The organism is Streptomyces hazeniae (assembly GCF_031845485.1).
GTDB classification, from domain to species: Bacteria; Actinomycetota; Actinomycetes; order Streptomycetales; family Streptomycetaceae; genus Streptomyces; species Streptomyces hazeniae.
This window is the reverse complement of the sequence record NZ_JAVREQ010000020.1, coordinates 56,086-139,397: the sequence shown is the minus strand read 5'-3', so window position 1 is coordinate 139,397 and position 83,312 is coordinate 56,086. Positions and strand designations below refer to the sequence as shown.

Annotated in this window: 69 protein-coding genes; 30 read left to right on the top strand and 39 right to left on the bottom strand. The window is 74.2% G+C overall.

Features of this window, described 5'->3' with window-relative positions; all coding sequences use genetic code 11:
- The first annotated feature begins 548 nt into the window (after positions 1–548).
- Positions 549–998, top strand: coding sequence for a PTS sugar transporter subunit IIA (locus tag RM572_RS21085; RefSeq protein ID WP_311674931.1), 450 nt, complete (start codon positions 549–551; stop codon positions 996–998).
- A gap of 5 nt (positions 999–1,003) precedes the next feature.
- Positions 1,004–2,674, top strand: coding sequence for a phosphoenolpyruvate--protein phosphotransferase (gene ptsP / locus RM572_RS21080; RefSeq protein ID WP_311674930.1), 1,671 nt, complete (start codon positions 1,004–1,006; stop codon positions 2,672–2,674).
- An 18-nt stretch (positions 2,675–2,692) separates the two neighbouring features.
- Here the strand turns inward: ptsP and RM572_RS21075 are convergent, their stop codons facing one another.
- Both RM572_RS21075 and RM572_RS21070 read right to left on the bottom strand, forming a co-directional pair.
- Positions 2,693–3,574 (bottom strand): hypothetical protein, encoded by an 882-nt coding sequence (locus tag RM572_RS21075; RefSeq protein WP_311674929.1) that lies wholly within the window; start codon positions 3,572–3,574, stop codon positions 2,693–2,695.
- 108 nt (positions 3,575–3,682) lie between these two features.
- Positions 3,683–5,704, bottom strand: coding sequence for an acetoacetate--CoA ligase (locus RM572_RS21070; RefSeq protein ID WP_311674928.1), 2,022 nt, complete (start codon positions 5,702–5,704; stop codon positions 3,683–3,685).
- A gap of 278 nt (positions 5,705–5,982) precedes the next feature.
- Here RM572_RS21070 and RM572_RS21065 point away from each other — a divergent pair, with 278 nt between their 5' ends.
- From RM572_RS21065 to glpK, 4 genes are all read left to right on the top strand, one after another.
- Positions 5,983–8,352, top strand: coding sequence for a glycoside hydrolase family 31 protein (locus RM572_RS21065; RefSeq protein WP_311674927.1), 2,370 nt, complete (start codon positions 5,983–5,985; stop codon positions 8,350–8,352).
- A 113-nt stretch (positions 8,353–8,465) separates the two neighbouring features.
- Positions 8,466–9,275, top strand: a complete 810-nt coding sequence (locus RM572_RS21060) for a M15 family metallopeptidase (protein WP_311674926.1) — start codon at positions 8,466–8,468, stop codon at positions 9,273–9,275.
- Positions 9,276–9,430: 155 nt separating this feature from the next.
- Positions 9,431–10,165, top strand: a complete 735-nt coding sequence (locus RM572_RS21055; RefSeq protein WP_311674925.1) for an MIP/aquaporin family protein — start codon at positions 9,431–9,433, stop codon at positions 10,163–10,165.
- Between the two features lie 16 nt (positions 10,166–10,181).
- Positions 10,182–11,696 carry a glycerol kinase GlpK gene (gene glpK, locus RM572_RS21050; protein ID WP_311674924.1) on the top strand — a complete coding sequence of 505 codons (1,515 nt, stop codon included), beginning with the start codon at positions 10,182–10,184 and terminating at the stop codon, positions 11,694–11,696.
- Between the two features lie 13 nt (positions 11,697–11,709).
- On the opposite strand, the gene RM572_RS21045 is transcribed toward glpK, so the two are convergent.
- The 4 genes from RM572_RS21045 to RM572_RS21030 are packed head-to-tail and all read right to left on the bottom strand — an operon-like array spanning position 11,710 to position 15,734.
- The gene (locus tag RM572_RS21045) at positions 11,710–12,345 is read right to left on the bottom strand and encodes a GTP-binding protein (protein WP_311674923.1); all 636 of its coding nucleotides are present in this window, start codon (positions 12,343–12,345) and stop codon (positions 11,710–11,712) included.
- Entirely contained in the window at positions 12,326–12,727 is a 402-nt protein-coding gene (locus RM572_RS21040; RefSeq protein WP_311674922.1) for a DUF742 domain-containing protein, read from the bottom strand. The genes RM572_RS21045 and RM572_RS21040 overlap by 20 nt, the downstream gene beginning before the upstream one ends.
- A 26-nt stretch (positions 12,728–12,753) precedes the next feature.
- Positions 12,754–13,188: a roadblock/LC7 domain-containing protein gene (locus tag RM572_RS21035; protein ID WP_311674921.1), complete on the bottom strand. Its 435-nt coding sequence runs from the start codon at positions 13,186–13,188 to the stop codon at positions 12,754–12,756.
- Positions 13,185–15,734: a nitrate- and nitrite sensing domain-containing protein gene (locus RM572_RS21030; RefSeq protein ID WP_311674920.1), complete on the bottom strand. Its 2,550-nt coding sequence runs from the start codon at positions 15,732–15,734 to the stop codon at positions 13,185–13,187. Before RM572_RS21030 ends, RM572_RS21035 begins: the two co-directional genes overlap by 4 nt.
- 257 nt (positions 15,735–15,991) lie before the next feature.
- Between RM572_RS21030 and RM572_RS21025 the strand changes: the two genes are divergently transcribed.
- A complete protein-coding gene (locus RM572_RS21025; RefSeq protein ID WP_394813665.1) occupies positions 15,992–16,309 on the top strand; it encodes a hypothetical protein in 318 nt (105 codons plus the stop codon).
- On the opposite strand, the gene RM572_RS21020 is transcribed toward RM572_RS21025, so the two are convergent.
- The 4 genes from RM572_RS21020 to RM572_RS21005 all read right to left on the bottom strand — a co-directional run bounded on the left by RM572_RS21020 (position 16,263) and on the right by RM572_RS21005 (position 24,979).
- Positions 16,263–20,930: a hypothetical protein gene (locus RM572_RS21020; protein WP_311674919.1), complete on the bottom strand. Its 4,668-nt coding sequence runs from the start codon at positions 20,928–20,930 to the stop codon at positions 16,263–16,265. The genes RM572_RS21025 and RM572_RS21020 overlap by 47 nt on opposite strands.
- A 36-nt stretch (positions 20,931–20,966) precedes the next feature.
- Entirely contained in the window at positions 20,967–21,863 is an 897-nt protein-coding gene (locus RM572_RS21015; protein WP_311674918.1) for a hypothetical protein, read from the bottom strand.
- Positions 21,864–21,933: 70 nt separating this feature from the next.
- Positions 21,934–23,457, bottom strand: a complete 1,524-nt coding sequence (locus RM572_RS21010) for a hypothetical protein (RefSeq protein WP_311674916.1) — start codon at positions 23,455–23,457, stop codon at positions 21,934–21,936.
- A 64-nt stretch (positions 23,458–23,521) separates the two neighbouring features.
- Positions 23,522–24,979 (bottom strand): HEAT repeat domain-containing protein, encoded by a 1,458-nt coding sequence (locus RM572_RS21005; protein WP_311674915.1) that lies wholly within the window; start codon positions 24,977–24,979, stop codon positions 23,522–23,524.
- A 353-nt stretch (positions 24,980–25,332) separates the two neighbouring features.
- Between RM572_RS21005 and RM572_RS21000 the strand changes: the two genes are divergently transcribed.
- On the top strand, positions 25,333–26,856 hold the full coding sequence (locus tag RM572_RS21000) for a PP2C family protein-serine/threonine phosphatase (RefSeq protein ID WP_311674914.1): 1,524 nt from the start codon (positions 25,333–25,335) through the stop codon (positions 26,854–26,856).
- A gap of 78 nt (positions 26,857–26,934) precedes the next feature.
- Here the strand turns inward: RM572_RS21000 and RM572_RS20995 are convergent, their stop codons facing one another.
- Positions 26,935–28,410: a DNA-binding protein NsdB gene (locus RM572_RS20995; RefSeq protein ID WP_311674913.1), complete on the bottom strand. Its 1,476-nt coding sequence runs from the start codon at positions 28,408–28,410 to the stop codon at positions 26,935–26,937.
- Positions 28,411–28,665: 255 nt separating this feature from the next.
- Between RM572_RS20995 and RM572_RS20990 the strand changes: the two genes are divergently transcribed.
- On the top strand, positions 28,666–29,763 hold the full coding sequence (locus tag RM572_RS20990; protein WP_311674912.1) for an aminoglycoside phosphotransferase family protein: 1,098 nt from the start codon (positions 28,666–28,668) through the stop codon (positions 29,761–29,763).
- A gap of 133 nt (positions 29,764–29,896) precedes the next feature.
- A complete protein-coding gene (locus tag RM572_RS20985; RefSeq protein WP_394813664.1) occupies positions 29,897–31,954 on the top strand; it encodes an N-acetylmuramoyl-L-alanine amidase in 2,058 nt (685 codons plus the stop codon).
- Here the strand turns inward: RM572_RS20985 and RM572_RS20980 are convergent.
- On the bottom strand, positions 31,944–32,441 hold the full coding sequence (locus tag RM572_RS20980; RefSeq protein WP_027764708.1) for a hypothetical protein: 498 nt from the start codon (positions 32,439–32,441) through the stop codon (positions 31,944–31,946). The genes RM572_RS20985 and RM572_RS20980 overlap by 11 nt on opposite strands.
- A 165-nt stretch (positions 32,442–32,606) precedes the next feature.
- On the opposite strand from RM572_RS20980, the gene paaK reads away from it, so the two are divergent.
- Complete coding sequence (paaK, locus tag RM572_RS20975) at positions 32,607–33,905, top strand: phenylacetate--CoA ligase PaaK (RefSeq protein ID WP_311674911.1); 1,299 nt, start codon at positions 32,607–32,609, stop codon at positions 33,903–33,905.
- 66 nt (positions 33,906–33,971) lie between these two features.
- On the opposite strand, the gene RM572_RS20970 is transcribed toward paaK, so the two are convergent.
- A complete protein-coding gene (locus RM572_RS20970) occupies positions 33,972–35,540 on the bottom strand; it encodes a phytoene desaturase family protein (RefSeq protein ID WP_311674910.1) in 1,569 nt (522 codons plus the stop codon).
- Between the two features lie 172 nt (positions 35,541–35,712).
- Here RM572_RS20970 and dhaK point away from each other — a divergent pair, with 172 nt between their 5' ends.
- The 3 genes from dhaK to RM572_RS20955 all read left to right on the top strand — a co-directional run bounded on the left by dhaK (position 35,713) and on the right by RM572_RS20955 (position 37,832).
- Complete coding sequence (dhaK, locus tag RM572_RS20965) at positions 35,713–36,705, top strand: dihydroxyacetone kinase subunit DhaK (protein WP_311674909.1); 993 nt, start codon at positions 35,713–35,715, stop codon at positions 36,703–36,705.
- Between the two features lie 115 nt (positions 36,706–36,820).
- Positions 36,821–37,426: a dihydroxyacetone kinase subunit DhaL gene (gene dhaL, locus RM572_RS20960; protein ID WP_311674941.1), complete on the top strand. Its 606-nt coding sequence runs from the start codon at positions 36,821–36,823 to the stop codon at positions 37,424–37,426.
- Positions 37,419–37,832: a PTS sugar transporter subunit IIA domain-containing protein gene (locus tag RM572_RS20955; protein ID WP_027764703.1), complete on the top strand. Its 414-nt coding sequence runs from the start codon at positions 37,419–37,421 to the stop codon at positions 37,830–37,832. Before dhaL ends, RM572_RS20955 begins: the two co-directional genes overlap by 8 nt.
- 30 nt (positions 37,833–37,862) lie before the next feature.
- On the opposite strand, the gene RM572_RS20950 is transcribed toward RM572_RS20955, so the two are convergent.
- Positions 37,863–38,378 carry an NUDIX hydrolase gene (locus RM572_RS20950; protein WP_311674908.1) on the bottom strand — a complete coding sequence of 172 codons (516 nt, stop codon included), beginning with the start codon at positions 38,376–38,378 and terminating at the stop codon, positions 37,863–37,865.
- Between the two features lie 95 nt (positions 38,379–38,473).
- Complete coding sequence (locus RM572_RS20945) at positions 38,474–39,277, bottom strand: glutamate racemase (RefSeq protein WP_311674907.1); 804 nt, start codon at positions 39,275–39,277, stop codon at positions 38,474–38,476.
- A 70-nt stretch (positions 39,278–39,347) separates the two neighbouring features.
- Between RM572_RS20945 and RM572_RS20940 the strand changes: the two genes are divergently transcribed.
- The 3 genes from RM572_RS20940 (at position 39,348) to RM572_RS20930 (ending at position 43,647) form a co-directional block, all read left to right on the top strand.
- A complete protein-coding gene (locus tag RM572_RS20940; RefSeq protein ID WP_311674906.1) occupies positions 39,348–40,514 on the top strand; it encodes a glycosyltransferase in 1,167 nt (388 codons plus the stop codon).
- A 171-nt stretch (positions 40,515–40,685) separates the two neighbouring features.
- Complete coding sequence (locus tag RM572_RS20935; protein ID WP_311674905.1) at positions 40,686–41,159, top strand: DUF6643 family protein; 474 nt, start codon at positions 40,686–40,688, stop codon at positions 41,157–41,159.
- A 109-nt stretch (positions 41,160–41,268) separates the two neighbouring features.
- Positions 41,269–43,647, top strand: a complete 2,379-nt coding sequence (locus RM572_RS20930) for a phosphoketolase family protein (protein WP_311674904.1) — start codon at positions 41,269–41,271, stop codon at positions 43,645–43,647.
- A gap of 76 nt (positions 43,648–43,723) precedes the next feature.
- Here RM572_RS20930 and RM572_RS20925 read toward each other — a convergent pair whose 3' ends face one another.
- Together RM572_RS20925 and RM572_RS20920 are read right to left on the bottom strand one after the other, a co-directional pair.
- Positions 43,724–45,127: a family 2B encapsulin nanocompartment shell protein gene (locus RM572_RS20925; protein ID WP_311674903.1), complete on the bottom strand. Its 1,404-nt coding sequence runs from the start codon at positions 45,125–45,127 to the stop codon at positions 43,724–43,726.
- A 78-nt stretch (positions 45,128–45,205) separates the two neighbouring features.
- Complete coding sequence (locus RM572_RS20920; RefSeq protein WP_311674902.1) at positions 45,206–46,618, bottom strand: family 2B encapsulin nanocompartment shell protein; 1,413 nt, start codon at positions 46,616–46,618, stop codon at positions 45,206–45,208.
- 343 nt (positions 46,619–46,961) lie between these two features.
- On the opposite strand from RM572_RS20920, the gene RM572_RS20915 reads away from it, so the two are divergent.
- Positions 46,962–47,564, top strand: a complete 603-nt coding sequence (locus tag RM572_RS20915) for an Rv1733c family protein (protein ID WP_311674901.1) — start codon at positions 46,962–46,964, stop codon at positions 47,562–47,564.
- 95 nt (positions 47,565–47,659) lie between these two features.
- Complete coding sequence (locus RM572_RS20910) at positions 47,660–50,125, top strand: right-handed parallel beta-helix repeat-containing protein (RefSeq protein WP_311674900.1); 2,466 nt, start codon at positions 47,660–47,662, stop codon at positions 50,123–50,125.
- Here RM572_RS20910 and RM572_RS20905 read toward each other — a convergent pair.
- Positions 50,089–52,608: a hypothetical protein gene (locus RM572_RS20905; protein WP_394813663.1), complete on the bottom strand. Its 2,520-nt coding sequence runs from the start codon at positions 52,606–52,608 to the stop codon at positions 50,089–50,091. The two genes, RM572_RS20910 and RM572_RS20905, sit on opposite strands and share 37 nt — an antisense overlap.
- A gap of 177 nt (positions 52,609–52,785) precedes the next feature.
- Here RM572_RS20905 and RM572_RS20900 point away from each other — a divergent pair, with 177 nt between their 5' ends.
- Entirely contained in the window at positions 52,786–53,619 is an 834-nt protein-coding gene (locus RM572_RS20900; RefSeq protein ID WP_311674899.1) for a DeoR/GlpR family DNA-binding transcription regulator, read from the top strand.
- Positions 53,620–53,680: 61 nt separating this feature from the next.
- Here RM572_RS20900 and RM572_RS20895 read toward each other — a convergent pair whose 3' ends face one another.
- Positions 53,681–54,787 (bottom strand): PLP-dependent cysteine synthase family protein, encoded by a 1,107-nt coding sequence (locus tag RM572_RS20895; protein WP_311674898.1) that lies wholly within the window; start codon positions 54,785–54,787, stop codon positions 53,681–53,683.
- A gap of 106 nt (positions 54,788–54,893) precedes the next feature.
- Here RM572_RS20895 and RM572_RS20890 point away from each other — a divergent pair, with 106 nt between their 5' ends.
- Both RM572_RS20890 and RM572_RS20885 read left to right on the top strand, forming a co-directional pair.
- Positions 54,894–55,211 carry a hypothetical protein gene (locus RM572_RS20890; protein WP_311674939.1) on the top strand — a complete coding sequence of 106 codons (318 nt, stop codon included), beginning with the start codon at positions 54,894–54,896 and terminating at the stop codon, positions 55,209–55,211.
- Between the two features lie 148 nt (positions 55,212–55,359).
- Entirely contained in the window at positions 55,360–55,923 is a 564-nt protein-coding gene (locus RM572_RS20885; RefSeq protein WP_311674897.1) for an ATP-binding protein, read from the top strand.
- A 32-nt stretch (positions 55,924–55,955) separates the two neighbouring features.
- Here the strand turns inward: RM572_RS20885 and RM572_RS20880 are convergent, their stop codons facing one another.
- The 4 genes from RM572_RS20880 to RM572_RS20865 form a co-directional block, all read right to left on the bottom strand.
- On the bottom strand, positions 55,956–56,249 hold the full coding sequence (locus RM572_RS20880) for an SHOCT domain-containing protein (protein WP_311674896.1): 294 nt from the start codon (positions 56,247–56,249) through the stop codon (positions 55,956–55,958).
- Between the two features lie 197 nt (positions 56,250–56,446).
- Positions 56,447–56,854, bottom strand: coding sequence for a PPOX class F420-dependent oxidoreductase (locus tag RM572_RS20875; RefSeq protein ID WP_311674895.1), 408 nt, complete (start codon positions 56,852–56,854; stop codon positions 56,447–56,449).
- Positions 56,855–56,863: 9 nt separating this feature from the next.
- Positions 56,864–57,391, bottom strand: coding sequence for a GNAT family N-acetyltransferase (locus tag RM572_RS20870; protein ID WP_311674938.1), 528 nt, complete (start codon positions 57,389–57,391; stop codon positions 56,864–56,866).
- A 44-nt stretch (positions 57,392–57,435) separates the two neighbouring features.
- A complete protein-coding gene (locus RM572_RS20865) occupies positions 57,436–58,674 on the bottom strand; it encodes an ROK family protein (RefSeq protein WP_311674894.1) in 1,239 nt (412 codons plus the stop codon).
- A 17-nt stretch (positions 58,675–58,691) separates the two neighbouring features.
- Here RM572_RS20865 and RM572_RS20860 point away from each other — a divergent pair, with 17 nt between their 5' ends.
- The 4 genes from RM572_RS20860 to RM572_RS20845 all read left to right on the top strand — a co-directional run bounded on the left by RM572_RS20860 (position 58,692) and on the right by RM572_RS20845 (position 61,685).
- Positions 58,692–59,957, top strand: a complete 1,266-nt coding sequence (locus tag RM572_RS20860; protein WP_394813662.1) for an MFS transporter — start codon at positions 58,692–58,694, stop codon at positions 59,955–59,957.
- Positions 59,958–60,038: 81 nt separating this feature from the next.
- A complete protein-coding gene (locus RM572_RS20855; RefSeq protein ID WP_311674892.1) occupies positions 60,039–60,782 on the top strand; it encodes a maleylpyruvate isomerase family mycothiol-dependent enzyme in 744 nt (247 codons plus the stop codon).
- 55 nt (positions 60,783–60,837) lie between these two features.
- Positions 60,838–61,305, top strand: coding sequence for a DUF4442 domain-containing protein (locus RM572_RS20850; protein WP_311674891.1), 468 nt, complete (start codon positions 60,838–60,840; stop codon positions 61,303–61,305).
- Positions 61,306–61,367: 62 nt separating this feature from the next.
- Positions 61,368–61,685: a DUF6332 family protein gene (locus RM572_RS20845; protein WP_311674890.1), complete on the top strand. Its 318-nt coding sequence runs from the start codon at positions 61,368–61,370 to the stop codon at positions 61,683–61,685.
- On the opposite strand, the gene RM572_RS20840 is transcribed toward RM572_RS20845, so the two are convergent.
- The 3 genes from RM572_RS20840 to RM572_RS20830 form a co-directional block, all read right to left on the bottom strand.
- Positions 61,646–62,311, bottom strand: coding sequence for a response regulator (locus RM572_RS20840; protein ID WP_136181442.1), 666 nt, complete (start codon positions 62,309–62,311; stop codon positions 61,646–61,648). The two genes, RM572_RS20845 and RM572_RS20840, sit on opposite strands and share 40 nt — an antisense overlap.
- On the bottom strand, positions 62,308–63,558 hold the full coding sequence (locus tag RM572_RS20835) for a sensor histidine kinase (protein ID WP_311674889.1): 1,251 nt from the start codon (positions 63,556–63,558) through the stop codon (positions 62,308–62,310). The genes RM572_RS20840 and RM572_RS20835 overlap by 4 nt, the downstream gene beginning before the upstream one ends.
- A 112-nt stretch (positions 63,559–63,670) precedes the next feature.
- Positions 63,671–64,972: a geranylgeranyl reductase family protein gene (locus RM572_RS20830; protein WP_311674888.1), complete on the bottom strand. Its 1,302-nt coding sequence runs from the start codon at positions 64,970–64,972 to the stop codon at positions 63,671–63,673.
- Positions 64,973–65,136: 164 nt separating this feature from the next.
- Here RM572_RS20830 and RM572_RS20825 point away from each other — a divergent pair, with 164 nt between their 5' ends.
- Positions 65,137–66,501 (top strand): dipeptidase, encoded by a 1,365-nt coding sequence (locus RM572_RS20825; protein ID WP_311674887.1) that lies wholly within the window; start codon positions 65,137–65,139, stop codon positions 66,499–66,501.
- A 78-nt stretch (positions 66,502–66,579) separates the two neighbouring features.
- Here the strand turns inward: RM572_RS20825 and RM572_RS20820 are convergent, their stop codons facing one another.
- From RM572_RS20820 to RM572_RS20810, 3 genes are all read right to left on the bottom strand, one after another.
- On the bottom strand, positions 66,580–67,302 hold the full coding sequence (locus tag RM572_RS20820) for a class F sortase (protein WP_311674886.1): 723 nt from the start codon (positions 67,300–67,302) through the stop codon (positions 66,580–66,582).
- Between the two features lie 174 nt (positions 67,303–67,476).
- Entirely contained in the window at positions 67,477–68,499 is a 1,023-nt protein-coding gene (locus RM572_RS20815) for an NUDIX hydrolase (RefSeq protein WP_311674885.1), read from the bottom strand.
- Positions 68,500–68,644: 145 nt separating this feature from the next.
- Complete coding sequence (locus RM572_RS20810) at positions 68,645–69,586, bottom strand: ROK family protein (RefSeq protein ID WP_311674884.1); 942 nt, start codon at positions 69,584–69,586, stop codon at positions 68,645–68,647.
- A gap of 233 nt (positions 69,587–69,819) precedes the next feature.
- On the opposite strand from RM572_RS20810, the gene RM572_RS20805 reads away from it, so the two are divergent.
- A complete protein-coding gene (locus RM572_RS20805; RefSeq protein WP_311674937.1) occupies positions 69,820–70,809 on the top strand; it encodes a LacI family DNA-binding transcriptional regulator in 990 nt (329 codons plus the stop codon).
- Positions 70,810–70,859: 50 nt separating this feature from the next.
- Here the strand turns inward: RM572_RS20805 and RM572_RS20800 are convergent, their stop codons facing one another.
- The 4 genes from RM572_RS20800 to RM572_RS20785 all read right to left on the bottom strand — a co-directional run bounded on the left by RM572_RS20800 (position 70,860) and on the right by RM572_RS20785 (position 74,747).
- Complete coding sequence (locus RM572_RS20800; RefSeq protein ID WP_311674883.1) at positions 70,860–72,149, bottom strand: DUF6986 family protein; 1,290 nt, start codon at positions 72,147–72,149, stop codon at positions 70,860–70,862.
- A 209-nt stretch (positions 72,150–72,358) separates the two neighbouring features.
- On the bottom strand, positions 72,359–73,321 hold the full coding sequence (locus tag RM572_RS20795) for an electron transfer flavoprotein subunit alpha/FixB family protein (RefSeq protein WP_136181449.1): 963 nt from the start codon (positions 73,319–73,321) through the stop codon (positions 72,359–72,361).
- A 66-nt stretch (positions 73,322–73,387) separates the two neighbouring features.
- A complete protein-coding gene (locus RM572_RS20790; protein WP_311674882.1) occupies positions 73,388–74,173 on the bottom strand; it encodes an electron transfer flavoprotein subunit beta/FixA family protein in 786 nt (261 codons plus the stop codon).
- 256 nt (positions 74,174–74,429) lie between these two features.
- Positions 74,430–74,747, bottom strand: coding sequence for a TlpA family protein disulfide reductase (locus RM572_RS20785; protein ID WP_311674881.1), 318 nt, complete (start codon positions 74,745–74,747; stop codon positions 74,430–74,432).
- Between the two features lie 178 nt (positions 74,748–74,925).
- Between RM572_RS20785 and RM572_RS20780 the strand changes: the two genes are divergently transcribed.
- The gene (locus RM572_RS20780; protein ID WP_311674880.1) at positions 74,926–75,645 is read left to right on the top strand and encodes a lysophospholipid acyltransferase family protein; all 720 of its coding nucleotides are present in this window, start codon (positions 74,926–74,928) and stop codon (positions 75,643–75,645) included.
- 33 nt (positions 75,646–75,678) lie between these two features.
- Here RM572_RS20780 and mycP read toward each other — a convergent pair whose 3' ends face one another.
- The 6 genes from mycP to RM572_RS20750 form a co-directional block, all read right to left on the bottom strand.
- Positions 75,679–76,983 carry a type VII secretion-associated serine protease mycosin gene (gene mycP / locus RM572_RS20775; RefSeq protein ID WP_311674879.1) on the bottom strand — a complete coding sequence of 435 codons (1,305 nt, stop codon included), beginning with the start codon at positions 76,981–76,983 and terminating at the stop codon, positions 75,679–75,681.
- Positions 76,984–77,078: 95 nt separating this feature from the next.
- Positions 77,079–78,476 carry a hypothetical protein gene (locus RM572_RS20770; protein WP_311674878.1) on the bottom strand — a complete coding sequence of 466 codons (1,398 nt, stop codon included), beginning with the start codon at positions 78,474–78,476 and terminating at the stop codon, positions 77,079–77,081.
- A 40-nt stretch (positions 78,477–78,516) separates the two neighbouring features.
- Positions 78,517–78,837, bottom strand: coding sequence for a hypothetical protein (locus RM572_RS20765; protein ID WP_027764668.1), 321 nt, complete (start codon positions 78,835–78,837; stop codon positions 78,517–78,519).
- 151 nt (positions 78,838–78,988) lie between these two features.
- Entirely contained in the window at positions 78,989–80,092 is a 1,104-nt protein-coding gene (locus RM572_RS20760) for a threonine aldolase family protein (RefSeq protein ID WP_311674877.1), read from the bottom strand.
- Positions 80,071–80,850, bottom strand: a complete 780-nt coding sequence (locus RM572_RS20755; RefSeq protein WP_311674876.1) for an SDR family NAD(P)-dependent oxidoreductase — start codon at positions 80,848–80,850, stop codon at positions 80,071–80,073. The genes RM572_RS20760 and RM572_RS20755 overlap by 22 nt, the downstream gene beginning before the upstream one ends.
- A 74-nt stretch (positions 80,851–80,924) precedes the next feature.
- Positions 80,925–82,319: a DUF6421 family protein gene (locus tag RM572_RS20750; protein WP_311674875.1), complete on the bottom strand. Its 1,395-nt coding sequence runs from the start codon at positions 82,317–82,319 to the stop codon at positions 80,925–80,927.
- A 231-nt stretch (positions 82,320–82,550) separates the two neighbouring features.
- Between RM572_RS20750 and RM572_RS20745 the strand changes: the two genes are divergently transcribed.
- Complete coding sequence (locus RM572_RS20745) at positions 82,551–83,264, top strand: glycerophosphodiester phosphodiesterase (protein ID WP_311674874.1); 714 nt, start codon at positions 82,551–82,553, stop codon at positions 83,262–83,264.
- Positions 83,265–83,312: the final 48 nt, after the last annotated feature.

The following is an 83,312-nucleotide window of genomic DNA, read 5'->3' as shown; positions in this document are numbered from 1 at the left end:
AAACTCTCCGTGAATGCTTCCCGGATATCCGGGTCGACACATCACGAGAGCGGAACCGCCGGAGGAATAACCCGACGATCCACAGCGTCCTCGCTGTTGTGTTTCAAAGGAACCACGCCCCCACAAACAGGGGGACGGGGTATCAACATATCTGGCGTTGACTTTTGGCACGCTGTTGAGTTCTCAAGGAACGGACGCTTCCATCGGAACCCTTTCACAGGCTCCTCCGGGCGCTTCCCTTCGGTGTCCCCGACACTATCAGAACCATTTCCCTGTTCCGAAATTCGGCCGCCGCAGACGTGCGGCATCCCGATTCTCTTCACGAGAGGAGAAAGGAGGTGTGTCGAAAACTGCCCGCCGCACTCGGCTGCGAGCAGGGGGACGACAGTACAGCGCTGCCGTGGCGGAGGCAAATCGCCGTCCACCCTCCCGCCCGCTGCGCCGCAAGCGGTCCTGCCGGGCGATGACTTACCCTGCTGAACGATGGCGCATCCCCGCTCGAGTCGGGGGAGGCGGCCCGCTCGAGACCGTGTACTGGGAGGCTTCCCATGACCACAGTGACGTCGCCGATGGCCGGTCGGGCCGTCGGCCTGCCGGCCGTGCCGGACCCCGTGTTCTCCGGCGCGATGGTCGGTCCCGGCACCGCGGTGGACCCGGGACGAGCTCCCACGGTCGCCGTCTCCCCGGTGGACGGGATCGTCGTCTCCCTGCATCCGCACGCCTTCGTGGTGGTCGACCCCGGGGGCCGCGGCGTACTCGTCCACCTGGGCATCGACACCGTGCAGCTCAACGGGGACGGCTTCGAGCTGGTGGCGACGAAGGGGGACACCGTCGAGCGCGGTCAGGCGATCGTGCGCTGGGACCCCGGAGCCGTAGAGCGCGCCGGCAAGTCTCCCCTCTCCCCCGTGATCGCGCTCGAGGCCTCGACGGGCTCCCTCACGGGTCTGGTGGAAGAGGGCACGGTCACTTCCGGGGCCCCCCTCTTCGTCTGGAGCTGAGCCGGATGGACGCGACCCTGCGGGGTGTGGGTGTGAGCCACGGCCTGGCCGTCGGCGAGGTGCGGCACATGGGGACCGCCGTGCTGGAGCCCCCTGCGAAGCGGATCGGGCGGGACGATGCTCCACGGGAGCAGAAGCGCGCGCGGTCCGCGGCGCATGCCGTCGCCGCGGACCTGGAGGCGCGGGGCCAGCTCGCCGGCGGTGACGCACAGGGGGTGCTGGGGGCGCAGGCGATGATGGCCCGCGATCCCGAGCTGATCGCGGACGTGGAGCGCCGCATCACCGTGGGCAGCAGCGCGGAACGGGCGGTGTACGACGCCTTCGCCGTCTACCGGGCTCTGCTGTCCGGGGCGGGGCGGTACGTGGCCGGTCGCGTCGCCGACCTCGATGACGTGCGGAACCGCATCGTGGCCCGGCTGCTGGGGGTGCCCATGCCCGGGGTCCCGGACAGCGACGACCCCTTCGTGCTCATCGCCCGGGACCTCGCTCCGGCGGACACCGCGCTGCTCGACCCCACGCAGGTGCTCGCGTTCGTCACGGAGGAAGGCGGCCCCACCAGCCACAGCGCCATCCTCGCCCGCGCTCTGGGGGTGCCCGCCGTGGTGGCGCTGCCGGGTGCGGGCGAGCTGGCGGAGGGCACGGTCATCGCGGTCGACGGCAGCACCGGTGAGGTGACGGTCAACCCCTCGGAAGCGGAACAGGCGATGCTGGCCCGGACCGCCGGGGAGCGCCTGACGGCGCTCGCCGCGGTCAGCGGGCCCGGCGCCACCTCGGACGGCCACAAGGTCCCGCTTCTGGCGAACGTGGGAAGCCCGGCGGACGTGCAGGCCGCCGTCGAGGCGGGGGCCGAGGGGGTCGGGCTGTTCCGCACCGAGTTCCTGTTCCTCGAGGACGGTGCGGCGGCGCCGTCCGTGGAGCGGCAGGCGAAGGTGTACCGGCAGGTGTTGGAGGCCTTTCCGCAGGGACGCGTCGTGGTGCGGGTCCTGGACGCGGGCGCCGACAAACCCCTCGGGTTCCTCACCCCGGCCGACGAGCCCAATCCCGCGCTGGGGGTCCGCGGTCTTCGCGCGCTGCTGGACCACCCGGAGGTGCTGCGGGATCAGTTGTCCGCGCTGGCCAGGGCCGCGGCGGGGCTGCCCGTGTACCTCGAGGTGATGGCCCCGATGGTGGCCGACCGTGCCGACGCGGCGGCGTTCGCCGAGGTCTGCCGTGCGGTGGGGCTGCGGGCGAAGTGCGGCGTGATGGTGGAGATCCCGTCGGCCGCGCTGCGGGCCCGGTCGGTGCTGCAGGAGGTGGAGTTCCTGTCGCTGGGCACCAACGACCTGGCGCAGTACACGTTCGCGGCGGACCGGCAGGTGGGCGCGGTGTCGCGGCTCCAGGACCCGTGGCAGCCCGCGCTGCTGGACCTGGTCGCACTGGCCGCGGAAGCCGCGCGCGCGGAGGGCAAGGGCTGCGGGGTGTGCGGGGAGGCGGCTGCGGACCCGGTGCTGGCGTGCGTGCTGACGGGGCTGGGCGTGACGAGCCTGTCCATGGGCGCGTCGGCGATTCCGTACGTCCGGGAGGCTCTGGCGCGGCACACGCTCGCGCAGTGCGAGCGGGCCGCCTCGGCCGCGCGGGCCGCGGACGGAGCGGGGCAGGCGCGCTCCGCAGCGCACGCGGTGCTCTCCGGCGAGTGATCCGCGGGCCGGGCGGGCTCATGCGCCGCCCGGTGCGGTGCGGGACAGCGGGACGCCTGCTGCGTAGGTGACGCCGGGCTCGGGCGGTACGGGTTCACCGGTCTCCGCGTGCGTGCAGTAGGCGCTGAACACCTGGGCCTCGGTGAGCGGGGCGAGCCAGCCTCGGTGCAGGCACCAGCCGCGCACGGTCTCGCGCGGGCGGTCGCCACGGCAGGCCGGTGGGGTGGTGCGGGTGACGAGCCCGCCGGGCGAGCCGGTGGCCAGTCCTGCGGCGAGGACGGAGCAGAAGAGCAGGACGTCGGACTCGGCGAGCTCCCAGGTGCCGTCGGCCGCGGTGTCCGTGTGCAGGACGGCCAGCAGCGGGGCGCGCGGTCCGTCGACGCTGCACACCAGGTGATGGGTACCGGCTCCGAGCGCCGTGAGCAGGGCGTCGAGCGCTTCGGCGGCCGTGTGCAGGGGGGCTTCGCCCCCGCCGAGGGTGTCCAGGACGCGGTCGGCTTCGTCCCACACGGCGTCCCGGGCACGCCAGGCCCGGAGCAGGGGCAGCAGGTCGTGGCAGGGCTGTCCGTCGTAGGGCACCGTGAGGCCGGTGCCGGCGATCTCCGCGGTGTAGCGCGTGCGGCTGACGGGGGCGTCCGGGTCGAGACCGTCCCGCAGGCAGTAGGCGGCGAAGCGGTCGGGGTCGAACGGGGCGACGCGGGTGTGGAGGCCCTGTCCCGACAGGTGGCGGAGGAGGGCCTGGACGTGCTGCAGGTAGGCGGCGTAGTCGTCGAAGGCGAAGCTGCGGTAGCCGCGCATCGCGGTGAAGTCCGTCTCCGTGGTCAGGACGGCGACGGTGCTGGGCGTCTCGGTGCGCAGGGCCTGGTGGCGGCGTCGCCTGCGGCTTCGGGTGTGCGACATGGTCCCCCTCACTGACGGTAAGACTGGACGTGACTCACCGTAGTCGGGGGGTGTGACAGCGGGCCGGGTCCCCAGGACCCCGGGAGGGCCGGCCCGCCGTCCTGCCGGTCAGGTCGTGCGTTCGCGGGCGAGGCGTTCGTAGAACCTCAGGAGTTCCACGTCGTCGACGGAGCCGGGGTTGACCGCCTTCTCCAGCGCTGTGCCCTGAAGGAGGCGCTTGACAGGGACTTCGAGGCGCTTGCCGGTGAGGGTGTGCGGGACGGCGGGGATCTCGATGATCTCGTCGGGCACGTGGCGGGGCGAGAGAGAGCCGCGGATGGTCTGCTTCACCGTGTCGCGCAGCGCGTCGTCGAGGGTGACGCCGGGCGCCAGGTGCACGAAGAGCGGCATCCAGTAGCCGCCGTCGGGCTGTTCGACGCCGATGACGAGGGACTCGCGGATCTGCGGGAGCCGTTCGACGGCCTCGTAGATGTCGGCGGAGCCCATGCGGACGCCCTGCCGGTTGAGGGTGGAGTCGGAACGGCCGTGGATGACCACGGAGTTGCGGCCGGTGAGGGTGGTCCAGTCACCGTGCCGCCACACGCCGGGGTAGGTGTCGAAGTAGCTGTCGTGGTAGCGGCTGCCGTCGGGGTCGTTCCAGAAGCGCACGGGCATGGACGGCATGGGGTTGGTGACGACGAGCTCGCCGACCTCGTCGACGAGGGGCTTGCCCTGGGGGTCCCAGGACTGGAGGTCGGTGCCGAGGCAGGGGGCCTGGAGCTCTCCGATGTGCACGGGGAGGGTCGGTACGGCGCCCGCGAAGCAGGAGCAGACGTCGGTGCCGCCGCTGACGGAGGCGATCCACATGTCCGCGGCGACGGCGTCGTGCAGCCACCGGAAGCCGTCGGGCGGCAGCGGGGAGCCCGTGGTGCCGATGCACTTCAGCGCGCTCAGGTCGAAGTCCCGGCCCGGGTGGACGTCGGCCTTGCGGCAGGCCATCACGTAGGCGGCGGACGTGCCGTACAGGGTGGCGCGGGTGCGTTCGGCGACGCGCCACTGCGCGGCGGTGTCGGGGTAGCCGGGGCTGCCGTCGTAGACGACGACGGTGGAGCCGACGAGGAGGCCGGAGACGAGGAAGTTCCACATCATCCAGCCCGTGGAGGTGTACCAGAAGAACCGGTCCGCGGGGCCGAGGTCGCAGTGGAGGCCGAGCTGTTTGAGGTGCTCCAGGAGGATGCCGCCCTGGGACTGGACGATGGCCTTGGGCAGTCCGGTGGTGCCGGAGGAGTACAGCACCCACAGCGGGTGGTCGAACGGCACCTGCTCGAAGACGGGTTCGGTGTCGGCCGCGGTGAGGGCGTCCCACTCCAGCGTCCCCTCCGGGGCGGGGGTGCCGAGGAGGGGGATGTGGACGACCGCTTCGAGAGTGGGGAGTTCACGGCGCAGTTCGGCGACGGTCTCGGTGCGGTCGTGTTCCTTGCCGCCGTAGCGGTAACCGTCGACGGTGAACAGCACCTTGGGCTCGACCTGCTGGAAGCGGTCGAGGACGCTGCGGGCGCCGAAGTCGGGGGCGCAGGAGGTCCACACGCCGCCGACGGCGGCGGTGGCGAGGAGGGCGACGGCGGCCTGCGGGGTGTTGGGGAGATAGCCGCTGACCCGGTCTCCGGGGCGGACGCCGAGGCGGCGCAGCCGGTCGGCCAGCGAGCCGACCTGGCGGCGCAGTTCGCCCCAGGAGACGGGGACGGGCTCGTGGGTCTCGTCGACGTGCAGCAGGGCCGGCTCGTCGGCGCGGGCGGGGTCCTCGCCGGCGCGCAGGGCGTGCTCGGCGTAGTTGAGGGTGGCGCCGGGGAACCAGACGGCGCCGGGCATCGCATCGTCCGCGAGGACGGTGTCGTACGGCGTGGCGAAGCGGACGTCGAACCATGCGGCGACGGCGCGCCAGAAGTCCGGGAGGGCCTCGACGGACCAGCGGTGGAGGGCGGCGTAGCTCGCCTCGGGGTCGTCCGGGAGGCCCCGGGGCGCGCCGTGGTGGTCGGCGGCCCATTCCTGGAAGCGGGTGACGGCGGCGCTGCGGATCCGCTCCGGCCCGGGACGCCACAGAGGTTGCGGTGCGGGCGTGTCGGGCTGCGGACTGCTGTGCGCTGCGGTCATGTGGCGGCTCCCGTGGTTCTCTGCGCTTCGTGGGCGTCGTGTCCGCGCACGTGCCGGGGTGTGTGCGCGTACGCGGCGGCTGAGCAGGACGATGCCATGTGATCGTTCACTTCACCAGGGCCGACGCCCCCATAAAGGGCGTATGCGGCATGTGAGGTGGGCACAGGGCCGGCGGCGGGCGGCGCCGGGGTCCCTGGGAGCGACGGCGGGGCGGACGCCCGGTGAACGGCTGTTGAACGAGGGTGACCGGTGCGCCCGCTGGTGGCAGGCTGAGCTGCATGAAGGGGCGTGACCGGGTGCGGTCTGCGGGTGTCGGTGGTGTCGTCGGGATGGTCCGCCGGTGGGGTCCTGTCCGGTCGGCGCTGCGGCGGGGCGGAGACGCGGGTGGCTTCGTGGTCGGGCCGCGGGAACGGGCGCGCGTGCCGGGCGAGGCGGTGGGGGCCGAGCCGAGGCCGGGCGGTGGCCTGGTCCGTTTCGAGCGGTCCGCGCTGCGGGTGCGGGTGGCAGCCGGCGGCGCTGTCTTCTGCGGCTGGGACGAGGCGGCGCCGGAGCCGTCGTACGCGCTGGGCGGCCGCTGTCCGGAGGCGGACACGCGCGCGGTGCTGGAGCCGGACACCGACGGCGGATGGCGGGTGGTGTCAGAGCGGCTGCGGATCACCGTCTCGCGGCGGGGTGCCGTGGAGGTGGGCACGCCGGGCGGCGTGGTGCTGCGCCGGGACGCGGCGCCGCGCTGGTGGGAGACGGAGCCGGGCGGTGGGGGGCGCTGGGTGCTGCACTCGCGGGTGTCGCCGGACGCCCGGTTCTTCGGGCTGGGCGGCCCGCCGGTGGGTCCTCGGCTTCCGGCGGGCGCGTACCGGTTGTGGAACGCGGGGGTGGACCGGGCGGGCGGGCGCGCCGCGTCGGTGACGATGCCCGTGCAGCTGGTGGTCGCGGACGTGGGCTGCCACCTGGTGTTCCACGACGCGACGTGGGACGGGGAGATGGTGCTGCGGGACGGGGAGGAGGGTGCCGGGTCGGGACACGACCGGGACGCCCGCTGCGAGGTGCGGATGTCGGGCGGGCCGCTGCGCTACTGGGTGATCACCGGAACGCCGGCCCGGCTGCTGCGCGGCTGGGCCTCGCTGACCGGCACGCCGGCCCGGCCGCCGGTGTGGGCGCTGGGATACCAGCACGTGCTGCCGTCCGGCGCGTCGCCCCGGGAGGTGCGGGAAGCCGTCTCGGCGCACCGGGAGCACGGGCTGCCGTTGCACGGGGTGCATCTGGCTGCGGACGACGGCTCCGGGCGGGGCGCGGGCGCCGCCACTCCGGACGGGGCGCGCTTCCGGGAGCCCGGAGCCGCCATGCGGGAGGTCGCCGGGGAACTGCGGGCGGAGGGGGTGCGGCTCGCGGCCGCGGTGCGGCCGGAGGTGTGGGCGCGGCCGGGCGGTGTGCTGTACGAGGAGGGCACGGCGCTGGGCGCGTTCGTACGGGACGGCGGGGGCGGCACGGTGCGGCGTCAGGGGCGGCCGTGGGCGTCGGTGTACCCCGACTTCACGGACTCGCGCGTGCGCAAGTGGTGGGGCGGCCTGTACGCCGGGCTCGTCGGCGAGGGTTTCTCCGGGGCGTGCCACCAGGGCGACGCGCCGGCGTCGCCGCACGTCCTCGCGGACGCGGACGCGGCACGGGGGGTGCGGCACGACCTGGAGGGGCGCGGCGGCGCCCATCTGGAGGCGCACAACGTGTACGGGCTCGCGATGGCGCAGGCGGGCTGGGCGGGCCTGCTGGAACAGGGTCCGCAGGAGAGGCCGTTGCTGGTGTCGAAGGCGGGCTGGGCGGGTTCCCAGCGGTACGGGGGAGTCTCGGCCGGCGCCCCGGTCACGGACTGGCACGGGCTGCGGGCCTCGCTGGCGGCCGTGCTCGGGCTCGGCTTGTGCGGCGTGCCGTTCGCGGGGCCGGAGGCCGGGGCGTGGGACGAGCGTGACCGGCCGTCACCGGAGTTGCTGGTGCGGCGCTTTCAGCTGGCGGCGTACCTGCCGTTGTTCCGCGGCGGCGACCGCCCGGATGCGGGGCGGGGGGCGGGGGACCGCGGGCCGCGGGGCCACGGCCGGGAGGTTCTGGCGGCCGTGCGGGCGGCGGCGGTGCGCCGGGAGGAGCTGGTTCCCTACTTGGTGACGCTGGCGCATCTGGCGCGGCGGACGGGCGCTCCCTACGTGCGGCCGCTGTGGTGGCACCATTGCGCCGACCGGGCGCTGCGGGACTGCGGCGACGCCTTCCTGCTGGGCGACGCGCTGCTCGTGGCGCCGGTGCTGGAGGCGGGGCTGCGGCGCCGTGCGGTGCGGCTGCCGCGCGGCTGCTGGTACGACACGGCGACCGGGGTGCGGTACGACGGCGGGCGCACCGTGGTGCTGGACGCGCCGCTGGAGCGTGTCCCGGTGCTGGCGCGGGCGGGGGCGGCCGTTCCGGTGGCGGTGCCGGATGGGGGGACGGCGCTGGAGGTGTGGCGGCCGCCGCCCGGGCGGACCGGCAGCGGCCTGCTGATACGGGAGCCGGCCGATGCCTGGGCGCGGCCGGAGGTGGAACGGCTCACGGTGTCGGAGGCCGCCGGCCGGACGGTGGTGACGGGCGAGGACGGGCACCGGGTGGACCTTCCGGTCCGGGTGCGCGGCTGAGGGGGAGTTCCTGCCCGGAGGTGGGCCGCGTTCGGCTCGCGCGGTCGCGTCCGGTCGTCCCGCCGGTGCGGGGGCTCTTCCCGGCAGGGCGGCGGTGCGGTAGGCAGGAGCGCATGCGCCGACACTCCCCGCTCCGCCTGCTGTTGGGCCTCGCGTCCGCGGTGCTGCTGGTCACCGCGGTGCCCGCCCCGCACGCCGCCGCACGTCCGGAGCCGAAGGCTCCCGACGCGTTCGTGTCACTGCGGCGGGTCGCGCCGACGATTCTCCAGGACATCCGCTACGTCACCCGGCACAACTTCGTCGGCGGCCGGATCGACGGCTACCGGTGGCCGATGTGCATTCTCACCGAGGACGCCGCGAAGGCGCTGCGCTCGGCGCAACGGGCCTTCCTCCGCCAGGGGTACACGCTGAAGGTCTACGACTGCTACCGCCCGCAGCGCGCCGTCGACCACTTCGTGGAGTGGGCGAAGGACCTGGACGAGCGTCGGATGAAGCGGGAGTTCTATCCCCGGGTGGACAAGGCGTCGTTGTTCGAGGACGGCTACATCGCGGAGAAGTCGGGGCACAGCCGGGGCAGCACGGTGGACCTGACGCTGGTGCGGCTGCCGGTGGAGCCGACCCGGCCCTACGTGCCGGGCGAGCCGCTGGTGCCGTGCTACGCACCGCAGGAGGAACGCTTCCCGGACGCGTCGCTGGACATGGGGACGGGCTACGACTGCTTCGACACGTTGTCGCACACGCTCGACGAGCGGATCCGGGGCGAGCAGCGGGCGAACCGGCTGCTCCTGAAGCGAGGTCTGGAGAAGGTCGGATTCGTCAATTACCCGAACGAGTGGTGGCACTACACCTTCCAGCCGGAGACCTTCCCGGACGACTACTTCGACTTCCCCGTCTCGCCCCGCTCGGTGACCGGTCACCGCTGAGCCGACACGCTCACTCGAACGAGTGAATTTGTAGGCGACCTTGACGCCCCTTCGGTCCGGTTGAACACTGCCGTCACGCTCGTCGCACCTGGCACGACCCACCCGCACACGCGCCCGGGGCAGCCGCCCCGGGCGCTTGGTCGATTGGAGCCGCAGTGGACCATTTCAGCAACGGGGACATCTTCGTCGGCGAAATCATCGGCACGGCCATCCTGATCCTGTTCGGCGCGGGCGTGTGCGCCGCGGTCAACCTGAGATTCTCCAAGGCCAACGGAGCCGGCTGGATCGTCATCGCCTTCGGCTGGGGATTCGGGGTGCTCGCCGGCGCCTACACCGCCCTGCCCCTCTCCGGAGGCCACATCAACCCGGCCGTGACCATCGCCGTCGCGGCCGAGAGCGGCGAATGGAGCAAGGCGCCGCTCTACATCGTTGCGCAGATCATCGGTGCCTTCGTCGGTGCGGTGCTGGCGTGGGCCGCGTACTACTCCCAGTTCGCGGCGAACGCCGACAGTGAGACCGCGCAGCCGACCCTCGGCAACTTCTCCACCATCCCCGAGGTGCGCAACCCGGTCACCAACCTGGTCACCGAGATCATCGCCACCGCAGCCCTGGTGCTGCCCATCCTGGCCTTCGGGGTCACCAAGGAGCTGGGCCGCTCGGGCAGCACGGTCCTGATCGTGGCACTGCTCGTCGTCGGCATCGGCCTCTCGCTGGGCGGGCCCACCGGCTACGCGATCAACCCGGCCCGGGACCTGGGCCCCCGAATAGCCCACTCCGTGCTGCCCATACCCAACAAGGGGACGTCAGACTGGGGGTATGCCTGGGTTCCGGTGACCGGTCCGGTCATCGGCGGCCTGGTGGGAGCCGGAATCTACTCACTCGCCTTCTGAGCAGGGAGACGCGACCATGAAGGACGCCTTCGTCGCAGCGATCGACCAGGGCACCACATCGAGCCGCTGCATCATCTTCGACTCCGGCGGCGCCATCGTCGCCGTCGACCAGCGTGAACACGAGCAGATCTTCCCCAAACCCGGGTGGGTGGAGCACGACGCCACCGAGATCTGGTCCAAGGTCCAGGCGGTGGTCGCAGGAGCCCTGGCCAAGGCCGGACTGCGCGCCGACCAGCTCAGCGCCCTGGGCATCACCAACCAGCGTGAGACCACCGTTCTGTGGGACCGCAAGACCGGCAGGCCGGTGCACAACGCGATCGTGTGGCAGGACACCCGGACCTCCGGACTGTGCACGCAGCTCGGCGGCGACGTGGGGCAGGACCGCTTCCGCGACCGCACCGGCCTGCCGCTGGCCAGCTACTTCTCCGGCCCCAAGGCGTTGTGGCTGCTGGAGAACGTGCCGGGGCTGCGGGAGCGCGCCGAGGCGGGCGAGATCGCCTTCGGCACCATGGACACCTGGCTGATCTGGAACCTCACCGGCGGCCCCGACGGCGGCGTGCACGTGACCGACGTGACCAATGCCGGACGCACCATGCTGATGAACCTGGAGACCCTCCAGTGGGACTCCTCGATCCTGGAGGCGATGCGGATCCCGGAGGCGGTCCTCCCGGAGATCCGCTCCTCGTCGGAGACCTACGGCACGGCCGTCGGTCAGCTGGCGGGCGTGCCCGTGGCGTCGGCGCTCGGCGACCAGCAGGCCGCCGTCTTCGGTCAGACCTGCTACGACGTCGGCGAGGCGAAGAACACCTACGGCACCGGCTCCTTCCTCCTGCTGAACACCGGCAACCGGCCCGTGCCCTCCAAGAGCGGGCTGCTCACCACCATGGGCTACCAACTGGGCGGCGAGCGGCCGGTGTACTGCCTGGAGGGGGCCATCGCCATCACGGGAGCGCTGGTGCAGTGGTTCCGCGACCAGCTCGGCATCATCTCGTCCGCGGACCAGATCGAGACGCTGGCGGAAAGCGTGGAGGACAACGGCGGGGCGTACATCGTGCCGGCGTTCTCGGGCCTCTTCGCGCCGTACTGGCGGTCCGACGCGCGGGGCGTGATCACCGGCCTGACGCGGTACGTCACCAAGGCGCACCTGGCCCGCGCCGTGCTGGAGGCCACGAGCTGGCAGACGCGTGAGGTCGTCGACGCCATGTACCAGGACTCCGGCGTGGAGATCACCACGCTCAAGGTGGACGGCGGCATGACCGCAAACGGCCTGCTGATGCAGCACCAGGCGGACGTGCTCGGGGTCCCGGTGATCCGGCCGGTGATCTCGGAGACGACCTGCCTGGGCGCGGCCTACGCGGCCGGGCTGGCGACCGGCGTCTGGTCCGACCTGGACGAGCTGCGGTCGCACTGGCGGCAGGACGCGGAATGGACTCCGAGGATGGACGCGGCGGTCCGCGACCGGGAATACCGCAACTGGAAGCGGGCGGTCGAACGCAGCTTCGGCTGGTACGAGGAGGAGCCGGCGGGCTGAGGCCCCGGAGCGCTCAGCGGGCGGTCGCGGCCTCCTCGGCGGCGGCCGCCCGCATCGCGTGCCGGATCACGGAGATGAGCACGTCACGCACGGAGTCCCGCTCGCGCGCGTCGCACAGCATCACCGGCACCCCGGCGTCGAGGTCGAGGGCCTCCCGGATCCGTTCGGCCGGGTGGCGCTCGGCGCCGTCGAAACAGTTGACGGCGACGGTGAACGGGATCCCGCGGCGTTCGAAGTAGTCGACGGCGGCGAAACTGTCGCCCAGGCGGCGGGTGTCCACCAGCACCACCGCGCCCAGCGCGCCCTGCGCCAGCTCGTCCCACAGGAACCAGAACCGGTCCTGTCCGGGCGTGCCGAAGAGGTAGAGCACCAGATCGTCGTTGATGGTGATCCGGCCGAAGTCCATGACGACCGTGGTGGTGGACTTGGCCTCCACCCCCGCGGTGTCGTCGTAGGGGCGGCCCGCCTCGGTCAGCATCTCCTCCGTGCGGAGCGGACGGATCTCGCTCACCGCACCGACCAGAGTCGTCTTTCCCACGCCGAAGCCGCCGGCCACCAGCAGCTTCAGCGTCACGGGCTCGGCGGGGGCGGCCGACTCGGTGGGAGCGGCTGCCGGGCCGCGGTCGCGTTCAGAGCGCCCGAAGACCATTGATCACCTCGCGGAGAATGTTCTCGTCCGGCAGTTCGGCCGGAGGTACGGGTCGGGAGACGCGGACCAGGTCCGCGTCGAGCAGGTCGCCGACCAGGACGCGGACGATACCCACCGGCACGTCGAGGTCGGTCGCCAGCTCCGCCACCGACAGCGGACTGCGGCGGCACATCCGCACGATGTCCACGTGTTCGGGGGTGAGGGCCGGGTCGTGCAGATCGTCCTCGTGCCGGCCGCCGGCCCCGGTGCCCGCGGTCCGCGCGATGACGAGGGCGATGAGGTCCAGCCGTGCCGCCTCGGGGCTGCACCGGGTACGGCCGCGCGTCATGGCGTACGGCCGGACCACCGGCCCGGCAGCCTCGTCGAACCAGCGCTCGGTCATGCCACCGATCCCCGTCCGGCCCCTGGTCAGCGCGCGCCGGGCAGGTCGGAACGACGAGCGGTGCCCAGGTGGACGCCGACCCTCTTGACCAGCAGCGTCATCTCGTACGCGATGAGGCCGACGTCGGCTTCGGAACGCGCGAGCACGGCGAGACAGCTGCCGTCGCCGGCCGCCGTCACGAACAGGAACGCCTCGTCCAGCTCGACCACGGTCTGCCGGACGCCCCCGGCGTCGAAGTGCCGGCCGACGCCTTTGGCGAGGCTGTGGAAGCCGGACGCCACGGCCGCCATGTGCTCGCCGTCCTCCCGGCTGAGCCCTTCGGAGGTGCCCCGGGGCAGTCCGTCGCCGGAGAGCACCATGGCCTTGTCGATGCTGCCCACGCGCTGGACGAGCTCGTCGAGCAGCCAGTTGAGTTCACCGCCGGCGCCGGTGGTCCGTGCGGCCGCGTTCGGTGAGGTCATCGCCCCTCCCCCTCCGGGTGGTCGGTCTCGGGTGCCGGGTCCGCGGCGGGTGTGCCACCGGGCGGCGTGTCGGTCTCTTCGCGTCCGCGCTGCCAGCCGCGCTGGAGCGCGGCCATCCGGCTGCGCACCTCCTCCGCGTCCCGGTCGTCGGGCTCGGAACCCTGCCCAGCGGAGCGGTCCGCTTCCGGGGCGGGAACCTCCTTCAGCTGCGGAGCGAGGCTGGCCTGCCGCACCCTGCGGGGCAGTCCGCCGGGGCCGTCCTCGACGCGGCGGCCGTTGTCGGAGACCAGCACCGGCGTCCGCCGGCGCCGCCGGGGCAGCCCGGCGGGGTCGGGGGCGGGCCCTCCGTCCGGAACGGTTCCGGGAGCCGCCTCCGGGGCGGTTCCGTACCCCCCGGCGGGCGGGTCCTCGCGCACCGCGCCCGGGTCCTCGGCGGCCTGCTGGTGCTCGGCGTCCTGGCTCCCGGGGCGTTCCGGGCGGCGGAAGAGACCGCCGCCGCTGTCAGGGGAGTCGAGGTCGGCGAGCGCGGCCTCGAGTTCGACGGGTCCGTCGAGCGGCCCGGAGTCCGTGCCGGCCGGGGACAGCGGCGCCCTGGGGCGGGGGCGGCGGCCGTTCGCCACCGCCGCGGTCTCCGGACCGCCCTCACGACCGGTGGGCTCGCTGAGGACGGAGGCGGGGATGAGGACGACGGCGGTGGTGCCGCCGTACGGGGAGGGCTGGAGCGACACCCGTACGCCCTGCCGCTGCGCGAGGCGGGAGACGACGAACAGGCCGAGGCGGTCGGTGTCGGAGAGTTCGAACTCGGGGGTCTCCGCGAGGCGCAGGTTCGCATCGAGCAGGGCGTCCGCGGGCATGCCCAGGCCGCGGTCGTGGATCTCCAGGGTGAAGCCGTTGGCGACCCGTTCACCGAGCACCTGCACCCCGGTGTGCGGCGGAGAGAACACGGTCGCGTTCTCCAGCAGTTCGGCGATCAGGTGGGTGAGGTCGGCGACGGCGCCGCCGTCCACGGCCAGCCGCGCCAGCCTGCGTACCTCGATGCGTTCGTAGGCCTCGACCTCGGCGACGGCGGCCCGGACCACGTCCATCAGCTGCACGGGCTTGCGCCACTGACGGGAGGGCGCGACGCCGGAGAGGATGACCAGACCCTCGGCGTGCCGCCGCATGCGGGTGGTCAGGTGGTCGAGGCGGAACAGGTCGGCGAGTTCGTCCGCGTCCTCGGTGCGGCGTTCCATCGTGTCGAGCAGGGTGAGCTGACGGTGCAGCAGCACCTGGTTGCGGCGGGCGAGGTTGACGAAGACCTCGGAGACGCCGCGCCGCATCTCGGCCTGTTTCACCGCGGCCTCGACCGCGGCGCGCTGCAGGGTGTTGAGCGCCTGCCCGACCTGGCCGGTCTCGTCCGGCGGGAACTCCAGCCGCGGCGCCTCGGTCTCCACGTCCACCTGGTCCCCGGCGGCCAGGCGCCGCATCACGCTGGGTAGGCGCACCCCGGCCGACTCGTTGGCCTGTCTGCGCAGCGTGCTCAGGTCGCGGACCAGGCCGCGGCCGACGCGCGCGGAGACGACCAGCGAGGCGACCACGGCGGCCAGGCCCAGGACGCCGGCGGCGCCGGCCCGCAGCCACACCTCGGTGGCGGCCGGCCGGATGCGTTCGTCGTAGCGGTGGTGGGACTGCGCCCGCAGGTCTTCCAGGTCGTCCAGGACGGTCGCGGTGGCCTGCTGCCAGCGCTGCGCGTTGACCACCTCGGTGGCGCCGCCGGACCCCGCGGCGATGACGGCGTCCTCGTAGCTGCGCAGGGTGCGGCCGTCGGTGGTGGTCCAGTACTCCTGGAACGCCTCCCGGTCCTCGGCGGGGAGCTGCTGGAGGCTGGTCTCGAGGGCGAGGTTGCGTTCGGCGATGCGGTCGGAGAACGCCCTGCGGTCGCCGCTGGTCATCTCCCCGGCCGCGATGGCCGCGGCCAACAGGGCGTCCTCGCGGGCCAGGTACTCGCGGGCCCGGGCGACGCCGACGAGGGCGTTGCCCTCCTGTTCGAGGTGCTCCTCGTGCAGGCCGTGCAGGGAGGTCAGGAGGGTGAAGGAGGGGCCTACGAGGTCGTTGTAGCCCTGGAAGGCGCCGCCACGGGTGAGGGTGTTGTTCCCGGCCTTGCGGCGCAGTTCGCCCAGGCCGTCCAGTCCCCGGAGCACGGCGTCGAGCCGGTCGTGCGTGTCGTGCTGGAGGTCGCCTCGCACGTCGTCGCGGCCCGCGGTGGCGCGCAGCCCGCCGACGGCCCGGTCGGTGGCGCGCTGGGCGCGCCCGAACCGGTTCAGGGCATCCGAGCGGCGCGGGTCGGCGAGGTGCACCATGACCTGGCGGCGCTCGCCCTGGAGAGCGTGCACCACCTCCAGCAGGGGGTCGTTCAGGGCGTCCATGGAGGTGGCCGTCGCGCGGAGGTGGAACGCCTCACGGCCGGTGAGATAGGTGGCGAACGCCCAGATCGACACGAGGGACACCAGCGGCACGAGCAGCAGGGCCACGATCTTCCGGCGGATCGACTTGCCGCGAAAGCGCATGGCCTCCCCTACGTCAACTCCTCCGCGCGGAGGCGTGTTTCATCAGCAAACGGCGCGAGCCTACTACCACCCTGGAAGGGACTCGCAGGTGTGTCCGAACGATCACCCGGTGGTACAGGGTGCCTCATCCGGAGTTGTCCGTCGATGCCCTGCGGCATGCTGGACGATTGTGGCGCAGGCCACGCGCGGAAGTCGCGGCGGCGGAGTGCGCGAATCGTCGCGCTTGCACCCCGGCGTGGAGGGGGAGTGAAGAAGTCATGTACGCAAAGCCCCGGTTGCCGGATCCGGTGCGTACGGCAGCGGTGCGGGCGGTCCTGATCATCGCGCTGACGCTGGTCCTGGTCGTGATCGCCGTGCTGTGCTCGCTCGCGGAGGTGTGGTTCGCGTTCCCCGCGGTACTCGCCGCCATAGCCTGCACCGTGGTGGCGACCTGGAGCGTGCTGGACGTGTGGATCACCCGTCAGGTGTGGGTCCAGCGGCACGGCGTGGTGTCGGAGCCCAGCAGTGTGGCGCGGCGTGGGCGGCCGGTCAGTCCCGGTCACCTGCCGGACGCCGGAACATCCTCGTCGCCGTGACCTCGCCGTGCACCACCGGCTCGCCCTCTTCCTGCGGCCGGGGCAGCCCCGGCCGCAGGTGCTCCTCGACGCTGATGTACTTCAGGCCGGCGCGCAGGTCGGCGTCGTTGCGCAGCCGGATGACGAGCGGGAACTCACCGAGCGCCGTGGTGTCGAAGAGGCCGGTGGTGTAGAGCAGCTGAACGCCGAGTGCGTCGGCGACGGCGCGCTGGAGCTCCAGCAGGTAGGTGGCGTTGGCGCGGCCGATCGGGTTGTCGAGGAAGAGGGTGCCGGCGTGCCGGTGCCGGTCCCGGCCGCGATCGTTGCTGCGCAGCGCCGCCATGGTGCAGTACAGCGCGATGGCGGCGGTGAGCAGCTGACCGCCGGAGAAGACGTCGCCCATCTGGCCCACCGGTACGCGTTCCGCGCGCAGCACCGCGTCCGGCTTGAGGATCTCCACGGACACGCCGCGGGGCTGGAGAGCCGCCCGGACGCCGCGCAGCAGCAGGGTCATGCCGTCGCGTCGCAGGTCGGAGTTCTTCGCGACCGCGGCCCGGGTGGCCTCGTCGATGACCTCGCCCAGGCGTTCGGTGAGGGTGGCCTGGTCGGGGTCGTCGAAGCGAATGCGCAGGAACTCCTGCCCGGACCACTCCCCCAGCCCTTCGGGGAGCCGGGAGAGGCGCTGCGCCGAGCGCAGGGTGGCGAGGGAGGACTCGGCGAGGCCGCGGAGCCGGTCCACGATGCCGTCCCGGTTGCGTTCGAGCTGCTGGAGTTCGTCGGTGAGGACGCGCAGGCGGGGCGCGAAGGCCTCGGCCCAGGCGGCGGCGTGGTCGGGCAGGGCTGCGGCGGGCAGCTCACGGATCTGCTGCCGGGCCGGGGTGCGGACCTGTTCGTAGCGTGCGGAGTTGGCGTGCCGCACCAGCACGTCGCAGGCCTCGCGCACGGTCTGTTCCGCGGTCGACAGGTCGGCGGCGCAGCCGCGCAGGGAGCGGCGCGCCTCGGCGGCGGAGTGCCGGGCGTCGGACGGCGAGCCGGGGTAGGGGTCGGGCGCCTCGTCGGGCGGGGTCTCGGCGTGCTGGGGATCGCGCAGCAGGTCGCGCAGCATCGCGGAGGTCTCGTCGAACGCTTCGGTGGCCTCCTCGGCGGCGCGGTGGGCGCGGAGGAACCCGGTGTGCCGTTCGCGCGCGGCGGCCAGGGCGTCGTCGCAGGCGGAAAGTTCGGCGTTGGCCGCGCGCAGGAGCGACTGCGCGGCCTCCGCGTCCCCGGGCACTCGCGCCTCGGGCAGCTCGGTGTGGGTCCCGCCGTCGGCGGGGGCGAGGCGTTCCGCCTCGCCGCGCAGCCTGCCGAGCTGTTCGCTGGCGCCCGAGGCGCGCGTCTCCAGCAGCTGAACGTGTGCCTCGGCGCGGGCGGCCGCGGACTGGCGGGACGGACCGTCGGCGCCCTCGGGCCCGTCGAGGAGTTGCGCGGCGCGGTTGCGGACCTTGTTGGTGAGCCGTTCCAGGGCGGCGAGGGCGGAACTCTCGTCGCCCTCGGCGCGCGCCTGTTCGGCACGCAGGTCGGTGCCCACCCCCACCTTCTCGTACAGCTGCGAGGCGGAGCGGTACGCCTCGCGCAGCGCCGGAAGGGAGGAGCCGGGGCGTGCGGCGGCGAGGTCGAGGTCGTCCGGCACGCCCGCGATGTCGGCACGTTCGGCGCGCAGCGCGCGGGCGGTGCGGTGGGCGTCGTCGGCGGCGCGTTGCGCGGCCCTGCGGTCCTCGTCGGCGATGCGGGCGCGCTCCAGGCAGTCGGCGGCGACGCCCTCGGGTTCGGCGGCCTCGTCGGCGAGTTCACGGAGCCGCGCCTGCCACTTCACCCGTTCGCGGAGGCGGAAGGCGAGGCCGGCCAGGGCGTCGGCGCTGCGCCGGGCCTGCTGGGCCCGCTCCTGGGTCTCCTCCCGCGCCTGGGCGGTCTCGGCGGCGTTCTCCTCGGCCTCCGTACGGGCGGTGGCGCTGCGTTCCAGATGCTGCCGTGCGGCGTCGGCGGCCTCGCGGGTACGGACGGCCTCGCGGGCGAGTTCGGGAAGGCGGCCCGCGGGGCAGCCCGCGCGCCAGGAGGCGAGCCGGGCGGCCAGCGCGCGGTCGTCGCCGAGGCGGGCGGCCCGGGTGCGGATCTCCTCGTCGCGCTGCTGGGCGCGGGCCCGCAGGTGCCGCCGTTCGTCGTCGGCGGCGCGTTCGTCGTGCATGGCCGGGTTGGGCGGGACGAGGAAGACCTGGTCGCGGTCGGGGTCGGCGGTGTGCGGCGAGGGGGTGGGGGCGAGCAGCGCGGCCGCGGTGCCGACGGCGACGGCGGAACGGGGCAGCAGGGATGCTCCGGCGAGCACCTCGCGGGCGCGGGCGTGGCTGTCGGGGTCGGTGATGACGACGCCGTCGACGAGTTCGGGGCGCGCGGCGAGCACGGCGGCGTGGTCGGCGGGGTCGACGGCCTGGGCGAGGTAGCGCCAGCCGGGCAGGGCGGGGATGCCGTGCTCGCCGAGGAACTCGACGGTGCTGGTGACGTCGGCGCCCGGGGGGAGGAGCCCGCCGTCGCCGAGGGCGCCGAGCATGCGGGAGTCCTCGGCGGCGGCGGTCCGCAGGTCGAACAGGTGGCGTTCCGCGGTGGCGAGCGCGTCGTCGAGGAGTCCGGCGAGGGTGTCGGCGTTGCGGTCGAGTTCCTCGGCGGTGAGCGGCGTGTTCCGGTCCTCGGGGCCGCCGGGCGGGTCGGCGTCCGGGCGGCTGCCGCGCTGGGCGGGCAGCCCGGTCGGCGCGGGGTCGGCGGGAGCCGCGGGCAGACCGAGCAGGTCGGCGAGTCGTTGTGCGGTGCCGAGCGCGGCGGCGGCACGTACCTCCGCGCCGTGGGCGGAGCGTGCGTTCTCGGCGGCGTCGGCGGCGCGGGCGGCGGCCAGTTCGGCGCGGGCGTGCTCGGCGGCGGTCTCGCGCGCCTGCTCGGCGGCGCGCCGGGCGGCCTCCCGGGCGGTGTCCCAGGCGGCGACGGCCTGCTTCTCGGCGTCGCTGGCGGCGAGGGCGGCGCGGGCGGGGTCGGCGTCGGGCGTGGAGTCGTCGAGCCAGCCGGCGCGTACGGCCTCGGTGGTCTCCTGCTCGACCTCGGCGAGGCGCTGACGGAGGTGGTCGCTCTCGCTGCGGGCACGCTCGGCGGACGTGGCGGCCGCGGTGGCGTCGCGGTGGGCGCGTTCACTCTGCTGCTGGAGCGTGGCGGAGCGCTCCTCGTGGGCGGCGGCGGACTCCTCGGAGTCCTGGGCGGCGGCGTGCAGGGCCCGGACGAGGGCGGCCGCGGCGTCGGCGCGTGCGGCGAGGGCGGGAGCCGCGTCCCGTTCGGCGTCGCGGATGGCGGCGGCCACGCGGGTGACCCGGTCGGCGGCGGCGCGGTACTGGAGGACGGTCTCGGCGGCCTGCCACGCGGCGTGCAGGGTACGGGCGTCGGCGAGTTCACGGCGCTGGGCTGCGGCGGCCTTCTCACCCGCGGCGAGGGCGAGGGAGGCGTGCCGGTAGGCGAGCTCGGCAGCCACCAGGGACGCGCGGTGCCGGGAGCCTTCGGCGTCGGTGACGGCGGCCTCGGCGGTGCCGACCTGCTCGGCGAGTGCCGCGGCGTCGCCGCGCTCGGCGGCACCGCGGGCGTGCAGACGGCGGGCGAGGGCACGTGCCCGGCGCTCGGCGCCGGCGTGCACGTCGCGTGCGCGCTGCCGTTCCCCGGTGGCGTCGGCGATGCGCTGGAGCAGATCGAGGGAGCCGGCGGTGAAGTCGCGTTCGGCGGTGAGCTCGGCGCGGCGGCCCAGTTTGTGGGCGAACCCGTGCACGAGGTCGGCCAGTCCGTCGGTGTCGCGGGTGTCGGTGACGGCGCGCAGCAGCAGGTCGGTGAAGTCGGAGTCGTTCTTGACGGCGAAGAGTCCGGCGGCCTCGCCCTCGTCGGCGTTCATCTCGCGCTGGTAGCGGAAGAGTTCGGGGTCGAGGCCGAGCGAGGTGAGGTGCTCGTTCCAGCGTTCGTGGATCTCCTCCCAGTGGACGTCGAGGTTGGGGTAGGCCTTGCCGGTCTCGGTGAGGACGTCGCGGAAGCCCTTCATGGTGCGGCGACGGCCCCGGGCGGTGGAGGCGCCCTCGCGTGCGGGGCGCATGGCGGAGGACTCGGCGACCGGGAGGGAGTCGAGGCTCATGCCGGGGCCGGGGCGGAAGGAGTACCAGGCCTCGGCGAACTTCCGCGGGTCGCCGGAGACCTGGCGGCCGCGCCATTCGCTGGCCTTGCCGACGACGACGGTCTCGCCGGTGCGGGTGTGCTGCCACTCCAGGGCGACGTGGCCGCAGTCGTCGGCGAGGAGGAACTTGCGGAGCACGCCGGAACTGGCGCCGCCGAGGGTGTTGCGGTGGCCCGGCAGCATGACCGAGAAGATCAGTTTGAGCAGGACCGACTTGCCGCCGCCGTTCTCCAGGAAGAGCACGCCGGCGGGCGCCGGGCGGCGCGGCGGGCCGACCGGGTCGTCCTCGAAGAAGTCCGCCTGGGCCGGCGCCGGGGTGGGCACGGGCGCGCCGACTCCGCGCAGGTCCAGAACGGTGTCGGCGTAGCGCGCACCGGCGGGACCGATGGAGTAGAGGCGGATCCGGGACAGCTCGTACATGGGTGTGCGGGGCTCTTCTCGGTCGGGTCGGGGAGGTCAGGAGTGGAACGGGAGGCCGGCGTCGGCGGACAGTTCGAGGTCGTCGCCGTCGTCCGCGGGCACCAGCGAGGCGCTGCCGTCGGAGACCGGGACGACGCCGAGTTCGAGGAGTTCGGCCATGGCGGCGCTGCCGGCCATGTCGCGGACCTGGAGCTGGTAGCGGGCGGTGGTGCGGTAGGTGCCGCCGGACTCGTCGCCGGTGCGCTGCAGGAAGCCGGAGTCGACGAGGAAGGTGACGGCCTTGGCGATGATGCCCGTGGTGGAACCGGCCAGGCGGCGGGCGTCCTTGGTGGCGCCGGTGGCGCTGCGGCGGGCGTAGACCCGCCAGGCGGCCTCCAGGCCGGGGGCGCCCGTGGCGGGGTCGGTGTTCTCGCCGGCCTCCGCGGCGCGCTCTTCGAGACGGCGGCACGCCTGCCGGACGAAGGCGTCGACGCCGTTGACGGTGATCCGGCCGAGGTAGCCGTCGTCGGCGAGGTCGTCGGGGCGGGGGAAGGCCATGGCCGCCACGGCGAGGTGCGCCAGCCCGTGCAGGAACCGGTCGCCCGAGTCGGCGGTGGCCCGGCGGGCGTAGTCGCCCATGCGGACGGCGAACACCGAGTCCTCGGCTGCGGCGACGGCCATGCCGGCGCGGGTGGAGACCTCGAGGACGACGAGACCGAGCCCGGTGGCGACGGCGTCGGCGAGGCGGGCGAACAGCGGCTCGTCGCGGTAGCGCCGCAGCAGTTCGGCGTACTCGGCGTCGCGGGCCGGCAGCAGCTTGGGATGCAGGCCGAAGGAGACGAGCCGTGCGGCGTCGGCGGCGTCCGCCGGTGTCACGGCCGCCGGGCGGGCTGCGTGCTCGTCTCTGTCGGGAGCGGCGGTCGGCGCCTCGTGGTGAGCGCCGTGGTCGGTCACGGGTGGTCAGCTCCTGTGGTGGCTCGGCTGCGGCCGCGTGGTCGGCCGGGGTGCGGTCCGCGGTGAGGCGTCACGCCGCCTCCGTGCGGTCGGCGGTCATGCCTGCGGCGTCGAGGAGCGCGGTGCCCACCACGAGGTCGGCGCCGCCGAACTCGGGATCGTCCAGCTCCGTGCCGTCGTCGGCGGCGAACAGCAGGTGCTGCTCGCCCTGGCGGTAGGCGCTGCCGACCGGGGGGCTGGCGGCGTGCACCGCCAGCAGGGCGACGAGATAGGGCAGTTCGGGGTCGCGGCGCCGTGCGTCGGCGAGCAGTCCGGACAGCCGGCGGGGGGCGTCGGCGGGCAGGTCCAGCAGCTCCCAGGCGGCGGCGAACTGCTCTTCGCTGAAGCGGCTGTCGTCCGGGGTCGCGACGAGGTCCGGTTCGGGCATCTCGGCGCCCAGGTGTTCGCGCGGCGCGGGCGGGGTGAGCAGCAGGTCGGTGAGGTCGCCGAGGCGTACGGCGGCGGGGGTGCGCAGGCCGGTGCCGTGGGCGAACCAGGCGTCGGTGACCCGGGTGGCGGCCTCCAGCGGCAGGGGAAGCGCCGGGTGGAGGAGCTGGCCGTAGAGGTCGATCCCGGAGTGCGCGGCGGGCGGCGCGAAAGCCTGCCGGTCCTGCTCGGCGCGGAACAGCGGCCCCGCCTCCAGCAGCCGGGACTGGAGCTGGGTGTGACGCCGGATGCAGTCCTTGACGATGTCGACGAGTTCGGCGGCGCGGCGCTTGTGGTCGGGCCCGCGTTCGGCGGTGGCCTCGTCGCGGACGCGGCGGATGTTGGTGAGGATGGCGTTCTCGTGCCGGTAGCGGTCCGCGACGTGCTGCAGCGCCTCGGTGATCATGTCGGGCACGGTCTGCAGCCAGTCCACCGCGCGCACGTTCCGCCGGGTGGCCTCCAGGGTGCGGCGGAGGGTCTCGGCGTACTGGACGGTGCGGTAGCGGGCCTGTTCGGCGGCGAGTTGGGCGTCGGCGAGCCGGCCGCGGCTGATGAGCACCTCGAGCTTGACCTCGGCGGCGATCTGCGCGCTGGTGACATCGGTGTCGAGCGCCCCGACGAGGACGTTGACGGCCTCGTCGGTCGTGCGCAGGTAGACGGCGCCGCCAGGCCCGGGCACCTCCTCGACGAGCTTGAAGTCGTAGTCCCGGCGCACGTAGGTGCCGTCCGGGTCGAAGGTGCCGTAGGCGGTGCGGAAACCCCGGTCGACGCTGCCGACGTTGACGAGGTTCTCCAGCACCCAGCGGGCGACGCGCTCGTGTTCGGCGGCGGCGCGCAGGGGGGCCTGCGCGGCGACGCGGGGCAACAGCCGGGAGACGACACGGTCGTGGTCGGCTCCGGTGTCGAAGTCCATGCTGAGGGTGACCAGGTCGATGGCGGCGAGGGCGACTTCGGCCATGGCGTACGTGCCGTACTCGCCGGCCAGGTTGGCCTTCCGCACGTCGAGGTCGTGCAGCGGCGCGGTGCAGGCCAGCGCCCTCAGCCGGCGGGCCAGGCCCTCGTCGGCGGCGGGGCCGGGCGCCGGTGGGAGGCTGGGCGCGGAAGGGGCCGCCGGGGGGTGCTCGGTCACGACGGACAGCCTACGGCGTGCCACCGACAGCGACCGAACGGCGCGTGGGCGGTCGGCCGGCGGGTCAGGACGTCCCGTCGGGCTCCAGTCGTCCGCGCACCGCGCTCTGCACACCGGCCTCCTCCGCCGGGTCGGTCGCCAGTCTCCGCAGCCGTTCGACGACCTGGGTGTCGCCGATGGTGGCGTGCCGGGCGGCGATCTCGCGGGTCGACTCCTCGCAGTCCCACAGGCATTCGACGGCGAAGCCGGCGGGGAAGGTCTCGTCGGTGGCGGCGAGGGCCTGTGCCGCGCGGCCGCGCAGCTGGGAGGAGGCGGTCTCGCGGTAGATGTGCCGCAGCACGGGTGCGGCGCAGCGGATGGTGAGGCGGCCGGCGCCGTCGACGAGGGGGGCCAGCGCGTCGGCGTCCGGGCCGAGGGTGCGCACGGTGCGGCGGAGCGCGGCGAGGACGGTGTCGGCGTCCTGCGCGCCGCCGCGGCAGGCGAGCATGCGGGCGGCGACCGTGCCCAGGGCGTCGTCGCGCCGGGCGGCCCAGTGCCGGGCGCGGTCGAGGGCGGCGGCGCCGCGCATCCGGGAGAACGCGTCGAGTACGGAGGCGAGCAGGCCGGGCGGCGAGGCGGAGGGGGCGAGGGCGGCGGCTTCGTCGGCGGCCTCCTGCACCAGGTCGAGGGCGGCGGGGTCGTCGCGCTCGGCCAGGTGACGGATCGCCGCGGCGCGCGCGGCGTCCGGGCCGCTGCGGGCGGCGGCGAGGAGCTCGGGCCGGTCCTCGGGGGTGGCGACGGCAGCCAGGCAGCGCGCGGCGGCGGCCTCGCGGCGCGGGCCGGGCTCCTCCTGGGCCCAGGCGAGCACCTCGTGCACGCTCCAGCCGGGACGGGGTCCGCTGGTGCGCAGCTGCCGCTGCCACCGGTCGAAGGAACCGGCCTCGCGCACCCGGCGGAGGCGTTCGGCCTGGGCGGGGTGCGCGGGGTCTTCCTCCCACAGCCGCCAGGGGCGGGGTTCGAAGGCCTCGCGGGCGGCGGCGGCCAGTTCGGCGTCGCCGTCGGGGGTGCGCGGGAAGCGGGCGAGGACGGCCGGACCGAGGGGGCGGAGTCCGGCGTCGTCGTCCCGGACGGCGAGTTCGTCCAGCGCCCACTGCCAGTTGGCGCCGGACACGGCGTACCGGCGCAGCAGGCCCAGGGCGGCGGCGTCGCCGTAGGAGGCGAGGTGGCCGAGGACGGAGAGCGCCAGGCCGGTGCGCTCCTCCATGCCCTCGCCGGGAAGACCGTCGTCGGGGTGGAAGAGGTGGGCCTCCACGGCGTCGAGGCCGGCGTCGAGTTCCGTGTGCAGCCGCGCGTAGTAGAGCGACCGGTGTTCGATCTGCCAGTCGCGCCGGGGGTCGTGGAGCACGCAGCGAGTGAGCGCGGCCAGCGCCTCCGCGCGCGGCGCCGCGAGGGCGTGCAGCGTCCCGTCGCCGCGGCCTCGCTGGAGGAGGCCGAGCAGCGTACCGCTGGGCGCTATGTCTGAATCGACGGGATCGACGTACATGGGAGTCAGCATCCGGTGCGGGGTCTCGAGCTGGCAACGGGATTTCTCTTCGACCGGCAGTCTTGCCGTCGTCGGCGGTTCTACTCCTGCCCCTTCCCTTCCTCCGGCCCCGGGTCTCCCCCGTCCGGCGCCGCAGCCTACCCTCCGGGGCGCCGGGAGGGCACGCAGCCCGGGGCGAAGGCACCCGGGGCGCGGACCCCGGGCGCCTCCCCGGGGCGCAGAGCGGTCGGAGCGAAACGGATGGCCGTCGACATATGCCGGAAGCACCACCGAATCGGGTGTCGCCGATTCCCTTACGCACAGTCGCCGGTTGTGCGAGAGTCGTGAGGGTCCCCCTCTGCATCGGAGTGCCCATGCCGTCCTCTTCCCCCGTGGACCCGCCGGAATCCGCCGGTGACGGCGGGCTGGAGGCCCTGATCACTCAGGCGGACCGCCTGCGCGGCCGTATAGACGCCCTGCGCCGCGGCGGGCCCGACGGCGGAGGCGGAGACGCACCGGAGCGCCGCTGGCAGCAGGCGCTGTGGGAGCTGGCGGCGCACCAGGCGGACGATCTGGGCGGACAGCTCGCCCAGCTCCGGGACGGCCTCGCCGACACTCCCGCGGACTGCGACGGCCCCGCGGACTCCGGCGCCCCGGCCCGGCACGGCCTGCCGGGCGTGCCCGCCCAGCCCGGCTCCGCGGCGTACACGTCCCCCTCCGCGTCCGGGTCGGGAACGTCGCTGGTCAGGCGGGTGGGCAGCGCGGAGTGGGATCTGCTCACCGACGAGGTGAGCTGGTCGGAGGAGTTGTACCGGATCTTCGGCCGCACCGCGGCTGACGGTCCGCTCTCCCTGGACGAGCTGCCCTCCTGGGTGTGGACCGAGGACCGGGGGCCGCTGATGGCCGCCGTCACCGACTGCCTGGTGGACGGCCGCCCCCTCGACGGCGAGTTCCGCGTCGTGCGGCCCGACGGCGGGGTGCGCACGGTGCACATGACCGGCGAGTCCGTGCTCGACGACGAGGGCGGCACCGCCTCGATGTGGGCGGTGCTGCGCGACGTCAGCGCACTGCGCCGCTCCGAGCAGGCCGTGCGGGAGAGCCGCGACTCCGTGCGGCAGGAGCGCCTCGCCGAACGGACCGCGCGCCGGCTCGCGGTGGAACTGCAGCAGGCGGTCCTCCCGCCGTGGCGCGGCTCGCAGCGACTGCCGCTGCGCGGCGGTCCGGTGGGCACCCTGGACCTGGCCGCGCACTACCTGCCGTCCGCGGAGGGCGCCCTGGTCGGCGGCGGCTGGTACGACGCCCTGGAGCTCTCCGACGGCGCCGCCGCGGGCGGCGCGGTACTGCTCACCGTCGGCGACCTCACCGGGCACGGCGCGAGCGCCACGGCGGGCATGGCGCAGTTGGTGGGCGCGCTCCGCGGCATGTCACTCGCCGGCGTCCGGCCCGGCCCGCTGATGGGTCACCTCAACCGGCTGCTGGACGCCGCACCCCAGCCGGCGCTCGGCAGCGCGCTGTGCTGCCGCTACGAGGCCGCGACGCGCACCCTGGCCTGGTCGCAGTCCGGTCACCCCGCTCCCCTGCTGCTCCGCGGCGGCGCGGGAGAGGCGTTGTCCCCGCCGGACGGCGTCCTGCTGGGCGCCACGTACGGGGCGGCGTACGGGGAGCGGACCGAGCACCTCGAGCCCGGCGACGTGCTGGTGCTGCACACCGAAGGGCTTGCTGCGCGCGGCGGCACGACGGGGGTGCGCCCGGGACGGGCCGCGGACCGGCTCCTCTCGCTGGCCCCCCGCATCGGCTCCGCACGGAACGCCCAGGAGTGTCTGCGGGCCGTGGTCGAGGAGTTCGGCGGCCGGGACCGCGAGGACGACGCCTGCGTGCTGATCGCGCGGGTGCGGTGACGGTGCGGGAGCAGCGATCGCGAGAGCGGTGAGCGCGCGGCGGCGCCTGACGGCGGCTTCCGGCGCCCGGGGGGCCGTTCACACGGCGCTCACGCCCCTGGTCCGTGCGCCGCGCGGGGCCTTGGGGAGCGACTGCCGCACTTCCGCGCGCAGGTCCTCGATCTCCCCCTGCCCCGCGTACCGTCCGGTCAGGCGGTACATCTCGCGCAGCCGGTCCCAGGTGCGGTGGGACGACGTCTGCCCGATGCTCAGCAGCGCCAGCCGGGCGTACCGGTCGGCCTGGTCGGGGTCGTCGGCGATGAAGCAGGCCGACGCCATCGTGAGGTAGTCGAAGATCTTGGACCGCTGCCGGCCGTCGACGCGCAGTGCGAGCGCTTTCTCGGCGTACAGCTGGGCCTGGCCGGCCACGCCGGGGTCGTGTTCGGCGAGGGTGCGGTAGGCGAGGGCCTGCATGCCGTACAGGTCCTCCTCCTTGAAGATCTGCATCCAGCTCGGCGGCGGCACGTCGCCGGGGTCGGAGGCGAACAGCTCCTCGGCCCGGCCGAGGGTGCGGCGCATCTCCTGACCGCGTCCCATGGAAGCCTGCGCCCATGCCTCCACGGTGCAGAGCATGGCGCGGGTACGGGGCAGCGTCTCCTCACCGGAACCGGACTGGGCGAGCTTCATCAGGTCCAGCGCGTCGTCCGGGCGGCCCAGGTGCACCATCTGGCGGGCGGCCCGGGAGAGCGCCTCGCCGGCCCGCGGCCGGTCGCCGCCCTCGCGCGCGGCGTGCGCGGCGATGACGAAGTACTTCTGCGCCGTCGGCTCCAGGCCCACGTCGTGGGACATCCATCCGGCGAGGACCGCGAGGTTCGCGGCGACGCCCCACAGCCGGTGCTGGAGTTGCGGGCTGTGGTGGTAGGCGAGCATGCCGCCCACCTCGTTCAGCTGACCGACCACGGCCTTGCGCTGGAGCCCCCCGCCTCTGGCGGCGTCCCAGGCGCGGAAGACCTCGACGGAGTGCTCGAGGGCTTCGACCTCCTGGACACCCACAGGGGCGGCCTCGTAGCGGTCGAGGAGAGTGGAGTCGGGGTCGAGGGGGTTGTGGAGGGAACCGGCCGCCGAGGCGGGATCCGCCCGGAGCCAGTCGTGGAGGGCACCGCTGAGTGCCGATCCTGCGGCGAGCGCGGCGCCCGCGCCCACCAAGCCGCGTCGGTTGAGCATGAGGTCCATTCCCGTGAATTCGGTGAGGACCGCGGCCATCCGCTCCGGGGCCCAGGGCAGTCCGTCGGCGGACTGCCTGTCCCCTGCTTGTGCTGATCTGCGGAACCCGAGGTCCTCGGTGGTCACGACACGGCCGAGTCGCTCGGTGAACAGGGCTGCCAGCACCTTCGGCACCGGATCACGCGGGGTCTCCCCCATGTCGATCCAGCGCCGCACGCGCGAGGTGTCGGTCGCCAGCTGCGGATGGCCCATGGCCGCCGCCTGCCGGTTGACCCGTCTCGCGAGTTCGCCCTTGGACCAGCCGGCCATGCCGAACAGGTCCGCCAGACGGGAGTTGGGTTCCTTGTTCACGTCAAGCCCCCAGGTTCTCGGCTGAGTTGACAGTAGCCCGCACCGGGCGCCGCTTCGAGCATTCGCCAGGGTTCGCCAGGGTTCGCCAGATGGTGTGCCACCCGCGGACGGGTGTCCTGTAGGAACGCGCCACCCGGCCCGGGGAGCGGTCCCGTCGCGATCCGCATTCCCCAGGGTGCACCGGTCTGCTCCGGTCCCTCCTCCGGGCCGGGGGGCGCACGTCAGCCGTCGGCGCACGAAGGGAACTGCTCACCCATGTATTCAGCAACGTCCCCCGTGGCCGCCCCGCCCCGGCCCCGTTCCACCCAGTTCGGGGGCAGGAACCGCCGGGCGCCCGGAGGCCCGGCACCCTTCAGCGGCAGGCTCGACCTGTCCGGCCCGCAGGGGGCGCAGCTGCGTGCCGTCATCGCCTCGGTGCACCGGGTCTGCCCCGACTTCCGGCCCGTCCAACTGCTGCGGCGCAGCGGCCGTTCGGTGCTGTTGGCCGGAACCGTCGGGCCGCGGCCGGTGGTCGCCAAGTGTTTACTGGACGCCTCTCCCGCGTGGGTGGAGCGGTTCCAGCACGAGGGCGCGGTGTACCGGTCGTTCACCCGGCTCAGGCCGCCGGTGCGGGCGCCGCGGCTGGTGGCCGCCGACCCGGACGGCGGGATGCTGGTGACCGAGCGGATGCCGGGACGTCCCGCGGCACTGCAGCGCCATCCGTTCGAGACTCCGTCGGGGAACGACGTACGCACGGTGCTGGGAGCGCTGTGCCGGCTGAACATGTGGCGGCCCCCGGCGGAGGCGTTCGACCGGCCGCTGGACTATCCGGCGCGGCTGGGCCGCTACCACGAGCTGGGGCTGCTCACCGACCGGGACATGGGCGACCTGCAGAAACTGCTGCACGGGGCCACGCATCCGGGCGGCCGGCCCGGTGCGGCCTGGCAGTTCTGCCACGGGGACGCCCTGCTGTCCAACGTCCTGCTGTCCCCGAACGGTCCGGTGCTGGTCGACTGGGAGCACGCCGGCTGGTACCTGCCCGGGTACGACCTGGCGACGCTGTGGTCCGTGCTCGGTGACGCGCCGCTGGCGCGGCGTCAGATCAGCCAGCTCGCGCAGGCGGCCGGTCCCGCCGCGCGGGACGCCTTCCTGGTGAACCTGATGCTCGTGCTCACCCGCGAGATCCGCACCTACGAGACGGCGGTGCAGCGCACGATGCGCGGACCGGGTCCCGCCCCGGCCGGATCCGCTCCCTGCCCGGACGGGTCGGGAGCGATGACCGTCGGTGAGGAGCAGCGGCTGCTGCTGCGCCGGCTGCACGACGACTGCGGGCTGGCGCGCCGGGCGGTACGTGCGGCGGTGGGCACCGGCTGACCCGCCGCCCCGGTGTGCGCCCGGCGCCGGGGACGGCGGCGGTGCGGTACCCGGACGGCGGTGATTGGGGGCCGCCCCCGCGGTCAATACCTCCCCGGGTACCCGGACCGCACCAGCCGCCGAGGAGACCGCCGTGTTCGGCTCATCCGGTTCCCTTCCCCGTTCCCCCGGCGGGGGCTCTCGCCCCGCCGCGCCCTCCTCACGCAGGCGCGGACGCACCGCGGCGGGGATCTGCGCCGCCGCCCTGCTGCTGCAGACGGCCGCCGCCGCTCCCGTGCTCGCTTCCGCCCGTCCGGCCGAGCCGCCGGCCGGCTCCCTCCAGGGGGCGTTCCAGCGGGCGGCGGAGAGGTACGAGGTGCCGCGGAGTGTGTTGCTGGGGGTGTCGTATCTGCAGTCGCGGTGGGACGGGCATGCGGGTGCGGCGAGTGTGTCGGGCGGGTACGGGCCGATGCATCTGACGGATCTGCGGACGGCGTTGGCGGAGTCCGGGGAGCACCATCACGGGGGTGCGGAGGATCCGCGGGGTGACGCGGCGCGGCCGCTGGACGTGGCGGGGCTGTCTGAGACCGCCCGGGCGGGTGAGGGCCGGGAGGCCGGGCGGGTGCCGGAGCGGCTGCGGACGTTGCCGGAGGCGGCGGAGCTGACGGGTATCGCGGCGGAGCGGCTGCGGGAGGATCCGGCGGCGAACATCGCGGGTGGTGCGGCGCTGCTGGCGCAGGCGCAGCGGGAGCTGGGTCTCCCGGCGAGCGAGGACCCCGCGGACTGGTTCGGCGCGGTCGCCGCCTACTCCGGAGCGGACGACGAGTCGGCGGCCGCCGCGTTCGCCGAGGAGGTGTTCTCCGTGCTGCGCCGAGGGGCGCGGAGGGTCACCGACGCGGGGCAGCCGGTGGAGCTCGAGCCCTCCCCGGCCCTGCGCCCGGGGGGCGGGCGGGCGTCCGGGCCCGGTGTGCGCGCGGGCGCCCCGGACGGCCCGGTGGAGTGCCCGGCGAAGCTGTCCTGCACCTGGCAGCCGGCGGCCTACGAACGATGGGAGAAGGAGGACGGCTCCACCGACTACGGCAACCACGACCGCGCACGGCGCCCGGCCGTCGGCGCCGTCGACTACCTCGTGGTGCACGACGTCGAGGGGTACTGGAACGGCGCCACCAGTCTGATCGAGAACCCCGACTACGTCTCCTGGCACTACACCCTGCGGTCCTCCGACGGGCATGTGGCGCAGCACCTCAGGACCCGGGACGTCGGCTGGCACGCGGGCAACTGGTACGTCAACGCCAGGTCGGTGGGCCTGGAGCACGAGGGCTTCCTGACGAAGCCGGACGCCTGGTACACCGAGGCGATGTACCGCTCCTCCGCCCGTCTGGTGCGGTACCTGGCGAAGAAGTACGACATTCCGCTGGACCGTCAGCACGTCCTCGGTCACGACAACGTGCCGGGCACCACCCCGTCCGCCGTCCGCGGCATGCACACCGACCCCGGACCGTACTGGGACTGGGCGCACTACTTCCGCCTGCTCGGCGCCCCGTTCGGCCCCGAAGGCTCCTGGCGCGGCGCGCAGATGGTGACGATCCTGCCCGACTACGACGCGCACCGGCCGGTCTACACCCGCTGCGACGACTCCGGCGACCCGTGCGCCCCGCACGGCTCCGCCGCCGTCCGCCTGCACACCGCCCCCGACCCGGACGCCCCGCTGGTGAAGGACATCGGCCTGCGCCCGGACGGCGACCCGTCGACCACCGGCGTCAACGACACCGGCGCCCGGGCCACCACGGGCCAGCAGTACGCTCTCGCCGGCCGCGACGGCGACTGGACCGCGATCTGGTATCTCGGCCGGAAGGCCTGGTTCCACAACCCCGCGGACCGGCCGACGGCGGTGCCCGCCCGGGGCAGGATCGTCACCCCGAAGGAGGGCAGGGGTCCCGTCGCCGTGTACGGCCGCGCCTACCCCGAGGCGGGCGCCTACCCGGAGGACGTACCCGTGCAGGACATCGAGCGGCTGCCGTACGAACTGAAGGCGGGACAGCGGTACGTGGTCGGCCTGCGTACCCGCGGCAGCTTCCTGTGGGCGCAGAGCTACGACCCGTCGGGCGGGAAGGCGGTGGTGGTGCACGGGGAGCGGCGCTACGTGCAGGTCCAGTTCGGGCACCGGGTCGCGATCGTCGACGCCCGGGACGTGCGCGTGACTACGGTCTGAAGATCTCCGGCGGGAGCGGCTTGAGCAGCGCGTACAGGTCGCTGGTGATGGGCCGGTCCCAGGAGGCGATGGTGACCAGCACGCCGTCGCTGCGGTCGAACTGCACGCAGGAGATGCGCTCCTCGGTGCACTTCACGCGCCGGACGATCAGCAGGTTGTCCTCGTGCATCACCGGATCGTCCTCGACGGCGGTGACCTCGACCTGCTCCTCGTTCTCCAGGGCGGCGAGCAACTGCGCCACCTCCAGCGGGACCTGCCCCTCCCCCAGGTCGCGGAACGGAGACCCCTCGGGGAGGTTGCCGATGATCATCGCGGGGCCCCGGCCGCCGAAGAGGTCGTAGCGCAGGAAGACGCCCTGGCAGGTGCCGTCCGGCGCGGGCAGCAGTCCGGCGCCCAGGTTCCCGGGCCAGTCGGACGGGTCCATGGCCAGGACGTCGAAGTCGGGCCCGGCGGGGACGGGGGCGCTGCGGCGGCGGAGGAAGGACATGCCCGCCATGGTACGTCGCGGCCACCGGGGGCCACGGTGCGGTCGGGCGGGCGCCGGACCGGCCTGAGGCGGGCCCCGGAGTCCGCCGGCGGCGACCCCTTGACGGACCTCGGCGCCTCCTGGTTGTTTGAACGGGATCAAGCTACCGAATGATCGGTTGGGGCGATGCACATGCAGGTCACCGAGGCCGTCGACGCCGCGCGCGGGCTGTCCGGAGAGGAGCTGCGCGCGTTGCAGCTGGAGCGGCTGCGCGCCACGCTCCACCACGCGTACGAGAACGTGGACCACTACCGCCGGGCCTTCGACGCGGCGGGGGTGCGGCCCGAGGACTGCCGGGGCCTGGAGGACCTGGCACGCTTCCCGTTCACCGTGAAGGACGACCTGCGCGAGCAGTACCCGTTCGGGATGTTCGCGGTGCCGCGGGAACGGCTGCGCCGCGTGCACGCCTCCAGTGGCACCACCGGTCAGCCGACGGTCGTCGGCTACACCGAGCGGGACATCGAGGTCTGGTCGGACCTGGTGGCCCGGAGCATCCACGCCGCGGGCGGGCGGCCCGGGCACCTCGTCCATGTCGCCTACGGCTACGGCCTGTTCACGGGCGGGCTCGGCGCGCACTACGGCGCGGAGCGGCTCGGCTGCACGGTCGTGCCCGCCTCGGGCGGGATGACGGCCCGGCAGGTGCGGCTGATCCAGGACTTCCGTCCGGAGATCATCATGGTCACCCCGTCCTACATGCTCACCCTGCTGGACGAGTTCGAGCGGCAGGGCGTCGACCCGCGCGCCTCCTCGCTGCGGACCGGGATCTTCGGTGCCGAACCGTGGACGGAGGAGATGCGCCGGGAGATCGAGGAACGCGCCGGCATCGACGCCGTGGACATCTACGGCCTGTCGGAGGTCATGGGCCCGGGCGTCTCGCAGGAGTGCGTGGAGACCAAGGACGGCCTGCACGTGTGGGAGGACCACTTCCTGCCGGAGATCGTCGACCCGGTCACCGGGGAGCCGGTGCCGGAGGGCGGGACGGGCGAACTCGTCTTCACCTCGCTCACCAAGGAGGCGATGCCGGTGATCCGCTACCGGACCCGGGATCTGACCCGGCTGCTTCCGGGGACGGCGTGGCCGGCGTTCCGGCGCATGGAGAAGGTCACCGGACGGTGCGACGACATGATCATCCTGCGCGGGGTGAACCTCTTCCCCGCGCAGATCGAGGAGATCGTGCTGCGGACGCCCGGTGTGGCGCCGCACTTCCAGCTGCGGCTGACCCGCGAGGGCCGGATGGACCGGCTGACGGTGCGGGCCGAGGCGCGGCCGGGTGCGACACCGGAGCAACGCACGGAGGCGGTGGAGACGATCGGGCGCGAGGTGAAGGACGGCATCGGCGTCTCGGTGGCGGTGGAGATCACCGAACCGGAGACGCTGGAACGCTCGGTCGGCAAGATCAGGCGCATCGTCGACGAGCGGGAGTGACGCCGGTGTCCCGGGAGCCCGGGGCTCCCGGGACACCGCCCGCCGCGCGGGAGCGCCCGCGGACGCTCAGCCGGACTTCCGGCCCTCCGCCTCGAGGACGGCCATCGCCGCGTTGTGCCCCGGCACCCCGCTGACGCCGCCGCCGCGCACCGCGCCCGATCCGCACAGCAGGACGCCCGCGTGCCCGGTCTCCACGCCCCACCGCCCGGCGTCGGGGTCCCGGTAGGGGAAGGCCAGGTCGCCGTGGAAGATGTGGCCGCCGGGCAGCCGCAGTTCGCGTTCGAGGTCGACTGGCGTCTTGGCCTCGATGCAGGGCCGCCCCTCGGCGTCGACGGCCAGGCAGTCGGCCAGCGGCTCGTCCAGGTGGGCGTCGAGCTGGGCGATCGTGGCCTTCAGCACCTCCGCGCGCCGGGCGTCGTTGTCGCCGGTGAACAGCTCCCCGGGCATGAGCAGCCCGAACAGGGTGAGCGTCTGGTAGCCCTGCTCGACCAGCTCCGGGCCCAGGATCGAGGGGTCGGTGAGCGAGTGGCAGTAGATCTCGGACGGGGGCGCCGACGGCACCCGGCCGTCCGCGGCCTGCCGGTGCGCGTCGGCGAGCGCCTGGTACCCCTCGGCGATGTGGAAGGTGCCGGCGAACGCCTCCCTCGGGTCCACGGCGGTGTCCCGCAGCCGGGGCAGCCGGCGCAGCAGCATGTTGACCTTGAGCTGCGACCCGGAGGCGCGCTCGGCGGGCTCCTCGCCCAGCATCGCGGCCAGGGCCTCGGGTGACGCGCCGACCAGCACGTGCCGGGCGGCCACCATGCCTTCGGTGCCGCCGGTGCTGTAGTGGACCTCGGCGCCCGCGCCGTCCGGCGCGATGCGGTGCACGTGGTGCCCGGTGAGCAGCTCGGCACCGGCCGAGCGGGCGGCGTCGGCGAGTGCCCCGGTGACCGCGCCCATGCCGCCGACGGGAACGTCCCAGTCGCCGGTGCCGCCGCCGATGACGTGGTAGAGGAAGCACCGGTTCTGGGCCAGCGACGGGTCGTGGGCGTGCGAGAACGTGCCGATCAGGGCATCGGTGAGCACCACGCCGCGCACCAGGTCGTCGCGGAAGCGCCGCTCGATCTCCTCGCCCAGCGGACGTGCGAACAGCGCCTCCCAGGCCGCGTCGTCGGCCACGGCCGCGCGCAGTTCCTCCCGGGTGGGCAGCGGACCGGTGAGGGTGGGGAAGACCCGCTCGGCGACGCGGGCGGTCATGGCGTAGAAGTCCTGCCACTCCTCGAACTCCCGGTCCGAGCCCGTCAGGCGGGCGAAGGAGTCACGGGTGCGGGCGTCGTCGTCGGTGACCAGCAGGCCGCCGGCCGTGCCGCCGATGACGGAGGGCGTGTAGGAGGACACGGCGCGTTTGCGCAGCGGCAGGCGCAGCCCGAGATCGTCGGCGATCTGCCGAGGCAGCAGGCTGACCAGGTAGGAGTAGGCGGACAGGCGGGCGTCGACGCCGGCGAACGGGGTGGTGGAGACGGCGGCGCCGCCGGTGTGGTCGGAGCGTTCCAGCAGGGCCACGGAGAGACCGGCGCGGGCGAGATACGCGGCGGAGACCAGGCCGTTGTGGCCGCCGCCGACGATCACGGCGTCGTAGGAGGGCTTGTCTGGCATGCTCCCCTGTCTACACGGCCCTCCCCCGCTCCGACCAGGGGCGGGGCTCCGGGGGAGCGGCGACGAGGGCGGGGAGGCGATCTAGGGATTCCCCGAGTGTCGCGCCGTTCCCCACCCGGTGCGAGCCTGGTTGAGTGAGGTGTTCGGTGTCGGTGCCAGCCGGGAGGACTCCATGCGACAGCTGATCAATGTGCCGGAGACGGTGGTCGAGGAAGCGCTGCGCGGCGTGGCCGCCGCGCATCCGGACCTCACCGTGGACGTCGAGAACCGGATCGTGCTCCGCGGGGACGCGCCGGTGGCCGGGAAGGTCGGGCTGATCTCCGGCGGCGGCTCCGGCCACGAGCCGCTCCACGGCGGGTTCGTCGGGTTCGGGATGCTCGACGCGGCGTGTCCGGGCGAGGTCTTCACCTCGCCGGTGCCGGACCAGATGGTGCGCGCCGCGGCCGCCGTGGACAGCGGGGCGGGCGTGCTGTTCATCGTGAAGAACTACACCGGCGACGTCCTGAACTTCCAGATGGCCCAGGAGATGGCCGAGGACGAGGGCGTGCAGGTCGCCAGCGTGCTGGTGGCGGACGACGTGGCGGTGGAGGACAGCACGCACACGGCGGGCCGGCGCGGCACCGGGGCCACGCTGTTCGTGGAGAAGATCGCCGGGGCGGCGGCGCAGGCCGGGGAGCCGCTGGAGCGGGTGGAGGCCCTGGCCCGCCGGGTTTCGGAGTCCTCCCGCAGCTTCGGGGTGGCGCTCAGCGCGTGCAGCACACCCGCCAAGGGCGGCCCCACCTTCGACCTGCCGGCCGGCGAGCTGGAACTGGGCATCGGCATCCACGGCGAACCCGGCCGGGAGCGCCGGGCCATGATGACCTCGGGCGAGATCGCCGACTTCGCGGTGCAGACGGTGCTGGACGACCTGAGGCCGGAGGGGCCCGTGCTCGCACTGGTCAGCGGCCTGGGCGCGACGCCGCTGCTGGAGCTGTACGGCTTCGCGGGCGAGGTGCACCGGGTGCTCGCGGAGCGCCGCGTGCCGGTGGCCCGCACGCTGGTCGGCAACTACGTGACCTCGCTCGACATGGCAGGGGCCTCGGTCACCCTGTGCCGGGCGGACGAGGAGATGCTGCGGCTGTGGGACGCTCCCGTGGCCACCCCCGGGCTGCGCTGGGGCGCCTAGGACCCGCCGTGCACCCCCGTACCGCCCGCCGTGTTTCCGTCGCCCGACGTGTCAGGAGACTCCCTTGCCCGACTCCCCCGGTTCCGTACTCGACACCACGCGCGCACTGCGCTGGATGAACGCCGCCGCGGACGCGGTGGACCGTGAGGCGGACCGTCTCACCGAACTCGACTCGCCGATCGGCGACGCCGATCACGGCACCAACCTGCGGCGCGGCTTCACGGCCGTACGGCAGGGTCTGCGCGACGACCAGCCCTCCGGGCCCGGACCGGTGCTGCTGCTCTCCGGACGGCTCCTGGTCTCCAAGGTCGGCGGCGCCTCCGGCCCGCTGTACGGCACCCTGCTGCGCCGCGCGGGCAAGGCGCTCGGCGACGAGTCCGCGGCGGACGGCCGGCAGGTCGCGGCTGCGCTGCGCATCGGCGTGGAGGCCGTGGGGCAGCTGGGTGGCGCCGTCGAGGGCGACAAGACGATGCTGGACGCGCTCTTCCCGGCGCTGACCGCGCTGGAGGAGGCGCTGGAGTCCGGGGAGGACCTCGCCGACGCGCTGGCCGCCGCCGGGCGGGCGGCGGCGGAGGGCGCCACGGCGACCGTGCCGCTGCGGGCCCGTAGGGGCCGGGCGAGCTACCTGGGCGAGCGGAGCGTGGGCCACGAGGACCCCGGCGCCGCGTCCTCGGTGCTGCTGGTGACGGCGCTGGCGGAGGCGGTGGGCGCCGGTGAGTGAGCAGGAGGAGCCGCGGGTCGGCCTGGTGCTCGTCTCGCACAGCTCGCAGGTGGCGGCCGCGGTCGCGCAGATGGCGTCCGGGCTGGTGGGCACCGGCGGGTCGGTGCCGGTCGCGGCGGCGGGCGGTGCGCCGGACGGCGGGCTGGGCACCGACGCCGACGCCATCCGGGAGGCGGCGCTGTCCGTGGACGAGGGCGCCGGGGTGCTGCTGCTGGCCGACCTGGGCAGCGCGGTGCTGACCGTACGCGCGCTCCTGGCGGAGGACGAGCTGCCGAAGGACAGCGAACTGCTGGACGCCCCGTTCGTGGAGGGCGCCGTGGCCGCGGTGGTCTCCGCGTCGGCCGGGGCGGACCGTGCGGCGGTCGCGGCGGCGGCACGGGACGCGTACGAGTACCGGAAGGTCTGAGGCCCGCCCGCCGCCCGGCGGCACGGCTGTTCAGCCGGGCGGCGGCCCCTCGGGAGCGGGGGCGCCGCCCGCGGGCACGTCGTAGGCGAACCAGGCGGGGCCCTCCTGTGCTGCCCGCTTGATCCGCTGCACCGCGAACTCCTCCAGGGACGGCAGGTCGTCCTGCGCGAACCAGCCCACTTCCAGCGACTCGTCGTCGTTCACCCGCGCCTCGCCGCCCACGGCGCGGCAGCGGAAGGAGATGTCCATGAACTGGCAGCGGTCGCCGTTCGGGTAGCGGATGGGCTCCAGGCCCTGGACGGAGATGATGCGCTCGGGAACGCATTCGACGGCGGTCTCCTCGCGCACCTCGCGCACGATGGTGTCGGCGGGCTGCTCCCCCGGTTCGGCGATGCCGCCGATGATGGCCCAGCGGCCGGTGTCGGCGCGCCGGGCGAGCAGCACCCGCTCCTCGTCGTCGAACACCACCGCGCTGACGCCGGGCAGGAAGAGCAGTTGCTGACCGGCGGTGGCACGGATCGCGCGGATGAACTCGGGTGTCGCCATGCGCCCGACTCTAGGACGTGACGCGCGGCCGGCGGTGTCCTCCCCCGCGGGGCTTCGTCCGTGTGAGGGACCTCGCCGCGGAGGGCGGGCGGGGGTCAGGCGGGCGGGCGGCGGCCCGTCGGGGCGGGGAGCGCGTCGGCGAGCAGACGGCCCTCGGCGTAGGTGCGGGCCGCCTGCGGCAGCTCTCCGGGCCGGCCGCTGAGCAGGACGGTGAGTCCGCCGGTCGCCGGGGCCTGCGGGGCGGGCGCGGCGTCGAGGCGGCGCAGCGCCTGGGCGGCGACGGCGTCGGCGGAGCCGTACAGCTCGGGGAGGGGGCCCTCGTGCGCGGCGGCGGTGCGGATACGCGCTCCGACCAGTTCGTAGTGGGTGCAGCCGAGGACCACCGCGCGGGCTCCGGCCGGGGTCAGCCGCCCGGCGGCGGCGACGGCCGCGTCGATCCGGTCCTCGTCGCCGGACTGGACGGCGTCGGCGAGGCCGTGGCAGGGGACCTCGGTGATCCGGGCGCCGTTGCCGAAGTCGCCGATCAGCCGCCGCTGGTAGGCGCTCCCGGTGGTGGCCGGGGTGGCCCAGACGGCGACCGGGCCGCCGGAGGCGGCGGCGGGCTTGACGGCCGGCACGGTGCCGACGACCGGTACCAGCGGCTCGAGTTCGGCGCGCAGGGCGGGCAGGGCGTGCACGGAGGCGGTGTTGCAGGCGACGATCAGCGCGTCGGGGCGGTGGGCTGCGGCGGCCCGCGCGCAGGCCAGGGCCCTGGCGGCGATGTCGCCGGCGGTACGCGGTCCCCACGGCAGCCCGTCGGGGTCGCTGGAGAGCACCAGGTCGGCGTCGGGACGGAGGCGGCGTACCGCGGCCGCGGCGGGCAGCAGTCCGATTCCGGAGTCCACGAGCGCGATCTTCACGGCGGAACTCTAACCGATCGCCACGCCGCGCTCCCGGTGCGTGCGGGCGCCCTGCGGCAGACTGCCGCAGGTGAGCGTGCTGACGTGGACCTCGTGGCTGTCACTGGCGGCGTGGCTGTGGCTGCTTCTCGCACACGGCGGTTTCTGGCGCACCGATGTGCGGCTGCCGCCCCCGGACCCGGCGGGCGACGGGGCCCGGGCGGGTGCGGACGGGGAGCCGTGGCCGCCGGTGGCGATCGTGGTGCCGGCGCGCGACGAGGCGGCCGTGCTGCCACTCACGCTGCCCTCGCTGCTCGCCCAGCGGTACCCGGGCCCGGCCGAGGTGGTCCTGGTCGACGACGGCAGCAGCGACGGGACCGGTGAGGTCGCCCGCACGCTGGCCGCGTCGGCGCCCGGGGCGCTGCCGCTGACCGTGTGTTCCCCGGGACCGCCCCCGCCGGGCTGGACCGGCAAACTGTGGGCCGTCCGGCACGGCGTCGCGGTGGCCCGCTCGCGGCGCGCGGCGACGTACCTGCTGCTGACCGACGCCGACATCGCGCACCCGCCGGACTCGCTGCACGCCCTGGTGCGCGCCGCGCGCGACGGCGGCCTGGACCTCGTCTCGCTGATGGCCCGGCTGCGGGTGGCCACCGGCTGGGAGCGCCTGGTGGTACCGGCGTTCGTGTACTTCTTCGCGCAGCTCTACCCGTTCTCCCGGGTCAACCGGCCGGGTGGCCGTACGGCGGCCGCGGCCGGCGGATGCATGCTGCTGCGCGCGGACGCCGCCGACCGGGCGGGCCTCCCCGGGAGCGTTCGCGGCGCGGTGATCGACGACGTCGCCGTGGGCCGTGCGGTGAAGCGCGGCGGCGGACGGGTGTGGCTGGGCCTGGCGGGGGAGGTGGCGAGCGTGCGGCCGTACGAAGGACTGGCTCCGCTGTGGGCGATGGTGGCGCGCAGCGCGTACGCCCAGCTGCGGCACAGCCGGTCGCTGCTGGCCGTGACGGTGGCGGGTCTGCTGCTGGTGTACGTGGCGCCGCCCGCGACGGCGCTCGCCGGGCATGCCGTCGGCTGGGCGGCCTGGGCGCTGATGACGCTCAGCTACCTGCCGGCCGTGCGGTACCACCGGGTGCCGTGGTGGGTGGTGTTGACGCTGCCCGCGGTGGCGGTGCTGTACCTGCTGATGACGGTGGACTCGGCGGTGCGGCACCACCGTGGCGCGGGTGCCGCGTGGAAGGGCCGGACGTACGCCGGCACGTGACACCCGGCCCGATGTTGGCCGGATCGTGCCCTTTACACGAACACAAGGCACCGGTGCGACCGTTTCTTCCCTCTTTCGCTCGAATTGGTGACGTCCGGTCACGTGTGACGCGCAAAATGACCCGCTTATCGGGCTCCCCAACCAGCACATCGTGGGCTTAACTTATGGACTATGACCTCCCCCCGCAGCACCTACGGCGGCGGTTACTACGCTGCTCCTGCATTCCCCGACACCCCGATCTACGACATGCTCGTGGCCGAGCGGGGTACCCCGCAGATCGCCCCGATCCGGGTGCCCGCCGCGTACGACACCGGGAGTCACCTGCCCGCGCTGCCGTCCGCGCTGCCCGCGCTCCCGTCCGGGCAGGGGCACCCCTACGGGCAGCAGCACGGCTATCCCGCCCAGCAGCCGGCGCCGCTCCACCAGGCCCCTTCCCCGTACATCCCGCAGCAGCAGAGCCAGCCGCGCGGCTACGGCTACCCGGGTCCGCAGGGCGGACCCCAGGGTCAGCAGGGCTACCCGGGCGCCGGCCAGCAGCCGCAGCACCAGATGCGTCCCGTGGCCCCGCGTCCCGCCGCGCCGCGGCAGATGCCGGGCGGCTACGACGACCCGTACGGACGTCCGTACCAGGGCCGGGGGTACTGACCTCCGGACTCCGCACCGCGGGGCCGGGGAACGACGCGGCGGCGACCCATCAGGGGGAGGGCGCCGCCCGCGACGTGTCATCCCCTCGCATGCCTGGTACCCCTCCGGCATGCAGACCTCCCCACGGCTCACGCACGAGGAGGCGGAGCGGCTGGACGCGCACTGGCGCGCGCTGGTCTACCTCGCCGCCTGCCAGCTCTACCTGCGCGACAACCCGCTGCTGGGCCAGCCGCTGCGCCCGGAGCACATCAAGCCGCGGCTCCTCGGCCACTGGGGCACGTGTCCCGGTCTCGGCCTGGTCTACACCCACCTGAACCGGCTGATCCGGAACCGGCGCCTGGAGGCGCTCTGCGTGTGGGGCCCCGGACACGGTGCGCCCGCCGTGCTCGCGGGGAGCTGGCTGGAGGGCACCTACGGCGAGCTGTTCCCGGACGTGCCGCGCGACGCCGACGGCATGACCCGGCTCTTCCGCGCCTTCTCCACGCCCGGCGGCGTGCCGAGCCACACCGCTCCCGGAGTGCCCGGATCCATCCAGGAGGGCGGCGAGCTGGGGTACTCCCTGGCCCACGCCTACGGCGCCGCGATGGACAACCCCGGCCTGCTGGTCTGCTGCGTGATCGGGGACGGCGAGGCGGAGACGGGGCCACTGGCGACCTCCTGGCACGCCGACAAGTTCCTCGACCCCGTCCACGACGGCGCGGTGCTGCCCGTGCTGCACCTCAACGGCTACAAGATCGCCAACCCCACGGTGCTGGCCCGTATCCCCGAGGAAGAACTCGACGCCCTGATGCGGGGCTACGGGTACGACCCGGTGCACGTGACGGCGGCACCGGACAGCGACCGGCTCGAGGTGCACGCGGCGATGGCCGCCGCGTTCGACAGCGCCGCGGACCGGATCGGTGCCCTGCAGCGCGCCGCCCGCGCGGAGACCGGAGCCGACCGGCCGCGCTGGCCGATGATCGTCCTGCGCACTCCCAAGGGCTGGACCGGCCCGGCGTCGGTCGACGGGGTCCCGGTGGAGGACACCTGGCGGGCGCACCAGATCCCGATCGCCGGGGTGCGGGAGGACCGTGAGCGGCTGCGGCAGCTGGAGGGCTGGCTGCGCAGCTACGGCCCCGAGGAGCTGTTCGACGACAGCGGTCGGCCGCTGCCGCACGTGCTGGACTGCGTACCGGCCGGCGACCTCCGGCTGGGCGCGCTGCCGCAGGCCAACGGCGGCCGCCTGCTGCGCGACCTGCCGCTGCCGGCGCTCGAACCGCACGCGGTGGACCCCGAACGGCCGGGCGCGAGCATGCACGAGCCGACCCGGGTGCTGGGTGGCTGGCTCGGCGAGCTGATGTCGGCGACCCACGAGCGGCGCGACTTCCGCATGTTCGGGCCGGACGAGACGGCCTCCAACCACCTCGACGACGTCTACGGCGCGACCCCGAAGGGCTGGCAGGCGCGCACCCGTCCCACCGACGAGCATCTGGGCCCGCACGGCAGGGTCCTGGAGGCGCTCTCCGAGCACCTGTGCCAGGGCTGGCTGGAGGGGTACGTGCTGACCGGCCGGCACGGCCTGTTCGCCTCCTACGAGGCGTTCGCGCACATCGTGGACAGCATGGCGAGCCAGCACATCAAGTGGGTGCACAGTGCGCGGGAGGTGCCCTGGCGGCTGCCCATCTCCGCGCTCAACTACCTGCTGACCTCGCACGCCTGGCGGCAGGACCACAACGGCTTCTCGCACCAGGACCCCGGCTTCGTCGACCACGTGCTCAACAAGAGCCCGGAGGTCGTCCGCGTCTACCTGCCGCCGGACGCCAACACCCTGCTGTGCGTGGCCGACCACGTGCTGCGCACCCGCGACACGGTCAACGTGGTCGTCGCCGGGAAGCAGGAGTGCTTCGACTGGCTCGGGCTGGAAGAGGCCCGGGCGCACTGCGACCGCGGGGTGGGCATCTGGGAGTGGGCCGGCACCGAGACCTACGGCGAGGAACCGGACGTGGTGCTCGCGTGCGCCGGCGACGTGCCCACCCAGGAGGTCATGGCCGCCGCCTCGCTGCTGCGGGCCCACGTGCCCGAACTCGCCGTGCGCGTGGTGAACGTCGTGGACCTGGCGCGGCTGCTGCCGCACCAGGAGCACCCGCACGGGATGCGGGACGCCGACTTCGACGGCGTCTTCACCCGGGACCGGCCGGTCGTCTTCGCGTACCACGGCTACCCGTGGCTGATCCACCGGCTCGCCTACCGCCGTGCCGTGCACCCGCACCTGCACGTCCGCGGGTACAAGGAGTCCGGCTCGACGACCACGCCGTTCGACATGGTGGTCCGCAACGACCTGGACCGGTACCGGCTGGTGATGGACGTGCTGGACCGGGTGCCGGGCCTGGCGGTGCGGGCGGCCGGCGTGCGGCAGGCGATGGCGGACGTGCGGTCCCGCCACCATGCCTGGATCCTCGAGCACGGCACGGACCTGTCGGAGGTCGCGGGCTGGCGGTGGGAGGAGTGAGCCGGGCGCGCCACGCGGGCGCGCCCGGCCAGGGTCCGCCGGGAGCCGGCCGCCGGACCTGCACCTCCTGCAGCCGTCAGACCTGCACGTCCTCCAGCACGCCCAGGGCGTCCGGCACGAGCACGGCGGCCGAGTAGTAGGCGCTGACGAGGTAGGAGACGACGGCCTTGTCGTCGACGCCCATGAACCGCACGTTCAGGCCCGGCTGGTACTCGTCGGGGATGCCGGTCTGGTGCAGCCCGACGACGCCCTGGTTCTGCTGCCCGGTCCGCATGGCGAGCACCGAGGTGGTGCCGTCCGCGACGGGGATCTTGTTGCACGGCAGCAGCGGCACGCCGCGCCAGGTACGCACCCGGGTGCCGTGCAGCTCCGTCTCCGGCGGGCAGAGGCCGCGGCCGCTCATCTCCCGGCCGATCGCCGCGATGGCCTTGGGGTGGGCGAGCAGGTACTCGGTCTTGCGGCGCCGGGAGAGCAGCTCGTCCAGGTCGTCGGGGGTGGGCGGCCCGGAACGGGTGGGGATGCGCTGGGAGAGATCGGCGTTGTGCAGCAGGCCGAACTCCCGGTTGTTGACCATCTCGTGCTCCTGCCGCTCGCGCAGGGCCTCGACGGTCAGCCGCAGCTGCTCCTCCAGCTGGTTCATCGGGTCGTTGTAGAGGTCGGCGACACGGCTGTGCACCCGCAGCACGGTCTGCGCGACGCTCAGCTCGTACTCCCGCGGCCCGATCTCGTAGTCGGCGAACACCCCGGGGAGGACGGTTTCGCCGGAGTGGCCGGAGGTCAGCGCGATGTCGGCCTCGCCGCGCCGGTTCTGGCGGGGGATGGCACGCGAGAGGAACGCGTGCAGGTGGTCGCGGAGCGCCGGGGACCGGTCGGCGACCTCCTGGAAGGCGGCGCGCGGCAGGGAGAGAACGATGCAGCGGGTGCCGGCACGCAGTCCGTACTCCCACTCCCCCGGCTCGGGGGTCAGCGCCTGGTCTCCGGCGTGGTCGCCGTCGGTGAGCGTGCCCAGCGCGGCCTCGTCGCCGTACTTGCCCCGGCCGATCCGGTGGATCTTGCCGTGCGCGACGAGGAGCAGCGCGTCGACGGGCCCGCCGGCGTCGGTGACGGTGTCCCCGGCGGAGAACTCGTGCTGTTCGCAGCGGTCGGCGAGCTGCCGCAGGGCGTCCTCGTCGGTCAGCCCGCGCAGCAGCGGGATCTCCCGCAGTTCGGTGGGGATGACGGACACCGCCGCTCCGGTGTTGGTGAACTGCACCCTGCCGTCCCCGAGGGTGTGCGTCATGCGCCGGTTCACGCGGAACGTGCCGCCGCTGGTCTCCACCCACGGCAGGACTTTCAGCAGCCAGCGCGAGGAGATGCCCTGCATCTGCGGGGGCGTCTTGGTGGTGGTCGCGAGATTCCGCGCTGCCGCAGTCGAAAGACTCGTGGGCTCGGATTCCGCGGAGGTGGTGTGGTCGGTCTCGGTTTCCGGATGGGTCGTCAAGGACGTCTGCCTCTCTGCGCTTCGGGGGATGTGTGCGGTCGCGGGTTCCGGGCCGTGCGGCGGTTTCCGGGGGAAGGATCAGTGGCCGATTTCGACGTCCTCGAGAATTCCCAGCGCGTCGGGCACGAGAACGGCCGCGGAATAGTAGGCGCTCACCAGATAGGACATGACGGCCTTGTCGTCGATCCCCATGAACCGTACGGACAGGCCGGGCCGGTACTCGTCGGGGATGCCGGTCTGGTGGAGTCCGACGACGCCGCGCTGCTCGCCGGTCCGCAGGGCCATGACGGAGGTGGAGCCCTCTCGGGACACCGGGATCTTGTTGCAGGGCAGGAGCGGAACGCCCCGCCAGGCGGGCACCGCGTGGCCCTCGAAGTCGACGTTGGCGGGCTGGATGCCGCGCCTGCTGCACTCGCGACCGAACGCGGCGATGGCCTTGGGGTGGGCGAGGAGGACGCTGGGCTCCTTCCAGACGGTGGCGAGCAGCTCGTCCAGGTCGTCAGGGGTGGGCGGCCCGGAGCGGGTGTGCAGCCGGTTCCGGGTGTCGGCGTTGTGCAGCAGGCCGAACTCCCGGTTGTTGACCATCTCGTGCTCCTGCCGCTCACGCAGGGCCTCGACGGTCAGCCGCAGCTGCTCCTCCAGCTGGTTCATCGGCTGGTTGTAGAGGTCGGCCACCCGGGTGTGCACCCGCAGCACGGTCTGCGCCGCGCTCAGTTCGTACTCGCGGGGCGAGGTCTCGTAGTCCACGAAGGTGCCGGGCAGGGCCGGTTCGCCGCTGTGGCCCGCGGTGAGCGCGATCTCGGACTCGCCGTCCGCGGTGCGCTGGGCGGGCAGGGCGGCCCGCGCCGCCTCGCAGTGGGCACGCAGGCTGTCGGAGCGGCCGTAGACGTCCTCGAAGTCGGCGCGGGAGAGGGTGAGTACGGTGCCGCCGGTCAGCGCGCGCAGCGAGAACTCCCAGTGCCCCGGCTCCTCGAGAAGGTCGGCGTCCCCCGCGTAGTCCCCGCCGGCCAGGACGCCCAGGTCGGTGTCCTCGTCGTACTTGCCGGGCCGGACCTTGCGCAGTTTGCCGTGCGCGATGAGCACCAGACGGTCCGCGGGGGCGCCGGCTTCGACGAGGGTCTCGCCTGCGGAGAAGTCGCGCTGTTCGCAGCGGTCCGCCAGGGCCTCGAGCACGGGGCGGTCCGCGTAGCCGCGCAGCAGCGGGAGTTCGGTGAGTTCGGCGGGGATCACGCGGATGTCGGAACCGGTGGAGACGAATTCCACCCGGCCGTCCCCGAGGGTGTGCACGAGCCGCCGGTTCACCCGGAACGTGCCGCCGGACACCTGTACCCACGGAAGGACCCGCAGCAGCCACCGGGAGGAGATCCCCTGCATCTGCGGGACCGTCTTGGTGGTGGTGGCCAGATTCCGCGCGGCTGCGGTTCCGAGGCTCGAGGGGTGCTGGTCTTCGACGTAGTCGCTATCGGAATGCGATTCCATCGAAGTCGTCATGGAGGACCACCAATCTCCTTCTGGCTGCGGGAATTTCCCGCACCGCGCGACGAAGTTAGCCAGGCGCTCACGATGTCCGCAATCGCTCGAAAGATAAGCAGCCGGAAGGAATGTCCCCCGCGTGCCGCGGGTAACGCGGCGTTTCGGGGCGCCGTTCTCGACGCATCGTCACCACAGCAGCCCGGTCCTTCACGGTGAGCGACCATACGGCCTGCCCCGGGCGTCGTCCGGGTGGGCGCACGGAGTCCGGACGCGCGACGGTCACGGGCGCCTTCCGCACCACTCCCCGCAGGCGGGAGCACCGGAGTAGAGTCCGCCGGGGGAAGAGAAGGGGGCACGAGACGTGCGGAGCATCGCGGGACTGTGGACGTGGCGCCGCAGTCCACTGTGCCGCCGCTCCGACCTCGCGGAGGCGTGGCTCGCGTTGTGCGGACTGGCGCTGCTGCTCCTCGGCGTTCCGCTGGCCGGCGTCGCCGCCGGCACGGCCGCGTACGGCGAACTCGCCGCGCTGGTGCGGCAGGAGCACGCGCAGCGCCACGCGGTGTGGGCCACCGCGAAGCAGCCGGTGGACCGCCCGCCCACGGCTCCCGGCGAAGCGGACGACGACGAGGGACCGCAGAGCCACCCGGTGCTGGCCTTCTGGAAGGGCCCGGACGGCGTCACCCACACCGGGACGGTGCACGCCGCGAGACCCATGGACCCGGGAGAGCGGTTCCGCGTCTGGACGGACGCCGAGGGCAGCCTGACGCCTCCTCCGCTGGCGCACGGCACGGCCGCCGCCTACGCGGTGGCGACCGGCCTGGTCGCGGGGGCGCTGACCGGCGCGGCCGTGGAGGCGGGCCGCCGCGCGGCGATGGCACGGCTGCTGCGGCGCAGGTATGCCGCGTGGGAGGACGAGTGGGCGCGGATCGGCCCGGACTGGGGCCGTGCGGGCAGCAACAGCTGACCGGTCATCGGGTGGCGTGGGCGCACGCTACGGTGGAGCCCCGCATCCCCCGCACGTCATGGCAACCCCCGCACGAAGTGAGGACGCAGCAGTCCATGGGACAGGCCTCGGTCCAGGTCACGCACACCGGCACCTCCCGCTGGCGGCGCCGCACCGGAGAGTACGGTTCGCTCGCCGCGGCGCTGGAGGCGGCCGCCGACGGGGACGTGCTCACCGTCTCCCCGGGAACCTACCGGGAGAACCTGGTCCTGGAACGGGCCGTGACGCTGCGCGGCCCCGAGCGGGCGGGCGGCGGCTCGGTGCGGATCGCTCCGCCGGACGGCGTCGCGCTCACCGTCCGGTCCTCGGCGACCGTCCGTGACCTGCAGATCGAGGGTCAGGACGCCTCCGCCCCCGCGCTTCTGATCGAGGACTGCGCGCCCGAGCTCACCGGCATCCGCATCATGACGCGTTCCGCCGCGGGACTGGAGGTACGCGGCGGAGCCCGCCCCACCGTGCGGCGCTGCACCGTGGACAACCCGGCCGGGCTGGGTGTCAGCGTCAGCGGCGGGGCCGGCGGCGTGTACGAGGAGTGCGAGGTGGTGGCCGCCGGGCAGGCCGGCGTCTCGGTGGGCGACGGGGCGCACCCGCGGCTGGAGCGGTGCCGCATCCACCACGCCTCGGGCGCCGGGCTCTCCCTCCACGGCGACGGCAGCGCCGCCGAGGCCGTGGGCTGCGAGGTGTACGAGATCAAGGGCGCGGGAGTGCAGGTCACGGCCCGTGCGACCGCGCACCTCACCGACTGCCGGGTGCACCGCACCACGGCCGACGGCGTCACCCTCGACACCGACGCGGTGCTCACCCTGGCGGACTGCGAGATCCACGACATCCCGGAGAACGCGGTCGACCTGCGATCCCGTTCGGTGCTCACCCTGACCCGCTCCACGGTCCGCCGGTTCGGCCGCAACGGCCTGTCGGTGTGGGACCCGGGCACCCGTGCCGACGCCAACGGCTGCGAGATACACGACAGCACCGGCGACTACCCGGCGGTGTGGGTGAGCGACGGCGCCTCCGCCGTGCTGGACTCCTGCCGGGTGCACGGCGTTCCGGACGCGCTGTTCGTCCTCGACCGCGGTTCGCAGGTGGACGTCCTGGACTGCGACCTGACGCAGGTGCGCGGCACCGCGGTCTCGGTGAGCGACGGGGCCACGGTGCGGCTGGACGACTGCCGCATCCGGGAGGCCGCCACCGGCGCGTGGTTCCGCGACCACGGCAGCGGCGGCACCCTGGCCAACTGCACCGTCGACGCCACCGCGACCGGCATGATCGTCACGAAGGGCGCGGATCCCGTCGTCGAACGCTGCACGGTGACCTCCCCGGAGGAGGCCGGTGTGTACGTGTCGGCCGAGGGCCGCGGTACGTTCCACGGCTGCCGGGTCACCGGATCGCGCGGCTACGGCTTCCACGTCATCGACGGCTGCCGCAGCACGCTGCGCCGCTGCCGTACCGAGCGCTGCGCACGCGGCGGGTACGAGTTCGCGGAGGAGGGCGCGGTGGTGGAGGACTGCACCAGCGACGAGAGCGCCGCACCCGCCGCAGTCCCCACTGTGGCCCCCGCACCCCCGGCGGCAACGGCGTCCGCCCCTCCCGCCACCGCGGGGCTGCTGACCGCCACCGAGGCGGTCCCGCCGCCCCGCGGCGGTGGCGCGAAGGCGCCCGGCGCCGCCGCGTCGTCGGCGCCCGGGGCACCGGCCGCGGAGGCGGCCCGTCCGGCGACGGAGGTGCTGGGCGAACTCGACGGCCTGGTGGGCCTGGACAGCGTCAAGCGTGAGGTGCGGACGCTGACCAGCATGATCGAGGTGGGCCGCCGCCGGGAGCAGGCGGGGCTCAAGGCGGCGTCCGCGCGGCGCCACCTGGTCTTCACCGGCTCCCCCGGCACCGGCAAGACCACCGTGGCGCGCCTGTACGGCGAGATCCTGCACGCGCTGGGCGTGCTGGAGCGCGGTCACCTGGTCGAGGTGTCGCGGGTGGACCTGGTGGGCGAGCACATCGGCTCGACCGCGATCCGCACCCAGGAGGCGTTCGACCGGGCGCGCGGCGGCGTGCTGTTCATCGACGAGGCGTACGCGCTGTCGCCGGAGGACTCGGGGCGCGACTTCGGGCGCGAGGCCATCGACACGCTGGTGAAGCTGATGGAGGACCACCGGGACGAGGTCGTGGTGATCGCCGCCGGGTACACGACCGAGATGGAGCGGTTCCTCGCCGTCAACCCGGGCGTCGCGTCCCGCTTCTCGCGCACCATCACCTTCGGCGACTACGCGCCGGAGGAACTGCTGCACATCGTCGAGCAGCAGGCCGCCGAGCACGAGTACCACCTGGCGAAGGGCACCGGGGACGCACTGCTGGACCACTTCGCGGCGCTGCCCAAGGGGCCCTCGTTCGGCAACGGCCGCACCGCGCGGCAGACGTTCGAGGCCATGGTGGAACGGCACGCCGGCCGGGTGGCGCAGCTGGACGAGCCGGACACCGACGACCTGACGCTGCTCTACCCGGAGGACCTGCCGGGCGCCTCCGCGTCCTGACCGGGCGGGGCGTCCCGAGGGCCGTGAACGCCGTCGCTCTCCGGGCCGGCCGGTGCGTGCTGGGCGGGCAGCGCGGGGGCGGGGGACGGCGCCACATCCTTCGCAGGTGCCTCCGGTGCCCCCGGTGCCTCCGGGCAGAGGCGGGCCAGGAGCGCGGCGCGTTCCACCGCGAAGGCCGGGTCGGCCTGGTACGCGCCGTGGCCCAGGATCGGCGCCGGCAGCGGAGAGGCGGCCGTACGGCCGTAGGCGAGCGGGTCGGCCAGCGGCCCGCGGTCGACCGCGGTCCCGTCGCCGTCCGGGAGGCGCAGCGGCCCGCCGATGGGGTCGGTGGCGCGCCACAGGTTGCGCCAGCAGTCCAGTTCGCGGTGCAGGGCGCGGAGCGGGCCGGGCCCGAAGTAGGCGGGGAACCAGCGGCCGTAGAGCCGGGCGAGCGGTGAGCCGTAGGTGAGCAGGGCGACCTGCCGCCGGGTGGCGGGGTCGAGTTGCCACACCGCCGCGGCGGCCAGCACGCTGCCCTGCGAGTGCCCGGAGAGGACCAGGCGGCCGCCGCCGTAGCGGCGGGTCCAGGTCGCCATGCGCCACACGAGGTCGGGAACGGCGCGTTCGGCGTAGCACGGCGGCGCGAACGGATGGGCGGCGCGCGGCCAGAAGGTGCCGACGTCCCAGAGGATGCCCACGGTGCGGCGGGTCGAGGCGTCCCGGTAGGCGCGGCGCCCGAGGGTCAGCAGCAGCAGGAAGCCGAAGCCCATCAGCCAGGAGCCCAGCGCCTGCACGGTGTCGGCGGCTCCGTCCAGCACCGCGGGTGTGCCGTCCGCCGCCTCCCCCGGCACGAGGCCGGTGAGCAGCGCTCCGGCCACGGCTGCGGCACCCAGCAGCAGGGTGGCGAGGGCGGTGATGCCCACGACGCGTGGCGCGGAGTCGGTGAGCCGGGCGGCGGCGACCGTCCGGCCGATGCTGCGGGAGCGTGCCGCGTCGGGTTCGGCGCCCGGGTAGGCCAGGTGGGCGTGTGCGGCGAGGCGGGAGCCGGTCCGCCAGACCCGTACGGCGTGCACGCACAGCAGGGCCAGGAGGAGGACGAGGAGCAGCGGTGTCACCGCGGCCTGCCAGGTCAGCACGGTCGGTGGGCCGGGGATGGGGCCCTCCCCGGTACCGGGGGTGGCGCCGCCGTCGAGCCAGTCGGCGACGCGCTGGGCGACCCCGCCGGACATGACGCCCCCCAGCGCGCACCCCAGCATGGCGGTGGCGGCCGAGCCCAGGCCGCGCAGCGCGGTGCGGGGCACCCGGGTGGTGCGGTGCAGCAGCACGCCGAGCACGGCGACTCCGGCGACCAGCAGGCCCTGCGCGAGGGCCAGTACGGCGAACGTGCCGTCGCCGGGCAGCCGCCCCGCGCTCTGCCAGCCGGGCCGCGACCAGGCGGCGTAGAGCACGGACAGGGCGAGGAGCACGGCGGCCGCCCCGGGCAGATGGCGCACCAGCGGGCCGTCCCGCCTGACGTCCGGGCAGCCCTCGCCGCGGCCGCGTGCGCACACGACGGCCAGGACCGTGGCCGTGGCCGCGGCCAGCAGCGCCCCGAGCACCGTTCCCGCCACGGCCGCGGCGCCGCCGGACCGGAGATCGTGTCCGGCGGCCGCGACGGTGAGCGCGGCGGCGACGGTGAGGAGCCCGGCGGCGGTGTGGGCGGCGCGCAGCCGGGCGACCAGGCGCCTGCCGTACCAGAAGCCGGGCAGGCACAGGTCCGGCCGCTCGGTGCCGTCCGGGGCGGGTGCGGGCGGGACCGTGCCGTCCGGCGCCGGCTGCCCGTCGGTGCCGTGCCAGGGCGACTGGGACTCGTACGCGCTCCAGGTGCGGCGGGAGAGCCACCACAGGAGCACGGTCAGCGCGGTGGGCAGGGACGCGGCGAGGGCGAGCCGCCGGCCGGGCTGCGACCACCAACCGCCGCTGCCGTCGGCGCCGGGCGCGAGGAAGCCGAGCCAGGACCGTTCGGCCGCGCATGCCGGCGAACCGGCGCACTGCCACGCCACGAGGCCCAGGGCGACCTCGCAGGCGGCGGCGACCAGCAGCACGGTGAGGGAGAGCGCCAGCAGCCGCAGCAGCGCGCCGTGGGCCCGGACGAGGCGCGGGCGTCCGGCGGCGGACGGGCGCATCCAGTGCGCGAGATTGACGATCATGAACGGCAGCAGGAGCAGCCACAGGGCGCGGGCGCTGTTGCCGGAGGTGAGGTGGGACCAGCAGTACGCCTCGGGCACCACGGCCGGCGTGCGCCCGGAGTGGGGGCGGTCCTCGGCACCGACGTCCTCCGTGCGGCGGTGGACGGCGGCGGTGTCGTCGCCGGTGACCCGTTCGGTGCGGGGGTCGCCGAGCATCTCCTGCGGGGTGGCGCCGCCGACGCCGTGCACGAGCAACTCCAGTGCGGGCCCCTGGACTTCGGCTCCGCCCCGGGGCGTGCCGGGCTGCGGGGCGCGGGACGTGGGCTCGGTCGGCATGTCGCTCCCCCGGGGCTGATGTGCGCGTCGGCACTCAGGATGCTGCCCGCCGGGGGCGCGGCGCAGGCCTTCCCCCGGAAGGTCCCGGAAATCGTGCCGGGACGTGGTGTGCAGGCCGTGGGAGGATGAGGCGTTACGGCGGCCAGGTGCACGTGCGGTGAAGAACGGAGGGGCGCGGTGGCCGACAACCACAACCTCCTTGCGGAGCAGCGGCGCTCGCTGATCCTGGACGAGGTGCGCAGACGGGGCGGGGTCCGGGTGGGAGAGCTGACCCGGCGGCTGCGGGTCTCGGACATGACGGTGCGCCGGGACCTGGACGTCCTGGCCCGCCGCGGAGCGCTGGAGAAGGTGCACGGCGGCGCGGTGCCGGTGGCGGAGGCGAGCGCGCACGAGCCGGGTTTCGAGGTGAAGTCGTCGCTGGAGGCGGGCGCGAAGGAGGAGATCGCGCGTGCGGCGGCGCGGCTGGCCGGCCCGGGCAGCGCGGTCGCCCTGTCCGGCGGCACGACGACCTACCAGCTCGCCCGGCAACTGCTGGACGTGCCGGACCTGACGGTGGTGACCAACTCGGTGCGGGTGGCGGACGTCTTCCACTCCGCGGGGCCGGCGCCCGGCGACCCGCACACTGCACACGGGGCGACGGTGGTGCTCACCGGCGGGGTGCGGACCCCGTCGGACTCGCTGGTCGGGCCGGTGGCGGACGCGGCGATCCGGTCACTCCACTTCGACGTGCTGTTCCTCGGTGTGCACGGCATCGCGCCGCACGCCGGGCTGTCGACGCCCAATCTCGCGGAGGCGGAGACGAACCGCCGGTTCGTGGGGTCGGCGCGCCGCGTGGTGGTGGTCGCGGATCACACCAAGTGGGGGACGGTGGGGCTCAGTTCGTTCGCGCGGCTGTCGGACGTCGACACCCTGGTGACGGACGGCGGGCTGTCGGACGCGACGCGCGCGGAGATGGCGGAGCACCTTCCGGGAGTGCTCGTGGCCGGCGAGGAGGCGGACCGGAGCGCCTGACGGGCACGCTTCGCACCGGCGGGCGCCTCCGGGCCCGCCCGCCACCGCTCACCCCGGATACTTACCTCGCCCGCTCGCTCCAGCGTCCGGTGGCGAGCAGTGCGTCGAGCGTCGCGGTGTACGGGGCGATGTCCATGTCCTGCTCGGCGAGCCAGGTATCGGAGTAGTACTTGTCGAGGTAGCGGTCGCCGGGGTCGCAGAGCAGGGTGACCACGGAGCCGGTGCGCCCGGCCGCGCGCATCTCGGCGACGATCTTGAACGCGCTCCACAGCCCGGTGCCGGTGGAGCCGCCCGCCCTGCGCCCGATCGCCCGTTCCAGCAGTCGTACCGCTGCGACCGTTGCGGCGTCCGGCACCTTCATCATCCGGTCGACGGCACCGGGCACGAAGCTGGGCTCCATCCGGGGCCGGCCGATCCCCTCGATGCGGGAGGCGCGGTGGCTCACCACGCCGGGGTCGTCGTTGACCCAGCCGTCGAAGAAGCAGGAGTTCTCCGGGTCGGCGACGCAGATGCGGGTGTCGTACTGCTGGTAGCGCACGTAGCGGGCGAGGGTGGCCGAGGTGCCGCCGGTGCCGGCCGTCGCGACGATCCAGGCGGGTTCGGGGTACCGCTCGAGGCGCAGCTGCTGGTAGATCGACTCGGCGATGTTGTTGTTCCCGCGCCAGTCGGTGGCCCGTTCGGCGTAGGTGAACTGGTCCATGTAGTGGCCGCCGGTCTCCACCGCGAGGGCGGCGGAGACCTCGTACACCGTGCGCGGGTCGTCCACGAGATGGCACCGGCCGCCGTGGAACTCGATGAGCCGGGTCTTCTCGGTGCTGGTGGTACGCGGCATCACGGCGATGAACGGCACGCCGATCAGCCCGGCGAAGTAGGCCTCCGAGACGGCGGTGGATCCGCTGGACGCCTCGACGACGGGCCGGCCGGGCCGGATCCAGCCGTTGCACAGGGCGTGCAGGAAGAGGGACCGGGCCAGGCGGTGCTTGAGGCTGCCGGTGGGATGCGTCGACTCGTCCTTGAGGTACAGGTCGATGCCCCACTCCTGAGGCAGCGGGAAGCTCAGCAGGTGGGTGTCGGCGCTGCGCGCGCCCTCGGCGCGGACCTTGCGGACGGCCTCGGCGAGCCAGGTCCGGTGGGCGGGGTCGCTGCGGTCCACGTCTGCGGTGCTCATCGGGCGAGCATAGAGCGGGCCTGCGGGGGCCACCGCCGGGGGCCCGGAGGGATGCGGAGGGCGGTGGCGGGGTAGCAGTGCGATGAGCGACGAGGGGTGGTGCGGCATGGGCGAGGCCGACTACGTGGCGACCGGCGTGCGGATCGGGCGCCTGCTGCGCTCGCTGACCCGGGCGGGACGGGTGCTGGTGCGCAACGGCCGGCTGGAGCTGCTGACCAGCTACGGCCGGGAGATCGACAGCGCGCCGCTGGAGCGGGTGCGGATCAGCGGCGGCGGCTGGTACGGCGCGCGGCGCGCGCTGGCCACCGTGGACGGCACGCGCTACCTGCTGCGGCTGGGGCTGGGGCACCGCGACCGGCTGCTGCACGCGGTGCGGACCGCGCGGGCCAAGGACGCCGCGGAGCGGGGCGTCCTCGGCGGCTGACGCCCCGGACGGATGTCCCGATTTGCGGGCGGGCGGGCGCGGACGCACCCTGAAGGGCGTGGCGTACGGCCGGATGCGGCGTACGCCTCAGTGATCCCCTCCGGCGTTTTCCATCGGGCCCTCCTCCTTCCTGGGAGTCGCAGTGGTGATGAGTCGAGACAGCAGGCCGAGCAGGCACTGCGCGGTCGAGTTCCAGGCGCTGCCCTCGCGGATCGGCCAGGTCCGCAGGATCGTTTCTGCGCAACTGCGCTACTGGCATCTCGATCCGCTGATCGACCGGGTGGCCCTCGGCCTGACCGAGCTGCTGGCGAACGTCCACCAGCACGCCGGACCGGACAAGCACTGCACGGTCGAGATGGTCTTCCTGTGGGACCGGCTCACGGTCTCGGTACGCGACCACGACCCGCAGCTGCCGAGCCTGCGCGTGTCGGACACCTCGGCCACCCACGGCAGGGGGCTGGCTCTGGTGGCCGCGCTGAGTGACAGCTGGGGCATCCGCGAGCAGCACGACGGCTCGGGCAAGGTCGTCTGGTTCACCCTCCCCGCTCCGTTCACGGCACCCGCCGAGCCGGTGTTCGAGGCGGCCGCCGCCGAGGCCCGCCCGGAGGCGGCGGGCACTCGGGCGGCGGCGGTGCCGGCGGCCGTACCCGCGGCGGACGACGCGGGGCCCGCACCCCTCGGGGAACGGCGGCCCCGCGCCCAGCACGCCTGAGCGGGCCGCGAAGCGGTCGGCCCGCCCTCGGCTCAGGCCGGTTCGCCCCTGCTCTCGTTGAGGACGGACAGCCGCAGCCAGTACTCGTCCTCGTCGATCTCGCCCGCGGCGAAACGGCGCGCCAGCAGACCGGTCGCGCTGTCCTTCGCCTCCCCGGTGCCCCGTCCCTGCCAGGGCGGTCCGCCGCGCCAGGGGCCGCCTCCGCGACGCGGGAGGACGAGGCGCAGCAGCAGGACGGCCCCCGCGATCACGGCCGCCCAGAGCAGGGGGAGGAGCAGGATCCAGGGTCCGGGGCCGCCGTCGCCCCAGTGCGCCGGAGTGTTCATGCCGATCGGCTCCTTCGGTCGCGGTGTGTGCGTCGCTTCCGAGAGTGGCCCCGGCACGCCGGCGGCGTCGTCGTACGGCGGGCGGCAGTCCGGCTGCACCCGACGGAGTAGCCGGCCCGCGCGGTGACGCCGCGGACGTACGGGCGGCGCAGAGTGAACAGCCGGTTCAGGTTCGGGAACCCGGTTCGGGATCCGGTTCAGGAGCCGGACGCGGGCGTCTCCACGAGGCGTACGGCGATGCCCGTGTGCGGGCGCTTGCCCAAGCGCAGCAGCGCGCCCCCGGAGTCGACGAGGCGGAACTTCCAGCCGTACTTGCCGGCCATCGCCCGCCGGACCCGGCGGAGCCCGGCGGCGTCCTCCAGCAGCCGCGCGGTGCCCGGCACGGCCGCCGCGCCGTCGTCGATCCTGCCGCGCACGTCGCACGGGGTGACGGTGACGTGCGTGTCGTTGCGCAGCCGCTTCACCTTGCCGCTGTCGCTGCGGGTCCACACCAGCAGTTCGTCGCCGTCGCGCACGGCCCAGACCGGGGTGGGCACCGGGGTGCCGCTGCGGCGGTGGGTCGCCAGGCTCACGTACTCGTGGTCGCCGAGGAGTGGAGAAGACATGCGGCGAGCCTACTTCCCCTGCCACGACGCGGTTTCGAGGTCCCGGCGCATGCAGAGCCTCGGCCAGCGGTCGAGTCCGGCGGCCGCCTCCCGGGCCCGCAGGCGGCGCAGCCCCGGCGTCTCCTCGCGCGGGGCGAGCGGGCGGAAGCCGCAGCGCCGGTAGTAGGGCGCGTTCCAGGGGACGTCGGCGAAGGTGGTGAGGGTGAGCGCGGGCAGGCCCTCGGCCGACGCACGGACCGCCGCACGCTCCAGCAGGGCACGGCCGATGCGCTGCCGCGCGTGGTCGGGACGGACGGAGACCTGCTCGATGTGCAGGCAGCCGTCGACGACCTCGAGCAGGGCGTAGGCCACGGGCGGGCCGTCCTCCCGGTCACGGGCCACCAGGAGGCCGCCGGAGAGCAGGAACGGGCGCAGTTCCTCCGGGGCGGGCGGGGTGTCGTCGGCGACGGCGTCCATGCCGAGGGCACGGAAAGCCTCACCCGCGGCCGCCTCGAGGCCGGGCAGCGCCGGCAGATCCCGCTCGGCCCCGGGCCCGATGTGCCACGGCGGTCCGTTCCCGGCCGGGCCGGCGGCGGGGCCGGTCACGCCGTGGCTCCCAGCGTGCCCAGCGGGTCGTCCAGGACCGGCTGCCAGGCCAGTTCTGCGGCGCCGACGAGACTGTTGTGGTCCAGCGAGCAGGCCAGCACGGGTACGCCTCCGCTGCGGCCCCACAGGCTGCGGTCGGCGACCACGGACCGCAGCAGGTCGCCGTCGGTCTCCACCAACACGCGGTGCAGGCCGCCGAGGACGATGCGGTCGGGGTTGAGGATGTTGACCAGCCCGGCGAGACCGAGTCCGAGGCGTCCGATCAGCGTCTCCACCGCCGACCGCACGGCGGGGTCGCGGGCGTACTCGGCCTGGATGAGGGTGCGTGCCTGCTCCAGCAGCGACACCTCGGGGCCGGGGGCGCGCCCCGCGGCTTCCAGGAGCGCGAGCGGGTCGGTCTCCACGTCCAGGCAGCCCCGGCTTCCGCAGTGGCAGGGCCGGCCCTCCGGATCGACGGTCAGGTGGCCGACCTCCAGGGCGAGCCCCGAACTGCCGCTGTGCAGGCGGCCGTCGAGGACCAGTGCGCCGCCGACGCCGCGGTGGCCGGTACCGACGACGAGCAGGTGCTGGGCGCCGCGCCCCGCGCCGTGCCGGTGCTCGGCGAGCGCGGCGAGGTTGACGTCGTTCGCGGCGTGGCCCGCGGCGGGGGTGCCGGGCCGCGGGCCGTCGACGCCGGCTTCGGCGAGGCAGCGGGTGAACAGGTCGCGGACGGGGGCGCCGGGCTTCCAGGACAGGTGCAGCGGGTTCAGGGCCGTGCCCTCGGGCTCGGCGACCGCGGAGGGGACGGCGAGGCCGGCTCCGACGCAGCGGCGCCCGGTCTCGCGCAGCAGCGCGGCTCCGGCTTCGACGACCTCGCCGAGAACCTGGGCGGGGTCGGCGTCCACGGTCATGCAGCCGGGGGCGGTGGCCACGATGCGGCCGCCGAGCCCGACGAGGGCGGCGCGGAAGCCGTCGGCGTGCACCTGCGCGGCCAGCACGACCGGGCCGTCCGGGTCGACGGCGAGGCGGTGCGAGGGGCGGCCCTGGGAGCCGACGGCGGCTCCGGGACTGGAGTCCACGGTGATCAGTCCGAGCGCCTCGAGTTCGGCCGCGACGGCGCCGGCAGTCGCCCGGGTCACGCCGAGTTCGGCGGTCAGCACTGCCCGCGTGGGCGCCCGGCCGGTGTGCACGAGTGCGAGTGCCGGGCCGAGGGCGCCCCGGCCCCTGTCCAGCCTTGTTGTACGCGTCTGGGTCACCCCTCTATTCTGGCTTTGTGCCGCACATAAACAAACTCCGGTCCGGTCGTACCGGCGAGGAGGGGGACCGCATGTGCGCGGACGCCCCCGTCCCCGCCCCGGGACCGGCCCGCCTCCGCACCGCCCTGACCGCGTTCTTCGCCCTCGACGGCTTCCTCTTCGCCGGGTGGGTCGTCCGCATCCCGGCCATCAAGGCGCAGACCGGCGCCTCGGCCGGCGAACTCGGCCTGGCGCTCCTGGGCGTGTCGGCCGGCGCGGTGGCCACCATGATGCTCACCGGGCGGCTGTGCGGACGGTTCGGCAACCACCACGTCACCGTCGCGTCCGCGGCGCTCGTCTCGCTGGGCATCGCACTCCCCCCGCTCACCCACTCCGCCCTGGCGCTGGGCCTGGTGCTGCTGGTCTTCGGCAGCGCGTACGGCGCGATCAACGTAGCGATGAACAGCGCGGCCGTCGACCTGGTGGCCGCCCTGCGACGACCCGTGATGCCCGGATTCCACGCGGCGTTCAGTCTCGGCGGGATGCTCGGCGCCGGCCTGGGCGGGCTGGTGGCCGGCTCGCTGTCGGCGACCCGCCATCTCCTGCTGCTCGCCGTGATCGGGCTGGCGGTGACGGCCGTGGCCGGACGTGCCCTGCTCTCCCGGCCCGCCCCTCCCCCGGCGGCCGGGCGCAGCGGCCCGCCGTCGACGGGCACCGGGCGGAACGGCCCGGACGGTTCGGGAGGTTCAGGAGGTCCCGGCGGTTCGCGCCGCGGCGTCGTCGCCGTCCTGGGCCTGATCGCCCTGTGCACGGCGTACGGCGAAGGCGCGCTCGCCGACTGGAGCGCCCTGCATCTGACCCAGTCCCTCGGCGCCGACCCGGGCCTCGCGGCCGCCGGATACGCGGTGTTCGCGCTGGCGATGACCGTGGGCCGACTCAGCGGCACGGCCCTGCTCCAGCGTCTGGGGCAGGTGCGGGCGCTGGTGGCCGGCGGGGCCACCGCGGCGGCGGGCATGCTGCTGGGCGCGCTGGCGCCGAACGTGTGGCTGGCCCTCGCCGGGTTCGTGGTCACCGGCCTGGGGCTGGCCAACATCTTCCCGGTCGCGATCGGCCGGGCCGGCGCCCTGGCCGGGCCGCGCGGAGTGGCCGCCGCCTCCACGCTGGGATACGGAGGCATGCTGCTCGGCCCGGTCGCCATCGGCTTCGTCGCCGAATGGACGTCCCTCACGGCGGCGCTCACCACGGTGGCCGCGCTCGCCGCCGTCGCCGCCGCGGTGGCCTGCGCCGCGCGCCGGGTGATCTGAGCCGGCGCGCCCCGGAGCCGACGGGCACCGAACCGCCGTGCCGTGCGCGTCGCCGGCGGAGCGGACGGGCAGAATCGGGGCATGGAGACCGCCGCGTACATCGACACGCTCGAGAGCGAGGGCGCCGCCCTGCTCGCCGCCGCCGAGCGCGCCGGCCCGGACGCCGAGGTGCCGTCGTGCCCCGGCTGGCGGGTGCGCGACCTGCTGCTGCACACCGGCAACGTGCACCGCTGGGCGGGCGGTTACGTCGCCGAAGCACGTGCCGAACCGCGCCCGATCGACGAGGAGAGCGTCACGGACGCCGAACTGGCCGCGTGGTTCCGGGACGGGCACCGGCGGCTCACCGGCTGCCTGCGGGAGGCACGCGAAGACCTGGAGTGCTGGTCGTTCCTCGACGGCTCCCCCTCCGCCCGGGCGTTCTGGGCGCGCCGGCAGGCCCACGAGACCTGCGTCCACCGGGTGGACGCCGAACTGGCCGCGGGCGCCGAACTCGGCCCGGTGACAGCGGAGTTCGCCGCAGACGGCATCGACGAGCTGCTGACCGGCTTCCACACCCGGCCCCGCAGCCGGGTGCGCAGCGAACGGCCGGTGACGCTCGCGGTCCGCGCGTCCGACCTGCCGGGGGGCGCGTGGACCGTACGAATGTCGCAGCTGCCGCCTGTGGTGGAGCGCGGCGCGGACGGGGAGACCGACTGCCGGCTGAGCGGGCCCGCGGCCACGCTCTACCTCGCCCTGTGGAACCGGCTGCCGTACGGCGACGGGGTGCGCATCGAGGGTGACGCCTCCGTGGCCACGCTGTGGCAGCAGACCTCGGCGATCGGCTGACCGGGCGGACACCCCGGCGAGCTACCCGCCAGTAACTTCGTGGTAGCGTCGGAGCATGCAGAAGATCCTGTCCAGCCCGCGCGGTCTGCGCCGGGCGCTGGCCTGGTGGCCGCCGTACCGCGGTGCGGGCATCAGGGTGCTGGAGATCGCCGACGACTGGAGCACCGCCCTGGTGCGGCTCCGGCTGGGCAGGCTCAACCGCAACTACTTCGGCACCCACTTCGGCGGGTCGCTGTACTCGATGAGCGACCCGTTCTTCGCGCTGCTCGCCGTGCACCGGCTGGGCCGGGACTACATCGTGTGGGACAAGGCCGCCGAGATCGAGTACGTCTCCCCCGGCCGCGGCGACGTCTTCGCGCGCTTCACCGTCACCGAGGACCGGCTGGAGGAGATCCGCAAAGCGACCGCGGACGGCGACAAGGCCCTGCCCTGGTTCGAGGCCGAGATCACGGCCGGTGACGGAACGGTGGTGGCGCGGGTGCGCAAGCAGCTGTACGTGCGGCGCAAGCAGCCCCGTTCCTGACCGGGCCCTTCCGGTGGAGCGGGGACATGCCGCGGCGCGGCGCCGGGTGGCACAATGCCCCCATGGAGGCGGAGCAGCAGGCAGGAAGGGCCCGGCGGGCGGACGGCCGCGGGCCGCGTCCGCGGGCCGAACGTGAGGCCGCGGCGGTGGAGATCGTCTTCGCGCTGCTCAGTGGAGGTCTGCTGGCCGGGCTGGTGTTCCTGGCGGTGGCGTCACCGACGCTGTTCGACGGCGCCTCCGACGGCTGGCTGCGGACGGCGCAGTGGCTGGGTTCGTGGGTCTTCATCCTCCGCGTGGTGTGGGTGCTGGTGAAGTGGCACGAGCGCCGGGAGGCGGCTCCTCAGCCGAGCCAGCCCGGCCGGACCAATCCCGACTCGTAGGCCAGCACCACCAGTTGGGCCCGGTCCCGGGCACCCAGCTTCACCATGGCCCGGCTGACGTGGGTCTTCGCCGTGAGCGGTGAGACGACCAGGCGCCGGGCGATCTCCTCGTTGGACAACCCCAGCCCGACCAGGGTCATGACCTCGCGTTCCCGCTCGGTCAGCCCGGCGAGCGCGGTGGCGGCGTCCGGCTCCTTGGACCGGGCGGCGAACTCGGCGATCAGCCGGCGGGTGACCCCGGGGGAGAGCAGGGCGTCTCCCTGCACCGCGGCGTGCACGGCGCGGACGAGTTCGTCCGGTTCGGTGTCCTTGACCAGGAAGCCGGAGGCGCCGGCGCGGATCGCCTCGAAGACGTACTCGTCGAGTTCGAAGGTGGTGAGCATGACGACCTTCACCGCGCCCAGCGCCGGGTCCCCGGTGATGCGGCGAGTGGCGGCGAGGCCGTCGAGCACGGGCATGCGGATGTCCATCAGCACCAGATCGGGGGCGAGTTCCCGCACCCGGGCCAGCGCCTCCTGGCCGTCGGCCGCCTCCCCCGCTACCTCCAGGCCGGGCTGCGCGTCGAGCAGGGCGCGGAAGCCCGCCCGCACCAGCGACTGGTCGTCGGCGAGCAGGACGCGGATCACGGTGTCTCCTCTCGTGGCCCGGTGCGGTGCGCCGCCGGGCCCGTGGGCAGTACGGCGCGCACCCGGAAGCCGCCGTCCGGGCGGGGACCGGCCTCGATGCGGCCGCCGAGCACGGCTGCCCGCTCCCGCATCCCGGCCAGGCCGTTGCCTCCCGAGGTGCCGCCGTCCGGCCCGTCCGCGCCGGACGGCGGACCGTCGTCGTCGACGGTGATCTCCAGCGTTCCCGGCCGGCGGGCGAGTCGCACCCGGGCGGTGCGCGCGGCGGAATGCCGCACGACGTTGGTCAGCGCCTCCTGGACGATGCGGAAGGCCGCCAGATCCGCCCCGGGCGGCAGCGGCGCCGCGTCGCCCACCGTTTCGGTGGTGACCCGCAGTCCGGCTCCCGCCGCGTGCTCGGCCAGTTCGGGCAGGCGTTCCAGCCCGGGGGCCGGCGCACGCGGTGCGGCGCCCGGGGTACGCAGGGTGTCGAGCACCTGGCGCACCTCGCCCAGCGCCTCCTTGCTGGCGGACTTGATGGTGGTGAGCGCGCTGCGGGCCTGTTCGGGATCGGAGTCCAGGAGGGCGAGACCCACTCCGGCCTGCACGTTGATCACGGAGATGCTGTGGGCGAGGACGTCGTGCAGTTCGCGGGCGATCCGCAGCCGTTCCGCGTCGGCACGGCGCTGCTCGGCACGTGCGCGCTCCTCCCGCTCCCGCGCCCACTGCTCCCGGCGCACCCGCGCCAGTTCGGCGACCGGCACGACCACGGCGAGCCAGGCGCCGACCACGAGCGCCTGGAGCAGCGGGGTGCCGGAGTCACCCTCGGGCGGCAGCCACGGGTGGAGCCAGAGCCCGGCGGCGAGGTGTCCGGCCCACAGCGTGCCGAGGGCCGTCCACGCGGCGACCCGGTGCCCGGAGACCACGGCGGAGAACGCGGCGACGACGACGCTGAGGAACACCGGGCCGTACGGATAGCCGGCCGCGAGGTAGACCAGGCAGACGCCCGCCACCGCGCACACCGTGAAACGCGGCAGGCGGAGGCGGAGCAGCAGCAGCGCGGGCCCGGCGAGCAGCAGCAGCCGGGCGAGGAGGTCCAGCGGCTCCCGCCCGGTCTGGCCCTCGGCCGCGAAGTGCGCACCGGCCATCGTGAAGACGGCCAGGAACAGGGCGGAACGCCACGGGATGCGGGCGTCGGGACGGGCCGGCTCCGGCGGGCGCCGCCAGGGCGGGCCGCCGCGGGGGCGGTGCCGCAGGAGGGCTCGGTGCATGTCCGCCACGCTAGCGCCGGCGGCCCCCGCCCGGCGTCCGCCGCTCGCGGTGCCCTCGGCTGCTCCCCCGGGAGTACGCGGTCCCCGGCGCGGGGCCGCCCGGTGGTCCCGGTCAGTCCTTTCGGTCCGCGGGTCCGGCGGGGTCCGCGGCTCCGGCGGGGTCCGCGGCTCCGGGTCCGGCAGGTTCCGGGGCCGGGGCGGGGCGGTCCATGGCGTCCAGGGCGCGGCGTGCGACCGGATGGGTGCGGACGATCTCGGTCAGCGAGGTCGCGCCGCGGGTGATGCGGGCGAAAGCCGTCCAGGCGGGCCGGAAGCCGGTGAGCGCCGCGTGCAGCAGACCGGGGCGACGGGCGAAGACCGTGAACATCCGGCGGCCGATGCTCATCTCGACGCCGAGACCGGCCTTCACCGCGAACGTGTAATTGAGCGCCTGCCGCCGGGTGTCCACGGCGTCGTGTGCCTCCGCGATACGCACCGCCCACTCGCCCGCCAGGCGGCCGGACCGGAGCGCGAAGGAGATGCCTTCGCGCGTCCAGGGTTCCAGCAGGCCGGCGGCGTCGCCGCACACCAGCACCCGGCCGCGGGACAGCGGCGAGTCGTCGGTGCGGCAGCGCGTCAGGTGACCGGAGGAGATGCTGGGTTCGAAACCCGCCAGGCCGAGGCGGCCGATGAAGTCGTCCAGGTACCGCTTGGTGGCGGCGCCCTCACCGCGCGCGGAGATGACGCCGACGGTGAGGGTGTCGCCCTTGGGGAACACCCAGCCGTAACTGCCCGGCAGCGGGCCCCAGTCGATGAGGACCCGGCCGGCCCAGTCCTCGGCGACGCTGTCCGGCACCGGGATCTCCGCCTCCAGGCCCAGGTCGACCTGGTCGAGCTTCACACCGACGTGGGCGCCTATCCGGCCCGCGCTGCCGTCCGCGCCGACCACGGCCCGGGCGAGCACGGGCTCCTCCTCGCCCGCGAGCACCACGGCGACCGTCCGCCGGTCCGGGACGAGCGGTCCGTGCTGCTCGACGCGGGAGACGGACGCCCCGGTGCGCAGCAGGGCGCCGGCGTCCACCGCCGACTCCACCAGCGCGTGGTCGAACTCGGGGCGGTTGAGCAGGCCGAACAGCATCCGGCGGGAACGGCGGGTGCGGGTGAGGCGGCCGTTCAGCGAGAAGGTGACGGCGTGCACCCGGTCGCGCAGCGGCAGTTCGAAACCGGGCGGCAGCGCGTCGCGGGAGAGGCCCACGATGCCGCCGCCGCAGGTCTTGTAGCGCGGCAGTTCGGACTTCTCCAGCAGCAGGACCCGGCGTCCGGCGACGGCGGCGGCGTACGCGGCGGAGGCACCCGCGGGACCCGCACCGACCACGACGACGTCCCACACGGTCCGCTCCGTCTCGCTGTCCCCGGCTCCGTTCTCGCTGCTCACGCTGCTCAGGCTCCCGTTCTCTTCACGTCTGCGCGGTGTCGCGACCGCATCCTACGGCGCCCGGCCCGCCGGCCGGACTGTGGGAGGATCGGCCGCGACCCGCCGCCCACGTGTGCCTCCTCCGCACACCCGTGCCCAACGTCGCCCCCACAAGGAGCGTTCCCATGCCGCAGAGCCCCCTCGCCGCCACCGTCGCGTCGCTGATGCCGCGCGCCAGGGAGGAGCTCGCCGAGCTGGTGGCCTTCCCGTCGGTCGCCGATCCCGAGCAGTTCCCGCGCAGCGGGTGCGAGGCGGCGGCCGTCTGGGTGGCGGACGCGCTCCGCGCCGAGGGCTTCGAGGACGTGGCGCTGCTGGACACCCCCGACGGCACGCAGTCGGTGTACGGGCACCTGCCCGGCCCCGAGGGCGCGCCGACCGTGCTGCTCTACGCGCACTACGACGTGCAGCCGCCGCTGGACCCGGACGGCTGGGACTCCCCGCCGTTCGAACTCACCGAACGGGAGGACGGCCGCTGGTACGGGCGGGGCGCCGCCGACTGCAAGGGCGGCCTGGTCATGCACCTGACGGCGCTGCGGGCGCTGAAGGAGGACGGCGGCGTCCCGGTGGGCGTCAAGGTCGTCGTGGAGGGCTCGGAGGAACAGGGCACCGGAGGGCTGGAGCGCTACGCCGAGGCGCACCCGGAGCTGCTGGCCGCGGACACGGTCGTGATCGGCGACACCGGCAACTTCCGGGCCGGGCTGCCGACCGTGACCGCCTCGCTGCGCGGCATGGCGATGGTGCGGGTGCAGGTCGACACCCTCGCCGGCAACCTGCACTCCGGTCAGTTCGGCGGGGCGGCGCCGGACGCGCTGGCGGCGCTGATCCGCCTGCTGGACTCGCTGCGCGGCGAGGACGGCTCGACCACGGTCGACGGGATGGACGCCTCGGCCGCCTGGGACGGCCTCGCATACCCCGAGGAGGACTTCCGGCGCGACGCCCGGGTACTCGACGGCGTCGGGCTGATCGGCTCCGGCACCGTCGCGGACCGGCTCTGGGCACGCCCGGCGGTGACCGTACTGGGCATCGACTGCCCGCCGGTGGTCGGCGCCACGGGGTCGGTGCAGGCGTCCGCGCGGGCGCTGGTGAGCCTGCGCGTACCGCCGGGCACGGACGCCGCGAAGGCGGCCGAACTGCTGGTCCTTCACCTGGAGGCGCACGTGCCGTGGGGCGCGCGGGTGTCGGTGGAGCAGGTCGGCCGGGGGCAGCCGTTCGCGGCCGACACCTCCAGCCCGGCGTACACGGCGATGGCCGCGGCGATGCGGGAGGCGTACGACGGCGTGGAGATGGCGACGGCCGGCCAGGGCGGGTCGATCCCGCTGTGCAGCACCCTCGCCTCGCTCTACCCGGAGGCCGAGATCCTGCTGATCGGGCTGAGCGAGCCGGAGGCGCAGATCCACGCCGTGAACGAGAGTGTGTGCCCGCAGGAGCTCCGCGCGCTGGCGCTGGCCGAGGCGCTGTTCCTGCGGCGGTACGCCGCCGCCTGCGGCTGACCGGCCCGGCGGGAGGGCCGGCCGCCGCGATGCGGTGGCAGGGACGCGCAGGCGGAGGCGGGCGCGGATGACGCGACGTCACCGGACGCCGGTCAGGCGGGCGTAGGCGACGACATTGCCCTGGTAGCCGGTCTCCTCGGCGTAGCCGCCGCCGCAGGTGATGACGCGCAGCTCGGCCCGCCCGGTGTCGCGGTAGACCCGGTCGCCGGGGAACGCCTCCTTCCGGTGCAGCTCGACCGCGTACACGGTGAACACGGCGGTGCGGCCGTCCTTCCGCGCCACGCGGACCTCGGATCCGCGCTGCACGGCGCCGAGCCGGAAGAAGACGGCCGGTCCGGACGCGTTGTCGACGTGGCCGACGACGACGGCGGTGCCGCGTTCGCCGGGCGTGGCGGCGCCCTCGTACCAGCCGGCGAGGTTCTCCGCCTGCGGCGGCGGCACCTCCAGCAGGCCCTCCGGGCCCAGGCCCACGGGGGTCACGGGGGCGTCCACGCCGGCGGCGGGGATGACCACCCGCCGGGGAGGCGAGGCGGCGATCGGGGCGCGCACCGGCGGGAGCCGGCGGGCACCGTCCCCCGTCCGGTGGTCCGGGGACGGCTCACCGGGAGGGGTGGCCGCGGACCGGGCCGCCGCGGGGTCCGGCTGCGGCGGGCGGGGCGGCGCGTCGGTCCCGGTGCGGATCAGGGTCAGGCCGATCACCAGGGCGAACGCGGCGGCCCCGACCGCGGCCCGGCCGCCGCGGGGCAGCAGGTCCTGCGCCTGCCGCAGCAGTTCGCGGAACGGGGAGCGGTCGTCGTCCATGCGCGCGGTGCACCGTCCTGGCTCGGGGCGGCCGTCACCGTCACGCTAGGGCGGGCGCCCGCCGCCCGCGAGCGGTACGCGTCCGTACCGCGTACGCCGGAGGCGCCCCCGAAGGCCCGAGGACGCCGAGGACCCCGAAAGACGGTGCCCGCCCTGCGCGGCGGCTCCGCGACCTCACACGCCGACGGGCACGCCGCCCTCCAGGTTGAGCGTGGTGCCGCGCTCCCGGGCGCGCAGCGCCCAGGTCAGGCGACGGTGCCGGACGGGCGGCAGCAGTCCGGCCGCTTCGGACTCGGTGGCGAAGCGCCAGCCGCGCAGCTCGGCGGCGGGGAGCAGCACCTCGGCGGCGCGGGGCGCGGGGAGCAGCCCGCCGTCGAAGAGCAGCCGGAGGCCGCCGAAGCCGGGCGGCTTGGGCTGCTCCCAGTCGACGAGCAGCAGCCGCGGTACGGCGGCGAGTTCGATGCCGAGTTCCTCCGCGACCTCCCGCATGCCGGCCCGGGCGGGCGGTTCGCCGTGCTCGACGATCCCGCCGGGGAACTCCCAGCCGGGCTTGTAGGTGGGGTCGACGAGCAGGACCCGGTCGTCCTCGTCGAAGAGCAGCACCCCGGCGGCGAGCGTCTCGGCCGACGGCTCCGGCGTCTGCACGATGCCCGGCAGGCCGGCGCCCTTGCCGACCGCCTCCGCGACCAGCGCGGCGATGTCCGCGGGCGTCCGTCCGGCGGTGTCCACGGTGTGCGCGTCAGCCGTCAGCCAGGGCAGCGCCGCCTCGTACGCGGCCCATTGACCCGGCCACCGTGTGGACGACGCGCCGGACTGTTCCGCCTCCGGTGCGCGGCTCGCGGCACGGGCCCGCAGCGTGGTCCCGTCGCAGTGCAGCAGCACGTGGCAGACCGGTATGCGGCGGGCGGCGAGCGCCCCGAATATCTCGTCGCGGTGGTCCTGCCGCAGCAGCGACACCGGGGTGATCAGCGGGCCGGGCACCTCGGTGAGGAGTGCGGCGGCGCCGTCCGCCAGGAGGCGGCGCCAGGAACGGAGTTCGCGCACGTCGTCGGCCGCCCGGTCCGGGGGCAGCATGCTGCGCAGGCCCGGGCCGAGCAGTTCGGGGTCGTAGAGCGTGCTCCCGGGAAGCAGGTCGAGCAGTTCGTGCGCCGTGGTGGTCTTGCCCGCGCCGGACGCGCCGTTCAACCAGACGATCACAGATCCCCCTCTTCCTCGCCCCCCGTTCTCGACCTCCCTACGGTGCCCGCTCCACCCCGTGCGGGAAACGCACCGGCGCACCTCCGGCGCCCGGCGCGGGAGCCCGCACGCCCTCGTACCGGTCGGCCTGAGGGGCCCCGGCGGCTCAGCCGTCCTGGCGCAGCAGGGTGCGGGAGGCCGCGGCGGCGCCGATCAGGCCGGCGTCGGTGCCGGTGGCCGCGGGCACGACGGTCAGCCCTCGCACGAAGGACAGCGTGGCGAAGTCCTCCAGCGCCGTTCGCAGCGGCGCGAACAGCGCCTCTCCGGCCCCGGCGACGCCTCCGCCGATCACCGCGACCTCGATCTCGACCAGCGCCGCGGTCGCGGAGATCGCGGCCGCCAGCGCGCGGGCCGCCCGGGTGTAGGCGGCGGTGGCGACGGGGTCGCCCTCCCGGGCGGCGGCGGCCACGCCGGCGGCGCCCGCGTCCTGACCGGGCCGGGGCCGCCATCCCCCCGCGTGGGCGTGCCGGGCGATGGCGGTGCCGCTGGCCAGGCGCTCCACGCAGCCGCGGGCGCCGCACGGACAGGACTCGCCGTCGAGCGCGACGCTGATGTGGCCGATGTGACCGGCGTTGCCGGTGGGGCCCGGGTGGAGGCGGCCGTCGAGGACCAGGCCGCCGCCCACACCGGTCGACACCACCAGGCAGAGGGCGGAGCGGTGCCCGCGGGCGGCGCCCACCAGGTGCTCGGCCGCGGTCATCGCCACGCCGTCACCGACGAGGGTGACCGGCAGCGTCCCGGTGGACCGCCGCACGCCGTCGACCAGCGGGTGGTCCCGCCAGCCGGGGATGTTGACCGGGCTGACGGTGCCGTTGCGGGCGTCGACCGGCCCGGCACTGCCGATGCCCACGGCGTCCACCCGGGGCCACAGAGGGCTCGCGGCGAGGTGGTCGAGGACCTCGCTCACCGCCGCCATCACCCGCTCGCCGCTCTCCTGTGCGGGGGTGGGGCGCAGCACGCGGGCGAACAGCGCGCCGTCGCCGTCCACGAGAGCGCCGGCGATCTTGGTGCCGCCGATGTCCAGGGCGGCGACGAGGTCGTGGTGCATGGCGGTGCGTGTCTCCGGAGGTGAGCGGGCGGGCGGGTCGGCGCTCCAGTATGACAACGTTGTCCAGTTCCGTGCACGGCCCGGAGTATGCTGCTCCCGCATCTGCGCGCCCGTGTCGTCGGCGCGTGACGACGACACGACTAGGACGGGATGCCGTGGCCGAGCCGACCCCGCCGCACTCCCGTCCGGGCCCCTCCCGTCCGGCCGCCGTACGCCCCGCCGGGCGGCCGACGATGAAGGACGTGGCCGCGCACGCCCGGGTCGGCCTGAAGACGGTCTCGCGGGTGGTCAACGGCGAGGAGGGCGTGGCACCGGACACCCGGCTGCGGGTATGCGCGTCCATCGACGCGCTCGGCTTCCGCCGCAACGACGGGGCGCGCCTGCTGCGCCAGGGCCGCACCGCGAGCATCGGCGTGGTGCTGGAAGACCTCGCCGACCCGTTCTACGCGCCGCTCGTCCGGGCCGTGGAGGAGGAGGCCCGCGCCCACGGGGCTCTGCTGATCAACGGCTCCAGCGCCGAGGACCCCGAACGCGAGCGGGAGCTGGTACTGGCCCTGTGCGCGCGGCGGGTGGACGGCCTGGTGGTGGTGCCGGCGGGCGACGACCACCGGTATCTGCGGCCCGAGATGGACGCCGGCGTGGCCACCGTCTTCGTGGACCGCTCCCCCGGCCTGCTGGACGCCGACGTGGTGCTCAGCGACAACGCCGGCGGCGCGCGCGAGGGCACCGCCCACCTCATCGCGCACGGGCACCGGCGCATCGCTTTCCTGGGCGACCGGCCGGACATCCAGACGGCCGCCGAGCGGCTGCGCGGCTACCGCGCCGCCATGGCGGACGCCGGCCTGCCGGTCGACCCGGCGTGGGTCTCCCTGGGCCCCACGGAGCCCGCACGGGTACGCGCGGAGGCGGAGCGCATCCTGACCGGTCACGCGCCGGTGACCGCGTTCCTCGCCGGCAACAACCGGGTGACGGTGTCACTGGTCCGGGTCCTGGCGGGACGGCCGCGCCCGACGGCGCTGGTGGGCTTCGACGACTTCGAGCTCGCCGACCTGCTGTCGCCGCCGGTGACGGTGGTGGCACAGGACCCCGCGCTGCTCGGCGGCACCGCCGCCGGGATGCTGTTCCGGCGGCTGGCCGGAGCCGCGGGCGCACCGCGGCGGGTGACGCTGCCCACCCGTCTGCTGGCCCGCGGCTCGGGTGAACTCCCGCCCGCGCAGGGGTAGTACGCGGCCCCGCCCGTCCGTCGTCCGGCGGCCGGAGAGTTGGCCGGAGGTCACCGGGCCGCGGGCCGTCCGGCGAGAGCGTCGAGGTCGGCGCGGGTCATCCCGGTCAGCTTGGCGACCTCGGCCGAGTCGAGCGCTCCGCAGTCCAGCCCGCGCAGCAGGTGGCCGCTGAGCGCGCGTGCCGTCGCGGGCTCGTCCATCACGTCCCCGGCGGTGCGGGCGGCGTAGGCGGCGAGGCGGGCGGCGGCCTGCTCCATGCCCTCGCGGTAGAAGGCGTACACGGCGGCGTAGCGGGTCGGCAGGTGGCCGGGGTGCATGTCCCAGCCCTGATAGTAGGCGCGGGCCAGGGAGCGGCGGACGAGGTCGTGGTGGAGCCGCCAGGCGTCGTGCACGCGGGCGGTGGCGCCGACCGGGAGGACGTTGGTGGAGCCGTCGCTGAGTCGTACGCCGGTGCCGGCGGCGGCGACCTGCATGACGGCCTTGGCATGGTCGGCCACCGGGTGGTCCAGCGCCTGGTGGGCCGCGCCGACGCCGCAGGCGGCGCTGTAGTCGAAGGTGCCGTAGTGGAGCGAGGTGCAGCGTCCGGCGGCGGCGTCGATCATGCGGGCGACCGTGGCGGTGCCGTCGGGCCCGAGGACGGACTGGGTGGTCTCGATCTGGATCTCGAAGCCCAGGCGTCCGGACGGCAGCGCGTGCGCGCGCTCGAACTCCTCCAGCAGCCGCACCATGGCGGAGACCTGCTGCGGATAGGTGACCTTGGGGAGGGTGAGCACCAGCTGCCCGGGGAGACCGCCGGCTTCGGCGAGGCCGGTGAGGAAGACGTCGAGGGTGCGGATGCCGCGGTCGCGGACGGCCGCCTCCAGGCACTTCATCCTGATGCCGAGGTGCACGGGCGCGGTGCCGGGCGCCGCGTCGCGGCAGATCGTGGCGACGGTGCGGGCCGCCCGGGCGGCGGCGGCGTCCTCCTCGTCGTCGGGCCGGGGGCCGTAGCCGTCCTCGAAGTCGATGCGCAGGTCTTCGACGGGCTGGTGGGCGAGCTTGGCGCGCACCCGCCGGTGGACCGGTTCGGCCAGTGCGTCGGGGAGCCCGAGCACGGCGGCGAACGCCTGGGCGTCCGGGGCGTGTGCGTCGAGGAGTTCGAGGGCCTGGTCGCCCCAGGAGCGCGGAGTGCCCTCGTCGACGGCGTCCCCGGGGACGTAGACGGTGTGGACGGGCTGGCGGGTCCCCGGGTCGCCGGGGTAGCGGCGCGCCAGTTCGGCGTCGACTCCGGCGAGCGCCGTGGCCGCGTCCCGGGTGGTCGATGCTGCGAACGTGGTCGCCACCGGCTGGTCCTGCGCCATCTGTGCCGCCGCCCTTCTCTCCCGGGAGACCGGAAGCAAGCCGTTTCTCAACAAAACGTTGAAGTTCTGCTGGGACGCTAACCGCCCGCACCCGCCCGGTCAAGCGCCGTCCGCGGCGGTGACACGCGACCGGCCCCGTACGCCCGGCCGTGGAGGCGGGGCGTACGGGGCCCGGTGCGGCGACGGCGGGAGACCCGGCCGGGGCGGCGTCAGCCCTTGCGGGCCTTCACCTGCTCGGTGAGCTGCGGCAGCACCTGGAACAGGTCGCCGACGACGCCGTAGTCGACCAGCTCGAAGATCGGCGCCTCGGAATCCTTGTTGATCGCGACGATGGTCTTCGAGGTCTGCATGCCGGCGCGGTGCTGGATGGCCCCGGAGATGCCGGCCGCGACGTACAGCTGCGGCGACACGGACTTGCCCGTCTGGCCGACCTGGTTGGAGTGCGGGTACCAGCCCGCGTCCACGGCGGCACGGGAGGCACCGACCGCGGCGCCGAGGGAGTCCGCGAGCTCCTCGATGACGTGGAAGTTCTCCGCGCCGTTGACGCCACGTCCGCCGGAGACCACGATCGCGGCCTCGGTCAGCTCGGGACGCCCGGTCGCCTCGCGCGCGTTCCGCGAGGTCACGCGGGTGCCCTGGGCCAGTTCGCCGAACGAGACGTCCAGCTGCTCGACCGTACCGGCCGCCGAGGCGGCCTCCGGTGCGGCGGAGTTGGGCTTGACGGTGACGACCGGGGTGCCGCGGGTGATGCGGGACTTGGTGGTGTAGCCGGCGGCGAAGACCGACTGGGTGGCCACCGGGCCCTCGTCACCGGCCTCCAGGTCGACGGCGTCGGTGATCAGGCCGGAGCCGATGCGGACGGCCAGGCGGGCGGCGATCTCCTTGCCGTCGGCAGAGGAGGGCACCAGCACCGCGGCCGGCGAGACGGCGTCGTAGGCGGCCTGGAGGGCGTCGACCTTCGGGACGACCAGGTAGTCGGCGAACTCGGGGGCGTCGGCGGCGAGCACCTTCACCGCACCGTACTCACCGAGGGTCTTCGCGGCGTCTTCGGCACCGGGGCCCAGGTGCACGGCGACCGGGTCACCGATGCGGCGGGCGAGGGTCAGCAGTTCGAGCGTCGGCTTGCGGACGGCACCGTCCACGTGGTCGACGTAGACAAGGACTTCAGCCATGGTTTCGTTTCTCCTGCGGAAAATCGTGACGGGGCGTGCGGGCGGGGGCGGAGACGGCCGGAGCCGTCAGATGAACTTCTTCCCCGCGAGGAACTCGGCGAGCTGCTTGCCGCCCTCGCCCCCGTCCTCGACCACGGTGCCGGCGGTGCGCGGCGGACGCTCGGTGGCGTCGGTGACCTTGGTCCAGGCGCCCTCGAGGCCGACGTCGTCCGCGTCGATGTCCAGGTCGTCCAGGTCCAGGGACTCCACGGGCTTCTTCTTCGCCGCCATGATGCCCTTGAAGGACGGGTAACGCGCTTCGCCGGACAGGTCCGTCACCGAGACCACGGCCGGCAGGGACGCCTCGAGGTGCTCGGTGGCGGCGTCGCCGTCGCGCCGACCGGTGACCTTGCCGTCGGAGACCGCGACCTCGGACAGCAGCGTCACCTGCGGCACGCCCAGGCGCTCGGCGAGCATCGCGGGCAGCACGCCCATCGTGCCGTCGGTGGAGGCCATGCCGCAGATCACCAGGTCGTAGCCGGTCTTCTCCACCGCCTTGGCGAGAACGAGCGAGGTGCCCAGCGCATCCGTGCCGTGCAGGTCGTCGTCCTCGACGTGGACGGCCTTGTCGGCACCCATCGACAGCGCCTTGCGCAGCGCGTCGTTGGCGTCCTCCGGGCCGACGGTCAGCACGGTGACCTCGGCGTCGTCGGCGTCCTCGGAGATCTGGAGGGCCTGCTCGACGGCGTACTCGTCGAGCTCCGACAGCAGGCCGTCGACCGATTCGCGGTCGGTCGTCAGGTCCTCGTTGAAGTGCCGGTCGCCGGTGGCGTCGGGCACGTACTTCACACAGACAACGATCCTCAGGCTCACGCCGGCTCTCCTACTGCATCGTCTCTACGCGCTCGTCGTGTACGCGTTCCGGCCGGTCGGGCCGGTCTGCACGACAGCTTAGTACGCGTTAACGGGCGTTGTTACTCGTCAGTACATCCGTCACGTACCCCGCTGGCAAGGATGTCGAACTGTGACCTTCCCAACGTGGGCCGGGAAGGGGCCAGCGGGCCACACGGCCACTCAATCACGCGCCGCCCCACGACGCTCACCGCACCGCCCGGACGCGCTCCGGCCGTCACGGCAGCGCCCTTCCCAGGGCACCGATGACGTCCGCCTTGCGCGGCTGTCCCGTCGCCCGGCGCACGACGCGGCCACGGGCGTCGAGCACCAGCACGGTCGGCGTCCCGGTGATCTCCAGCCTCCGCACCAGTTCCAGCCGGTCCTCCGCGTCGATCTCGACGTGTGCGACGCCGTCCACCATGGCCGACACCTCGCCGAGGATGCGGCGGGTGGCGCGGCAGGGCTGGCAGAAGGCGGTGGAGAACTGCACGAGCGTCGCCCGTGCGCCCAGCCGGTCCACGCCGAGCGCGGCGGCCGTCAGTGCGTCGTTCATGACTCCCAGGATGCACCGGCGGCGGGTGACGAGTCTCTCGCCCCCCGCCGGGACGGGCCGGTGGTCTACGGTGCGGCGATCGGGCACGATGCGCGGAGGCCGGAAGTTACGTCCCCGTAGGTACTCCGGATTTCATACACCGTCGCGGATGTCACACCGCGACGAGAAGGGCCCCCGCATGCCAGAGCTCGTCTACCCGCCCGTCATCGGCATAGCCAGAAGCTTCTTCAAGGCGGTCGATCTGCGCTTCGACATAGGCGGCACCGAACACGTGCCCCGGAGCGGCGGCGCGGTGCTGGTCAGCAACCACATCGGGTACCTGGACTTCGTGTTCACGGGCCTGGCCGCCCTTCCCGCGAAGCGGCTCGTGCGCTTCATGGCCAAGGAGTCCGTCTTCCGGCACAAGGTCTCCGGCCCGCTGATGCGCGCGATGAAGCACATCCCGGTGGACCGCGCGCAGGGCGAGCACGCCTACGGGCACGCGCTGCGAGCGCTGCGCGACGGGGAGATCATCGGCGTCTTCCCGGAGGCCACCATCTCCCAGTCCTTCACCCTGAAGAACTTCAAGTCCGGTGCGGCCCGGCTGGCGCAGGAAGCCGGCGTGCCGCTGCTCCCCATGGCGCTGTGGGGGACGCAGCGGCTGTGGACCAAGGGGCACAAGCGGGACTTCGGCCGCAACCACTTCCCGATCAGCATCCGGGTCGGCGAGCCCCTGGCGGCCAAGCCCGGGGAGGTCGCGTCGGCGCTGACCGAGCGCCTGCGCGGGCGGGTCGGCGAACTGCTGGAGGCCGCGCAGCGGGCGTACCCGGGCACCCCGCGCGACGCGGAGGACACCTGGTGGCTCCCCGCGCACCTGGGCGGCACGGCACCGCCGCCGCCCCAGCCGCACGGCGCGTAGCGCCTGCGGCGGGCCGGGCCGCCGGGGCCCCGGTTACCGGGGCGGCGGCTGCGGCGGCGGTGCCGGGTGACCCTGGGGCGGCGGCGTGCCGTACGACGTGTACTGCGGCGGCTGCTGCCCATAGGGCTGCTGCGGGTACGGGTACGGGTGTCCCGGCCCCGGCGGGCCCGGGAACCCGCCCGGGCCTCCCGGCCCGCCGGGCCGGTTCCGCTTGCGGCGGCGCCGCACCACCAGCCAGACGACGAGGGCGATCACCAGCAGACCGACGGCCCCGATGACCGACCACGCGATGATCGCCTTCCGGTCGGCCTGCTTCTGCATCTCCGCCGACTCGGCGAGGCGTTCCTTCTGCTCCTGGGCTTCCTTGGTCGCCTCCGGAATCCGGAGCGGCCCGTACTCCGAGCCCTTCGGGATGTCCTCGGTGAGCGCCGCGAGCGGCCTGATCACGCCGTACCCGTACTGCGGGTGGGGCACCTGTGCCCCCTCGACCGACGCCGGCAACTCGGCCGTCTCGGTCAGCCGGTTCACGATCTGCCCGGCCGTCAGGTCGGGGAACTTGTCACGCACGAGTGCGGCCGCTGCGGACGTGTAGGCCGCGGCTGCGGACGTTCCGTCGACGATACCGTAGCCATTGGGGTCACTCGTCCCGCCTGCGACCACGACATCCTCTGCAGGCGCGCTCAACAGGGTCTGATCGCCGCTGCTCGATTCCGTCCAGAAGGCGCCGTCCTCGTCGGTACCACTGACTGCCACCACGCCCGCATAGGCGGCTGGGTATCCGACTTCACCTCCGTCGTTGCCAGTGGCACCGACCACGACAACGTCGTTCTTCAGCGCATAGGCGATGGCCTCGGACTCTTCCTGGGGAGCCAGGGGGCGATCCTGCTTCTGCGAAATATTGATGACTGACGCACCCTGGTCGACCGCGTAGCGAATGGACTCCGCGTAGCCGATGGTGTCGTCGAAACCCTGGTCTCGGATGGGGAGGATCTTCGCTTCAGGCGCCAGACCCATCACTCCCTCGGTGTCCCCACGGCCATGGCCGTGACCGGCGATGATCGATGCGATGCCGGTGCCATGGGAGTCGCCGTCCTGGTGAGCTGGTGAGCCTCCGTCGATGAAGTCCTTCCCGTCCAGGATGCGGCCTTCGAGGTCAGGGTGCGCGACATTGATCCCGTCGTCGATCACGGCAACGACCTGTCCAGCGCCCCTCGACTCCTTCCACAGACGCGCCGCTTCGAGGGTCGTGAGCGGCCACTGCGCTTGTCTCACTTCGTCAGCGGCGGCGTGGGAGGCCGGCATCACCCCCAGAGCAGCGACCAACGCCGATACGCTCATGACACGCAGCTTTCGCCTGATGCCCATCCGTCGAGTCCTCATTTCAGCGGGGTGGTACGGCTGCGGACGCACGGCCTCAGTCTGCCGTCGCGCTGTCAGTCGATCGTGGGCGGGGCTACGTTCCTGCGCCTCGGCATCCAAGTCTCCTCGTCCTCGACGAGATAGTCGGGACGCTGCCCCTCACTCTCTCGCTCGTCCCGGCGCCGGTTGCTGCCGATCGGAGCGCCGCCACGCATGGCACCCATCTCGTTCCGCCCGCGCTGTCCGGCCTGAGTACCGCCCCGACTTGAGTGCAGGCCCTGTCCGCCCTGCCTACCGGCGGCGTTCCCCGGCTTCGGTGTGTCGAGCTTCCCGCCACGCTCCCGAGCCAGAGGGCCACGTCCGGTGCTGCCCGACGTCGCTCGGCCACCGGGCCCAGAACCCGCTCCCGCGCCACCGCGGCCGGCTGATGTCCCTGCACCAGCACTACTCGTTCCGCCGGCTGGGACTCCACGATTTCCTGAGGCTCGTCCCACAAGGCCGGGACCTCCTGGGACTCCCCCCGCCGGTCCCCCTGCTGGGCCTGCGGCAGGAGCGCCACGGCCGCCCGCACTCGCCGGCGTTCCGCCATTCCCCGGGGTCGTGGTCGTGCCGCCAGCGACGGTGTCGAGTCTCGTGCCGGAAGTCGGCAGTCCCTGAGAGATGTTCGGCGTGCCGGTCTTGGGCGTACCGACGTTCGCGGCCGGGGCAGAGGTCCTGCCTTCGCGGCCAGGTACAGCCGAAGGCCCCCCGATATCGGGCGTCACGATGATGGGCACGGGGGCCACCCCTCCAGGATCGCCGGGGAACTCCTCCTTGTCGTATGCATCCGGCTTCCGCTTGTCCCATGAGCCCATGGTCCTGGCCTGGGAGGAGTACGTCAGTGCCAGCGTCTCCATGAGGGCGGCGGTCTTCAGCTGCTCCTCGCGGCCTGCCGAGAGGTCGTCGTGGTGGTTGTCCAGGGCGCGCTGGGCGCCCTCGTTGCCCTGGATCTCGCCGCGCCACTTGGTGTCGTCGCGGGTGAGGCCGTCGCCGATCGCGTTGAGCGCGCTGTCGACGTCGCCGGGCACCTCGATCGCGTCGACCTTCGGCTTGACGTCGTTCAGCCGTTCGCCCGCGTTGCGCATGGCGATCGAGGTGTGGCTGGCGTACTTGGCGCAGTCGGCGATCTGCCGGCTGATCTTCTGGGCCTTCTTGGCGAACTCGTCCGCGGACTCGCCCTCCCAGTGCTCCAGGATGTGCTTGACGGCCTTGTCGAAGCCGCCCTTGACGCTGTCTCCGCCGCCCACCAGGTGGTCGTGGAGGTGCTTCCACGCGTCGGCGACGCCGAGCACCGTTCCCGGTTTGGCGTCGGCCAGCATCGCCTTCATCGAGTCGATGGTCTCGCCCGTCGCGAACGGAGTCTTCACCTCGCCGGTGAAGCACATGTTCGCCTGCTCGTACTCGAAGCCGAACTGTCCGCCCTGGTCGCTCATCTACGCCCTCGCCCCCGATCGTTCTTGGCTGCCAGGCCGCTCACGCCTGGCCGTTGTCCATGCCGTGCTTGGCGTCGTACTCGGCGTTCTGGTAGTTGCCGTGCGCCTTCTTGGTGTTGGTGCCGAAATCGGCGATGACGTCGTTGATGACGCGCACGATCTCCTCGATGTGCGTCTTCATCTCGCCGTGTGCACCGGTGAGGTCGCGTGCCTCCTGGAAGCCGCCGCCGCCCAGGGCGCCGTCGGGCAGGAAGGTGTTGTACTTGCTCTTCGTCACCGATTCGCCCATGGCGGAGGTGACCCGGCCGAGCTTGCGCACGGTCTCCTCGAGCTCGCTGAGGTCGACCCGCATCTCACCCATGTTGTGCGCCCCCTGAGTCCTCTGCACGCGCCCAGCCCCTACGGGCTGTCCATGATCGGTCACGGACAAGGATGCCATGGGTGTCCGACACGTGACGAAGCGCGTCGGCCCCCGGCGCCCCTCGGGGCGCCGGGGGCCGACGGTGCACCGGTCAGCGCGAGGCGGCCATCTCCTCGCGGAGCGCGTCCACGAAGGAGTCGACGTCGTCCGGGGTGGTGTCGAACGAGCACATCCACCGCACGTCGCCGGCCGTCTCGTCCCAGAAGTAGAAGCGGAAGCGCTTCTGGAGCCGTTCGCTGACGTCGTGCGGGAGCCGGGCGAAGACCGCGTTGGCCTCGACGGCGTAGAGGATCTCCACGCCGGGGACGGCCCGCACGCCGGCGGCCAGGCGCTGGGCCATGGTGTTGGCGTGGCGGGCGTTGCGCAGCCAGAGGTCCTTGGCGAGCAGCGCCTCCAGCTGGACGGAGACGAAGCGCATCTTGGACGCGAGCTGCATGGACAGCTTCCGCAGGTGCTTGATCGCCCGCACGGCGTCCGGGTTCAGCACCACGACGGCCTCGCCGAAGAGCATGCCGTTCTTGGTGCCGCCGAAGGAGAGCACGTCCACGCCCGCGGCGTAGGTGAAGGCGCGCATGGGGACGTCGAGGGCGGCGGCCGCGTTGGCGATGCGGGCGCCGTCCAGGTGCACCTTCATGCCGTGTTCGTGCGCGTGGTCGCAGATGGCGCGTATCTCGTCCGGCGTGTACAGCGTGCCGAGTTCGGTGTTCTGCGCGAGGGAGACGACCTGCGGCATGGCGCGGTGCTCGTCGTCCCAGCCGAACGCCTCGCGGTCGATCAGCTCGGGCGTGAGCTTGCCGTCGTCGGTCGGCACGGTGAGCAGCTTGAGCCCGCCGACGCGTTCGGGCGCGCCGCACTCGTCGACGTGGATGTGGGCGGTGTCGGAGCAGATCACCGCACCCCAGCGGTCGGTGAGCGCCTGGAGGGCGACCACGTTGGCGCCGGTGCCGTTAAAGACCGGGAAGGTCTCCGCGTACGGGCCGAAGTGCGAGCGCATCAGCTGCTGGAGGTGCGCGGTGTAGGCGTCGCCGCCGTACGCCGTCTGGTGGCCCTCGTTGGCCAGCGCGAGGGCGGCCAGGATCTCCGGGTGCGCGCCGGCGTAGTTGTCGCTGGCGAAGCCGCGCACCGCGGGGTCGTGGTGCCGCTTGGCGTCCGTGGCCGCCCGCGCGGGGGCCGTCACGGCTGGGGTGTGAGCCACAGGCGCTGTCCGTTCACTTCCTCGGTCGGCTGGTTCCAGGTCCCGGCGATGGCGTCGGCCAGGTCGCGGACGTCGGTGAACGTCTTGAACTTGGCGTTCGGCCGTTCCTTGCGCATCTGGTCGTTCACCAGGGCCTTCACGACCAGGATGGCAGCCGCGGCGGGCGGCGGGCTCTCGCCCCCCGTCTTGCGGAAGGCGTCGGCGAGGGCCAGCGTCCACGCCTCGGCGGCCGCCTTGGAGGCGGAGTAGGCGGCGTTGCCGGCCGTGGGGTTGCTCGCTCCGGCGGCGCTGATGAGGAGGAAGCGGCCGTTTCCGCTGCGTTCCAGGGCGCCCTGGAAGGCGAGTGAGGTGTGCTGCACGGTGCGGATGAGCAGGTTGTGCAGCACGTCCCAGTCGCCGAGGTCGGTCTCGGCGAAGTGCGCGGAGCCGCGCCAGTCGCCGACGAGGTGCACCAGGCCGTCGATGCGGCCGAACTCCTTCTCGGTGCGCGCCACCCACTCGCGGGTGGCGGCCAGGTCGAGCAGGTCGACGGTGTCGCCGGTGACGGTGGCGCCGCCGTGCGCGAACCTCGCCGCGTCGACGGCCTGCGCCAGCCGCTCCGCGTCGGCGTCGGCGGCCACCACCGTGGCGCCCGCCTCGGCGAGCCGCAGCAGGGCCGCCTGGCCCGCGGGGCCGGCCGCGCCGGCGACGGCGACGACCGCGCCGTCCAGGCCTCCGTCACCGCCGGTGGTCCCGCCGTCGGTCCTGGTACTGGTCATGCTGGTCGCCTCTCTGCGCTGTGCCCTCGCGGGCCCGACTCCGGCCTGCCGCCCGTGGTCCGTCGTCCCACCGCTCACGCGGCGAGGGCGGCGGACTCGGCGGTGATGCCCTTGGTCGATGCGATCACACCGCGGAGCTTCTTGCGAAGGGCCTCGTAGAACATGCTCAGCGGGAACTCGTCGGGAAGCACGTCGTCGACGAGCTTGCGCGGGGGGAGGCCGAGGTCCAGCGCGTCCGGGCCCTTGGCCCAGGTCGAGCCGGGGTGCGGGGCGAGGTAGGTGGAGACCAGCTCGTAGGCCTTGAACCAGTGCACCAGCTTGGGGCGGTCGATGCCCTCGCGGTAGAGGGTCTCGATCTCCTCGCGGAGGGCGACGGTGACCTCGCGGGCGCGGTCCCAGTCGACGGTGAGCTTGTTGTCCGTCCAGCGCAGCGCGTCGTGCTTGTGGAGGTAGGCGAAGAGCAGCTGGCCGCCCAGGCCGTCGTAGTTGCGGTTGCGCTCGCCGGTGACGGGGAAGCGGAAGAGGCGGTCCAGCAGCATGGCGTACTGCACGTCGCGGCCCTGCGGGACGCCGTCGGCCTCGAGCTTGACGCCCTCACCGAAGGCGGTCAGGTCGCAGCGCAGCTCCTCCAGGCCGTACATCCAGAACGGCTGGCGCTGCTTGATCATGAACGGGTCGAACGGCAGGTCGCCGTGGCTGTGCGTGCGGTCGTGGACCATGTCCCACAGCACGAACGCCTGCTGGGCGCGCTGCTGGTCGGTGAGGAGGCCCTTGGCGTCCTCGGGCAGCTCCAGGCTGGTCACCTCGCAGGCGGCGTCGATCACGCGGCGGAAGCGGGCGGCCTCGCGGTCGCAGAAGATGCCGCCCCAGGTGAAGCGGTCCGGGGCCTCGCGCACGGCGATGGTCTCGGGGAAGAGCACCGCGGAGTTGGTGTCGTAGCCGGCCGTGAAGTCTTCGAACGCGATGCCGCAGAAGAGCGGGTTGTCGTACCGGGTGCGCTCCAGCTCGGCGAGCCAGTCGGGCCACACCATGCGCAGGACGACGGCCTCGAGGTTGCGGTCGGGGTTGCCGTTCTGGGTGTACATCGGGAAGAGGACCAGGTGCTGGAGGCCGTCGGCGCGCTGCCGGGCGGGCTGGAAGGCGAGCAGCGAGTCCAGGAAGTCGGGCACGCCGAAGCCGTCCGCGGCCCACCGGCGCAGGTCGGTGACCAGGGCCTCCAGGTAGGCGGCGTCGTGCGGCACCAGCGGTGCCAGCTCCTGGACGGCGGTCACGACGCGCTCCAGCCCGGCTTCGACCTCGGCGCGGGCCGGGGCGTCCTCGGCCGCGAAGTCGATCGAGCCGTCCTTGGACTGGGCGGGCCGCAGCGCTTCGACGGCCTGCTTGAGCACGGGCCAGGCGGGGTGGTCCACCACCCGGTCCGTGGACGCGGCGGGGCCGTCCACGCTGCTGGGCGAAAGAATTTCCGTCATGACCGGACCTCCACGGGAGAAAATCGCGTACGACCACGGTATCGGGAGAACGTCACCCCCTCAAGTGGCGATCACGGAAATTCTTCTGCTCGACCCCCCTCATACCGCTGTTCTTCCTGTCGGTGTGGTCCGTTCGTGTGGACAGGGTGGAGGCCCCGAACTTCCCTCCACGGCCGCTAGTCTGAGGCGGCACACCGCCGTCGGCCACCGCAGGAAAGCGAGAGCGCTCACGTGTCCATGCTCACAGTCGGCCACCGCGGCCTGATGGGCGTCGAGCCCGAGAACACCCTGCGGTCCTTCCGCCGCGCCGACCGCGAGGGGGTGGACGTGATCGAACTCGACCTTCACCTGAGCAGCGACGGCGCGCTCGTGGTCATGCACGACGCGGAGGTGGACCGGACCACCGACGGCACCGGCCCGGTCTCCGGCTTCACGCTGGCGGAGCTGCGCGAGCTGGACGCCGGCGGGGGCGAGCGCGTCCCGGTGTTCGAGGAGGTCGTGGCGGCCGTGAAGGCGCCGCTCCAGGCGGAGATCAAGGACGCCGCCGCCGCCCGGGTGCTGGCGGAGGCCATCGAGAAGCACGACCTGCACGAGCGGGTCACCGTGATCTCGTTCCACGACGAGGCGCTGCGGGAGACGCGCACCCTGCTGCCCGACATGCCGCTGGTGCTGGTCGCCGGGCGCTCCTCGCCGACGGCTCCCGAGCGCGCCCGCGAGCTGGGCGCGGTGATGGTCTCCCTGGAGCTGTGCCACATCGACGCGGAGACCGTGAAGGCGGCACACGAGTCCGGCATCGAGGTGATCAGCTGGACGGTGAACACCCCGGAGGACCTGGAACACGCCCGCGAACTGGAGCTGGACGGCGTGGTGACCGACAGGCCGGAGATCCTCGTCGCGGTCCGGGAGACGCCCCGGGACACCGCGGAGGGCCGCGGACGGTCCTGAGGCGGCGGCCCCGCGCCGCGCCCCCGGGGCGCCCGGAGCGGTCCGGTT

Excerpts from the sequence above, each read along its gene's own strand:
- RM572_RS20825 (WP_311674887.1), top strand. The coding sequence starts at position 65,137 with ATGCCGCAGAGCCCCCTCGCCGCCACCGTCGCGTCGCTGATGCCGCGC.
- RM572_RS21060 (WP_311674926.1), top strand. The coding sequence starts at position 8,466 with ATGCGCCGACACTCCCCGCTCCGCCTGCTGTTGGGCCTCGCGTCCGCG.
- RM572_RS20980 (WP_027764708.1), bottom strand. The coding sequence starts at position 32,441 with ATGTCCTTCCTCCGCCGCCGCAGCGCCCCCGTCCCCGCCGGGCCCGAC.
- RM572_RS20800 (WP_311674883.1), bottom strand. The coding sequence starts at position 72,149 with ATGGCGCAGGACCAGCCGGTGGCGACCACGTTCGCAGCATCGACCACC.
- dhaL (WP_311674941.1), top strand. The coding sequence starts at position 36,821 with ATGAACGCCGCCGCGGACGCGGTGGACCGTGAGGCGGACCGTCTCACC.
- RM572_RS20970 (WP_311674910.1), bottom strand. The coding sequence starts at position 35,540 with ATGCCAGACAAGCCCTCCTACGACGCCGTGATCGTCGGCGGCGGCCAC.
- RM572_RS21030 (WP_311674920.1), bottom strand. The coding sequence starts at position 15,734 with ATGCGCTTTCGCGGCAAGTCGATCCGCCGGAAGATCGTGGCCCTGCTG.
- RM572_RS21085 (WP_311674931.1), top strand. The coding sequence starts at position 549 with ATGACCACAGTGACGTCGCCGATGGCCGGTCGGGCCGTCGGCCTGCCG.
- RM572_RS21065 (WP_311674927.1), top strand. The coding sequence starts at position 5,983 with ATGAAGGGGCGTGACCGGGTGCGGTCTGCGGGTGTCGGTGGTGTCGTC.
- RM572_RS21025 (WP_394813665.1), top strand. The coding sequence starts at position 15,992 with ATGTACGCAAAGCCCCGGTTGCCGGATCCGGTGCGTACGGCAGCGGTG.
- RM572_RS20785 (WP_311674881.1), bottom strand. The coding sequence starts at position 74,747 with ATGAACGACGCACTGACGGCCGCCGCGCTCGGCGTGGACCGGCTGGGC.
- RM572_RS21070 (WP_311674928.1), bottom strand. The coding sequence starts at position 5,704 with ATGACCGCAGCGCACAGCAGTCCGCAGCCCGACACGCCCGCACCGCAA.
- RM572_RS20750 (WP_311674875.1), bottom strand. The coding sequence starts at position 82,319 with ATGACGGAAATTCTTTCGCCCAGCAGCGTGGACGGCCCCGCCGCGTCC.
- RM572_RS21075 (WP_311674929.1), bottom strand. The coding sequence starts at position 3,574 with ATGTCGCACACCCGAAGCCGCAGGCGACGCCGCCACCAGGCCCTGCGC.
- RM572_RS21020 (WP_311674919.1), bottom strand. The coding sequence starts at position 20,930 with ATGTACGAGCTGTCCCGGATCCGCCTCTACTCCATCGGTCCCGCCGGT.
- RM572_RS20890 (WP_311674939.1), top strand. The coding sequence starts at position 54,894 with ATGGGCGAGGCCGACTACGTGGCGACCGGCGTGCGGATCGGGCGCCTG.
- RM572_RS20935 (WP_311674905.1), top strand. The coding sequence starts at position 40,686 with ATGACCTCCCCCCGCAGCACCTACGGCGGCGGTTACTACGCTGCTCCT.
- mycP (WP_311674879.1), bottom strand. The coding sequence starts at position 76,983 with ATGAGCGTATCGGCGTTGGTCGCTGCTCTGGGGGTGATGCCGGCCTCC.
- RM572_RS20910 (WP_311674900.1), top strand. The coding sequence starts at position 47,660 with ATGGGACAGGCCTCGGTCCAGGTCACGCACACCGGCACCTCCCGCTGG.
- RM572_RS21040 (WP_311674922.1), bottom strand. The coding sequence starts at position 12,727 with ATGACCGAGCGCTGGTTCGACGAGGCTGCCGGGCCGGTGGTCCGGCCG.
- RM572_RS20855 (WP_311674892.1), top strand. The coding sequence starts at position 60,039 with ATGGAGACCGCCGCGTACATCGACACGCTCGAGAGCGAGGGCGCCGCC.
- RM572_RS20810 (WP_311674884.1), bottom strand. The coding sequence starts at position 69,586 with ATGCACCACGACCTCGTCGCCGCCCTGGACATCGGCGGCACCAAGATC.
- RM572_RS20765 (WP_027764668.1), bottom strand. The coding sequence starts at position 78,837 with ATGGGTGAGATGCGGGTCGACCTCAGCGAGCTCGAGGAGACCGTGCGC.
- RM572_RS20770 (WP_311674878.1), bottom strand. The coding sequence starts at position 78,476 with ATGAGCGACCAGGGCGGACAGTTCGGCTTCGAGTACGAGCAGGCGAAC.
- RM572_RS20845 (WP_311674890.1), top strand. The coding sequence starts at position 61,368 with ATGGAGGCGGAGCAGCAGGCAGGAAGGGCCCGGCGGGCGGACGGCCGC.
- RM572_RS20780 (WP_311674880.1), top strand. The coding sequence starts at position 74,926 with ATGCCAGAGCTCGTCTACCCGCCCGTCATCGGCATAGCCAGAAGCTTC.
- dhaK (WP_311674909.1), top strand. The coding sequence starts at position 35,713 with ATGCGACAGCTGATCAATGTGCCGGAGACGGTGGTCGAGGAAGCGCTG.
- RM572_RS20805 (WP_311674937.1), top strand. The coding sequence starts at position 69,820 with ATGAAGGACGTGGCCGCGCACGCCCGGGTCGGCCTGAAGACGGTCTCG.
- RM572_RS20990 (WP_311674912.1), top strand. The coding sequence starts at position 28,666 with ATGTATTCAGCAACGTCCCCCGTGGCCGCCCCGCCCCGGCCCCGTTCC.
- RM572_RS20820 (WP_311674886.1), bottom strand. The coding sequence starts at position 67,302 with ATGGACGACGACCGCTCCCCGTTCCGCGAACTGCTGCGGCAGGCGCAG.
- ptsP (WP_311674930.1), top strand. The coding sequence starts at position 1,004 with ATGGACGCGACCCTGCGGGGTGTGGGTGTGAGCCACGGCCTGGCCGTC.
- RM572_RS21045 (WP_311674923.1), bottom strand. The coding sequence starts at position 12,345 with ATGGTCTTCGGGCGCTCTGAACGCGACCGCGGCCCGGCAGCCGCTCCC.
- RM572_RS20905 (WP_394813663.1), bottom strand. The coding sequence starts at position 52,608 with ATGCCGACCGAGCCCACGTCCCGCGCCCCGCAGCCCGGCACGCCCCGG.
- RM572_RS20835 (WP_311674889.1), bottom strand. The coding sequence starts at position 63,558 with ATGCACCGAGCCCTCCTGCGGCACCGCCCCCGCGGCGGCCCGCCCTGG.
- paaK (WP_311674911.1), top strand. The coding sequence starts at position 32,607 with ATGCACATGCAGGTCACCGAGGCCGTCGACGCCGCGCGCGGGCTGTCC.
- RM572_RS20885 (WP_311674897.1), top strand. The coding sequence starts at position 55,360 with ATGAGTCGAGACAGCAGGCCGAGCAGGCACTGCGCGGTCGAGTTCCAG.
- RM572_RS20880 (WP_311674896.1), bottom strand. The coding sequence starts at position 56,249 with ATGAACACTCCGGCGCACTGGGGCGACGGCGGCCCCGGACCCTGGATC.
- RM572_RS20920 (WP_311674902.1), bottom strand. The coding sequence starts at position 46,618 with ATGACGACTTCGATGGAATCGCATTCCGATAGCGACTACGTCGAAGAC.
- RM572_RS21035 (WP_311674921.1), bottom strand. The coding sequence starts at position 13,188 with ATGACCTCACCGAACGCGGCCGCACGGACCACCGGCGCCGGCGGTGAA.
- RM572_RS20895 (WP_311674898.1), bottom strand. The coding sequence starts at position 54,787 with ATGAGCACCGCAGACGTGGACCGCAGCGACCCCGCCCACCGGACCTGG.
- RM572_RS21005 (WP_311674915.1), bottom strand. The coding sequence starts at position 24,979 with ATGTACGTCGATCCCGTCGATTCAGACATAGCGCCCAGCGGTACGCTG.
- RM572_RS20950 (WP_311674908.1), bottom strand. The coding sequence starts at position 38,378 with ATGGCGACACCCGAGTTCATCCGCGCGATCCGTGCCACCGCCGGTCAG.
- RM572_RS20850 (WP_311674891.1), top strand. The coding sequence starts at position 60,838 with ATGCAGAAGATCCTGTCCAGCCCGCGCGGTCTGCGCCGGGCGCTGGCC.
- RM572_RS20875 (WP_311674895.1), bottom strand. The coding sequence starts at position 56,854 with ATGTCTTCTCCACTCCTCGGCGACCACGAGTACGTGAGCCTGGCGACC.
- RM572_RS20795 (WP_136181449.1), bottom strand. The coding sequence starts at position 73,321 with ATGGCTGAAGTCCTTGTCTACGTCGACCACGTGGACGGTGCCGTCCGC.
- glpK (WP_311674924.1), top strand. The coding sequence starts at position 10,182 with ATGAAGGACGCCTTCGTCGCAGCGATCGACCAGGGCACCACATCGAGC.
- RM572_RS21000 (WP_311674914.1), top strand. The coding sequence starts at position 25,333 with ATGCCGTCCTCTTCCCCCGTGGACCCGCCGGAATCCGCCGGTGACGGC.
- RM572_RS20930 (WP_311674904.1), top strand. The coding sequence starts at position 41,269 with ATGCAGACCTCCCCACGGCTCACGCACGAGGAGGCGGAGCGGCTGGAC.
- RM572_RS20755 (WP_311674876.1), bottom strand. The coding sequence starts at position 80,850 with ATGACCAGTACCAGGACCGACGGCGGGACCACCGGCGGTGACGGAGGC.